The organism is Streptomyces xantholiticus (assembly GCF_014651015.1).
Taxonomy (GTDB): domain Bacteria; phylum Actinomycetota; class Actinomycetes; order Streptomycetales; family Streptomycetaceae; genus Streptomyces; species Streptomyces xantholiticus.
In genome coordinates this window covers 57,029-172,371 of the sequence record NZ_BMWB01000014.1, presented here as the reverse complement: position 1 = coordinate 172,371, position 115,343 = coordinate 57,029, and the positions used below count along the sequence as shown (strand labels likewise).

96 protein-coding genes and 5 pseudogenes (2 of these 101 running past the window's edge) are annotated in these 115,343 nt (G+C 70.9%); 54 read left to right on the top strand and 47 right to left on the bottom strand.

Annotated elements, in window-relative coordinates; translation table 11 throughout:
• On the top strand, nt 1-922 hold the 3' portion of the coding sequence (locus IE198_RS21125) for a S1 family peptidase (RefSeq protein ID WP_189888883.1). 221 nt of this gene lie to the left of the window's left edge; 922 of the gene's 1,143 nt are visible here — the last part of the coding sequence; its start codon lies off the left edge, out of view; the stop codon is at nt 920-922.
• Between the two features lie 324 nt (nt 923-1,246).
• Entirely contained in the window at nt 1,247-2,473 is a 1,227-nt protein-coding gene (locus IE198_RS21120) for a hypothetical protein (RefSeq protein ID WP_189888881.1), read from the top strand.
• A gap of 16 nt (nt 2,474-2,489) precedes the next feature.
• Here IE198_RS21120 and IE198_RS21115 read toward each other — a convergent pair whose 3' ends face one another.
• A complete protein-coding gene (locus tag IE198_RS21115) occupies nt 2,490-3,164 on the bottom strand; it encodes a PRC-barrel domain-containing protein (RefSeq protein WP_229834172.1) in 675 nt (224 codons plus the stop codon).
• Between the two features lie 151 nt (nt 3,165-3,315).
• Here IE198_RS21115 and IE198_RS21110 point away from each other — a divergent pair, with 151 nt between their 5' ends.
• Both IE198_RS21110 and IE198_RS21105 read left to right on the top strand, forming a co-directional pair.
• Nucleotides 3,316-3,702, top strand: coding sequence for a VOC family protein (locus IE198_RS21110; RefSeq protein ID WP_189888878.1), 387 nt, complete (start codon nt 3,316-3,318; stop codon nt 3,700-3,702).
• The gene (locus IE198_RS21105) at nt 3,699-4,334 is read left to right on the top strand and encodes a TetR/AcrR family transcriptional regulator (protein ID WP_189888876.1); all 636 of its coding nucleotides are present in this window, start codon (nt 3,699-3,701) and stop codon (nt 4,332-4,334) included. Before IE198_RS21110 ends, IE198_RS21105 begins: the two co-directional genes overlap by 4 nt.
• Nucleotides 4,335-4,340: 6 nt before the next feature.
• Here IE198_RS21105 and IE198_RS21100 read toward each other — a convergent pair whose 3' ends face one another.
• Entirely contained in the window at nt 4,341-5,231 is an 891-nt protein-coding gene (locus IE198_RS21100) for an LLM class flavin-dependent oxidoreductase (RefSeq protein ID WP_189888874.1), read from the bottom strand.
• Between the two features lie 116 nt (nt 5,232-5,347).
• On the opposite strand from IE198_RS21100, the gene IE198_RS21095 reads away from it, so the two are divergent.
• Entirely contained in the window at nt 5,348-6,814 is a 1,467-nt protein-coding gene (locus IE198_RS21095) for an aminotransferase class I/II-fold pyridoxal phosphate-dependent enzyme (RefSeq protein WP_189888872.1), read from the top strand.
• A gap of 293 nt (nt 6,815-7,107) precedes the next feature.
• Nucleotides 7,108-7,836, top strand: coding sequence for an SDR family NAD(P)-dependent oxidoreductase (locus tag IE198_RS21090; RefSeq protein WP_189888870.1), 729 nt, complete (start codon nt 7,108-7,110; stop codon nt 7,834-7,836).
• Between the two features lie 232 nt (nt 7,837-8,068).
• Here the strand turns inward: IE198_RS21090 and IE198_RS21085 are convergent, their stop codons facing one another.
• Nucleotides 8,069-8,806, bottom strand: a complete 738-nt coding sequence (locus IE198_RS21085) for a class E sortase (protein WP_189888868.1) — start codon at nt 8,804-8,806, stop codon at nt 8,069-8,071.
• Between the two features lie 211 nt (nt 8,807-9,017).
• Between IE198_RS21085 and IE198_RS21080 the strand changes: the two genes are divergently transcribed.
• Nucleotides 9,018-9,410, top strand: a complete 393-nt coding sequence (locus IE198_RS21080) for a helix-turn-helix transcriptional regulator (RefSeq protein ID WP_189888958.1) — start codon at nt 9,018-9,020, stop codon at nt 9,408-9,410.
• Nucleotides 9,411-9,466: 56 nt separating this feature from the next.
• Nucleotides 9,467-9,909, top strand: a pseudogene (locus IE198_RS21075) (VOC family protein).
• Nucleotides 9,910-9,924: 15 nt separating this feature from the next.
• Here IE198_RS21075 and IE198_RS21070 read toward each other — a convergent pair.
• The 3 genes from IE198_RS21070 to IE198_RS21060 form a co-directional block, all read right to left on the bottom strand.
• Nucleotides 9,925-11,094: an FUSC family protein gene (locus IE198_RS21070; protein ID WP_229834168.1), complete on the bottom strand. Its 1,170-nt coding sequence runs from the start codon at nt 11,092-11,094 to the stop codon at nt 9,925-9,927.
• 256 nt (nt 11,095-11,350) lie between these two features.
• Nucleotides 11,351-12,232 carry a diacylglycerol/lipid kinase family protein gene (locus IE198_RS21065; RefSeq protein ID WP_189888864.1) on the bottom strand — a complete coding sequence of 294 codons (882 nt, stop codon included), beginning with the start codon at nt 12,230-12,232 and terminating at the stop codon, nt 11,351-11,353.
• 29 nt (nt 12,233-12,261) lie between these two features.
• On the bottom strand, nt 12,262-13,857 hold the full coding sequence (locus IE198_RS21060; RefSeq protein WP_189888862.1) for an FAD-binding oxidoreductase: 1,596 nt from the start codon (nt 13,855-13,857) through the stop codon (nt 12,262-12,264).
• 85 nt (nt 13,858-13,942) lie between these two features.
• Here IE198_RS21060 and IE198_RS21055 point away from each other — a divergent pair, with 85 nt between their 5' ends.
• Nucleotides 13,943-14,542, top strand: coding sequence for a TetR/AcrR family transcriptional regulator (locus IE198_RS21055; protein ID WP_189888860.1), 600 nt, complete (start codon nt 13,943-13,945; stop codon nt 14,540-14,542).
• Nucleotides 14,539-16,119 carry a glycerol-3-phosphate dehydrogenase/oxidase gene (locus IE198_RS21050; RefSeq protein WP_189888858.1) on the top strand — a complete coding sequence of 527 codons (1,581 nt, stop codon included), beginning with the start codon at nt 14,539-14,541 and terminating at the stop codon, nt 16,117-16,119. Before IE198_RS21055 ends, IE198_RS21050 begins: the two co-directional genes overlap by 4 nt.
• 216 nt (nt 16,120-16,335) lie before the next feature.
• On the opposite strand, the gene IE198_RS21045 is transcribed toward IE198_RS21050, so the two are convergent.
• Nucleotides 16,336-16,749 (bottom strand): SRPBCC family protein, encoded by a 414-nt coding sequence (locus tag IE198_RS21045; protein WP_189888856.1) that lies wholly within the window; start codon nt 16,747-16,749, stop codon nt 16,336-16,338.
• Nucleotides 16,750-17,137: 388 nt separating this feature from the next.
• On the opposite strand from IE198_RS21045, the gene tgmA reads away from it, so the two are divergent.
• Both tgmA and tgmB read left to right on the top strand, forming a co-directional pair.
• A complete protein-coding gene (tgmA, locus tag IE198_RS21040) occupies nt 17,138-17,329 on the top strand; it encodes a putative ATP-grasp-modified RiPP (protein WP_100110533.1) in 192 nt (63 codons plus the stop codon).
• 12 nt (nt 17,330-17,341) lie between these two features.
• Complete coding sequence (tgmB, locus tag IE198_RS21035) at nt 17,342-18,271, top strand: ATP-grasp ribosomal peptide maturase (protein WP_189888853.1); 930 nt, start codon at nt 17,342-17,344, stop codon at nt 18,269-18,271.
• 139 nt (nt 18,272-18,410) lie between these two features.
• Here tgmB and IE198_RS21030 read toward each other — a convergent pair whose 3' ends face one another.
• Nucleotides 18,411-18,815: a DnaJ family domain-containing protein gene (locus IE198_RS21030; RefSeq protein WP_189888851.1), complete on the bottom strand. Its 405-nt coding sequence runs from the start codon at nt 18,813-18,815 to the stop codon at nt 18,411-18,413.
• Between the two features lie 10 nt (nt 18,816-18,825).
• Entirely contained in the window at nt 18,826-20,370 is a 1,545-nt protein-coding gene (locus IE198_RS21025; protein ID WP_373299914.1) for an MGH1-like glycoside hydrolase domain-containing protein, read from the bottom strand.
• 235 nt (nt 20,371-20,605) lie between these two features.
• Between IE198_RS21025 and IE198_RS21020 the strand changes: the two genes are divergently transcribed.
• Both IE198_RS21020 and IE198_RS35405 read left to right on the top strand, forming a co-directional pair.
• The gene (locus IE198_RS21020; protein ID WP_189888849.1) at nt 20,606-21,184 is read left to right on the top strand and encodes a TetR/AcrR family transcriptional regulator; all 579 of its coding nucleotides are present in this window, start codon (nt 20,606-20,608) and stop codon (nt 21,182-21,184) included.
• Between the two features lie 336 nt (nt 21,185-21,520).
• Nucleotides 21,521-21,856: a hypothetical protein gene (locus IE198_RS35405; protein ID WP_229834166.1), complete on the top strand. Its 336-nt coding sequence runs from the start codon at nt 21,521-21,523 to the stop codon at nt 21,854-21,856.
• A gap of 269 nt (nt 21,857-22,125) precedes the next feature.
• Here IE198_RS35405 and IE198_RS21010 read toward each other — a convergent pair whose 3' ends face one another.
• Nucleotides 22,126-22,974 (bottom strand): GNAT family N-acetyltransferase, encoded by an 849-nt coding sequence (locus IE198_RS21010; RefSeq protein ID WP_189888848.1) that lies wholly within the window; start codon nt 22,972-22,974, stop codon nt 22,126-22,128.
• Nucleotides 22,975-23,262: 288 nt separating this feature from the next.
• Here IE198_RS21010 and tap point away from each other — a divergent pair, with 288 nt between their 5' ends.
• The 3 genes from tap to rox all read left to right on the top strand — a co-directional run bounded on the left by tap (nt 23,263) and on the right by rox (nt 27,878).
• Nucleotides 23,263-25,431 carry a telomere-associated protein Tap gene (gene tap, locus IE198_RS21005; RefSeq protein WP_189888846.1) on the top strand — a complete coding sequence of 723 codons (2,169 nt, stop codon included), beginning with the start codon at nt 23,263-23,265 and terminating at the stop codon, nt 25,429-25,431.
• A 6-nt stretch (nt 25,432-25,437) separates the two neighbouring features.
• Nucleotides 25,438-25,992, top strand: a complete 555-nt coding sequence (tpg, locus tag IE198_RS21000) for a telomere-protecting terminal protein Tpg (RefSeq protein ID WP_189888844.1) — start codon at nt 25,438-25,440, stop codon at nt 25,990-25,992.
• 458 nt (nt 25,993-26,450) lie between these two features.
• The gene (gene rox, locus IE198_RS20995; protein ID WP_189888842.1) at nt 26,451-27,878 is read left to right on the top strand and encodes a rifampin monooxygenase; all 1,428 of its coding nucleotides are present in this window, start codon (nt 26,451-26,453) and stop codon (nt 27,876-27,878) included.
• Nucleotides 27,879-27,967: 89 nt separating this feature from the next.
• Here the strand turns inward: rox and IE198_RS20990 are convergent, their stop codons facing one another.
• Nucleotides 27,968-28,318: a DoxX family protein gene (locus IE198_RS20990; protein WP_189888840.1), complete on the bottom strand. Its 351-nt coding sequence runs from the start codon at nt 28,316-28,318 to the stop codon at nt 27,968-27,970.
• Nucleotides 28,319-28,791: 473 nt separating this feature from the next.
• On the opposite strand from IE198_RS20990, the gene IE198_RS20985 reads away from it, so the two are divergent.
• Nucleotides 28,792-29,715, top strand: a complete 924-nt coding sequence (locus IE198_RS20985) for an aminoglycoside phosphotransferase family protein (RefSeq protein ID WP_189888837.1) — start codon at nt 28,792-28,794, stop codon at nt 29,713-29,715.
• A gap of 151 nt (nt 29,716-29,866) precedes the next feature.
• Here IE198_RS20985 and IE198_RS20980 read toward each other — a convergent pair whose 3' ends face one another.
• A complete protein-coding gene (locus IE198_RS20980) occupies nt 29,867-33,247 on the bottom strand; it encodes a pyruvate carboxylase (RefSeq protein WP_189888835.1) in 3,381 nt (1,126 codons plus the stop codon).
• Between the two features lie 532 nt (nt 33,248-33,779).
• On the opposite strand from IE198_RS20980, the pseudogene IE198_RS36650 reads away from it, so the two are divergent.
• Nucleotides 33,780-33,884: pseudogene (locus tag IE198_RS36650) on the top strand (hypothetical protein); the annotation flags it as partial.
• Between the two features lie 75 nt (nt 33,885-33,959).
• Here IE198_RS36650 and IE198_RS35400 read toward each other — a convergent pair.
• On the bottom strand, nt 33,960-34,214 hold the full coding sequence (locus IE198_RS35400; protein ID WP_229834164.1) for a hypothetical protein: 255 nt from the start codon (nt 34,212-34,214) through the stop codon (nt 33,960-33,962).
• Here IE198_RS35400 and IE198_RS35395 point away from each other — a divergent pair.
• The gene (locus tag IE198_RS35395) at nt 34,101-34,409 is read left to right on the top strand and encodes a WD40 repeat domain-containing protein (RefSeq protein WP_373299916.1); all 309 of its coding nucleotides are present in this window, start codon (nt 34,101-34,103) and stop codon (nt 34,407-34,409) included. The two genes, IE198_RS35400 and IE198_RS35395, sit on opposite strands and share 114 nt — an antisense overlap.
• Before the next feature lie 97 nt (nt 34,410-34,506).
• On the opposite strand, the gene IE198_RS20970 is transcribed toward IE198_RS35395, so the two are convergent.
• The gene (locus IE198_RS20970) at nt 34,507-34,848 is read right to left on the bottom strand and encodes a DUF5713 family protein (protein WP_189888831.1); all 342 of its coding nucleotides are present in this window, start codon (nt 34,846-34,848) and stop codon (nt 34,507-34,509) included.
• Between the two features lie 108 nt (nt 34,849-34,956).
• Here IE198_RS20970 and IE198_RS20965 point away from each other — a divergent pair, with 108 nt between their 5' ends.
• Nucleotides 34,957-35,661, top strand: a complete 705-nt coding sequence (locus tag IE198_RS20965; protein ID WP_189888829.1) for a ribonuclease H family protein — start codon at nt 34,957-34,959, stop codon at nt 35,659-35,661.
• Between the two features lie 97 nt (nt 35,662-35,758).
• Here IE198_RS20965 and IE198_RS36155 read toward each other — a convergent pair whose 3' ends face one another.
• Nucleotides 35,759-36,043: a hypothetical protein gene (locus tag IE198_RS36155; RefSeq protein ID WP_189888969.1), complete on the bottom strand. Its 285-nt coding sequence runs from the start codon at nt 36,041-36,043 to the stop codon at nt 35,759-35,761.
• A 114-nt stretch (nt 36,044-36,157) separates the two neighbouring features.
• Complete coding sequence (locus IE198_RS20955) at nt 36,158-37,546, bottom strand: DUF5685 family protein (protein WP_189888827.1); 1,389 nt, start codon at nt 37,544-37,546, stop codon at nt 36,158-36,160.
• Between the two features lie 168 nt (nt 37,547-37,714).
• Here IE198_RS20955 and IE198_RS36930 point away from each other — a divergent pair.
• Nucleotides 37,715-37,804, top strand: a pseudogene (locus IE198_RS36930) (IS982 family transposase); the annotation flags it as partial.
• Between the two features lie 7 nt (nt 37,805-37,811).
• Here the strand turns inward: IE198_RS36930 and IE198_RS20950 are convergent.
• Nucleotides 37,812-38,096: pseudogene (locus tag IE198_RS20950) on the bottom strand (class I SAM-dependent methyltransferase); the annotation flags it as partial.
• A gap of 612 nt (nt 38,097-38,708) precedes the next feature.
• Here IE198_RS20950 and IE198_RS20945 point away from each other — a divergent pair.
• From IE198_RS20945 to IE198_RS20930, 4 genes are read left to right on the top strand one after another with little or no spacing between them, the layout of a single operon-like run.
• Nucleotides 38,709-39,047 carry an antibiotic biosynthesis monooxygenase family protein gene (locus tag IE198_RS20945; RefSeq protein ID WP_189888823.1) on the top strand — a complete coding sequence of 113 codons (339 nt, stop codon included), beginning with the start codon at nt 38,709-38,711 and terminating at the stop codon, nt 39,045-39,047.
• Complete coding sequence (locus IE198_RS20940) at nt 39,044-39,937, top strand: NAD(P)-dependent oxidoreductase (protein ID WP_189888821.1); 894 nt, start codon at nt 39,044-39,046, stop codon at nt 39,935-39,937. Before IE198_RS20945 ends, IE198_RS20940 begins: the two co-directional genes overlap by 4 nt.
• Nucleotides 39,934-40,938 carry an amidohydrolase family protein gene (locus tag IE198_RS20935; RefSeq protein WP_189888819.1) on the top strand — a complete coding sequence of 335 codons (1,005 nt, stop codon included), beginning with the start codon at nt 39,934-39,936 and terminating at the stop codon, nt 40,936-40,938. Before IE198_RS20940 ends, IE198_RS20935 begins: the two co-directional genes overlap by 4 nt.
• Nucleotides 40,935-42,176, top strand: a complete 1,242-nt coding sequence (locus IE198_RS20930) for a cytochrome P450 family protein (RefSeq protein WP_189888817.1) — start codon at nt 40,935-40,937, stop codon at nt 42,174-42,176. The genes IE198_RS20935 and IE198_RS20930 overlap by 4 nt, the downstream gene beginning before the upstream one ends.
• 122 nt (nt 42,177-42,298) lie before the next feature.
• Here IE198_RS20930 and IE198_RS20925 read toward each other — a convergent pair whose 3' ends face one another.
• From IE198_RS20925 to IE198_RS20905, 5 genes are all read right to left on the bottom strand, one after another.
• Nucleotides 42,299-43,510, bottom strand: coding sequence for a serine hydrolase domain-containing protein (locus IE198_RS20925; protein WP_189888950.1), 1,212 nt, complete (start codon nt 43,508-43,510; stop codon nt 42,299-42,301).
• A gap of 724 nt (nt 43,511-44,234) precedes the next feature.
• Complete coding sequence (locus IE198_RS20920) at nt 44,235-45,308, bottom strand: acyl-CoA dehydrogenase family protein (RefSeq protein WP_189888814.1); 1,074 nt, start codon at nt 45,306-45,308, stop codon at nt 44,235-44,237.
• A 36-nt stretch (nt 45,309-45,344) separates the two neighbouring features.
• Nucleotides 45,345-46,331, bottom strand: coding sequence for an acyl-CoA dehydrogenase family protein (locus IE198_RS20915; protein WP_189888948.1), 987 nt, complete (start codon nt 46,329-46,331; stop codon nt 45,345-45,347).
• The gene (locus IE198_RS20910) at nt 46,331-47,500 is read right to left on the bottom strand and encodes an acyl-CoA dehydrogenase family protein (RefSeq protein WP_189888812.1); all 1,170 of its coding nucleotides are present in this window, start codon (nt 47,498-47,500) and stop codon (nt 46,331-46,333) included. The genes IE198_RS20915 and IE198_RS20910 overlap by 1 nt, the downstream gene beginning before the upstream one ends.
• The gene (locus tag IE198_RS20905; protein WP_189888810.1) at nt 47,500-48,348 is read right to left on the bottom strand and encodes an enoyl-CoA hydratase; all 849 of its coding nucleotides are present in this window, start codon (nt 48,346-48,348) and stop codon (nt 47,500-47,502) included. The genes IE198_RS20910 and IE198_RS20905 overlap by 1 nt, the downstream gene beginning before the upstream one ends.
• A gap of 76 nt (nt 48,349-48,424) precedes the next feature.
• Between IE198_RS20905 and IE198_RS20900 the strand changes: the two genes are divergently transcribed.
• From IE198_RS20900 to IE198_RS20890, 3 genes are all read left to right on the top strand, one after another.
• Nucleotides 48,425-49,591 carry an acyl-CoA dehydrogenase family protein gene (locus IE198_RS20900; RefSeq protein WP_189888808.1) on the top strand — a complete coding sequence of 389 codons (1,167 nt, stop codon included), beginning with the start codon at nt 48,425-48,427 and terminating at the stop codon, nt 49,589-49,591.
• Entirely contained in the window at nt 49,588-50,376 is a 789-nt protein-coding gene (locus IE198_RS20895) for an SDR family oxidoreductase (protein ID WP_189888806.1), read from the top strand. Before IE198_RS20900 ends, IE198_RS20895 begins: the two co-directional genes overlap by 4 nt.
• A 128-nt stretch (nt 50,377-50,504) precedes the next feature.
• Nucleotides 50,505-51,662 (top strand): acetyl-CoA C-acetyltransferase, encoded by a 1,158-nt coding sequence (locus IE198_RS20890; RefSeq protein WP_189888804.1) that lies wholly within the window; start codon nt 50,505-50,507, stop codon nt 51,660-51,662.
• 176 nt (nt 51,663-51,838) lie between these two features.
• Here the strand turns inward: IE198_RS20890 and IE198_RS20885 are convergent, their stop codons facing one another.
• Genes IE198_RS20885 through IE198_RS20870 form a run of 4 tightly spaced genes read right to left on the bottom strand, consistent with a single transcriptional unit; the run spans nt 51,839 to nt 55,321 of the window.
• Nucleotides 51,839-52,903, bottom strand: a complete 1,065-nt coding sequence (locus tag IE198_RS20885; protein ID WP_189888802.1) for an NAD(P)H-dependent flavin oxidoreductase — start codon at nt 52,901-52,903, stop codon at nt 51,839-51,841.
• On the bottom strand, nt 52,900-53,670 hold the full coding sequence (locus tag IE198_RS20880) for a CoA-transferase subunit beta (RefSeq protein ID WP_189888800.1): 771 nt from the start codon (nt 53,668-53,670) through the stop codon (nt 52,900-52,902). The genes IE198_RS20885 and IE198_RS20880 overlap by 4 nt, the downstream gene beginning before the upstream one ends.
• Nucleotides 53,667-54,521, bottom strand: a complete 855-nt coding sequence (locus tag IE198_RS20875; protein ID WP_189888946.1) for a CoA transferase subunit A — start codon at nt 54,519-54,521, stop codon at nt 53,667-53,669. Before IE198_RS20875 ends, IE198_RS20880 begins: the two co-directional genes overlap by 4 nt.
• 14 nt (nt 54,522-54,535) lie before the next feature.
• Nucleotides 54,536-55,321: an enoyl-CoA hydratase family protein gene (locus IE198_RS20870; RefSeq protein WP_189888798.1), complete on the bottom strand. Its 786-nt coding sequence runs from the start codon at nt 55,319-55,321 to the stop codon at nt 54,536-54,538.
• A gap of 78 nt (nt 55,322-55,399) precedes the next feature.
• On the opposite strand from IE198_RS20870, the gene IE198_RS20865 reads away from it, so the two are divergent.
• Both IE198_RS20865 and IE198_RS20860 read left to right on the top strand, forming a co-directional pair.
• Nucleotides 55,400-56,176: an SDR family oxidoreductase gene (locus IE198_RS20865; protein WP_189888796.1), complete on the top strand. Its 777-nt coding sequence runs from the start codon at nt 55,400-55,402 to the stop codon at nt 56,174-56,176.
• A gap of 128 nt (nt 56,177-56,304) precedes the next feature.
• Nucleotides 56,305-57,216 (top strand): SDR family oxidoreductase, encoded by a 912-nt coding sequence (locus tag IE198_RS20860; protein WP_189888794.1) that lies wholly within the window; start codon nt 56,305-56,307, stop codon nt 57,214-57,216.
• Nucleotides 57,217-57,405: 189 nt separating this feature from the next.
• On the opposite strand, the gene IE198_RS20855 is transcribed toward IE198_RS20860, so the two are convergent.
• The 4 genes from IE198_RS20855 to IE198_RS20840 form a co-directional block, all read right to left on the bottom strand.
• A complete protein-coding gene (locus tag IE198_RS20855; RefSeq protein ID WP_373299912.1) occupies nt 57,406-58,146 on the bottom strand; it encodes a carbonic anhydrase in 741 nt (246 codons plus the stop codon).
• A gap of 253 nt (nt 58,147-58,399) precedes the next feature.
• Nucleotides 58,400-58,603 carry a hypothetical protein gene (locus IE198_RS20850; protein WP_373299911.1) on the bottom strand — a complete coding sequence of 68 codons (204 nt, stop codon included), beginning with the start codon at nt 58,601-58,603 and terminating at the stop codon, nt 58,400-58,402.
• Between the two features lie 213 nt (nt 58,604-58,816).
• On the bottom strand, nt 58,817-59,233 hold the full coding sequence (locus tag IE198_RS20845) for a VOC family protein (protein WP_189888792.1): 417 nt from the start codon (nt 59,231-59,233) through the stop codon (nt 58,817-58,819).
• Between the two features lie 10 nt (nt 59,234-59,243).
• A complete protein-coding gene (locus tag IE198_RS20840) occupies nt 59,244-59,672 on the bottom strand; it encodes a helix-turn-helix transcriptional regulator (RefSeq protein WP_189888790.1) in 429 nt (142 codons plus the stop codon).
• A 109-nt stretch (nt 59,673-59,781) separates the two neighbouring features.
• Between IE198_RS20840 and IE198_RS20835 the strand changes: the two are divergent.
• From IE198_RS20835 to IE198_RS20825, 3 genes and pseudogenes are all read left to right on the top strand, one after another.
• Nucleotides 59,782-60,191 (top strand): annotated as a pseudogene (locus tag IE198_RS20835) (VOC family protein).
• A gap of 419 nt (nt 60,192-60,610) precedes the next feature.
• Nucleotides 60,611-63,019, top strand: coding sequence for an ATP-binding cassette domain-containing protein (locus IE198_RS20830; protein WP_189888788.1), 2,409 nt, complete (start codon nt 60,611-60,613; stop codon nt 63,017-63,019).
• Nucleotides 63,020-63,336: 317 nt separating this feature from the next.
• A complete protein-coding gene (locus IE198_RS20825) occupies nt 63,337-63,513 on the top strand; it encodes a hypothetical protein (protein WP_189888786.1) in 177 nt (58 codons plus the stop codon).
• A gap of 206 nt (nt 63,514-63,719) precedes the next feature.
• Here the strand turns inward: IE198_RS20825 and IE198_RS20820 are convergent, their stop codons facing one another.
• The 7 genes from IE198_RS20820 to IE198_RS20790 form a co-directional block, all read right to left on the bottom strand.
• Nucleotides 63,720-65,474: a hypothetical protein gene (locus tag IE198_RS20820; protein ID WP_189888784.1), complete on the bottom strand. Its 1,755-nt coding sequence runs from the start codon at nt 65,472-65,474 to the stop codon at nt 63,720-63,722.
• Nucleotides 65,471-69,103, bottom strand: a complete 3,633-nt coding sequence (locus IE198_RS20815; RefSeq protein ID WP_229834161.1) for a vWA domain-containing protein — start codon at nt 69,101-69,103, stop codon at nt 65,471-65,473. Before IE198_RS20815 ends, IE198_RS20820 begins: the two co-directional genes overlap by 4 nt.
• Before the next feature lie 5 nt (nt 69,104-69,108).
• Nucleotides 69,109-70,278, bottom strand: coding sequence for an ATP-binding protein (locus IE198_RS20810; RefSeq protein ID WP_189888782.1), 1,170 nt, complete (start codon nt 70,276-70,278; stop codon nt 69,109-69,111).
• Between the two features lie 35 nt (nt 70,279-70,313).
• Entirely contained in the window at nt 70,314-75,365 is a 5,052-nt protein-coding gene (locus IE198_RS20805; RefSeq protein ID WP_189888780.1) for a hypothetical protein, read from the bottom strand.
• A complete protein-coding gene (locus IE198_RS20800) occupies nt 75,362-76,216 on the bottom strand; it encodes a DUF4132 domain-containing protein (RefSeq protein ID WP_189888778.1) in 855 nt (284 codons plus the stop codon). The genes IE198_RS20805 and IE198_RS20800 overlap by 4 nt, the downstream gene beginning before the upstream one ends.
• 549 nt (nt 76,217-76,765) lie before the next feature.
• The gene (locus tag IE198_RS20795) at nt 76,766-77,284 is read right to left on the bottom strand and encodes a hypothetical protein (protein WP_229834159.1); all 519 of its coding nucleotides are present in this window, start codon (nt 77,282-77,284) and stop codon (nt 76,766-76,768) included.
• Between the two features lie 139 nt (nt 77,285-77,423).
• Complete coding sequence (locus tag IE198_RS20790; protein ID WP_189888776.1) at nt 77,424-79,253, bottom strand: AMP-dependent synthetase/ligase; 1,830 nt, start codon at nt 79,251-79,253, stop codon at nt 77,424-77,426.
• A 485-nt stretch (nt 79,254-79,738) separates the two neighbouring features.
• Here IE198_RS20790 and IE198_RS36925 point away from each other — a divergent pair, with 485 nt between their 5' ends.
• The 3 genes from IE198_RS36925 to IE198_RS20780 all read left to right on the top strand — a co-directional run bounded on the left by IE198_RS36925 (nt 79,739) and on the right by IE198_RS20780 (nt 84,520).
• Complete coding sequence (locus IE198_RS36925; protein ID WP_444545426.1) at nt 79,739-80,518, top strand: SCO2400 family protein; 780 nt, start codon at nt 79,739-79,741, stop codon at nt 80,516-80,518.
• A gap of 44 nt (nt 80,519-80,562) precedes the next feature.
• Nucleotides 80,563-81,522: an alpha/beta fold hydrolase gene (locus IE198_RS20785; RefSeq protein WP_229834158.1), complete on the top strand. Its 960-nt coding sequence runs from the start codon at nt 80,563-80,565 to the stop codon at nt 81,520-81,522.
• 586 nt (nt 81,523-82,108) lie between these two features.
• Complete coding sequence (locus IE198_RS20780) at nt 82,109-84,520, top strand: SpoIIE family protein phosphatase (RefSeq protein WP_189888936.1); 2,412 nt, start codon at nt 82,109-82,111, stop codon at nt 84,518-84,520.
• A 149-nt stretch (nt 84,521-84,669) separates the two neighbouring features.
• Here IE198_RS20780 and IE198_RS20775 read toward each other — a convergent pair whose 3' ends face one another.
• The 6 genes from IE198_RS20775 to IE198_RS20750 all read right to left on the bottom strand — a co-directional run bounded on the left by IE198_RS20775 (nt 84,670) and on the right by IE198_RS20750 (nt 91,277).
• A complete protein-coding gene (locus IE198_RS20775) occupies nt 84,670-85,749 on the bottom strand; it encodes an ABC transporter ATP-binding protein (RefSeq protein WP_189888774.1) in 1,080 nt (359 codons plus the stop codon).
• A 1-nt stretch (nt 85,750) separates the two neighbouring features.
• Nucleotides 85,751-86,839 carry an ABC transporter ATP-binding protein gene (locus IE198_RS20770; RefSeq protein ID WP_189888772.1) on the bottom strand — a complete coding sequence of 363 codons (1,089 nt, stop codon included), beginning with the start codon at nt 86,837-86,839 and terminating at the stop codon, nt 85,751-85,753.
• Nucleotides 86,836-87,681, bottom strand: coding sequence for a carbohydrate ABC transporter permease (locus tag IE198_RS20765; RefSeq protein ID WP_189888770.1), 846 nt, complete (start codon nt 87,679-87,681; stop codon nt 86,836-86,838). The genes IE198_RS20770 and IE198_RS20765 overlap by 4 nt, the downstream gene beginning before the upstream one ends.
• Nucleotides 87,678-88,556, bottom strand: coding sequence for a carbohydrate ABC transporter permease (locus IE198_RS20760; protein WP_189888768.1), 879 nt, complete (start codon nt 88,554-88,556; stop codon nt 87,678-87,680). Before IE198_RS20760 ends, IE198_RS20765 begins: the two co-directional genes overlap by 4 nt.
• Before the next feature lie 80 nt (nt 88,557-88,636).
• Nucleotides 88,637-90,232 carry an extracellular solute-binding protein gene (locus IE198_RS20755; protein WP_189888766.1) on the bottom strand — a complete coding sequence of 532 codons (1,596 nt, stop codon included), beginning with the start codon at nt 90,230-90,232 and terminating at the stop codon, nt 88,637-88,639.
• A gap of 19 nt (nt 90,233-90,251) precedes the next feature.
• On the bottom strand, nt 90,252-91,277 hold the full coding sequence (locus IE198_RS20750) for an NAD(P)-dependent alcohol dehydrogenase (protein ID WP_189888764.1): 1,026 nt from the start codon (nt 91,275-91,277) through the stop codon (nt 90,252-90,254).
• 178 nt (nt 91,278-91,455) lie between these two features.
• Here IE198_RS20750 and IE198_RS20745 point away from each other — a divergent pair, with 178 nt between their 5' ends.
• Both IE198_RS20745 and IE198_RS20740 read left to right on the top strand, forming a co-directional pair.
• Nucleotides 91,456-93,240 carry a sigma-54-dependent Fis family transcriptional regulator gene (locus tag IE198_RS20745; protein WP_189888763.1) on the top strand — a complete coding sequence of 595 codons (1,785 nt, stop codon included), beginning with the start codon at nt 91,456-91,458 and terminating at the stop codon, nt 93,238-93,240.
• A 116-nt stretch (nt 93,241-93,356) separates the two neighbouring features.
• Entirely contained in the window at nt 93,357-93,980 is a 624-nt protein-coding gene (locus IE198_RS20740) for a choice-of-anchor C family protein (protein WP_189888761.1), read from the top strand.
• A gap of 367 nt (nt 93,981-94,347) precedes the next feature.
• Here the strand turns inward: IE198_RS20740 and IE198_RS20735 are convergent, their stop codons facing one another.
• Together IE198_RS20735 and IE198_RS20730 are read right to left on the bottom strand one after the other, a co-directional pair.
• Nucleotides 94,348-95,169: an SCO6745 family protein gene (locus IE198_RS20735; RefSeq protein WP_189888759.1), complete on the bottom strand. Its 822-nt coding sequence runs from the start codon at nt 95,167-95,169 to the stop codon at nt 94,348-94,350.
• Between the two features lie 5 nt (nt 95,170-95,174).
• On the bottom strand, nt 95,175-96,047 hold the full coding sequence (locus tag IE198_RS20730; protein ID WP_373299915.1) for an alpha/beta fold hydrolase: 873 nt from the start codon (nt 96,045-96,047) through the stop codon (nt 95,175-95,177).
• 366 nt (nt 96,048-96,413) lie between these two features.
• Between IE198_RS20730 and IE198_RS20725 the strand changes: the two genes are divergently transcribed.
• The 15 genes from IE198_RS20725 (at nt 96,414) to IE198_RS20650 (ending at nt 113,034) form a co-directional block, all read left to right on the top strand.
• Nucleotides 96,414-97,613 (top strand): acetyl-CoA C-acyltransferase, encoded by a 1,200-nt coding sequence (locus IE198_RS20725; protein ID WP_189888754.1) that lies wholly within the window; start codon nt 96,414-96,416, stop codon nt 97,611-97,613.
• 99 nt (nt 97,614-97,712) lie between these two features.
• Nucleotides 97,713-98,342, top strand: a complete 630-nt coding sequence (locus IE198_RS20720; protein ID WP_229834154.1) for an HAD family hydrolase — start codon at nt 97,713-97,715, stop codon at nt 98,340-98,342.
• Nucleotides 98,343-98,426: 84 nt separating this feature from the next.
• A complete protein-coding gene (locus tag IE198_RS20715) occupies nt 98,427-100,001 on the top strand; it encodes a class I adenylate-forming enzyme family protein (protein ID WP_189888749.1) in 1,575 nt (524 codons plus the stop codon).
• Nucleotides 100,002-100,018: 17 nt separating this feature from the next.
• Nucleotides 100,019-100,984, top strand: a complete 966-nt coding sequence (locus IE198_RS20710; protein ID WP_189888747.1) for an NAD(P)H-dependent flavin oxidoreductase — start codon at nt 100,019-100,021, stop codon at nt 100,982-100,984.
• A gap of 205 nt (nt 100,985-101,189) precedes the next feature.
• Nucleotides 101,190-101,882 carry a TetR/AcrR family transcriptional regulator gene (locus IE198_RS20705; RefSeq protein WP_189888745.1) on the top strand — a complete coding sequence of 231 codons (693 nt, stop codon included), beginning with the start codon at nt 101,190-101,192 and terminating at the stop codon, nt 101,880-101,882.
• A 515-nt stretch (nt 101,883-102,397) separates the two neighbouring features.
• The gene (locus tag IE198_RS20700; RefSeq protein ID WP_189888743.1) at nt 102,398-103,216 is read left to right on the top strand and encodes an SDR family oxidoreductase; all 819 of its coding nucleotides are present in this window, start codon (nt 102,398-102,400) and stop codon (nt 103,214-103,216) included.
• Nucleotides 103,213-104,025, top strand: coding sequence for an enoyl-CoA hydratase-related protein (locus IE198_RS20695; RefSeq protein WP_189888741.1), 813 nt, complete (start codon nt 103,213-103,215; stop codon nt 104,023-104,025). The genes IE198_RS20700 and IE198_RS20695 overlap by 4 nt, the downstream gene beginning before the upstream one ends.
• Nucleotides 104,012-105,241: an acyl-CoA dehydrogenase family protein gene (locus IE198_RS20690; protein ID WP_189888739.1), complete on the top strand. Its 1,230-nt coding sequence runs from the start codon at nt 104,012-104,014 to the stop codon at nt 105,239-105,241. Before IE198_RS20695 ends, IE198_RS20690 begins: the two co-directional genes overlap by 14 nt.
• 1 nt (nt 105,242) lies before the next feature.
• Entirely contained in the window at nt 105,243-106,025 is a 783-nt protein-coding gene (locus IE198_RS20685; protein WP_189888738.1) for an SDR family oxidoreductase, read from the top strand.
• On the top strand, nt 106,018-107,052 hold the full coding sequence (locus IE198_RS20680; RefSeq protein ID WP_189888735.1) for a phosphotransferase family protein: 1,035 nt from the start codon (nt 106,018-106,020) through the stop codon (nt 107,050-107,052). The genes IE198_RS20685 and IE198_RS20680 overlap by 8 nt, the downstream gene beginning before the upstream one ends.
• 55 nt (nt 107,053-107,107) lie before the next feature.
• A complete protein-coding gene (locus IE198_RS35385) occupies nt 107,108-107,461 on the top strand; it encodes a hypothetical protein (protein WP_229834150.1) in 354 nt (117 codons plus the stop codon).
• On the top strand, nt 107,458-108,255 hold the full coding sequence (locus IE198_RS20665) for an SDR family oxidoreductase (RefSeq protein ID WP_189888733.1): 798 nt from the start codon (nt 107,458-107,460) through the stop codon (nt 108,253-108,255). The genes IE198_RS35385 and IE198_RS20665 overlap by 4 nt, the downstream gene beginning before the upstream one ends.
• Nucleotides 108,256-108,335: 80 nt before the next feature.
• Nucleotides 108,336-109,994 carry an AMP-binding protein gene (locus IE198_RS20660; protein WP_189888731.1) on the top strand — a complete coding sequence of 553 codons (1,659 nt, stop codon included), beginning with the start codon at nt 108,336-108,338 and terminating at the stop codon, nt 109,992-109,994.
• Between the two features lie 20 nt (nt 109,995-110,014).
• A complete protein-coding gene (locus IE198_RS20655; RefSeq protein ID WP_189888729.1) occupies nt 110,015-110,896 on the top strand; it encodes an acyl-CoA thioesterase in 882 nt (293 codons plus the stop codon).
• Nucleotides 110,897-110,958: 62 nt separating this feature from the next.
• Nucleotides 110,959-113,034 carry a 3-hydroxyacyl-CoA dehydrogenase NAD-binding domain-containing protein gene (locus IE198_RS20650; protein WP_189888727.1) on the top strand — a complete coding sequence of 692 codons (2,076 nt, stop codon included), beginning with the start codon at nt 110,959-110,961 and terminating at the stop codon, nt 113,032-113,034.
• Nucleotides 113,035-113,241: 207 nt separating this feature from the next.
• On the opposite strand, the gene IE198_RS20645 is transcribed toward IE198_RS20650, so the two are convergent.
• Nucleotides 113,242-114,291 carry an NADP-dependent oxidoreductase gene (locus IE198_RS20645; protein WP_189888725.1) on the bottom strand — a complete coding sequence of 350 codons (1,050 nt, stop codon included), beginning with the start codon at nt 114,289-114,291 and terminating at the stop codon, nt 113,242-113,244.
• Nucleotides 114,292-114,339: 48 nt separating this feature from the next.
• Nucleotides 114,340-115,343: the 3' portion of an aldehyde dehydrogenase family protein gene (locus IE198_RS20640; RefSeq protein ID WP_189888723.1), read on the bottom strand. 316 nt of this gene lie beyond the right edge of the window; only the last 1,004 of its 1,320 coding nucleotides appear in the window; its start codon lies off the right edge, out of view; it ends in the stop codon at nt 114,340-114,342.

Below are 115,343 nucleotides of genomic sequence, written 5' to 3'. Positions count from 1 at the left end.
AGCGCAGCGCGCCGCCGGGGACGCCTACGGCGGCTCCTGGTTCGACGCCGGCACCGGCAGGCTGACCGTGGCCGTCACCGAGCCGGATCGGACGGCTGCCGTACGGGCGACGGGCGCCGATGTGCGACTGGTGTCCCGCACCGCGGAGCAGCTCGACTCGGTCAAGCGTGAGATCGACCGACTGAAGGCGCCCGCCGGCGTGGCCGGTTGGCACGTCGACCCCGAGGCGAACCGGGTCGTCGTGGACGTGGTCGCCTCCGAACGGGCTGACAACGATGTCCAGGTCTTTCTCGACCGGGCGAGGGACACCGGCCCGATCACGGTGAAGGAGACCGCGCAGGCACCGGAGCCGTTCGCTGCGGGAACCGTCGGCGGCGACCCGTACTACACCGGCAACGTCCGCTGCTCCATCGGGTTCTCCGTGCACGGGGGCTTCGTGACGGCCGGTCACTGCGGTCGGCCGGGAGCCGCTGTGCGCGGCTGGGACGGCTCGCACATCGGCACCTTCCAGGGGTCGTCGTTCCCCGGTGACGACTACGCCTGGGTCAGCGTCGGCAGCGGGTGGTGGACGGTGCCCGTGGTCCTCGGCTGGGGGACCGTCCCCGACCAGTTGGTCCGCGGCTCGGCCGAGGCTCCGGTCGGAGCCTCCGTCTGTCGCTCGGGTTCCACGACCCACTGGCACTGCGGCACCGTTCTCGCCAAGAACGAGACGGTCAACTACAGCCAGGGCGCCGTCCATCAGATGACGAAGACGAGCGTCTGCGCCGAACCGGGTGACTCGGGCGGCTCGTTCATCAGCGGCGACCAGGCGCAGGGCGTCACCTCCGGCGGCTGGGGCAACTGCGGCAGCGGCGGACAGACCTGGCACCAGCCGGTCAACGAGATCCTGGGCCGCTACGGGCTGCGTCTGCACACGGCCTGACGAAGCGCGACGCCACCAAGGCCCGACGGCCGGCACGGTCTCAGGGCCACCACGGCCCCACGGCACTCATGGCCGGGCCGGTCGCACCCGGTGCGACCGGCCGCCGCGGCGGCCGGGACCTGCTTCAACAGCCCGGGGTGGCCAGATCCGCAGGATCCCGCCGAGGTGCGCGGCGAGACACGGGGTCCCCGACCGGCCCGAAGCGCGCGCAAAGCCCCCCACCCTCAGGAGGGTTGCTCCCGCCGGACCACGCCGGGGCGCCTCGTACCTGCGGCCTCACGACGGCCGTCCGGCCCGGTTCGCCGGACCGGGTACGGTGCTGATGTGCTGATCACAGGGGAGAACCGGAACAATCCGGCACCGGGGACCGCGCTGCTCCTCGCGGCCGCCCCGGCCGGCAAGGGGCGTCTGATCGACGCGGCGTCGGTGCTGCCCGCGCTCGCGGCCGTGCCGGCGGACATCCTCGCCGGTACGTCAGGCGCCGCCGCGGCCACGGTGATCGAGCTCGCCGACCCGCTCGATCCACAGACGGTCCTCACCCGTATCCGTGCCGCGGCGGCCGCGCCGGGACCGCTGCACCTCTATCTCGCGGGGCAGTTGCACGTGGACCGCAAGCAACGCCTCCTGCACCTGGCCCTCGCCCGCACGGTCCCGTCGACGCTGCGCTATACGGGCCTGCCCTGGCACTGGCTGGCCGGGGAGATGAAGGCCCGGCGCCCGGGCACCACCACGGTGGTCCTCGACCTCGTCGCCGACGCGGAAGCCTGGCAGCAGGTCACCGGCGGTCATATAGGCCTCGGCGACGGCACCCGGATGTACGGGCGCATCGCCCCGGCACCAGGCGGGCGCCGGTGCGTCGCCGTTCCCGTCCATCTGAAGGCTGTCGCCGCCATCTGGCGCAGCGGGGCGCGTCCGCCGCTGCCTCAACTGCATGAACAGGCCGCTGCCCAGGCCGCCTCCGAGTACGGCCAGGACGGCGCACTGCTGTTCGGTGTCGACGCCGCCGCGGTCCGCACACCCGGACCGCTGCCCCTCCCCGTCCCTGTCCCCGCGGGCCCGGCCGCGCCGCCGCCGGCATCGGGGACCGAGCCGCCTCCGAGCGACCCGCACCCGGCGATCCTCGCGGCCGCACGGGCCGGACGCCATGCCGAGGCGGCCGCCGCCGCCTCGGCACAGGAGAACGAGGCGCTGCGCACCCATGGACCCGGCTCGGTCCAGGTCCTGCACTGGCTGGAGGTACGGGCGGATCTGGCGCGTCTCGCGCAGGACCCCGCCCGCAGCTGCGAGTTGTGGATGACCGCCGCAGAGGTGCGCCTGGGACGGCAGCAGACCGCGGACGATCCGGATGTCGAGGCGGCCGTGGACCGGGCCCACCACCAGTGGGAGCAGATCAGGGACACCGGCCGCGCCATGCAACTGGCCCCTGCTCTGGTCGTGTTGCGGCGCCGGGTGCCCGGCCGGCAGCGGGGCGCGCTCCAGTTGCTCCAGCGACGGCTGGAGCAGCTCCACGAGCGTCGGACCGGGACGCTGCCCGCCGCGCCGAACCCATGACGCGCGGCGGAACGGTCTACTGCTCCTCCTCCGGAGCCACGTACTTGCGCAGCCGTGCGCGGCCGACCCCGTTGCGTTCGGTGCCGACGTGCATGGTCTCCTCGGAGCCCGTCATCGCCACGTCGGTGTCGTCCCGGCGGTCCCTGCCCGCCATGTCCCGGCCGTCGCCCGCCAGATCGCGGCCGCGGGGCCCGGCCTCCGCCGCACGCCCGTGGGCGGGGGTCGCGCCGGCCATGCCCTGACCGGACCCGGCACGGCTCCGATCGGCCGTGCCCGCGGCAGCGCCACCGGCTCCGGCCGCACCTGCGCCGGCAGTCCCCGAGTCGTCCCGGCCGCCTTCGGAGGGCTGGTTGGCGCCCTTCCACGTGGCGTTCCAGTCGATGCTGTAGTGCCGGTACAGACGCTGCTCCTCCTCGGCCGAGAGATGACCACCGGCGTCCACGTCGACGTTCGGCGCGTCCTTGATCCTGTCCTTCGGGTAGGGCACCTCGAGGTGGCCCTCGACCATGTGGGCGTCGCGGATCGGCACGAACGACTCGCTGCTGCCGAACAGGCCCGTCCGTACGCTCACCCAGTCCGGTTCGCCGGTGGCGTCGTCGAGGAAGACATGGTTCGCGTTGCCGATCTTGTTGCCGTCGGCGTCGTAGACCGGGTGGTCGAGCACATCGCGGATCTGTGCTTTGGTGATCACTCTTCTTCCTCCTTCTGCGGCGTCCCCCGGTCCGTGTAACCACCGCAAAAGCGGCTAAACGAAGCTCGATCCCGCCACTCATCCCGCTTGTGCGAATAACTCTGCGTCAATTACGATTCGATCCGGATCGAATTCGAATGAGGGGGACATCATGCGAGTGAAGGACTTCGACCACCTGGTGCTCAATGTCCAGGACGTCGAGCGGGCACTGGAGTTCTACTGCGGACCGCTCGGTCTCGAGCCCGTCCGGGTGGAGGAGTGGAGGGCCGGGAAGGCCCCGTTCCCGTCGGTGCGTATCAACCCGACCACCATCATCGACTTCGTCAGCCGGCCCCGTGGCGAGTCCAACGTGGACCACATCTGCCTCGTCGTCGACCCGCTGGACTGGCAGGAGGTCGTCGACTCCGGCGTGTTCACCGTCCTCGAGGGTCCCGTCGGCCGCTACGGTGCCCGCGGCGACGCCCAGTCCGTCTATGTCCAGGACCCCGACGGCAACACGGTCGAACTGCGCTGGTACCCGCAGGACGCCGAACAGTGACCCCTGCCGCGGCCGGCCGCCCGCGCGACCCGGCGATCGACGCCGCGGTGGTGGCCGCGACCCTCGACGTGCTGCGCGCGCACGGGTACGCCGGGTTCGCCCTCGAGGCGGTCGCGGCCCGGGCCGGCACGACCAAGGCGTCCATCCGGCGCCGGTGGACCACCCGCCAGAGTCTGGTGATCGACGCCCTCGCCTCGGTCCTGGTCATGCCGCCCGTGCCGGATCACGGCTGCACCCGATGCGACCTGACCCAGAGCGTCGACCTGCTCGGGGAGGCCCTGCTCGACCGGCTTCCGGCGGGCGTCCTCGCCCCCCTGGTCGCGGCCTGCGCGCACGACACCGGGCTGCACCGGCGGCTGATCGACGCACTGGTGCGGCCCAGCAGAGACGCCGCCACGATCGCGGTGCGACGCGCCGTCGACCGTGGCGACCTTCGGGCCGGTGTCGATCCGGACCTGCTGGTCGACCTCCTGGCCTCGGTGGTCTACCAGCGGGCCCTCTTCGGCGGCGCACCGGCCGGCCGCGGCGCCGCACGCCCGCTGGTCGACCTGCTGTTGCAGGGCGCGGCCGTCGACTTCGACCGTCTGGTGCGGGTGAGCGAGCTGCCCGCCCATTCCGGACACCGCCACTGACCGGCCTCAGGTCCGGGCGGAGGCACGCGGGACGAGCGGACGGACCTCTTCGGCCACGAAGCGCACGAAGTCCTCCGGGGCGGGCTCGTCGGCCGTGGGCTGGAGCACCACGGTGTCCGCGCCCGTATCCACCAGGCGCTGCACGGCCTTCGCCACCGAGCCCGCGTCGCCCGCCACGCCGAGTTCGCCGCCGGGCGCCTTGCCGGAGCGCTCCAGTTCGCCCCTGAGCCGGTCCTCCGCGCCGGGGCCGGTCGCCGTGTGGAGATAGACGACGATCTCGTGGCGGCCCGTACGTCCGGCTGCCGCCCGCCCCTCGGCGACGAGCCGGCAGGCCTCCCGTACTCCGTCGGGCGCCACAGAGGCGTCCAGGATCGTTCCGTCCGCGGCCTCGCCCGTCAGCCGCAGCGAACGCGGCCCGGTGGCCCCCGCCAGCACGGGAGGCGCCGTCGTCGGCGGCCAGTCGAGGGCGACGTCCTCGAGCTTCACGTACCGGCCGTCCACCGTGACCCGCTCTCCGCCCAACAGGGCGCGCATCGCGGCAAGATGCTCGCGCAGCAGCGTCAGAGGCGACTCGACACGCGCACCGACCTGTCCCATCCAGTCCTGGACCCCGTGCCCCACGCCCAGAGCGACCCGCCCGGGGAACAGCCGGTGCAGCGTGGCGGCCTCCATCGACGTCAGCGCGACGTTCCGCAACGGCACCGGGAGCAGGCCCACGCCGACACGCAGCCGCTCCGACCAGGCCAGTGCGGCGGCCGCCGTCGCGATCCCGCTCTCCAGGAAGCAGTCCTCCCAGAGCCAGAGCTCCTCCAACCCCGCGGCGTCAGCCGCACGGACCACCTCCCGCAACCGCTCGGGAGGCAATTGAGGTCGAAACACAGCGCCGAGAACAGTCATGAGGCACAACTACCCGTCCTTCCGGGGCGCCGGCAACCCGGTATCGGAGAACGGCCGTTCCGCCGCCCCGGGCGCTCGTGCCGTTTTCGTCCCTGCGTACCGGGAAGCGGAAACCCATGGACCACTCACGGACGCCCGTACTGGAAGCGCTGGCCGCCTACCACGCGGAGAGCCAGACCCCCTTCACCCCGCCCGGACACAAGCAGCACCGCGGCGCGGACCCCCGGGTCCGCGCGGTGCTGGGCGACGAGGTCTTCCGGTCCGACGTCCTCGCTGTCAGCGGCCTCGACGACCGGACCTCCTCGCACGGGATCCTCGAGCAGGCCCAGGAACTGATGGCTGACGCCGTAGGGGCGGAGCACACCTTCTTCTCCACCTGCGGCAGCTCACTGTCCGTCAAGGCGGCCATGCTCGCCGTCGCCGGGCCGCACGAGAAACTGATCGTCGGCAGGGACGCGCACAAGTCCGTGGTGTCCGGGCTGGTGCTCGCGGGCATCCGGCCCGTCTGGGTCGACCCGCAGTGGGACCCCGACCGCCGCCTGGCGCACCCGCCCTCCGCCGACGCCTTCCGCGCCGCGCTGGCCCGGCACCCCGACGCGAGGGGGGCCCTCGTGACGACGCCCACCCCCTACGGGACGTGCTCGGATCTCTCCGGCATCGCGGCCACCTGCCACGAACACGGAGTGCCGCTCATCGTCGACGAGGCGTGGGGCGCCCATCTGCCCTTCCACCCGGACCTGCCGGCCTGGGCCATGGACGCCGGGGCGGACGTGTGCGTGACCTCGGTCCACAAGATGGGCTCCGGCCTGGAGCAGGGCTCCGTCTTCCATCTGCAGGGAGACCTGATCGACCCGACGGTCCTCAAGAGCAGAGAGGACCTGCTGGGCACGACGAGCCCGTCCACGCTGATCTATGCGGCGCTCGACGGCTGGCGCCGCCAGATGGTCGAGCACGGCCGGTCCCTGTACGACGAGGCGCTGGCACTGGCCCACGAGGTCCGCGCCCGCATCGCGGAGATCGAGGGCATGCACGTCCACGGGCGGGACGATTTCTGCGGTCCAGGGCGCGCCACGGACCTGGATCCCCTGCAGGTCATCATCGACATCACCGAGCTGGGGACGACCGGCTACCGGATCGCGGACTGGCTGCGTGAGAACCACCGGGTGAACCTCCACCTCTCCGACCACCGGCGCATCAGCGTCCAGCTGACCCATGCCGACGACAAGGCCTCCGCGGACCGCCTGCTCACCGCCCTGCGCGACGTGCCGGGCCACGCGCCGCAGCTCGCACCGGCGCCCACCGTGGAGGCGCCGGTCCCGGCGGACCTGCGCCTGGAGCAGGTCATGCTGCCCCGCGACGCATACTTCGGCAGGATCGAACAGGTCCCCTTGGAGGACGCGGTGGGCCGCGTCAGCGCCGAGATGCTCACCCCCTACCCGCCCGGCATCCCCGCGGCGCTGCCCGGTGAACGGCTGAACGAGGCGGCACTGCGGTACCTGCGCAGCGGCGTCGAGGCCGGCATGGTGATCCCCGACGGCGCGGACCCCGGGGTCAGGACCGTCCGCGTCACGGTCGAGGACTGACCCGGCCGGCAACCCGCCCGGCCGGTCCTCGCCCTGTTCACCGACGGACTGACCGACAGGCCGGTGGAACGCCCCGGGACTCACATCGAGGCCGCGATCGACGACCTCGCCCGCTGTCCGGCCGGACGACACCGCCCTGTTCCTGCTCCGCCCCACGCCGTGAATCCGGCTGCCGGCCCCCGGGTTCGGGAGGTGGTGCGGCCTTGCGGGCGCAGGCCGAAGGCAACGGTCTAGAGTTCGATCGCACCTTGGTGGATCAACCGCCCCTGCGCCTCGCCCGACCGGAGCCCGCCTTGCGCCAGCCACTCACCATCGTCACCGGCGGCAGTCGCGGCATCGGGGCCGCGGTCTGCGTCCGTCTCGCAACCGAGGGCCACCACATCGTGGTCGGCTACCGGTCCGAAGCCGGCGCCGCGCACGATGTCGCCAAGGCCGTGCGCGCGGCAGGCCGCCGGTCCCTGGCCGTCCAGGTCGACACCGCCGACGAGGCGTCGGTCGACCGCCTCTTCGACAGCGCGGCCGAACTCGGCACCGTCACCGGACTGGTGAACAACGCCGGCATCAGCGGACCCAACGGCCGGCTCGCCGACGCCGACGCGGACGGCATGCGCAGGGCCCTCGACGTCAACGTGTGGGGGTATCTGCTCTGCGCCCGCCGTGCGGTCCGTGACATGACACGCTCCGGCGGCGGCGCGATCGTCAACATCTCCTCCGCGGCCGCCACCCTCGGCAGCCCCGGCCAGTACGTCCACTACGCGGCGACCAAGGCCGCCGTCGATGCCATGACCACCGGGCTGTCCAAGGAGGTCGCCGCCGACGGCATCCGCGTCAACTGCGTGGCGCCCGGCACCGTATGGACCGACTTCCACGAGGACCCCGAGCGGCCCTCGAAGGTCGCGGCCGCCGTTCCCATGGGCCGGGCCGGACAGCCGCAGGAGATCGCCGGAGCGGTCGCCTGGCTGCTTTCCGCCGACGCGTCGTACACGACCGGGGCGGTCCTGCGCGTCGCGGGCGGGATGTAGGTCAACTCCCGCGGCAGTACACGCCGCGATCCGAGCCTGCTTGGTCCACCGGGACGGGAGTACTCGGGCTGTCCCCTGCCGTTCACGGCGGAAGGATCGGCGGGTGTGCCGGAGGCGGCGGTGAACTCCTGCGTCCGGCACCCCGAATCGTGGAGGACGCATGAGAGGTAAGGGCTTGGACCCGTAGGCGACCGGTGTTCTTGCGCGGCCGGTGGGCCGCCGGCTCCACGGCCTATCGGCGGGACACCTCGCGGAGCACACCGATCTTGTCTATGCGGTGCTCCGGATTGCCCTTGTCGTCGCGCCAGAAGTTGCCCGCCGCGTCGTCCTCGGGGGTCGCGCAGGTGGAGACGGTGATCATCGCCTTGGTGGGCCGCTCACCGGGATGGCCGGGCACTGCGGCGCGCTGCTCGGCGAGCGAGCGTTCCGAGCGGAACGACGTCTGCCGGGTCTCGGTGATCACGTACTCGTAGACCGAACCGCCCGCGGCGACGAACACCGACTCGCCCTTCTCCAGCGCCGGCAGATCGCGCAGCGGCCCGCCGGCGGACAGCCGGTGTGCGGTGACCAGGTAGTTGCCGACCTCGCCCGGTCCGACACCGCCGCGCTCGCCGTACGGGCTGGCGGCCACGCCGCGGTTCTGGATGCGGGTGCCCGGCCAGTCGTCGGTCGTGCCCTCGTACGGGACGACGCGCAGGTCCTCCAGCCCGATGGCCGGTATGGACAGGACGGCCGTCTCGGTCCGGGGGTCGGCCTTCGGAGTGGGGCTCGCCGGGGGAGGAGCCGCGGCGGGGCCCGCTTCGCCGGGGGCGTTCTGCGCCGACGGGGCCGCCGCCGTGGAGGCCGGCGCGGCGGCGGAGGACGCGGCGGACAGATCGGCGGTCCCGTCGGCACCCGGGCCGGCGCAGCCGGCGACGAACGCGGCGACCACGCCCGCGAGGGTGGCGGGGGCAAGACGGGAAAGGATCATGGGCAGCCGGAATCCGTAGGAGGGAGGGGGCAGAGCCGATGCACAACGGCCACGGCCCGGTGTGCTGGCGAAAACACCACAATCGGATCAGATGTTCCCCATTCGGTCAATGCCCTCCCGCGGCCCGCTCCCGCTGTCGGTGCCCCGTGCCGGCATGGCACCGTGACCGACGTGGCCCACCTCCGACAGCTTGCGGCTGGCCAAGGACGCGATGGACCGCGACTGGGCCGAGCCGCTGGACCTCGAGGCGATCGCCGCCCACGCCGGATACTCGCGTTGCCACTTCGTCCGGGCCTTCAAGGCCGTGTACGGGCAGACACCCGGGCAGTACCTGTCCCGACGCCGGGTCGAGCGCGCCCAGGAGATGCTGCGCACCGCGAATCTGTCCGTCACCGAGATCTGCACGCTCGTCGGCTTCAGCAGCCTCGGGACCTTCTCCGCCCGCTTCGAGAAGCAGACCGGGCTCTCCCCGAGCCAGTACCGCGCCGAGCACGTCGGACGTGGCGCCGCGCTCATCCCCGGCTGTTACGCGATGCTCCGGGCCGGCGGATTCCCTCCGCCGGCAGGCCGCTCGGAGCAGAGCAATTCTGAAGAAGCGCCTTGACGCTGCCGCTGCCTACCGTGGCAGCACCGGAGAAAACCCCGTCCGAGGAGCACGAAATGATCAAGTGCCTCGCCATTTCCACCGTCTGGGTACTGGACCAGGACCGGGCCAAGGAGTTCTACACCGACAAGCTCGGCCTCGAGGTGCGTACGGACATGGCGATGGGCGAGCAAGGCATGCGCTGGCTGACCGTCGGAGCCATGAACCAGCCCGAAGTGGAGCTGACCTTGATGGTGCCGGGCACCCCGCCATGGACCCCGAGTCCGCCGAGGCCATGCGGACCCTGGTCTCCAAGGGCGTCCTCGGCGCCGGCGTTCTGGCCACCGACGACATACACGGCGACTACGAGAAGCTCAAGGCACGTGGTGTGGAGTTCCTGCAGGAGCCGCAGGAGCGCCCGTACGGCACCGAGGCGATCTTCCGTGACGACTCCGGCAACTGGTTCTCCTTCACACAGCCGCGGGGGGACCTCGACCTCGACAAGGACTGGGCCTGCTGACGGGCCGAGCCGCGCTCAGGTGCGCCCGGCCCGATCCGGCCCGGCCTCCAGCGCGTACAGCAGTTGCTGGGTCTGCGCCGCGAGCCCGCCCACCGCGGTCGCCGTCTCGTGGTCCTGGTCCGGCAGCCGGCCCTTGAGACGCCCGTGCGCCGCCCAGGCCCGTTTCATCGCCTCACCCCGGGCCTCGCCGTCCGGCTGCGGGGCGCTGAGTGCGGCGCGGTCCGCCTCGCACACCTCGGCCGCGGCACCCAGCAGGTCCATGAGGAGGCCGAGAACCGCGTCCGGTGGTGCGGCCAGCCTGCGCCACTCCCCGGCCGTGTCGACCAGAGTGCCGGTGAGCGACTCCAGGCGGCCGGCGATCCCGCTCCAGTAGGAGTCCCGGTTGTCGGGTGGAGGGGACGCGTGACGCCGCAGGCGGTGCCCCGGATTGAAGCGGTAGCTCTCACGGGTCCAGCGGCGTGCGCTGCCCAGGCTCTGCACGGCACCGCCCAGTCGGCGGGCGCCCTCGTACCACTGTTCGGCGCTGGTGCGGTCGTACCCGCTCTCCACGTCGTCGGCCATGGTCCGCAGCAGGGCTGCGCTGTCGCGGGCGAGTCTGTCCAGGTTCTCCCGCACGTCGCGGAGGTGGACCGGAGGCAGTACCAGCGCGTTCACACCGATCCCGATCAGCGCGCCCACGAGTGCCTCGAAGAGGCGGTGCGCGATCGCGGTCGTCGAGAAAGAGCTGTAGGCCAGCACGAAGATCGCCGTCGTCGGCGCGTAAATGCCCTGGTCCCCGAAGCGCGAGTAGTTCCCCAGCAGTACGGCCGGCGGCAGAGCCAGCGCCATCGCCGCCATGGTGTTCCCCGTCAGCGAGGCGGCGCCGGCCGCGAGCAGGGTCCCGAGTCCGATGAGGATCAGCTGCTGCGCCCCGGCGCGCAGGGACCGGTAGACGGTGCTCTGCACCAGGACCACGGCCGTCCAAGGCGCCATCAGCGCCATCGGCGCCTTCCACCACCAGCCCACCAGCGCCCACGCGAGGACGGCGGCTCCGGCGGCCTTCAGGGACTGCACCGCCAGATCCCGCTCCGGCCCGGGCTCGGTGAGAGCCCGGCGCACAGAGGTCCGCATGCCGGACCATTCCCACGCCACCCACCGCTGCCACGCCACCCACCGCTGCCACGCCACCCACCGCTGCCACGCCACAGCCGGCTCCGCTCCTCCGCCGTCTCCCTCGGCCCGGTCCGGTCGGCGGGCCGGCCCGGCGTTCACCGGGCCATGGCACGTGTAACCGGCGGAGGTCCCGCGAATCCTGTTCGCCCTGGACCGGCCCGGGGCCGGGCAGGGCGGCGTCGCTCGGCGGTGCGCGGTCGTCACGAGTGTTCGCCGGTGGATACCGGTGGGGAAAGGGCGGAAGGGCGGTGCCGGCCTACGGACAGAACCCGAGGAACGGCGCGGACCGTCAGCGGATCACGTTCAGCGCACCCGGCTGGACGCGCACCGTCACCGGGAGCACGGCCTCGACCTCGCCGTCAGCGCCGTAAGGGACGGCCCTGTCCGCCTCGATGCGGACCTCCCTGCCCCGAAGGACCTCCACCTCCGGGCGCGCGAGGTGAGCGCCCGTCTTCAGCTCGTTCATCATCGTGAAGAACAGCCGCTTGGGCCCGTGCCGGATGACCACGACGTCCAGCAGGCCGTCGTCGACGCGCGCGTCCGGCGCGATGTTGCGACCGAAGCCGTAGAAGCCCGAGTTGGCCGCCACGACCGTGTACCCGAGCCGTTCGTGCACGATCCCGTCGACCGTGATGCGGTACGCGGCCGGCCGCCAGCCCAGGACGGCCCGCAGTCCGCCCGCGTAGTACGAGGCGGCCCCTCGCAGCAGCCGGGAGGTGTTGGCGTGCCGGTTGGCCACCGCGTCCACACCCGCGTACACGCTGCCCAGCACGGAGGTCCCGGCATGGACGGCCGAGGACACCCGGATGGTGTCCACCGGCCGCGGCGAGCCGTGCAGCAACAGCTCGGCCAGCGCCGCGGGCTGTGTCGGCAGGCCGAGCGCCCTGGCGAAGTCGTTGCCGCGCCCGGCGGGCACGATGCCGAGGACGGCGTCCGTGCCGCTGAGCGCGCCGCCGACGCACCCGGCGATGCCGTCGCCGCCGACGGCGAGCACGACATGCCCTTGTCCGCCCGCCTGACGGGCCACTTCCTGCGCGTGCTCCAGGCTGCGGCTGTACTGCGTGTCGAGCCGTGCCCCGGCCTCCCGGAGGAGACGGGCCAGCGGCAGCAGGGCCGCCGTACCGCTCGACCCGCCGGCGGCGGGATTGACGACGGCGGTGAACTGTCGCATGAATACGCCTTTCGGGAGGCAGTGGCCGGTCAGCGGACGGGGACGAGTACACCGGGGTTGAGCACCCCGGACGGGTCGAGTTCGGCTTTGAGAGCCTGCAGGATACGGACGCCGGCCGGGCCGATCTCCCGCGCGTACCAGTCGCGGTGGTCGGTGCCCACGCCGTGGTGGTGGCTGATGGTGCCGCCCGCCGCCAGGATCGCGTCGTTCGCGGCCCGTTTCGCCGGAAGCCAGTGGGCGACCGGGTCCTCGCCCTGTGCCGCGACCACGGTGAAGTACAGGGACGCGCCGTTCTCGTACACGTGCGAGATGTGGCACATCACCAGCGGAGGGGTGCCCGCCCCCGTGAGGGTGGTGGTGAGCGCCTGGCGTACCTGCTCGTAGAGCTCCGGCAGGGCTGACCAGAAGGCGGCCGTCTCCAGCGTCTCGGCGAAGGCGCCGGCATCGAGCAGGGCATCGCGCAGATAAGGGGCGTTGTAGCGCCCGTGCGTCCAGCGGTCGCCCGGCTCCTCGCCGACGTACTCACCGCCGCACGCCAGCAGTACCTCGCGGGCCCTCGCCCGCCGGTCGGCGGTGTCCTCCGCGGTGCCCTCGTAGCCGGCGATCGCCATGCAGCCGGCCGACTGCCGTGTCAGGTCGCTGCCGATCCGGTCCGGCTGCGCGAGGCCGACGAACGTCTCCGTCTCGTCCGACAGACGCAGCACGGTCGGCCGGGGGCCGTCCTGGGCGAGCCTGCGCAGAGCCGCCGCCCCCGCCTCGAACGACGCGAAGCGCCAGCCTTCGTAGACCCGGGTCGTGGGCAGCGGCCGTATCCGTACGGTCACCGAGGTGATCACGCCGAGCGCGCCCTCCGAGCCGAGGACGAGCTGCCGCAGGTCGGGACCGGCCGCCGAACGCGGCGCGCGCCCGAGCTCCAGGGTCCCCTCCGGGGTGGCGAGGGTGAGCCCGAGCACCATCTCGTCGAAGCGGCCATAACCGGCCGACGCCTGGCCGCTGGAGCGGGCCGCGGCGAAACCGCCGATCGAGGCCCACTCGAACGACTGCGGGAAGTGGCCCAGCGTCCAGCCCCGCTCGTTCAGCAGCCGCTCGCACTCGGGCGCCCGCAGCCCCGGCTGCAGGGTCGCCGTACGGGACACGTCGTCGAGGGCGAGCAGGGCGTCCAGTCGGCGCAGGTCCAGCGCGACGAAGGGGCGCTTGCCCTCGGGTGCCAGACCGCCGACGACGGAGGTGCCGCCACCGAACGGCACGACAGCCACCCCGTGCTCCGCACAGGTCCCGAGGACGGCTGCCACCTCGTCGTGGCCGGCCGGCAGCACGACGGCCGCCGGGACGTCGGCGACGTCACCGGTCCGGATGCGCAGCAGGTCGGGCGTGGACTTGCCGCGGGTGTGCCGGATGCGGCTCTCCGCGTCGGTACGCACATGGACCGCGTCGCCCACGCACCCGGTGATCGCCACGCGCGCGGCGTCGGTGAGGGGGCAGGGCGGTACGGCGATCTCCTCGAGCGAGGCTGATCCGCTCCCGCGCGGTGTCACGCCGAGCAGATCGCGCAGCAGACCGGTCACCGCATCCGGCAGCGGCGCTGCCTTGGCCGGGTCGCCCCAGCCGCTCCACAACATGTCCACTTGTGCTGTTTCCTCACCGTCGGTTGGTGCCGGGCTCCGGCGGGGCGCACTGCCGCGCCGCCTCCACTGCATTACACTGTGACAGATGACGCCCATTCGTCACAACCATTCGGACGCAGACGCCGTCCTCGACGCCGCCCGGGACTGCGTCCTGGCCGTCGGCGTACGCCGGACCACCCTCACCGACGTCGCCCGGCGCGCCGGGGTCTCGCGGATGACCCTCTACCGCCGCTGGCCCGACGTGCGCACCCTTGTCGGCGACCTGATGACGCGGGAGTGGATCGGTCTCGCCGTCGACGCCATGCCCGGCAAGGAACCGGGCACCCCCACGCGGCAGCGCATCGTCGACGGGCTCGTCGCAGGCGTCGCGGCCTTCCGCGCCCACCCCCTCTTCCACAAGATCATCGATGTGGACCCCGAACTCCTGCTGCCGTACATCCTCGACCGCAGGGGCGCCAGCCAGGAGGCTCTGCTGGAGCTCATCAAAGGCGGCCTCACCGAGGGCCACGCGGACGGATCCGTCCGCCGGTTCCACCCCGACCGCCAGGCCCGCTCCCTGCTGCTCGTCGTGCAGTCGTTCGCCCTTTCGCTGCGCACGATGACCGAAGAGGCCGACTCCGAACTCGCCGATGCAGCCTTCCTCGACGAATTGCGGACCATCCTGGAGAGGACCCTCGCCCCATGAGCCGCCCCCACCGCCCCGGCACCCCGGCCCCCGCCTCCTCGCTGAACGCGGCCCGTCGCAGCCGCGAACTCGCCGAACTCGCGCACGGCGCCCAGGTCGACGTCCTCGTCGTCGGGCTCGGCGCCACCGGCGCCGGTGCCGCCCTCGACGCCGCCTCCCGCGGACTGACCGTCGCCGCGATCGACGCACACGACCTCGCGTTCGGCACCTCCAGGTGGAGCTCCAAACTCATCCACGGCGGACTGCGCTACCTCGCCACCGGCCACCTCGACGTCGCCCACGAGAGCGCCGTCGAACGCGGCATCCTCATGGAACGCACCGCCCCCCACCTGGTGCGCGCCCAGCCCTTCGTCCTACCGCTGACCCCCCTCGTCTCGCGCGGCCAGGCCGCGCTCGCCCGGGCCGGCCTGCGCGCCGGGGATCTGCTGCGCGCCGGCGCCCGCACCTCACGCACCACGCTCCCGGCATCCCGCACGCTCTCCGCCGTGGAGACCCGGCACATGGCCCCCGTCCTGCGCCCGGCCGGGCTCCGCGGCGGACTGCTCTCCTGGGACGGTCAACTGACCGACGACGCCCGCCTGGTGACCGCCGTCGCACGGACCGCCGCCGCCCACGGCGCCCGCATACTCACCCGGACCCGCGCCCTCACCGTGACCGGCACCGGCGCCCGCGTCCGTGACGAACTCACCGGCGAGGAACTGCAGATACGGGCCCGCACCATCATCAACGCCGCCGGCGTATGGGCGGGCGACCTGGTCGACGACGTCCGCCTGCGCCCCTCCCGCGGCACCCATCTGGTACTGCGCTCCGACGACTTGGGCGGCCTGCGCGCCGGAATGCACATCCCGGTTCCGGGAGAGTCCAACCGTTTCGTCCTCGTCCTGCCGCAGGGCGACGGCCGGGTGTACGTGGGGCTCACAGACGAACCGGTCGAGGGGCCCGTCCCTGACGTGCCCGACGTGCCGGAGACGGACATCGGCTTCCTGCTGGACGTCCTGGGCTCCGCCCTCGACGTACCGCTGCGCCGCGACGACGTGGTCGGCGCCTTCGCGGGACTGCGGCCACTGCTGGACACGCACCCGGCGGGCGGGCCGGACCGCGGACGGACGGCCGACATCTCCCGCAGGCACGCGGTGCTCGCCTCGCCCGGCGGTGTCGTCACCGTCGTCGGCGGGAAGCTCACCACCTACCGGCGCATGGCCGAGGACGCCGTGGACGCCGCCCTCGCCACCGGCGGCCTGACCGCCGGCCCCAGCCGAACCGCCGTCACGCCCCTGGTGGGTGCGGCCCCGGCCGGCGCGCTCGCACGGCTCGGCGTACCCCGGCGTCTGGTCCGCCGCTACGGCGCGGAGGCCCCGGCCGTCCATGCGCTCGGCATCGCCGACCCGGCCCTCGCCCGGCCCGTGGTCCCCGGGCACCCCGTCACCGCCGCCGAACTCCTGTGGGCCGTACGGCACGAGGGCGCGCTCGACGAGTCCGACGTCCTCGACCGGCGCACCCGTATCGGCCTGGTCGACGCGGACCGCCGGGCCGCCGGCGAGGCGGCCCAGGACGCGCTGGCGCGCTGCTTCTCCTGACCGGGTCGCCTCCGGGGGCCTCCGCAAGGGCGGTTCCGCGGTGGCGAGGTCGTGCTCGCGGAAGAGGGGAGGGAGCGGGATGTTCCTTGTGATCCGGCCCGGGTGGGGCATCCTCGTTCTGCCGCCGGCCGGCTTCGGCATCACCGTCGGGACCGCACTCGGGGGCGCTCCTCGGGAACTCTGTGCCCGCCCAGGACATCGGCGAACACCGGTCGCTCAGCCCGCGGCGCCCTCGACCCCGAGCCGGACCTGCTCCTCCAGCCGGCGCAGGCTCCGGTCGAGGGCGTCGTTCACGGCCTGCTCCCCGGGGTCGTGCGTCTCGTCGAAGAACGACAGGTGGACCGTGACCTCGCTGGTGCCGGAGCCGATACCGGCCACCTGGAGCCATCCGGCGTAACTCCCTTTGTTCCGTGTGCCCCACTCGACCCGCATCTGGTCCTTCTCCGGGTTCAGCAGAGCCGGGGTGTCCTCGTCGGTACGGTCCTCGTGCACGGTCACCGCGGGCAGTACCTCCGCCCGGACGTGCAGGGCCTCCGGCAGCCAGCTGTCGAGCTGGTCGACCCGTGCCGCCTGGTCGTAGACATGCTCCGGGAGGGCGGGCATCGTTCGGGAACGTTCGTACTCGCTCATCTGCACCAATCCTTGCCGATCCGTGGGAAAGGGACCCTTCGACCAACGCTTGCCCCGGCGGTGCGGATCGAAGCGGCGACGCCCGGCTGCCACCCGTTCGCCGTGATGTCCTGAATCCACCGGTTCGGAGTGTCGCCTGGGTCACGTTGGGGGCATTGTGTGAAACCTGTGGGGCTGATGGTGCGTCTGTCTTGACGGCGCCGGAAGGCAGTGGAAGAGCCTCGAGGAAGGCAGCGTCAAAGCGCTGCCGACCAGGGATCTTGCTTGGGGGAGCCGTGGAAGAACAGCATGCACATGGTCACGGTACGTAATGAAACCATCACCTCGTAAACACGTACTGTCACAAGAGGAGCCCGGGCAGGCGCCCGCGGTCAGGGGAGGAAAAGAGATGAAGCCGTTCGCGTGGAACTATGCACGCCCAGCCGAGCCGGCCACCGGCATCGCTCCCTATTCGTACGACGCTGCCCTGCAGTTGAACGTCCTGGCCGACGGGCGGCCCGCGGTCATGGACCGCGGACTGCTCGCCGTGGCCGGCACGACGACGTCGAAGGCCGGCTCCGCGACCCACTTCGACGACTGACCGGCGTGCGACGTGACGGTTCTGGTGCTGACGTGCGAGGCGGACGTCACTGCCGACATGGTGGTGGCCGAGCTGCACGAACAGGGCGTTCCGCTGGTGCGGTTCGACCCGGGTGACCTTCCCGGCGGAGGGTCCCTCTCGGTCGAGTACGTACGGGGGGAGTTCCGCGGCTACCTGTCGAGCGGCGGCCGGGTGGCGAGCATGCAGGGCCTGCGGTCCGTCTGGATCCGCAGGCCCAGTACGCCTGCGGCGCACGCCCCGGAACCGTCCGACTGGCTGAGCGTCGAGAGCGCACACGCCCTGTACGGGATGCTCGACTGCACCGGGGCGCGATGGATGAACCACCCGAGCGCCGCCGCCAAGGCCAGACGCAAGCCGTGGCAGCTGCGCATCGCGTATCTCAGCGGCTTCCCGGTGCCGGCCACCCTCCTCACCACACATCCGACGATGGCCCGTCAGTTCGCCGAGCAGTATCGGCACGTGGTGGTGAAATCGGTGTCCGGGAAGTCGCCCGGCGATCCGCCGATGGCGCTGCCGACCACACTCGTACCGCCGGACGCCGACTTCTCCGGTGTGGCCGCGGCCCCCACGATGCTGCAGCGCTACATCGCCAAGCGCGCCGACATCAGGCTCACCAGCGTGGGCGACCGGCACTTCGCGGCACGCAAGGCGACCGAACCGGGACAGGTCGACGGGCGCTACGGCGACACCGGTCACGAGTGGCAGGCCGTCGAGGTTCCCACCCAGATCGCCCGGGCCGTCGAGACCTACAAGAAGCACGCCGAACTCGCCTACGGCGCCTTCGACTTCGCGGAGGACTCCACCGGCACCTGGTGGTTCCTCGAGTGCAACCAGGGCGGGCAGTTCGGTTTCGTGGAGCTGGAGACCGGGCTTCCCATCGCGCGGACGGTCGCGTCCTGGCTGGGCGCCGAACTGTCGTGACGCGTCGGCCGCCGGGTGGCCTCGGGCGCCGGCCACCGGGTGACGAGGGAGAGCTTCCCGGGGGTGTGGGCCGGCCGCGTCACGGTACAGGCCCCCGCGCCTCGGGCTCGGGCCGCGTCACGGTACAGGCCCCCGCGCCTCAGGCTCGGCCGCGCCGCCATTCCTCGACGACCGCCTCCGTGTCGTACGGCTTCAGGCCCAGCAGCGGCCCGGGCGGCGGGCGCCGGATCGCCACCACGATCTTCTCGTTGATCTCCCCGACGATGCGGCGCACGGCGGACTCCGACGGTGCTCGGCGGGCCTTCTCCAGCGCCTCCTCCGCCTCCTTGCGCAGCGCAAGCGTCGGAGGGAGGAAACCGAGGCCCTCGCGGTGCATCTTCCCCTTGATCCACCACATCTCGTCGTACGCGTCGCCGGACAACGACGACGGCAACGGCCGGCCGAGACCGGGCAGATCCTTGAAGTCGCCCCGTTCCGCGGCTTCGCGGATCTGCTTGTCGACCCAGGATTCGAAGCTGACGCCCGGCGGCTTGCGCTCGGTCACGCGTTCCAGCCTACGTCCCCGTTCCGGCGGCTCGGACGCCCGCGGCCACCCGTGCGCCGTCCGCCTCGCGGACCCGGGCGAGGAGATCGACGACGACCGCGGCGGTCCAGCTGAAGCCGGTGGCCCCGTGCGCCTCGCCGGTGCGCGGGTCGACGTACTCCGCGAAGCCGGACGTGCCGGCCGCCGTGAGGACGGCCTGCTCGAGCGCGTCGGCGCAGCCGGTCTCACCATGCTGCCGCAGCCCGCGCTCCAGCAACCAGTTCACGTTGAACCAGGCCGGGCCGCGCCAGTAGCGGCCGGCGTCGAACGCACGGCCGTGCAGGTCGTAGCTGGGCACCAGTCCCGTGTCCGTACCGAGTCCGAAGTGCGGTCCGGTCATGGTGCGCACCAGCGCCCCGGCGATGTCCCCGGGCAGGCCGGGAAGCACCAGCGGCAGCAGACCGGTGACACTCCGGTCCGGGACGGGACTGCCGGTGCGCACGTCCCGGCACAGGAACAGCCCGGCGTCCTCGTCCCACAGCAGCCGCACCAGTGCGGCGGTCAGCCGGCGCGCCCGTGAGCGGTGCGGCTCGGCGTCCTGCCCCAGTTCCGTGGCGATCTCCGCCAGGGCGTGCTCGGACAGGGCGAGCAGGGCGTTGAAGCCGGGGTCCTCGACGGCGAACGGGTGATCGCGGCCCACGTCGCGGTAGCCGCCGTCCCGGTACTGCGCGGCGAGGCGGACATAGCGGCCGTAGTCCATGTCGGTGGGCCGGTCCGCCCCGTCGCCGCACTCGAGGTCGGCCCGCTGGAACGAGCCGGCGGGAGCAGGCTCGACGCGGCCGAGAGGCTCGTCCCAGCAGGGGCTGTTGTCCATGCCGGACTCCCACGGATGGACCACGGCTGCCAGCCCTGCGCCGCCGACGTCGCGGCAGTCGGCCAGATACTCGTGCCACGCCGCGAGGCGCGGCCAGACGTGCTCGAGGAACCGCCTTCGGAGTGAGAGCTCCCGGTCGCTCTCGTGGACCAGCCAGGCGGCCAGCGCATGGACGGGCGGCTGGACGATGCCGGACGTCTCCACCCCTTCAGGAGCCCCCGCCGCCCGGCCGGCCGTGGAGGACCGCCAGAAGTCGGGACTCGGGAAGTACGCCCCGAGAGGCACGGCGGGGTTGAAGACGATGTGCGGGATGCGTCCGTCGGCCCACTGGGCGTCGAGCAGCGTCTCCAGCTCCTGCTGGGCGCGCCGCGGCGACAGATGGCGCAGCCCTATGGCGATGAACGCCGAGTCCCAGCTCCACTGGTGCGGATACAGGGCGGGGGAGGGGACCGTCGAGGCACCTTGCCAGTTGGCCTCGAGGATCTGCGCCGCCCGCCGCCCGAGCTCCTCCTGCCGGAGCTCCGCGCCCCGTCCGGTCCGCCGGCCGGCGACGGACGGTGCGGAAACGGGCGGGGGCCCGGCCTGCGCGGGAACCAGAGTCCGGCGCGGTCCGCGTGCCGGGCCGGACGGTTCGCCCGGCGGCCGGTGCCCCTCGGAGGAGGACTGCCCGGGGACGAGCGGGCCGCGGGCGACGCCTTCCACTTGAGGAGCTCCAGATGCTTGAGACCGCAACATATGCCGACGAAGCGCAAGGCTAGGCGCTTGTCCCGGGAGAAATCACCACCCCTGCGGAGTGACATTCCCGACATAAACGCCGGGTGTGGTCTCGGCGGACGCCTGCGGTCCGCTACGACTGCTGCCCGGCTGCGCTGTACTCTGCGAAACGCTCCATCCGCAGTACTGCATCTGACCTGATCCCGGGGTCCGGAGAAGGAACATGCGCCACAACCCCCAGCGCCGCACCGCACTGCTCGACGCGGCGATCGAGGTCCTCGCCCGCGAAGGCTCACGCGGGCTGACCCTGCGCGCCGTGGATGCCGAAGCCGGCGTCCCGACCGGTACCTGCTCCAACTACTTCACCCACCGGGCACAGATGCTGGGTCAGATCATGAAGCGCACCCATGAGCGCCTCACCCCCGATCCGGCCCGCCTCGCCGGGACCCTCTCCGCGCCGCCCACCCACGAGCTCGTCGCCACGCTGCTGCGCGAGGTCCACCGGCGCATGGAGGGCGACCGCAGCAGCTACCTCGCCATGCTCGAACTGCGGCTGGAAGGCACCCGCCGTCCCGAGCTCGGTGCGGAAATGGGGAGGATCCTGGCTGCCGAACTGGAGAACAACATCCGCTTCCACCTCGATGCGGGTCTGCCCGGCGACCGTACCGACGTCGTCCTGCTGTACGTCGCAGTCCACGGCATGATCGTCGACGATCTCACCGTTCCCGCCGTCCTCGGCGGACGGGCCCCCGCTCTCATCGACCAGCTGGCCGCCCGCCTCCTCGGCCCCGCCACGCGCTGAGGCGCCGGCTGCGTGTCCGGGAGCCGACGAATACGGCCACACCTGGTCCTGCGTGCCCGGAGCCGGCTGGATCCCGGAGCCGGCTGGATCAGGGACAAGCACCTGTCGGGAAACGGATCCCCGCACCGCTGCATCTTCTGACTCGAGACGCCTTGCCCCTGCACACCGCCCGCCCGGCCCTGGGGCGGGCGCCCCGACCCGCCCGGCCCCGTCGGTTCATCTCACTTGTGAAGAAATGCTATAGGGGGCATCCGGGTGGCAATCAACCCGAACTGCAACTGCCTCGGGACCGCCCGCACTCCTCGACATCACACGCACCCCATCGAGGAGGCACCCATGACCGGCTGGCAGCTCCCCACCATGACCCCGGACACCGCATCCGCGGTCGACCCGTACCGATTCCCGGGCGCCGCTGCCGTCGACGACGACCCCCGGCCGGCCGTCCCCTCCACCCCCGAGCCCGTCGACTACCTCCTGGCCGCCCCCGACCCCGACCTGCGAGTCCCCGTGCCGCTGGAGCCGGCCGACCGGCGCCGCCTGGACCTGCATGCCGCCCTCACCACCGCGGGCATCGCCCCCCTGCCCGGCGACCTCGCCGCCATCGAAGCCCTGTGCACTCTGGACGACACCACCCACGCCGCACTCCAGCGGTGGATCACCCACACCGCGTGACGGGGGCCGGCCCGGCCGCGGCCGACCCCCAGCAGGGCGGCCGGGCGGCGCCCGCCCGGCCACCTCGGGCCAACGTTCCCCCATGCCCCGACTCGAGCGCCTGACCGCGGACCACGCCCCCGCCCTGCTCGCCTTCGAGCTGGCGAACAGGGCCTGCTTCGCCGCCTCCGTACCCGACCCCGGCGACGACTGCTTCATACGGCCGCCCGGCCCTGCGGTACATCCGTGCCCTGCCCTGAACCGGCCCGAACAGCCAACTACGGGGCGGGTCAGCCGAGTTCGAGACTCGTCACCCCGAAAACACCCGCCCGCTCCGTATCCGGCACCGGTCCCACGTACATCCGGGCCGCCTCGAACGAGGGCGACAGGCCCAGCCGTTCCGCCATCTTCAGCGCCGGCCCGTTGTGATCGGGCACGTCGACGGCCACGGCGCCGCCGCCCGCGGCCGTCGCGAGCGCACCGAAGAGGGCCTCCGCCACCTCCGGGTCGGCCGCGTACAGCGGTCCGACACGCGAGGCGCCGCTGCACGGTCGGACGACACCGAACCCGCACAGCTCGCCGTCACGCACCGCCGCGAGCGAGGCCCGGCCCGGCAGTCCCACCCAGGCCGCAAGGAACGCGTCGCGGGCCTCGGGGAAGAACCGCCGGTCGTAGGCCGCCAGTTGCCCCAGCGGCAGCGAACGCCCGTCGACGAGCACCACTCCCTGCGGCTCGCGTGCACCGTGCGTCGGCGGCCCCTCGAAACGGACGTTGTTCCACGCCCGTACGAAGCCCGACCTGCGGTAGTTCTCCTGCTGCCCGACCACACCGTCGAGCCCGACCACCCGGCCGGCGAGCCGCTCCATGCCGGCCCGCCACAACCGGATCCCGTATCCCTGCCCGCGCACCTCGGGTCGCGTGATGTAGAAACCGATGAACCCTGAACCGGTCCCGTAACGCACCGCGGAGATGCAGCCCACCGGCTCACCGTCCAGCCGTCCGATCAAGAACCCCTGCGGGTCGGCGGCCGTGAAGGCGAGGCGGTCCGTGTCACCCGGGTTCCACCCCTCCTCCTCGGCCCAGTCCCGCATCAGGTCGATCTCTCGCACGCTCGCACCGCGGACCTCGAAATACCCCATGCCCCGATCCTCCCAGCAGCCCCCGCACCACAAACGTCGCGAACAGGCCTGGGGCGGGATGCGACCGAGGGCGAGGGAAGCCCCCGGTGCAGCGTTCGACCGGAATGCGGGACACTGCTCCGGGTGAGCGCCGCGGACGCCGCCCGGAGGCGTCGACGACCGGCCCCCGGGCCACTGCGCCGGCATCCTCCCCAGCCGGAGACCCCGCGGAACTCGAGCGATCGAAGTGCGATTCGCCGAGCGATATGACATGCGATCGATGTAGGCTGCCGGCCGGAGGTGAGCTGGTTGCCCACTGAGAACGAGCTGTTCAGTGCAGTGGACGCGCTGCTGGAACGGGTCGCCCAGGACGACCTGCCGGAACCGGCCGAGCGCAGGAGACTGCGCGAGGCGGCAGGGCTGAGCCAGGCGCAGATCGCCAAGGCGCTGGACGCGCGGCGGGAGGCGGTGGGGAACTGGGAGGCCGGCAGGACCGAGCCCCGGCCGCCGAAGCGCGCCGCGTACGCCCGGTTGCTGGAGGGCCTTGCCGCGCGCTTCCCCGCCCCGGCCGACGAGACGGCCCCGTCGGCGACCGCGGCCCCGGAAACCGTCGCCGTCCCCGAGCCCGTCACCTCCGGGCCCGACGCCGCCCCCGAGCCTGCCGGCTCGCCGTCGAGCAGCACCGGCGTGCCGACGACGCGCCGCCCGATCGCGAAGTACGCCGCCGAGAAGAAGACCGCAGACAGGAGGACGGCCGTCCCGGACGGCGCCGCCGTCCCGGACTGCGCCGCCGACCCGCGGTTCGCCAACGGTCCGCTCGCGGTCGTCGACTGCGAGGACGGCGACGTCTTCGCGTACTGCCTCGGCGGGCTCGTCCTGGACGTCCCCGCCAAGTCCCTCGCCGCCCTAGTGGAGTGGACCCTCGCAGAAGCCCAGCTCGGCGCGCCCCGGCTCAACCGCCACGGAAAGGACGCCGATCCACTCCTCGTCCTCACCGACGCCGCCGCCGAACGATACGGCCTCCCCGCCCGTCTGACGGACGAGGAGCGCCGCGCGGGCCGACTGCCCGAGGGCCATAGGATCCTCGCACAGCTGGCGCGGGCCGACTGGCAGCTCACCCGTCGCGGATTCGGCCCCTGGGCCCGCATCTACCGTCCGGCGAAGGGCTCGCGGCGGGCGTGCGTGCAACTGTGCATCCTCGGCTGGGAGGCACTCGACTCCCGTTCCTGGGGCGAGGCGGCGCAGCTGCCGCCGGGCGACCTGGCGAACCTGCTCGGCACGTACGCCGCCCGGGTCTTGACCCCGCGCGGCTCCACGGCCGTAACCGGACTGGAACTGATGACCGCCCTGCATCCCCCCACGAGGGCGAGCGAGCCGGACGCCGACGGCCGCCGGCACAGCGAACACAACCCCGGCTCGCTGGGCATCGAATCGGTGGACTGCGCACCCTGCGAGGCACCGGACGGACACCCGCTGCTCGCCGATCTGCCCCGCTTCCACCAGCGCACACCCGACGAGGTGCTGGTGGAAGAGGCGTACGACTGGGCCCGCCCGCTCGACGACGGCGAATGCGCCAAGCGGTTCGTGGTCGGGATCGACGTCAACATGGCCTTCGCCGCGGCCGCCAACGGCACCGTCGTCGGCCTCGGCGCGCCGGTCCACGTCGACCACCCGGCCTTCGATGCGAAGCTGCCCGGCAGCTGGCTGGTCGACCTCTCGCACATCGAGCTGGATCCGCGCCTGCCCTCCCCGTTCACCCCGACCGGCGCCCGTCCGGCCGGCCCGGCGTGGTACGCCACCCCCACCGTCGCCTACGCGGTGGAGCTCGGCCACGTGGTGGCCCCGATCGAGGCCTACGTCCGTCCCGAGAACGGCCGCTACCTGGACGCCTGGTACAACCGGCTGCGCGACGCGTACCTCGCGACGATGGCCGACCTGGGTGTCACCGCCGACCTGGAGCCGCAGGCCTTCCTCGAGGCGATGGACGGCCACAAGCAGACCGACCCCCGGACCGCCGTCGTGCTGGCCGCGATCAAGGCGACGGTGAAGGGCGGCATCGGCAAGCTCCGCGAACGCCCGAGGGGCGGCGGCTGGCGCCCCGGCCGGCCGTGGCCGGCCCTCGCCCGGCCGACCTGGCGGCCCGACATCCGGGCGGCCGTCATCTCCAAGGCACGGATCAACATGCACCGAAAGATGCTCAAAACGGCCCAGGTGACGGGACAGTTCCCCGTCGCGGTCCTCTCGGACTGCGCCGTGTACGCCTCCGACGGTCCATCGCCGCTCGACTTCCTTCCGTACCGGGACGGCAAGCCGCTGCCGGGCGGCTTCCGCCTCGGCGTCTCGCCCGGCATGGTCAAGCACGAGGGAACCCAGAGCGTGCTGTGGGCAGAAGGCGTTCGCGAACAGCACGGCCAGTGCCTGAACATCGCCCGGTACATCAAGGACGGCAGCGTCACCGCCGCGGACGCGGGGGAGTAGCAGCCGATGGGCAAGCTCGCGGACAGCCTCGACAAGGCGGTGCAGGGCGCGTTCACGCGCCCCGTTCCCAAGTCGGCCGGGGCGCAAATGCGTTACCTGGTCAGACGGCTCAAGGGGACCAGGGCGGTGGCCGACGTGCTGGGAGTCTCCCAGCGAACCGTGGAGCGCTACGTCAAAGGGCAGTTGAAACGGCCCCGCAAGGACCTCGCCGCCCGCATGGAACGCGAGGTGAGGCAGCGGTGGCAGCCCCAGATCCGCGCCCAGGCCAAGAAACAGGCGGCCACCACCGGCGGCATCGTCCTGGACACCCGTGCCCGCTTCGGCTACACCGCCGCCCCCGGCAGCACCGACGACGCCCGCCTCCGCCACCTCACCCAGGCACTGCCCCCGCACTACGCCGCCCGCCTCTTCGATGCCCAGGAACAGGGCGCCACCGAGCAGCAACTCCTCGACATCGCGGCCGAGGGCCTCCAGGAGATCTACTTCAAGGACGGCGGCCGCCGCGCCCAGGGCCTGCTGGTGGAGTTCACCGACATCGACTACATCGACCTCGAGCTCTGACGCGGGGGAAGCGCGGCGAGGTGCGGCCGCCGGTGTGACCGAGGAACCTCTCGTTCAGCGGCTGCATCCGCAGGCCCATGGGTCCACCTGGATCGCCGGCACCGCCGTACGCGGCGCGTCAGCGCTTCGGAGGGGCTTGTCCGTCCACGGCGGATGACAAAAAAGCAAAGGCAAGGAGGTCACCCACTCCTTGCCACTCTCAACATATAGCGCACCGGGGGCCTTGCGGCAAGACCCGGGCCGTGGCGCAGAATCGACAGCCGAGGCCAGAACCTTGGGGAAATCAGGGATTCGCGGAGTACATGCGCCTTTGCCGGTGCCCGGGTCTCGCGGGACGTCGAACCGCCGGTGGGACCCAGGGTGCGGTTGCGGCACTGGCGCGAAGGTGCAGGCGTGCGCGCCGCCGGACCACGCGGAGCAGTCGGCCGAAATGCAACCGTGTCGAGTGGGAGATTTTCGTGATTGACGTGATCGTGGTCGGCAGCGGACCGACCGGCTTGATGCTGGCCTGCGAGTTGCGGCTGCACGGCGTGCACGCGCTCGTGCTGGAGAAAGAGGCGGAGCCGACCAGCCATTCCCGCGCGCAGGGCCTGCACGCACGCAGCGTCGAGATGATGGACCAGCGCGGTCTGCTGGAGCGGTTCCTCCCGCTCGGGCAGCAGTTCGCGGTCGGCGGCTTCTTCGCCGGCATCGACAAGCCGTGGCCTGACCGGCTGGACACCGCACATTCGTACGTCCTCGCCGTCCCCCAGGTGGTCACCGAGCGTCTGCTGACCGAGCACGCCACCGAGCTCGGCGCCGAGATCCGGCGCGGCTGCGAGCTGGTCGGGCTGAGCCAGGACGAACAGGGTGTGACCGCTGGGCTGGCCGACGGCACGCAGCTGCGCTCACGCTACCTCGTCGGCTGCGACGGCGGCCGCAGCACTGTGCGCAGGCTGCTCGGCGTCGGCTTCCCCGGCGAGCCCTCCAGGGTCGAGACGCTGCTGGGCGAGATGGAGGTGGCAGTGCCGCAGGAGGTGCTGGCCGCCGTGGTGGCCGAAGTCCGCAAGACACAGCTGCGGTTCGGGGCCATGCCCCTCGGGGACGGCGTGTACCGCCTCATCGTGCCCGCCGAGGGGGTGGCCGAGGACCGCACTGTCCCGCCGACCCTCGAGGAGTTCAAGCAGCGGCTGCGGGTGTTCGCCGGCACCGACTTCGGTGCCCACTCACCGCGCTGGCTCTCCCGCTTCGGCGACGCAACCCGGCTGGCCGAGCGCTACCGGACCGGCCGGGTGCTGCTCGCCGGCGACGCGGCGCACATCCACCCGCCGACCGGCGGGCAGGGCCTCAACCTCGGCATCCAGGACGCGTTCAACCTCGGCTGGAAACTGGCGGCAGAGGTGGGCGGCTGGGCACCGGAGGGGCTGCTGGACAGCTACCACACCGAACGGCACCCGGTGGCCGCCGACGTGTTGGACAACACCCGCGCACAGATGCTGCTGCTTTCCCCCGAACCGGGTCCCCGGTCGGTGCGCCGGCTGGTGTCGGAACTGATGGACTTCGAGGAAGTGAACCGGTACCTGATAGAGAAGATCACTGCGATCGGAGTCCGCTACGACTTCGGCGAGGGGCATGCACTGCTCGGCCGGCGGATGCGGGACGTGGGGCTTAAGCGGGGGCGCCTCTACGAGCTGATGCACGGCGGCCGTGGGCTGCTGCTCGACCAGACCGGCCGGCTCTCGGTGGCGGGCTGGGCAGACCGGGTCGACCACGTCGTCGACGTCAGCGAGGAACTGGACGTGCCCGCGGTGCTGCTGCGGCCGGACGGCCACGTGGCGTGGGTCGGCGAAGATCAACAGGATCTGCTGGGCCGGCTGCCCAAGTGGTTCGGCACTGCCGTCGGCTGAGCGGGCAGCTGCGACGGCGTCCCCGGCCGGCGCGAGTGCCCGAGAATGCCCGCACCCGGCCCGGGGACAATGCTGACCGCACAACCGGTTCACCAAGGGCGGGCCAGGTTCAGGGCGAGGGCCGCCACGGGCAGGCAGAAGAAGAGGGACCAGGGGCCCAGTTGGTAGTCGTGCACCCGCAGGTGGGCCCAGAGCGCCCCGAGGAAGTACAGCACCAGCCCGGCAGCGGCGAGCGTGCCAACGGCCGGCACGACCAGCCCGGCCGTCAGCCCCAGCGCACCCGCGGCCAAAAGCGCCCCCAACGGCCGCATCCAGGACCGGGGCACCCCCAACTTGTCGGCCTGGCTCCTGGGGTACTCATGGCCGATGAAGTTGGCGACGGCGGCCGACCCGTTGAGGGCCGAGGTGAGGAGGACGACCACGAGGTAGGTGGCGAACACGAGGGGCTCCTTCTTCGCGAGCACGCGGTTTGGGGGTCCGCCTCTTCGACGGAGCGGAGCCGAAGAACGTGACACGCCCGCGAAGGAGAGCGTCAGCCGAAGGTGCACGGGTAGGTCCGGGGAAGCCGAAGCCGACCCGGGTGCCGATGCGTTCGACAAAATGGTGGTGGCGGTTCAGCCCCCGCCGCACGGTCCTTCACCTGTCCGAAGCGGGCACAGGATGTCGGGTCCGGCAGGGCGGGCCCTCCCTGATCCTGCGCGCCCCGGGTGTCCGAGGACGGGACGCAGGCGGATGCAGAACTGTGGATCCCGGTGGAGCGGACCACCGGGGCCGCGGCCGGTGCCGGCAACGCCGGAGATCACACCACCTGAGCACAGTCGGACGGCCACGCCCCCGGGCCGAGCAGCACCGGGCGCGTGGCCGGACGAAACTCCGTTGCACGGGGGCAAGTCGGCTGCCTACGGTCCTGCCCATGCTGCCTGCGGTGGACACGGATGAAGAGTGGGACGCGATCGTCCCGGACGAAACGGTCATGCGGCCGGGAGCCGAGGAGCTGTGTGCCCGCCTTGGCCTGGCCGGCGCACCCCTCACCCGTTTCCCGGACGGATCCCAGCCGGTCTACGCAGTGGGCGACGCACACGTCCTCAAGCTGTTTCCCGGAGCCGCAGCCGAGGACGGGATCGCCGAAGGCCGCGTCCTGTCCCACATCCAGGGACGACTGCCGGTGCCGACGCCGCGGGTGCACGAGTTCGGCCCGTACGAGAACGGCTGGCAGTTCGTGCTGATGTCCCGGCTCCACGGCGAGAACCTGGCCGAGGCATGGGACCGCATCCCGCAGGCCGAGCGCGAGCGGCTCGTGACCGAGACCGGTGAGGCCCTGTCCGTACTCCACTCACTCGATCCCGGGCCCCTCGAGGACGTCCTCGGTCCCGGCAACTGGGGAGCCTTCCTGGACCGTCAGCGTGACGGTGCCGTGGAGCAGCAGCGTGCACACGGGCTGCCACCCCACTGGCTGGAGCAGATCCCGGAGTTCCTCGCCTCGGTCCCTCTGCCCCGTACCCCACGCCGCTCCCTGCTGCACACGGAGGTCATGCAGCAGCACTTCCTCGTCGATCCCGACGGGTGGCGCCTGACCGGGCTCTTCGACTTCGAACCGGCCATGATCGGTGACCGCGCATACGACTTCGTCGGTGTCGGCCTGTTCGTCACCCGTGGCGATCCCGAGTTGCTGGCCCGCCTCGCCGAGTCCTACGGCCACACCTTCGAGCCCGCCGTGCTGCTCGCGTACACGCTGCTGCACGTGTACAGCAACCTCCCCTGGTACCTGCGGGAACTGGACGGCCCCGGCGAACGCACCCTGCCGGCGCTTGCCGAGGCGTGGTTCGGCGCCGCCTGACGACCTCGCTGAAGGGTCTGCAGGGGGCCTGGACGGGTGTCGCCGCTCAACGCGTAGATCGCACAGTGACACCGCCGCGGTGGGGAAGGCGCGCAGCGCTTGATGTGCACTGCGCGCCGTGCCCCTCGTCAGCGAGGTCCGCCCCGCTCTGTCACGGTGCGATCTCGATCAGCAGGTCACCCGCCTCCACCTGCTGGATCTCGCCGATGGCGACCCGCCGCACCGTGCCGGAGCTCTGCGCGGTGATCGACGCCTCCATCTTCATCGCCTCGATGGTGGCCACGGTCTGACCCGCGTTCACCGAGGTGCCTTCCGCGACCTGGAGGGTGACCACGCCCGCGAACGGGGCCGCGACGTGCCGGTCGTTGCCACGCTCCGCCTTCTCCGCAGCCTTCACCGTCGTGGCGACGGAGTTGTCGCGCACCGAGACCGGGCGCATCTGCCCGTTCATCCGGGTCAGCACCGTGCGGAACCCGCGCTCGTCCGCCTCCGAGATGGCCTCCAGCTCGATCAGCAGCGTGACGCCCGGCTCCAGGGTGACGTTGTGTTCGGTGTCGGGCTCGAGCCCGTAGAAGAAGTCCTTCGTCGAGAGCACCGAGGTGTCGCCGTAGTGCTCCCGATGGGTCTCGAACGACTTCGCCGGGCCGGGGAACAGCAGCCGGTTGAGCGTGGAGCGGCGCTCGTCGCGCAGACCCCGCCGATCGTCCTCGGACAGCCGCGGCGGCTCTGCCTGCGGCGGCCGGGCCGCCAGCGCCCTGCTGCGGAACGGCTCCGGCCAGCCACCGGGCGGGTCACCCAGTTCGCCGCGCAGGAAGCCGATCACCGAGTCCGGGACGTCGAACTTCTCCGGTGACGACTCGAAGGCGTCCGCCGAAACCCCGGCGCCCACCAGGTGCAGCGCCAGGTCGCCCACGACCTTCGAGGACGGTGTGACCTTGACCAGGCGGCCCAGCATGCGGTCGGCCGCCGCGTAGTAGTCCTCGACCAGCTCGAACCGGTCGCCCAGGCCGAGCGCGATGGCCTGCTGCCGCAGGTTCGACAGCTGCCCGCCGGGGATCTCGTGGTGGTAGACACGGCCGGTGGGCGACGCGAGGCCCGACTCGAAGGGCCGGTACACCTTCCGTACCGCCTCCCAGTAGGGTTCCAGGTCACCTACGGCCTGCAGCGACAGGCCGGTCGCCCGCTCGGTGTGGTCCGTCGCCGCGACCAGCGCGGACAGCGAGGGCTGACTGGTCGTTCCGGCCATCGACGCGACGGCCGCGTCCACGGCGTCGACCCCGGCGTCGATCGCCGCGACCAGGGTGGCGAGCTGACCTCCCGCCGTGTCGTGCGTGTGCAGGTGCACGGGCAGGTCGAAACGCTTCCGGAGCGCCGTCACCAGGGTGCGTGCGGCGTGCGGACGCAGCAGGCCCGCCATGTCCTTGATGGCCAGGACGTGCGCCCCGGCCTCCACGATCTCCTCGGCCAGACGCAGGTAGTAGTCCAGCGTGTAGAGCTTCTCCGCCGGGTTCGACAGGTCGGCCGTGTAGCAGAGTGCGACCTCGGCCAGCGACGTTCCCGTCGCCCGTACGGCGTCGATCGCGGGGCGCATCTGCGAAACGTCGTTGAGCGCGTCGAAGATCCTGAAGACGTCCATGCCGGTGGCGGCGGCCTCGGCCACGAACGCGTCGGTCACCTCCGTCGGGTAAGGCGTGTATCCCACCGTGTTGCGGCCGCGCAGCAGCATCTGGGTGCAGATGTTCGGCACGGCCTCCCGCAGTGCGGCGAGCCGCTCCCACGGGTCCTCCGCGAGGAACCGCAGCGCCACGTCGAAGGTCGCGCCGCCCCAGCACTCGAGGCTCAGCAACTCAGGAGCGGTACGGGCGACGTGGGGCGCCACCGCGAGCAGGTCCCGGGTGCGCACCCGGGTCGCCAGCAGCGACTGGTGGGCGTCGCGGAAGGTGGTGTCCGTGACGGCCACGGCGGACTGCTTGCGCAGCTCCTCGGCGAACCGCTCGGGCCCGAGCGCCGCCAGCCGCTGCCGTGAGCCGTCGGCGGGGGCAGCCGCGAGGTCCGTGGCGGGCAGCTTGTCCACCGGCTCCACGACCGAAGGACGCGGACCGTGCGGACGGTTGACGGTCGTCTCCGCGAGATGGCCCAGGATGCGGCTGCCCCGGTCGGCCGGCGGCCGAGTACGCAGCAGGTGCGGGCGCTCGTCGATGAAGGACGTGGTCACCCGCCCCGCCTGGAAGTCCGGGTCGTCCAGCACGGCGCCCAGGAACGGCAGGTTGGTCGCCACACCCCGGATGCGGAACTCGGCGATGGCCCGCCGGGCCCGCCGTACCGCGTTCGCGTGGTCGTGTCCCTCGCAGGTCAGCTTGACCAGCAGGGAGTCGAAGTGGGCCGAGACCGACGCGCCGGTGTGCACGGTGCCGCCGTCGAGCCGCACGCCGGGGCCGCCGGGGGAACGGTAGGCCGAGATGGTCCCGGTGTCGGGCCGGAAACCGTTGGCCGGGTCCTCGGTCGTGATCCGGCACTGCAGGGCTGCGCCGGACAGCGTGATGCTCTCCTGCGTCAGATTCAGCTCGGGAAGCGTCATGCCCGAGGCGATGCGCAGCTGTGCGATCACCAGGTCCCGGCCGGTGACCTGCTCGGTGACCGTGTGCTCGACCTGGATGCGCGGGTTCATCTCGATGAAGACATGGTTGCCGCGCGCGTCGACGAGGAACTCCACCGTGCCGGCGTTCACATAGCCGATGTGCCGGGCGAACGCGACGGCATCGGCGCAGATACGGTCCCGCAGCCCGGGATCGAGACTGGGCGCCGGTGCGATCTCGACGACCTTCTGGTGACGCCGCTGCACCGAGCAGTCCCGCTCGTAGAGATGCACCACATTGCCGTCGGCGTCGGCGAGGATCTGCACCTCGATGTGACGGGCGTCGATCACGGCCTGCTCCAGGAACACGGTCGCGTCACCGAAGGCGGAGCGCGCCTCGCGCATGGCTGCCTCGGCCGCCTCCCGCAGGTCGGCGGGCCGCTCGACCCGTCGCATACCGCGTCCGCCGCCGCCGGCGACGGCCTTGACGAACACGGGGAAACCGATGTCCTCGGCCGAGCGGATCAGCTCGTCCACGTCGGACGTGGGCGCCGACGACTTCAGAACCGGCACGCCGGCCTCGCGCGCCGCCGCGACAGCCCGGGCCTTGTTGCCGGTCAGGTTCAGCACCGATGCCGGCGGGCCCACGAAGGTGATGCCGGCCTCGGCGCACGCCGCGGCCAGCTCCGGGTTCTCCGACAGGAACCCGTAGCCGGGGTAGACCGCGTCGGCGCCCGCCTGGCGGGCGGCCTTCACGATCTCGTCGACGGAGAGGTACGCCCGCACGGGGTGGCCGGGCTCGCCGATCCGGTACGCCTCGTCCGCCTTCGCCCTGTGCAGCGAGTTGCGGTCCTCGTGGGGGAAGACGGCCACGGTCGAGACACCGAGCTCGAATGCCGCCCTGAAGGCCCGGATCGCGATCTCACCGCGGTTGGCGACCAGTAGTTTGCCGAACATCTCGCTCCGTCTCGTGTGGTGGCCGCTCACGGGTGTCCCCGGCGACCGCTGTGATCTTGGAACGCTCCGTAGCGCTCAGCGTAGGGCCCTGGCTACCAGGAACGATGCCCAGGCAGCCAGGACGTGCGTCACTTTTCCGAGGCCGGTCACCTGCGGCTCCCCGACACCTTGCACGGTTTCGCACCGTTCTCCCTGTGAAAGTGGTGACTTGGAGGATGCGTCTGCTCGCCCACCAGTGGCGGCGGTCAGGTTGTCGGACCATGGATCGACGGTTGCTGGGGCTCGTGCTCGATGTCCTGCTCGTCCTCGTCGGGGCCTCCGCGCTGGCCGGCGGCGGACGGCGACGACACCGAACCCGTCGTCGTCGGACGGCACCCGCGTCGCCGGGGCCTCGCAGGACGGCACCATACGGATCCGGGACGCCGGCACCGGGCGCCGCACTGTCGTGCTGCGCAGCGGCGGAGAAATCTCCGGCGTGGCCTGGTCGCCCGACGAAGCGCGGCTGGTGGCAGCCCTCTAGGACGGGACCGCCGTGAGCCGGCGCGCCGACGGCACCGGCGCAGGCACGCCGCTGCTCGGTCACACCGACGAGCTGTCCACCGTCTCGTGGTCACCCGACGGGCGTCGCATCGCCACCGCGTCGCGCGAGGATCTGGGACGCCGCCACCGGTGGGATCGTGCACGTACTGGCGCGCGGAACGGCTGTACGCGGTCACGACGACTGGATCAGCGGAGCGGCCTGGTCGTCGGACAGCCGCCGTCTCGCGACCTCGGCCACCGACCGGAGGGTCGTCGTCTGGAACGCGGACGACGGCACGCCCGTCATCACGCTCCACGGCCAGCAGGACCACGCCTGGAAGATCGACTGGTCCCCGACGGCCGCCGCCTCGCATCCGTCTCCCGCGACCGCACGGTCCGGCTGTGGGACCCGGAAACCGCGACCCAGGTCGCCGTGCTCGGCGTCCACGCCGATTGGGCGAACGGCCTGGCCTGGCACTCGGACGGCTCGCGCCCGGCGACTGCGTCCCGCGACCGGATCGTACGCATCTGGGTCCCGCAAGACCCCGACCTCGACGCCCTGCTGCACCAGGCCCGCACCCGCGTCTTCCGCGCGCCCACCGCCGAGGAGCGGCGCGCCTACCTCCTGCCGGCACCCGAGTGAGACATCACTCCGCGCGTGGCCCCTGCCGGCGCACCCGTGCGAATCCCGGGCGGCGGCGGTCGTCGCGTCGGCCCGGACCCCTGCTGGTCAGCCGGCTTCACCACTCCCTGGCAGCGATCAGCTCCTCCGCATCCGCGTCTCCGAACCCGTACGCCGACGCCACGAACCAGAAGTCCTCGGCGATCTCCTCGCGGGCGACGGTCTCGATCCCGCTCCCGGCGGCCTCGAACTCGGCCTCCAGCGCGTTGAACTCCTTCGTCGCCGCTTCTGTGAGTACGTACAGCGCCGCCAGGCCCGACGGACGCTCCGCCTCGATCCGCTCACACAGGCCCAGCAGTATCCCTCGTCCTTTGTCGAGGACGTGATCCGGGAAGTAGGCGTCCGCGTACAGCTCTTGCAGGAATACATGCTCTTTCACCTGCTGGTTCGTGATCGACACGGTGGGTGCCCCATCTCCTGCGCAGAATCGGTGTACTGATCCTGCACCGTGCCACGGACAACACCGCCGACGCCGAACATGGTCGCGGCGCCGTGGCAGCATGGGCGAATGGTGGAACGGAACATCGCCGCGTGTGACGGGGCGTCGAAGGGGAATCCCGGGCCGGCGGCCTGGGCGTGGGTCATCGCCGGTGCGGACGGCGAGGTGGCGTCCTGGGCGGCCGGCCCGCTCGGCCGGGCGACCAACAACGTCGCCGAGCTGACCGCGCTGCGGCAACTGCTCGAGGCGACAGACCCGGCGCTGCCGCTGCAGGTGCGGATGGACTCGCAGTACGCGATGAAGGCGGTCACCACCTGGCTCGCGGGCTGGCGCCGCAGGGGATGGAAGACGGCCGCCGGAACCCCGGTGGCCAACCAGGACCTCGTCGTCGCGATCGACACCCTGCTGACGGGCCGGGACGTGGAGTTCGTCCACACTCCCGCGCACCAGGTCGACGGGGACCGGTTGAACGCGGCCGCGGACGCCGCCGCCAGTCACACCGCCCGCACTCAGCAGCCGGCCGGTTCCGCGGTGGGCTCCGTGCTGCCGCCGCCCGAGACCGCGTCGGACTCCGCGACCGGCGGCGCACCCTCCCGCCGTCCCGGCCGGCCCCGGCGCTCGTCTTCCCCGGGATCGTCGCGCGGTTCGGTCACGGCGAAGTTTCCGGGCCGGTGCCGCTGCGGCCGGCCCTATGCCAAGGGCGACACGATCGCCAAGAACCCCGAAGGCTGGGGACACCCCTCCTGCGCCCCGGCTGCCGCTTCCGCCCCGTAGACCGCGCCGAGGACGGGCACGTGTCCGCTCCCGGTCCCATGCCGACCGGGACCGGCGCCGTTCCGGCGGATGAGGAGGATTCAGCCGAAGGAGACCGTCAGGCGGAGCGCGCCCCGTGCGGGATGCGCAGCGCATGGGCCCGGCGGGCACCGTCGCGCAGAAATGTGGTGGGCGTCGCGGTGAGGCTCGCGGGGCGCGGGACCTCCCAACGGATCAGGACCGTGGTGCGTCCACAGCGCAGCGTGAGACCGTCAGCGGTGGCCGTGGCGGCCGAGCCGTAGGGCGCCTTGGTGCCGTCGGTGAAGGTGACCCGGTCGGTCGGGTGCACCACGAGCGGGATCAGGTCACTCCCTTCCCGCAGCGCCCTGTAGCTCGCGGTCACACCGCACTGCTCCACCCAGCTGTTCTCGTCCGGGGGGCGGCCTGGCTCGTGAGCCGGCCGCCCAGCCAGGCGAATTCCTCCGGGGGCGGGAGCCCGCCCGGGCTCATCCGTCGTTCAGTCGCAGCAGTCGCAGCAGCACTTGCACGGATTGCAGCAGCCACCGCCACCGCCGCAGCCGTCACCCGAGCCACCGCCGGAACCACCCGAGCCACCGGATCCACGACCGCCGCCGCCCGAACCGCCGGAGGAACCGCCCGAGTTGCCGCTGCCCGGGCCGCCGAACCAGCCGTCGCCCCCGGAACCGTCCCGGCCGGAACCATCCTGGCCCGAACCGCCGTTGCGGTTGCCGTCGCCGAACTGCAGGGGCTCTCCGTCATCCTGGCCGGGGTCCTCGTTGCAGGTGCAGCAGTTGAAGCACAGCCCGCAATCGCCGCACAACCGGCGCCACTGACCGCACCGCCGGCACTGCCCCTCGAGCGGCCGGCCCGATGCCATCGAGGCGCCCTCCGGGGCCGCGCCCGCAAGCGCCCCGACGCCGCAGGCCGTGCCCGTGCCGGTCTCCGAGGGCCTCTCCGTCGCCGTACGGCGTCCCAGCCAAGGCAACATGCGCGGGCCCCGCGCCTGGGGGCGGTGCTGGTGGTGACGATGCCGGAGGTCGAAGACGCGGTCGACGGCACGCTCCAACTCGCCGTCCAGAAGCGCACGTACCAGCCGCCCGTCGACGAACTCGATGTCGGACAGGGCGAGTCGGATCCCATGGACGGCGTCGTCGCAGAGCCGACGCACCTCGGCGCGGTCCGCGCCGGTCACGGCGATCGGGTTCCATGCGCCGGACGCCTCGTCCGCGTCCAGGTCCTCCACCGCGTCCAGCAGATGCGCCAGCCGACCGAACAGACGGCCGGCCTCCGCCAGCGGTTCGACGTTGTCCGGGCGCTCCGCGAGTACCGCGGTGTGCGCGAAGGCGGCGGCGGTTGCCGTCTCCGTGGGCTCCGTGACCGTCAGCAGCGAGCCGCCGGGGCCGGTCAACCGCTCGATCTCCGCCTGGCGTTCGACCGCGCCGAGCAGCACCGCGGTGTCGAATCCGAGCCGTTCGCCGCCCGCGGCGCCCGCACGGTCCCAGCCCTGGGCGATCCGGCGTGCCGCCAGCGTCACCGGGCGTCGCCCCAACAGGCCGTCGCCGTCGGCCACATGGTCCCGTATCTTCGCCGCGGCCAGCACCAGCGACACCGTCGCTGCCAGCCGCGCGCCCTCGCCCTGCGCCACGTCCGCCGACCGCATCCCGCGCAGCGGGCACGGACCGGCACCTCGCCGCCAGTCGCCGGTACGCTCCGACTGCGCCTCGGTCAGCACCGAGACGATCAGGCCGTCGTAGTTGGTGGCCACCCGCGCGAACTGCCCGTACTCGCCGCGCAGCGCCAGGCACAGCCCACACAGATGCGCCATCCACTCGGTACGCATGCCCTCGCCCAGGCGATGACGGCATGGCCTGATGATTCCGAACACCGAAGTTCTCCCCCGTAGATACAGCTGGATACAGCCACCCGGACAAAGCCGGATGGACGGCTCGCGGACGCACGACCGCACATGGGACTCGACCGCGCGTGACGCAGGACCGCGCGTGGACGTCAACCTCATGTGACGTCTACGCGCGGCCGACATCCTAGATGGTCAGAATGCGGCCGCTCGCGGGAGACCATGAAGCGCTCAGACCTGGCCGGACGGGCGCAGTACGGCTACCGCGCCGGCCACAGCCGTTTCTTCCGGAGGTGAGCCGCGGATTGAGCTGCCGCGCCACCTCGATCATCTTCGGCGACAGGTCGACCCCGAACGCGGGCACCCCCAGCCCGGCCAGGTGTGCCGTCACCAGTCCGGGGCCGCATCCCAGGTCTGCGACCGGTCCACGATCAGCCTCCTGCACGAGATCGGCGAACGCGCCCGGCTTCGCACGTGACAACGGATCCAACTCCGCCGGCCTCTTGACCTGTTGGGCGTGATCGACGGCGACGGTGTCGTAGGACTCCCGGACCGCGGCCGGGTAGGAAGGCTCATTCATCCGGCGACTCCGGAGGAGGGCGCCGACACAGTTCCCACGAACGGAGACCGCTGCGCCGGAACGGCTGCGCATCGTGGGTCGTCCCCGCGAGGGCGCGGCGAAGGGGCCACTCCCCGCTGCCGCGGCCGCGGTGGGCGACGGTCCGCCGGTCGACGTCAGGGGTGATGGGCGCCTTTGCCGGTTCATCGGCGGGAGCGGAGACGGGTCCGCGGCGGACGTCGGCCCGGTGTCCCCGAGAGATCCGCCCGGCAACGTCCTGCTCGCACGCCGCACGCCGCACGCCGCACGTGCGGCGTGCGAACGTACGGCCCGGTCGGCGAGGACGTCGAGGCCCCGCGCCGCGCCGCGGCCCAGGCGGCGGCGCCACGAGTGCCACGGGAAACCACTCGGGAGGAGTCCGCCGTCCCGGTGTCGGCAGATGCCCCGCGGCGCTCCACGCGGCCCTGGGAACCGCCCCCGCAGAGGCCTCTTCCGAACTCACCCGGACGGCCCAAGTGGCGGACGAAAAGCCCTGCTCCCGACCGGGTCGTGCACCCATCGGAGTTGCACCGCCACGGGGGGTGTGAGTCCTTGGGAAGCGTGTCCTGCCGGATCTCACCATTAGGAGGAGACATGGGCACTGTGCAGAACGGCCAGACGGCCGAAAGGCTTTCCGTGGTTTTCGCGGTCCGTGTGATCGAGGGCGGCGAACAGGGATTTCTGGAGATGTACGAGCAGATGCGGAAGTCCGTTGCTCGTACCCCAGGGCACATTGTCGAACGACTGGGCGCCCCGGTCGACGACTCCCGGCAGTGGGTGATCACCAGCGAATGGGAGACACCCGAACACTTCTTCGCCTGGCAGCAGAGCGAGGACCATCGCGCACTGGTGGCCCCGCTTCGTGCCTGGGTCGACTCGACGCAGTCTCTTCGGTTCCGGGTCGTCAAGGAGACCGTGGAGGCCAAGTCATGACACGCACCCACAACGGCCCCGGTCCCGTCGCCGTGCTCGGTCTCGGCACGATGGGCACCGGCGTGGCCTCACGCCTGCTCGCGCAAGGCATGCAGGTGCGGGTCTGGAACCGCACCCCGGAGCGGACCGAGCCGCTCGCCCGGGCCGGCGCCGTCGCCGCCGGCCGTCCCAGCGAAGCCGCCGAGGGAACCAGCGCCGTGATCTGCACGGTCGCCGACGGCGACGCTCTCGGCACCGTGCTGCGCGGCCCGGACGGTGTCCTGGCCAGGGGCACCTACCGCGGCGCCCTGATCTGCGCCAGCACCGTGGCCCCCGAGGAGATCGTCCGCCTCGCCGGGGACGTGCCCTCCGTCATGGACGTCGGCATGCTGGGCAATCGCGACCACGCCCGCGACGGCGAACTGCGGCTGTTCGTCGGCGGCGAGGAGCGGGTCTTCACCGCAGGCAGGCCGCTGCTGGAACTGCTGGGCAAGGAGGTCGTCCATCTGGGCGCACTCGGCTCCGGCATGCGGATGAAACTGCTGCTCAATCTCCTCATGGGGATAGAGGTGCAGGCCATGGCCGAGGCCGCCGAACTGGCGGCCGCCACCGGCCTGGACAAACAGCTCGTCCTCAGGACGATCGCGGGCAGCGGCTTCGCCTCCCCGGTCATGTCGTTCAAGTCGCGGCGCCTGGCCACCGGGCGTTTCGACGAGCCGGACTTCCGGCTGCGCCTGATGGCGAAGGACCTCATGCTCGCTACGGAGCAGGCGGCCGCCGCAGGGCTGCGCCTCCCGCTCACGGCCGCGGCCGCGCAGACACACACCCGCGCCGCCGAGCAGGGGTTCGGCGACGAGGACTGTGCCGCGGTCACCCGCGCAGTCGCACCAGAACCGGGAACCCACACATGATCATCGACATCCACGGACATCTGTCCCCGCCGGAGGCGGCCAGACGCTTCCCCATGCCCCCGAGCCTGACCGACGTCGACGGAATGCTCGCGGCACGGGCCCAGGCCGGGATCGACCTCACCATCATCGGCAGCCCGGTGGGCGCCGGCGCGATGGCGCGGGTCCCGGGCGTGGACAACTACAAGCAGCCGCGCGACAGGCTGCGTGGTTTCCACGACTGGATGTCGGGGCTGATCTCCTCGTTCCCGGACCAGTTGCGGGGTTACGTCTACGCCAACCCGTTCGGCGACGACGATCATCTGGAAGGGGTGCGGGAGACCTTGGCGGACCCCGCCTTCGTCGGCCTGATCACCACTTCCAGCGTCCACGGCGAGCTTCTCGGCTCGCCGCGGGCGGACTCCTTCTTCGCCCTGGCGGCAGAGGCGGGAGTCCCGGTCCTGGTGCACGCACCGGCCGAACCGATCGGGACGGAGCGCGTGGACACCATCGGCTTCGTCGAGCAGATCGGCCGGTTCGGCGATGTCACCCTGGGCATGGCCATGATCGCGTTCGCGGGATGGCTGGACAAGTACCCGGGTCTGCGGCTGATCGGCGCGACCGGCGGCGGCGCGATGGCGCTGCTGCCGGAGCGCCTGCAGACGGCGGCGAGTCCGCGGCACTGGGGCGGGGGAGCGCCGCCCTCCGCCGCGGCCTCCGCCCCGCAGGCCGCGGCCCCGCAGCCCCCCGCCGCGCAGCCCTCGGTCCCGCCGTCGGCCGACCCCGCCGCGGCCCTGCGTCGCATGTACGTCGACACCAGCCCGTTCAGCCCGGCCCACCTGAGCCTCAACGCGGAGGTCCTCGGGCCAGAGCGGATGCTGTTCGGCAGCGACTCGCCGCCGTTGTCCGCGCCGCTGGAGGACCTCATCCGCATGATCGAGAAGCTGCCTGTGGACAAAGCGTCCCAGCAGCTCATCCTCGGCGGCAACGCCGAGGCACTCTTCGACCTCAGGAGCCGTCCGTGACCACCACACAGGACCCCGTCACCGCAGCCGAGCAATGCACCGCCGACTTCCGGCGGAACCCGTACCCGGTCTACGCCTCCCTCCGGGACACGGCGCCCGTCTGCCCGATGAAGCCGCCGCACGGCGTAGAAACGTACCTGATCACACGGTACGAGGACGCCCGGGCCGCTCTGTCCGACCCCCGGCTGAGCAAGGACATGTACGGGGCCATGGACGCGTACCGGAGGATCTTCGGCGACTCGTCGGTCTCGCTCGACGACAACATGCTCAACGCCGACGCGCCCAAGCACACCCGGCTGCGCAGACTCGTCAACTCCGAGTTCACCCCGCGCCGCGTGGAGGCGCTGCGGCCGAAGATCCAGGACATCGTCGACCAGCTGCTCGACGCATGCCCCACCCGGGAACCGGTGGATCTGCTGCCCGCGTTCGCGTTCCCCCTGCCGATCACCGTCATCTGCGAACTGCTCGGCGTGCCGACCGAGGAACAGCCCCACATGCAGCGGCTGTCCACCACGGTGGCGCAGACGGGCTTCAGCAAGGAGTCCAAGCAGGCCCAGCAGAAGGCGGAGGAGGACCTGCACGCCTACTTCACACAGCTCATCGCGCGAAAGCGCGAGTGCCCCGGCGAGGACCTGCTGAGCGCGCTGACCGAGGCCCGGGACAAGGACGGCGGCCTCTCGGAGAACGAGCTGGTCTCGACGGCGTTCCTGCTGATGTTCGCGGGCCACAAGACGACCGCGTACCTCATCGGCAATGCCGTGCACCACCTCATGGCCAACCCCGCACAGCTGCGCGCCGTGCGGGAGTACCCGGAGCTTGTCGGCCCCGCGGTCGAAGAACTGGTGCGCTACGACGGCTCGGTGGAAAGCGCTACGTTCCGGTTCGCGACCGAGGACGTGGAGATCGGCGGTACACGGATCCCGAAGGGCGCCCTGGTGCAGATCTCGCTCCTGTCCGCGAATCGCGACCCGCGGAAGTTCGAGTCCCCGGACGAGTTCGACGTGAGACGGCCGGGAAACGCGCAGAGCGGCCATCTGGGGTTCGGCCACGGCAGCCACTACTGCCTGGGCGCACCGCTGGCGCGGCTGGAGATGCAGTTGGCCCTGACCACTCTCTTCAGCCGGTTCCCGCGAATCGCTCCGGCCGACCCCTCGGCCGAGGCGAAGTGGATGGAGGTCCCCTTCCCCGCCTTCCGCGGCCTTGCGGAACTGCCGGTCGTGCTCTGCCCCGAGGCGTGATCGGCGACCCGGTCGACGGGCCCGGCTCCCTCACACGCCTCACAGGGGAGCCGGGCCCGGACCGTTCGATCATTCGGTGACAAGCTGTTGCACCGTCAGGTCGAACGGGCGGTCTGCCGTCACTACGAGGACGGCCGCGGTGTCACGACCGGGATGTTGAACACGTGCTCGGGGGTCACGATGCGTGTGATCGCTTGGCCGAAGAGGGTGCTGGGCTCCGTGTTGTCGTGGAGGATGTCCGTGTTGAGCAGCACGACCAGCGTGGCCTTGGACTCGGGCAGGTACAAGGTGAGGGACTCGTAGCCCGGCAGCGAGCCGTTGTGGCCGATCCACCCCTGGATGTCGAAGATGCCCAGTCCATAGCCGGCGCCCGGAATGCCCGTCGACTCCGTCTTGAGACGCTGGGCCTGCGTCTCGGGGGACAGCAGGGTGCCGGTGGCGAGAGTACGGGCCCAGCTGCGCAGGTCCCGGAGGTCGGAGATCATCGCCCCGGCCGCCCAGCCCCAGGAGGGATCCCAGCTCGTGGAGTCCTCGACCTTTCCGGAGGCGGTCTGATTGGTGTAGCCGTGCGCGTGCGGGCTCGGGAACTCTGCGCCGGTCGGGAAGACGGTGTGGCGCAGCCCGGCCGGTTTCACGACCCTCTGGTCGATGAATTCGTTCAGCGGCATACCGCCGGCCTTCTCCACGACCAGCCCGAGCAGGATCAGGTTGGTGTTGGAGTACTCGAACTCCTCACCGGGCTGGAACTGCACGGGGTGTTTGAAGGCATAGTCCAGCAACTGCTGGGGTGTGAAGGGTTTTCTCGGATCGGACTCGAGCGCTTTGACGAAGCCCTCGTCCATGGAGTAGTTGAACAATCCGCTGCGCATGCCCGCCAGGTTCCGCAGCGTGATCCTGTCCCCGTTGGGGACTCCGCTGATGTACTTCGCGATCGGATCGTCCAGCGCCACCTTGCCCTGATCGACCAGTTCGAGCAGGGCGGTCACGGTGAAGGTCTTGGTCTCACTGCCGATCCGCATGTACAGATCCGGGTCCATGGGGGTGCCGGTGGCCTTGTCGGCGACACCGAAGGCCCGCACGTAGCTCCCCTTGCCGGGCGCCGACAGACTGACCATGACGCCGGGCACGTCCGCCTCGCGCATGACCTGCCGAACGGCGGTGTCCAGACGGGCAGCGACGTCCGGGCTGAGCTCGGGGAAGTCGTTGTTGCTGGAGGGCGACGCGGAAAGGGAGGGCCCCAGGGCCGGCGTGACACCGTACGCGCTTCCTGTGGACGCCGGTACGGCCAGCATCGAGGCCGCCGCCACGCCCACGCACGCCCGGCGCCAGTGCATCTGCGAGTACCTCACGGGCAGGCCTCCTGCCAGACGAGGACGTCCGGACGAGGACGTCCGAATGAGGACACCACTCCTCCTCCACGCTAGGCCCGCCGGGTCGCTCCTGCACGGCGGCGGCGATCAGGCCCTGATGCCACACCAGCCGGGCGTCCCGGCAGGTGCCTCGGCCCGACGACGGACGCCCGGTGGCCCGTCCACGATGAGCGGCGAACTGCGGCCGCTCCCGAGCGCATTGACGGCTGCCGCGGCGTACTGTCGCACCACACCGCAATGCCCGTGCCGCTCGCCCTGCGGCGCAAGGCCGAGGAGACACGCCGCCAGGCTGACATCATGTGCGCACCGTCAGCTCACCGACCCCTCGCCGGGTTCGTGTTCCTCCGTCAGACGCCCGTGGAGCGTGTTCGGCTGGCGGTCGGGACCCATGTCCTGCCCGTATGCGGGCCGTTGCCGCTGAAGCCCGCACGGCGTGAACGGGACCGGATCGGCGACCGGCTCGCCGGCAGCCGCTGCAGGCCCTGGCGAAACGGCGGGTGCCCGGGCGGAGGTTCGCATCAGCGGGTCTGCCGGTCATTGCCTACCTGCGGCCCCCGCCGACGACGCCGACGGCGGGGCGCACGTCGACACGGTGAATACCGACTCAGCCGCAGGATGCCCGGCGGCGCCGGTGGAGCCATGGGGCTCGCGGACGGCGTCAGGCTGCTGCTCCAGGGCCGGTGAACGCTCACGTCGGCGTCAGCCCCAGGCAGGCGGAGAGCCGTGCCCGGTGCCATGCCGGTGGCCCGAAGAGCCGACTCGATCCATGTGCGCGCTTGAAGTAGCGGTGGGCATCGTGCTCCCAGGTGATGCCGATCCCGCCGTGCAGTTGGATCATCTCGCCCGCCACCGCGGAGAACGCCTCCGAGCACGCCGACTTGGCCACCGCGGCGTAGCGGGTCAGCTCCGGCGATTCGTCCGCCGCCGCGAAGGCCGCGCCCAGCGCGGTCGAGCGCGCCGACTCCACCAGCACGTACGCGTCTGCCAGCCGGTGCTTCACCGCCTGGAAGGAGCCGATGGGCCGCCCGAACTGCCTACGGTCCCGGGCATGGGCGACCGTGAGTTCGAGGCAGCGTTCGGCCGCCCCGACCTGCTCGGCGGCGAGCGCCGTGCACGCCAGGTCCAGTACGCGCCGCAGCACCCCCTCACCCGTGCCGTCCTCGCCGACCAGCCGGCCCACCGCGTGCCGGAGGACCACACGCGACTGCGTGCGTGACCGGTCCATGGTGACCGCGGCTTCGCGGTTCACTCCCGGGCCGTTGACGTCGACCTCGAGTAGTGAGACTCCCGCGTCCGTACGGGCGGCCACGAGCAGTACATCGGCCTGGGAGCCGTCCAGTACGTGTTCCTTGGCCCCGTCCAGTCGCCACGTCCCGCTCGGCCCGGCGGTTGCCGCGGTGCGGACCGCCGCCGGATCCCACGAGCCTTGCTCGGCCCACGCCAGTGTCCCGATGGCGCGGCCGGCGGTGAGCCGCGGCAGAAGCCGCGCGCACGCCGTCCCGTCACCCGAGGCGAGCAGCGCCTGCACCGTGAGGACCGCTGAGCCGAGAAGAGGGACGGGACTGAGCTGTCTGCCCAACTCCTCCATCACGACGTGGACCTCCACGGCTCCGCAGCCCGCCCCGCCGTACTGCTCCGGTACGGCGAGGCCCGCGACGCCGATCTGCTCGGACAACGGACGCCAGGCCGCCGCGCCCTGGTGTCGGGCGAGCACCGACCGTACGGCAGCCCGTAGTTCTTCCTGTTCCACCGTCGGTCTCACTCGCGTGCTCCCGTCCGTGTCGCGTTTCGTGCGGCGTCACGTGAGGACACGCGCGCGGCAGGTGGTGGGGCTGCCCCACGCGGACCGAAGTGCGCGCGCCTTGCGGATCCACAGGGAGAGGTCCAGCTCCTCGGTGTAGCCGAGAGCGCCGTGGATCTGCAGGCCGGTGCGTGCGGCGTTCCACGCCGCCTCGCATGCCGCCAATTTTGCTGCCGCGACATCCCGCCCGGACGCCGGATCATCCTGCGCCAGGGCCAGGGCTGCGGCGTGGACCAAGGGCTCGGCGAACTCGAGGCCGATGAGTGCGTCGGCCAGCCGGTGCTTCAATGCCTGGAACGAGCCGATGGCCACCCCGAACTGGCTGCGCTGCTTCGCGTACGTGACGGTGTGGGCCAAAAGGGTGCGGCCCAGGCCGAGCGACTGGGCGGCCGTGGCGAGTGCGGCGACATCGGCGGCGTGCGCGGCAGCGGTGGTCACTGCCGGGCCGCGGGCCAGCACCTGTCCGCCCGAGGGGCGGGACATGCGGCGGGCCGGATCCATGGAACTCTGGACGGGCCCGGCCCGCACCGCCAGCCGAACGGTGTCACCGTCGACGACGAGGACCGCGTCGGCGGCGTCGGCGTCCAGGGCGTAGGGGCTGTCGGCCGAGAGCAGACAGAGTGAGGCGATGGTTCTGCCCTCGGCGATGCCGGGCAGCCACGTGGCTGCGGCCGCCCCGTCTCCGAGCCGGTCGAGGAGAGCCGCGGCGGCCACGGTCTCCACCACGGGGCCGGGGACGGCGTGCCGGCCCAATTCGGTGAAAGCGACGGTCAGTTCCACGGGCAGCGGGCCGAGACCGCCGTGCTCCTGCGGCACGGCGAGGGCGAAGACCCCGGCGTCGGCGAGCCTCGCCCACAGCGTGCGTCCGGTGGCGTGGTCGCCGGATGCCCACGCGCGGATCACGCCTGGTGGTCCGGAGGCGGCGAGCAGGCTGTTCAGGGAGCGGGCGAACTCCCGCTGCTGGTCGTCGAGGAAGAACATCATCACCTGCGCCCCTTCGGCAGGCCGAGCAGCCGCTCGGCGATGATGTCGCGCTGGATCTCGTTCGTACCGGCGTAGATCGGCCCGGCCAGAGAGAACGTGTAGCCCTCGGCCCAACTGCCGTACTCCGGTGCTTCCACGGCCTCGTGCGCAAGTTCTCCGTAGGGGCCGAGGATGTCCAGCGCGGTCTCGTGCAGTGCGATGTCGAGTTCCGACCAGAAGATCTTGTTCATGCTGGACTCCGGGCCGAGCGTGCCGCCGGCGGCGATGCGCGATGCTGCCGCGTACGTGAACAGCCGGTAGGCGCGGGCGCCGATCATCGCGTCGGCGACCCGATCACGCACTGCTGTGTCGGCCGGATCGGCCTGCTCGCGCCACAGCGCCGTGAGACGGTCGGCCGCAGCGCTGAAGCGGCCGGGGCTGCGCAGCGTGAGTCCGCGCTCGTTGCCGGCGGTGCTCATGGCGATGCGCCAGCCCTGGCCCGGTTCGCCCAGGACGTCCTCGTCGGGCACGAACACGCTGTCCAGGAAGAGTTCGGCGAATGCGGGCTTGCCGTCGATCCGGCGGATGGGCCGTACGCTCACGCCCGGCGCGCGCAGGGAGAACATCAGATACGTCAGCCCGTGGTGCGGCCTGTCGGCACCGGGGTGGCTGCGGAAGAGCCCGAAGGCGCGGTCGGCGAAGGCTGCCCGGGAGGCCCAGGTCTTCTGGCCGCTGAGCAGCCAGCCGCCGTCGGTCCGGGTGGCGGTCGAGCGCAGAGAGGCGAGGTCCGAGCCGGATTCCGGTTCGGACCAGGCCTGGGCCCAGATGACATCGCCCCTCGCCGTCGGCGGCAGGATGCGCGCCCGCTGTTCATCGGTGCCGTGCTCGAACAGGGAGGGGGCGAGCAGGCTGATGCCGTTCTGACCGACCCGGCCCGGTGCGTTTGCCGAGTAGTACTCCTCCTCGAAGATCAGCCACTCGAGGAGCGAGGCGCCGCGGCCGCCGTACTCCTCGGGCCAGGAGACCACCGACCAGCGGTCGGCGGACAGCATCCGCTCCCACTCCCGGTGAGCGGCGAATCCCTCGGCGGTCTCCAGCGAGGGCAGCGGGATGCGGGGCACATGGGCCGTGAGCCAGGCGCGGGCCTCGGCCCGGAAGGCTTCCTCGGCGGCCGTGAAGTGGAGGTCCATCAGGAGCTGGCCTTCTTCATGGCTCGCACGTCCACCCCGGCCAGCGGGTCGGAGGCCGTTTCGGCGTTGTGCGCGTGCGCGAGGTGGTGCAGACCGAAGACCGAGTCCATGCCGGTGTGCATGCCCTGCAGGTCCTCGGCCTGGTTGACCGCACGCTTCGTCAGCGCCAGTCCCATGCGCGGCATGTCGGCGATCCGGTCAGCCAACTCGGCTGTGCATTCCTCGAGTTCGGCACGGGCGACGACACGGTTGACCATGCCGACCTCGTACGCGCGCCGGGCGCTCATTCGCTCGCCGGTGTAGAGGAACTCCTTGGCGATCCGAGGAGGCATGACCCAGGGATGGGCGAAGTACTCCACTCCGGGGATGCCCATCCGGACGACCGGGTCGGCGAAGAAGGCGTCGTCGGAGGCGACGATCAGGTCGCACACCCAGGCGAGCATCAACCCGCCCGCGATGCAGGCGCCCTGGACAGAGGCGACGACCGGCTTGGGCAGCTCACGCCATCGGCGGCACATGCCCAGGTAGACCTCGGACTCCCGGGCGAAGCGGCTCTCCGCGCCGTGCTTGTCCGAGTGGTCCCACCACAGTCCGGCCCTGCGGTCGAACGGCAGGTGGGCGTCCCGTTCAGGGGTGCCGATGTCGTGACCGGCGCAGAAGTGTTCGCCCGCTCCGGCGAGGACCACGACCCTGACCCTGTCGTCGGCTCCCGCGCGGTAGAAGGCCCGGTCCAGGGCGTATGTCATCGCGGAGTTCTGGGCGTTCCGGTACTCGGGCCGGTTCAGGGTCACCACGGCGACGGAGCCCCGGAGTTCATAGCGGACGGGCTCTGCGGGGGCAGTGGACATCCAGCCCTCCTTCCCTAACAAGTGTTTGGTAGATTAACGTACGGGCTGTTGGGCGTCGAGATCCACAGGGAGCCGCATGAGCGGGGTGGAGGAGTTCAGAGCCGAGCTGAGGGACTGGCTGTCCGCCAACCTGACCGGGGAGTTCGCCGGCCTGCGCGGACGCGGCGGACCCGGCCGCGAGCACGAGGCGTTCGCCGGGCGCCGCGACTGGGAACGGCACATGGCCGCCGCGGGATGGGCCTGCATAGGCTGGCCCAAGGAGCACGGAGGGCGGGGCGCGACGCTCGAGGAACAGGTCGTCTTCCACGAGGAGTACGCCCTCGCCAACGCGCCCGCCAGGGTCGGCCACATCGGGGAGCAGTTACTCGGCCCGACCCTCATCGCCTTCGGCACGCCCGAGCTGCGGCAGCGCTTCCTTCCACCGATCGTCACGGCCCGGGAGCTGTGGTGCCAGGGGTACAGCGAGCCGGACGCCGGCTCGGACCTGGGAGCGGTACGGACGCGGGCGGAGCGCCACGGCGACGAGTGGGTGGTCACGGGCCAGAAGATCTGGACCTCCCTCGCCCATGAGTCGGACTGGTGCTTCGTCGTCGCCCGGACCGAGCCCGGCAGCACTCGTCACCAGGGGCTGTCCTACCTCCTGGTCCCCATGGACCAGCCCGGGGTCGAGGTCCGGCCGATCACCCAGCTGACCGGCACCTCGGAGTTCAACGAGGTGTTCTTCGACGCCGCCCGCACCCACGCCTCCCACATCGTCGGCGCGCCCGGAGAGGGATGGAAGGTGGCCATGGCCACCCTCGGCTTCGAACGCGGTGTCTCCACCCTCGGTCTGCAGGTCGGCTTCCGCCGCGAGCTGGAAACCCTCATCGGCCTGGCCAAGCGCAACGGCGCGGCCGACGACCCGCTGATCCGCGACCGCCTCGCCCGGGCCTGGACCGGTCTGGAGACCATCCGGTTCAACGCCCTGCGGATGCTCGACGCGGTCGCGGCCGGGGTGCCGGGCCCGGAGGCGTCCATCGGCAAGATCTTCTGGGCCACCTGGCACCGCGAGCTCGGCGAGCTCGCCATGGATGTCTGCGGCGCCGGCGGGATGCTGGCCGCGGGGGAGCCGTACGACCTCGACGACTGGCAGCGGCTCTACCTCTTCTCCCGCGCCGACACCATTTACGCGGGCTCCAACGAGATCCAGCGCAACATCATCGCCGAGCGCGTGCTCGGCCTCCCGAAGGAGCCTCGCCCATGAGCCAGGTGCCGCCGTCCTACGTATCCGGTCACCGGCTGCTCGCCGGCCGCACCGCCGTCGTCACCGCCGCCGCGGGCGCGGGCATCGGCGGCGCGGCCGCCAGACGCCTTCTGGAGGAGGGCGCGGACATCGTTCTCTCCGACGCCCATGCCCGCAGGCTCAAGGAGTCCGAGCATGAACTCGCCGCCGAGTTCGGCGCCGGACGTGTCGCCGCCCTGCCGTGCGACGTCACCGACGAGGCCCAGGTCGCAGCGCTGTTCGACCTCGCGTTGCAGCGCCACGGGCGCCTGGACATCGTGGTCAACAACGCCGGCCTCGGCGGCACCGCCGACCTCGTCGAGATGACCGACGCGCAGTGGGACACCGTTCTCGACGTCACACTGAACGGCACCTTCCGCTGCACCCGCGCCGCGCTCCGCCGGATGAGAACCGCCGGCAGCGGAGGCGTCATAGTGAACAACGCCTCCGTGATCGGCTGGCGGGCCCAGCGGGGGCAGGCGCATTACGCCGCAGCCAAGGCCGGGGTCATGGCTCTCACCCGGTGCGCCGCCCTGGAAGCCGCCGCCTTCGGCGTACGCGTCAACGCCGTCTCCCCGAGCCTGGCGATGCATCCGCACCTGGCGAAGGTCACCACCCCAGAACTGCTGGCCGAGCTGACCTCACGCGAGGCGTTCGGCCGCCATGCCGAACCGTGGGAGGTCGCCAATGTGATCGTCTTCCTGGCCAGCGGCTACTCGTCGTACATGACGGGAGAGGTCCTGTCCGTCAGCAGCCAGCGCGCCTGAGGCCGGCGTGAGCCGGTGTCGCCGGCTCCGGCCCCGAAGGGATCGCCCGCCGGTGTCCGCCCCATGGTCCTGGACGGCATCGCCCCGCGGAGCCGACACGAATACCCTGACATCAAGGAGCAGCAGTCATGCCCGAGGCCTACATAGTCGAAGCCGTACGCACCCCGGTCGGGAAGAGGGGCGGTGGGCTGTCCGACGTCCACCCGGCCGATCTCGGCGCGCGCGTACTGAGGGAACTCGTGGAGCGCGCGGGCATCGACCCGGCAGCCGTCGAGGACGTGGTCTTCGGCTGCCTGGACACCGTCGGGCCGCAGGCCGGCGACATCGCCCGCACCTGCTGGCTCGCCGCGGGTCTGCCCGAAGAGGTGCCCGGCGTCACGGTGGACCGGCAGTGCGGATCCTCCCAGCAGGCCGTCCACTTCGGCGCCCAGGCCGTCATGTCCGGCACCTGCGACGTCGTCGTCGCCGGCGGCGTGCAGAACATGTCCCAGGTGCCCATCGCCTTCGCCGGCCGCGGGGCCGCCGAACCGCTCGGGCTGACCCAGGGCCCGTACGCCGGCTCGCAGGGGTGGCGCGCCCGCTACGGCGATCAGCCCGTCGACCAGTTCCACGGCGCCGAACTGATCGCCGAGAAGTGGGGCATCACCCGCGAGGCGATGGAGGAGTTCGCCCTGCGCTCGCACCAGCGTGCGCTTCGCGCCATCGACGAAGGCCGTTTCGCCCGTGAACTGATCGCCTACGGAGAGGTGACGGCCGACGAGGGGCCGCGCCGGGACACGTCGTTGGAGAAGATGGCCAGCCTCCGGCCGCTCGTCGAAGGCGGCCGCCTGACCGCCGCGGTCTCCTCGCAGGTCTCCGACGGGGCCTCCGCCGTGCTCCTGGCGAGCGAGCGGGCCGTACGGGAGCACGGCCTGACCCCACGGGCCCGTATCCACCACCTCTCCGTGCGCGGCGAGGACCCGATCCGGATGCTGTCCGCCCCGATTCCGGCAACCGCGTACGCACTGAAGAAGACCGGGATGTCCATCGGCGACATCGACCTGGTCGAGATCAACGAGGCCTTCGCGTCCGTGGTGCTGGCATGGCTCAAGGAGACCGGCGCCGACCCTTCGAGAGTCAACGTCAACGGTGGCGCCATCGCGCTGGGCCACCCGCTGGGCGCCACCGGCACCAAGCTGATGACGACACTTCTCCATGAACTCGAGCGCACCGGCGGGCGTTACGGCCTGCAGACGATGTGCGAGGGCGGCGGCCAGGCCAACGTCACCGTCATCGAGCGCCTGTGAAGCGCCTGTGAAGCGCCTGCGAGGTGATCAAGGGGGATGGTCGTCATGGCGGCCGCCCCCGCAGGCGTGCTTGCCGGCCACCGCGCCATCCGCACGCGCGTCCGGCCTCCAGGTGGCCCCGCGGACCTCCTGGAGCGGAATCGGCACTCCGGGTTCTCCGTCGGACCGGACCGGTGTCACTGGAAGGGAGGCAGCCCGCTCAGCACGGCGAGCGCTTCCGCCATGACACGGTCGACCAGCTCGGCGCAGGACGGCAGGTCGTCGATGAGACCCACGACCTGGCCTGCTGCCATCACGCCGAGATCGGTGCGTCCCTCGACCATCGAGGCCTTGAGCAGCATCGGGGTGTTGGCCGCCAGCAGGATCTGGCCCCAGGTCAGCTCCTTGCCGTGTCGCATCGCCAGACCGTCGCGGACCATGTCCGCCCAGCTCGTGCCGGCCTCGCGGCGGAAGGCCGCAGCATGGCGGACCGCGCGCAGCAGGGAGGCGACCCGGCCCGAGCGCTCCAGCTCGCTGACCAGCTCGGTGCGCAGCATCCGGTGCGGCAGCCCGTCCATCTTGGTGGTGACGGTGACGTCGTTGACGGTCGCCGCCAGATAGCGTGCCTTCACGGCGTCGGGGACCGTGCTGTCGGAGGTGAGCAGGAAGCGGGTCCCCATCGCTGTCCCCGCGGCGCCGTAGGCCAGTGCCGCGACCAGACCGCGTCCGTCCCGGAAGCCGCCCGCCGCGATCACGGGGATGTCGACGGCGTCCACGACCTGCGGGAGCAGGACGCTGGTGGCGACCTCACCGGTGTGGCCGCCGCCCTCACCGCCCTGGACCACGACGGCGTCGGCCCCCCACGAGGCGACCTTCTCGGCGTGCCGCCTGGCGCCGATGGACGGAATGACGACCACCCCGGCGTCCTTGAGGTGTGCGATCAGGTCCCGGGAGGGCGCGAGTGCGAACGAGGCGACCTTCACACCCTCGTCGACGATGATCCGCACGCGTTCGGCCGCGTCAGCGGCGTCCGCCCGCAGATTGACTCCGAACGGCGCGTCCGTACGGGACTTCACCTCGCGCACGGAGGCACGCAGTTGTTCGACGGACATGGTGGCCGAGGCGAGGATGCCGAGGGCGCCCGCCTCGGCGGTGGCCGACACGAGACGCGGTCCGGCCACCCACCCCATACCGGTCTGCACAAGGGGATGCCGCACTCCGACGAGCCGGGTGAGCGATGTGGTGATCGTGACGTCGCTCATGCGGGGACCTCGCGGATGCGCAGCCCCTCGGGGTCGATCACCTCGCGGAGGAGCCGCAGTTCCTCGGCCGTGGGACGGCGCGTGTACGGGAGGTCCGTGGGGATCGTGAGGGTGAAGCCGGTGGCATCGACCACCTGCTCGACCGTGACACCGGGGTGCAGCGAGCGAAGCCGCATCGTCCGGCCGGGTGTCTCGAAGTCGAACACTCCCAGATCGGTGACGACGTCCACGAGCCGGTGGTGGCGGGATGCGGAGGGCCCTGCCGCGGCCGCCCGGTCGTGGCCGACTCCGCAGACCATGTCGACGCGTTCGACGAACACCCGGGCCGAGTGCCGGGGGACCCAGTAACTCGTCGGATTGTTGAGGGTGTTGACCGGAGCACCACGTACACCCAGCAACTGCCGCCTGGGCCGGGACCAGTCGCCGATGCAGGAGATGTTCTGGTTTCCGTACCGGTCGATCTGGCTCGCTCCCATCATCACATGCCGTCGTCCGGTCGCCACCAGGGCCAGGTGCTGCCGGTACGGCAGCCAGCCCTCCACCACCTTGGCTGCGGCGCCGACCGCCGGGACGTCGCCGGTGAGCAGGGCCCCGCCGTCGGTGAGCAGCAGGTCGGGGGAGAAGGTGAGCTTCGCCAGCCGGGAGGCGATCGTGGGGATGGTGCCCATCGGACTGGCCAGAACCTCGCCCGCGTTGCGCCACGATTCGGCGCAGGCCACCACGCAGTGATCGGCCCGGGTGGCTGTCGTGGTGCCCGTACCGCTCATGCTGACGCCTCCTCGTCGTGGAAGGCCGCCACCGCGGCCCGATAGGCGTCTTCGTCCCCGGACAGGAACCTGTCGGTGAACGCCCGCCAGGAGGCCGGGTCGCGGGCGGCCAGGGCGTACGCCCGTTGGAACGGCTCGTCGCGCTCGTGGTCCGGGGCGCAGGAGGTGAAGTGGGCGCCGTTCGGGCTCTCGACGACGCCGTTCACGAACGCGCGCTTGACGAGCAGGGACTGCGGCCCGTGGTCCTCGAGGAGGTCCGCGGTGTCCACGATCCGCTCGCAGGACAGGTACGCCTCGTCGGCGGCTTCGCAGAACAGGTCGTCGAAGTACGGGTCGGGGCCGAGGTACTGACCGTTTCCGTGCGGGTCGGCGCGGTTGAGGTGGACGAGCGCGGCGTCCAGTCGGAGCGCGGGCACGGCGACGAGCTCCTCGGCGTCCTCGTACGGGGAAGTGACGGTACGCAGCGACGGGTTGACGGTCATCACGTCCGACGCGAGGCCGGCCCGCACCGGCATGAACGGCAGCCGCTGGCCGGCGGCGGTCAGCCCCCACATGACCATGGCCTCGTCGAGCTCCACGAGTTCGAAGGCCGCGCGCTGCCGGGCAGCGCCGAAGTGTGGCTCCAGGGGGATGGAGTCGAGGGTGGCGAACGCCGCGACCAGCTTGCGGATCTTCCCCGCAGCGGCGAGCAGCCCGACGTCAGGCCCCCCGTACGAGACGACGGTCAGGTCGGTGACGTCCGAGCGCAGCAGGGCGCGCACGAGTGCCATCGGCTTGCGGCGCGAGCCCCAGCCGCCGATGCCGACGGTCATGCCGCTGTCGAGCCTGGCGACCACCTCCTCGGCGGTCATCGTCTTGTTCCTGCTCACGCCTGCTGCTCCTTGTCGGTGGTGACGGCATCGGCGGAGTCGGTGCCGGGGACGAAGGTGCCGCGTACGCGGTCGGCGACGCCGCTGAGGTTGGCCTCGAAGGTGAATCCCTGCTCGAAGCGGTAGCTCCGGCGGACGTCGACCGGGTCGATGCCGTTGATCGCCGCCTTGGCGAGGCGGATCAGAGTCCCGTCCTTGGCGGCGATCTCGCGCGCCAGCTCCAGGGCCGCGCCCTGGAGTTCCGCGCGGGGAACCACGCGCCACACCGACCCGTGGGCGTGCAGTTCGGCGGCGGTCGTGGTACGCGAGGTGTAGTACAGGGCACGCATCAGATGCTGGGGAACGAGCCGGGCGAGATGTGTGGCGGCGCCCAGCGCGCCGCGGTCCAGTTCCGGCAGCCCGAAGGTGGCGTCGTCGGAGGCGACGACGGCGTCCGCGTTGCCGACGAGCCCGATGCCACCGCCCAGGCAGAAGCCGTGTACGGCCGCGACGACCGGCACCTCGCACTCGTAGACCGCGGCGAACGCCTCGTAGCAGCCGCGGTTGGCGCCGACGAGTGCCTCGTGTCCCGCGGTGCGCCGGATCTCCTTGATGTCGACGCCCGCGTTGAAGCCCCGGCCTGCGGCGGTGAGGACCACGCAGCGCACCGCCGGGTCGGCTCCCGCACCGCGTACGGCTCCGGCCACGTCGTACCAGCCCCGCACGGGGAGGGCGTTGACGGGTGGGAAGTCCACGGTGACGACGGCGACGCCCGCTTCCGGGACGGAGGTGGAGACACCCATGAGCGGATCAGCTACCTTTCCACCAAACGTTTGTTAGGGGAAAGGTAGCAGCGGTCCGCACCCTACGGGAGGTGTCCATTGCCGACGATCACCGATCTGTCCGGCTCCGTCGCCGTGGTGACGGGCGGGACCCGGGGCGTGGGCGCGGGAATCGCCCGTGCCCTGCTCGAAGCCGGCGCCCAGGTCGTGACCTGCGCGCGAAGGGCGCCGGACGCGAGCATCGAGGCGGGAGGACGCACTGCCCGGTTCGTCCCCGTCGATCTGCGGGAACCGGAGGCCGTCGGCATGTGCTTCCAGCGGCTGCACAGCGACTACGGCCGGCTCGACACCCTGGTCAACAATGCCGGAGGAACCCCGTTCCGCCTGCTCGGTGAAGGCGGCGCCGAACGGCACGCCCGCGTCGTCGAGCTCAATCTCACCGCGCCGCTGACGGCCACACTCGCCGCGTACGAGATCATGCGCGGCCAGTCGACGGGCGGATCCGTCATCATGATCGGCAGTGTGAGCGGCACCCGTCCCTCACCCGGCACCGCGGCGTACGGCGCGGCAAAGGCGGGCCTGGACAACCTCGCCAGGTCCATGGCCGTGGAATGGGCGCCGACGGTACGGGTCAACTCCCTCATCCTCGGCATGGTGCGCACCGAACTCTCCCATCTGCACTACGGGGACGAGGCGGGCATCGCCGCCGTCGGCCGTACGGTGCCGCTCGGCCGGCTCGCCGAACCCTCCGAGATCGGTGATGCCTGCGTCTTTCTCGCCTCGGACCGCGCCGCGTACGTGACCGGAGCGAGCCTGCTCGTCCACGGCGGAGGGGAGCGCCCGGCCTTCCTCGACGCCGCCACCGTCAACAACTGACCACCGCCGCACGGGAGGCACGCGCCCGCCGGACGGGAACGCCCGCCCGCCACCCGGGAATACAGCCCGCCGGACGGCGACGAGCCGGACCGGCGGCCGACCCGCATCACAAGGACAGGACACACATCATGACCGGAATGTGCACAGGACGCGTCGCCGTCGTCACGGGCGCGGGCCGCGGCCTCGGCCGCGCGCACGCCCTGGCCCTGGCCGTCGAAGGCGCCAGGGTCGTCGTCAACGACCTCGGCACCGGGATCGACGGCACCGGAGGAGCCACCGAGCCCGCAGAGCGGGTCGTCGACGAGATCCGGGCCCTCGGGGGCGAAGCCGTCGCCCACGGCAGTGACATCGCCACGACCGATGGCGCCGCCTCACTCGTGGCCACCGCGCTCGACGCCTTCGGCCGCCTCGACGTCGTGGTCAACAACGCCGGATTCCTTCGCGACCGCATGCTCGTCAATCTGGACGAGGACGACTGGGACGCCGTCATGCGCGTCCACCTCAAGGGCCACTTCCTGCCGTTGAAGCACGCCGCCGAGCACTGGCGGGCCGAGACGAAGGCCGGCCGCACGCCGCAGGCCCGTGTGGTCAACACCGGTTCCGGAGCCGGGCTGCTGGGAAGCGTGGGCCAGGGGAACTACTCGGCGGCCAAAGCCGGCATCGTGGGTCTGACACTGGTGGCCGCTGCCGAACTGGGCCGCTACGGGGTGCAGGTCAACGCCGTCGCCCCGGCGGCCCGCACCCGGATGACCGAGCAGAGCTTCGCGGAGACGATGGCCGCGCCCGGAGAGGGACAGTTCGACGCCATGGCCCCCGAGAACGTCTCCCCGCTCGTCGTCTGGCTCTCCTCCGCGTCGTGCGCGGGAGTGACCGGCCGGGTCTTCGAGGCGGAAGGCGGACGGATCACCGTCATGGAGGGCTGGCGGCCAGGACCGGCCGCGGACAAGGGCGCCCGCTGGACCCCGGCGGAAGCAGGCGAGGCGGCGCTGAAACTGCTGGCCGCAGCCAAGACGCCGCAACCGGTGTACGGGGCGCGGTAGGAACGCGCCGCGGACCGGCCCCACGGGCCGGCCCCCGGTCATCCGTGTTTCGTGTGATGTCCTCCAGGCGCCTGACGGAGACCTTGACTCTCCGTCAAGGACGTCGCGGCGGGGTCGCCTCGACCGCCTCCGACCACTACGAGCGGCTGCTCTCCGCGCGCGCAGTCCGGCCTTTCGTCCGCAGAGCCGTCAGGCGACGGTATGCACGAACTGCGAGGTCAGTTCATACCGTGCACCCACGACAGCGAGCTTCCCCGTGGCGATCCTGCCGGTGAAGTCCGCTTCCCGTGCGAGCCGACGGGTGATCATGGCGACATTGCGGTCGATGGTGGCGTCCACCCGGGCCGCGCCCTCCTGAGTGTGGTCGATCGCAGGGCGTATCCGATCGGCTATGTACTGGATGTGGGCGGGGAGTTCCTCACCCGTCTCCTCGGCGTGCACGGCCGCCGTCACGGCTCCGCAGGACTGGTGCCCGAGCACCATGACCAGGGGGATGTTCAGCTCCAGGACACCGTACGCGACACTGCCGAGCACGGCCTCGTCCAGTACCTCGCCCGCGGACCGGACCGTCATCAGGTCGCCCAGGCCCTGGTCGAAGACCAGTTCCGGTGGCACCCGCGAGTCGATGCATCCGAGGACGAGTGCAAACGGGCGCTGTCCGCTGGTCAGTGCCGCGCGGACGGCAGCCGTCTCATGCGGATGCGTCTGGCGGTTGTTGCGCCAGCGGCGGTTGCCGGCCGCCAGCTCGCGCAGTGCCGCGGAGGGCGTTGCGGGACTCACGCGGGCCCGCTCGGTGCGGGGGGAAGCGGCGGCGGGGGCCGCGCCGAGGCCGAGAGCGCCGGTCGCCGTCGCGCCGCCGGCGACAACCGCGCGCAGGAGGGTTCGGCGGCTCTCGCCGACCTGTGTGTTCTTGTCGGATGTCAGTATCACGGGTCGAACATAGAGCGCTCTCACGTCACTCTGTTCGTACCGATGCGATCTTTGCGCTTGCTTGAACCGGCCTTGGCCAAAGAGCCGTTGGGGGCGGTCGGCATCCCGTGGACCGGCCTCGGCACGGGGGAGTACGGATGAACTGTGCTCAACGCTCCGGACGGGGCCGCTCTTTGCCACACGGGCCGGCGCAGGCCCGCACGCAGCGGAGTGCACCGGCTCGGAGCCCGTCAACCACCGTGTGTCCGCCGGCTCACTGCGCGGGGCTCACGAGGACGAGACGGATCTCCGTCACCTCGTAGCCCGCGCGGTCGAAGGCAGCGGCCGTCGGGACGTTGACGGTGTCCGTCGTGGCGGGATCCGGCCGGCGCCCTCGCCCGCCGGGAAACGCGTGATCTCGGCGAGGGTCGGCACGGTCGAGGTCGGCGCGGTCTGCGGTGGCAGCGCGGAAGAGCATCCGGTAATGATCACAGCGACCCGACCAGGGTTTTCCGCCTGCCGGCGCCACTGTGGAGCTCGCAGGCCGCGCCGGGCCGGAGCAGCCGCAGCCCGTCGGGTGCAGTCCCGCGGCAACGGCCGTTGCCGCGGGCGTGGGAGCTGCCCTGACCGCGACCGAAGACCCCGGCTCCTCCTCGTTCGCACGAGGGCCAAGGTCAGGTACGGCGAAGGCTCAGTTCGCGCGGGGCTGGTTGAAGCGCAACAGGTTGCCGGCGGGGTCGCGGAACGCGCAGTCGCGGACACCGTAGGGCTGGTCCATCGGCTCCTGCAGCACCTCGCCGCCCGCGGCGCTGATGCGCTCGAAGGTGGCGTCGCAGTCGTCCGTCGCGAAGATGACGCCGCGCAACATGCCCTTGGCCATCAGCTCCGCCATGGCCTGTTTGTCTGCCGGTGAGGCGTTCGGGTCGGCGGCGGGCGGTTCGAGGACGATGTTCACGTCCGGCTGCGAGGGCGACCCGACGGTCACCCAGCGCATGCCCTCGAAGCCGACGTCATTGCGCACCTCGAGGCCGAGCACATCGCGGTAGAAGGCGATCGCCTTGTCGTGGTCGTCGACGGCGATGAAGCATTGGGAAAGCCTGATGTCCATGCCGTTCAGGCTACGGCCGGGCGCCCGGGCCTGCTTCTCCGTTCCTGACCGGACGGGTGTGGATCTTGGCCATGCATGCCGGGATGGCGGCCCCGTCGTCATGGCGCCGGGCCCGGTAGGTGCTCGGGCTCTCACCGACCAGCTGCGTGAAGCGCGAGCTGAACGACCCCAACGACGTACAGCCGACCGAGAAGCAGACCTCGGTCACCGTGAGGTCGCCTCGCCGCAGCAGCGCTTTGGCCCGCTCGATGCGGCGGGTCATCAGGTAGCTGTACGGCGTCTCGCCGAAAGCGGCGCGGAAACTGCGGGAGAAATGGCCCGGCGACATCAGGGCCTCACGCGCCAGCGCCGGGACGTCGAGCGGTTCGGCGTAGTCGCGGTCCATCCGATCCCGGGCGCGCCGCAGGCGCACGAGGTCGTCGAGGTCCTGCCGTTTCACCCGATCAGTTTCCCACAGCACCCCAGCCGTCGTGCCGCGCGGAACCGGTGACCGGACCGATCAGGAATGGAGAAGCGCGGGCCACGGCGCCGCAACTAGCGTGAGGGCCATGGACATCAGCATTCACTGGACCTTCCTCCCGCACGACGACCCGACGCCTCCCTGGCCTTCTACCGAGACACCCTCGGCTTCGAGGTCCGCAACGACGTCGGATACGGGGGCATGCGCTGGATCACCGTGGGCCCCGCCGACCAGCCCGGCACGTCCATCGTCCTGGAGCCGCCGGCCGCGGAACCCGGCGTCACCGAAGAGGAGCGCCGCACCATCGTCGCGATGATGGCCAAGGGCACCTACGCCCGCCTCACCCTGGCCACCTCCGACCTCGACGGCACCTTCGCGCGGCTGAAGGCCGGCGGCGCCGATCTCGTCCAGGAGCCGGCCGAGCAGCCGTACGGCATTCGCGACTGCGCCTTCCGTGATCCCGCGGGCAACCTGATCCGCATCAACGAGCTGCGCTGAGTCCCCGGCGGAGCGGGGACCCGTCCCCGGGCCGGCCCCCGGCGATCGCAGCCATTGCCCGCCGCAGACGGCACCGCGAAGGAGTCCGCGCACGATGCCGGTGTCGGCCGCCCGGTTGCTCTCGCCGGCGGAGGCACGACCGGCAGGAACCCGGCCGCCGGCCCAGCCGTTCGGCCGTGGCTGCGCCCACCCGCGACATGTCCGTGATCGAGGGCGGATGCGCGGCGGCCGCCGGTCGGTCCGCCGCCTCGGCCGGACGCGCCACCCGGGCTGCACCGCAAATCAGGTGGTCAGCCGGCCGTTGCCGCGACTGCGCCGACGAAGGACCACCAGACGTTTACGCTCGATGCTGGTCAGACCGAGCCAGGCGACGCCGACGGAGACCGCCAAGGCGGCTCCGCCCGACAGATGGAGACACGATGAGCATGGCCACGAGGACGGACACGCAGTCGCCTGCGCCGCACGTTGCCGACAGTCACGATCTGATCCGCGTGCACGGTGCGCGCGAGAACAACCTCAAGGACGTCAGCATCGAGATTCCGAAGCGCCGGCTGACGGTGTTCACCGGCGTCTCCGGATCCGGCAAGAGCTCGCTGGTGTTCAGCACGATCGCGGCGGAGTCGCAGCGGCTGATCAACGAGACGTACAGCGCCTTCGTGCAGGGCTTCATGCCGACGCTGGCGCGGCCCGAGGTCGACGTCCTCGACGGGCTGACGACCGTGATCACCGTCGACCAGCAGCGGATGGGCGCCGATCCCCGCTCCACGGTCGGCACCGTCACGGACGCCAATGCGATGCTGCGCATCCTCTTCAGCAGACTGGGCACGCCGCACATCGGATCGCCCAGCGCATACTCCTTCAACGTCGCTTCCGTCCGGGCGAGCGGTGGGATCACCGTCGAACGCGGTGCCGCCAAGACCAAGACCGTGAAGGCGACCTACTCCCGCACAGGCGGCATGTGCACGCGCTGCGAAGGCCGGGGCGCGGTCTCCGACATCGACCTCACCCAGCTCTACGACGACAGCAAGTCGATCGCCGAGGGCGCGTTCACCATCCCCGGCTGGAAGTCGGACAGCTTCTGGACCGTGCGGCTCTACGCCGAGTCGGGTTTCCTCGATCCGGACAAGCCGATCCGCAGGTACACCAAGAAGGAGATGCAGGACTTCCTCTACCGGGAGCCGACCAAGGTGAAGGTCGAGGGCGTCAACCTCACCTATGAGGGGCTGATCCCCAAGATCCAGAAGTCGTTCCTGTCCAAGGACAAGGAGGCGATGCAGCCGCACATCCGGGCGTTCGTGGAGCGGGCCGTCACCTTCACCACCTGCCCCGAGTGCGAGGGCACCCGGCTCAGCGAGGCGGCCAGGTCGTCGAAGATCAGGGGGATCAGCATCGCCGACGCCTGCGCGATGCAGATCAGCGACCTGGCCGAGTGGGTCCGCGCCCTCGACGAGCCGTCGGTGGCGCCGCTGCTCACCGCGCTGCAGCAGACCCTCGACTCGTTCGTGGAGATCGGCCTCGGCTACCTCTCGCTCGAGAGGCCCTCGGGCACGCTGTCGGGTGGCGAGGCGCAGCGCGTCAAGATGATCCGACACCTCGGCTCCTCGCTCACCGACGTCACCTACGTCTTCGACGAGCCCACCATCGGCCTGCACCCCCATGACATCCAGCGGATGAACGGTCTGCTGCTGCGGCTGCGGGACAAGGGCAACACGGTGCTCGTCGTGGAGCACAAGCCGGAGACGATCGCGATCGCCGATCATGTCGTCGACCTCGGCCCTGGCGCAGGTCAAGCGGGCGGCACCGTCTGCTTCGAGGGCACGGTCGAGGGTCTGCGGGCCGGCGGCACCGTGACCGGCCGCCATTTCGACGACCGGGCCGCCCTCAAGGAGACGGTGCGCAAACCCACCGGCACGCTGGAGATCCGCGGCGCGACGGCGAACAACCTGCGCAACGTCGATGTCGACATCCCGCTCGGGGTGCTTGCCGTCGTCACCGGCGTCGCCGGCTCCGGCAAGAGCTCGCTCGTGCACGGGTCGCTGTGTCAGCAGCCGGGGGCCGACGAGGGTGTGGTGTCCATCGACCAGAGCCCGATCCGCGGCTCGCGGCGCAGCAACCCGGCGACGTACACCGGACTGCTCGACCCGATCCGCAAGGCGTTCGCGAAGGTCAACGGTGTGAAGCCGGCGCTGTTCAGCGCCAACTCCGCGGGCGCCTGCCCCACCTGCAACGGCGCGGGCGTCATCTACACCGACCTGGCGATGATGGCAGGCGTCGCCACCACCTGTGAGGAGTGCGAGGGGAAGCGCTTCGAGGCGTCGGTGCTGGAGTATCAGCTCGGTGGCCGCGACATCAGCGAGGTGCTCGCGATGTCGGTGACCGAGGCCGAGGAGTTCTTCGGCGCCGGAGAGGCGCACACACCGGCCGCGCACAAGATCCTCGAGCGGCTCGTCGACGTCGGGCTCGGCTACCTCACCATCGGCCAGCCGCTCACCACGCTGTCCGGCGGCGAGCGGCAGCGCCTCAAGCTGGCCACCCACATGGCCGAGAAGGGCGGCGTCTACGTCCTCGACGAGCCGACCACCGGCCTCCACCTCGCCGACGTCGAGCAGTTGCTCGGCCTGCTCGACCGGCTCGTCGACTCGGGCAAGTCGGTCATCGTCATCGAGCACCACCAGGCGGTCATGGCGCACGCCGACTGGATCATCGACCTCGGCCCGGGCGCCGGCCACGACGGCGGCGAGATCGTCTTCGAGGGCACACCCGCCGACCTCGTCGACGCCCGATCCACCCTCACCGGCGAGCACCTCGCGGCCTACGTCGGCAGCTGACCGAGGCTTCACGCACACTGTGGGACGAGTCGCTCTTCTGTTGCGACTCGTCCCACTCGATCCGGCTCACTCACCGGACGAGGCAGCCCCGAAGATCCGTGGCATGGGGAACGAAGCCGGTCGCGAAGACCGCCTGCGACCGCGGGCCGATGCGTCGGCACCAGGGTCCAGGGGACGGACCGGCTCCCTCCCGGGCCGCGGGCTGCCCGGACGTCTCGGACCTGCCCGCCCGTCGGCCGACGGTCGGCGTGGGGTCTGGCGGCGGAATACGGGGGCAGACGAGCCGTGAGCGACCACGAGCGAGAAGGAGCTGTCCGATGCTGGGTATGGCTGCCGCGGTGTTGTTCCTCATCGCGTTCCTCATCAATGCCGCGGAGATCGACACGAACGACATCTTCTCCGCCACGAATGTGATGCTCCTCGGCCTGACGCTCCTGGCGCTCCACGTCGCCGGGGTCGGCGCGTCCTGGAGGGCGGGCCGGCGCCGCCGTTGAGATCGACTGACTGGAGGACATGATGGTCCTGATGACGACGGCGGCCGCGGATGCCGCGGCCGCTCCCGGATGGCTGCACGTGACGGTGATGGTGGTGGCGTTGTCCGTCCTCGTCCACAGCCTGTCCCGGCACAACCGCTGATGCCCGCACGGGATGCCGGGCCGAACCTCCGACGCCGGCCGCCCCTTGGGCTCCGTACCGCGACCTACCGGAGCGCCGGTGCCGGCTGTCCGCTCGCTGTCCACGCGGCGGCGCAGAGCGACCGTTCCACCTCGTCGGTGTAGACGGCGGCGGCCAGCCATGTGCGTGCGAAGCGGTCCGTGTCTGCCGGGAGCAGGCGGCCGAAGGCGTCGCGGCAGCGGTCCGCAGCCGCGCCATGAAGGTCGTCGAGGAGGTCACCCGCAGTGGTGAGGCCGAGCCGGCGCAGGCGGGCGCTGTCGCCCGATCCGCTCCCGGGGAAGGCCAGAACGCGGCGGCCTCCGGAGACGGCCTGGTGCACGCGGCGGCGCAGCAGATACAGCGGGGCTTCGTCCACGGTGGGCGTGACGGCGGGCAGGGGTGGTGTCGTCCGTGCGGGCAGGTCCGCGTGCTGGAGGCGGTCCAGACCGAGGTCTGTCCGGGAGGTTGGATCGCAGGGGTGCTGGGTGGCGAGCAGCAGGGCGCGGGGGAGCGGCCCCGGCGCCAGGCGGGCGATGATCCGCAGCCGGCTGCCACGGGCTGCCGCGAGGAGTCGGAGGTTGTCGCGGTAGGGGAGAGCGGGGCTGTCGTGGGCCGTCGTGAGCCGGAGGGTCAGGCCGTCGCAGTCGGCCAGGAGACAGTCGCCTGTCGTCCCGCGTGCCGTGCCCGTGAGTGTCACGTCGAGGAACAGCAGGTCGTGGCCTCCGTCGAGGGCCCGGGCGATCTGCTGGGCGACCGGCACGGCCCACAGCCGGGCCAGCGGCTCGTCGTGCCACGTGACCCCGGATGCGCGCACCGCCCGTACTCCGGCCCCCGCGCCGAGTCGGCCCGTCGGGGAGATGGTGGCGCCGGAGACGGCGAGGCCCGCGCGGGACAGTTCACGGTGTGTCAGGGCGGTGTCGCCGATCCTGACGGCCCGGTCGGCGGCCCCCGTCGCCCGTCCGGGGCCGCCCGGTGCCACGTCGGAGACCGTTTGGAGGCGGCCCTCGCTGTCCGCGGTCCAGGTGACCGCACCGGCGTATCCGGTCGCTGTGAGGACGGGTTCGGAGAAGAGCCCGTACAGGCGCAGCGAGCCGTCCGGGCGGTACGGCTGCCGTGCAGTGCCGCGCAGTCGGGCAAGGTCCGCTCCCGTGGCGTGCGGCAGGCGGTGGGCGATGCCCAGGACGTCACGGTGGGCGCCGACGAGGTCGGCGAGACGGTACGCGGGGTCGGCGGAGCGGGCCGCGCGCACTGCGGTGACCACGGAGACCGCCGCGGCACAGGCCCGGGGGAGGCCCGCCAGCCGCGCGGTGTGTGCGGCTCGCAGCATCTCCGCCTGGAGCAGGGCGCCGGCACCGTCCGTGCCCGCATCCAGCACGATGGCTGCGGCGGCGTACAACGCCCGTGCGGCGGTGCGCTGTTCGGTGGTCGCGGTGTCGGCGGCCGCTTCCGCTTGGCCCGGGGCGTCCTTGTCGTTCGGGACGGATTCCGTCACGGCGTCTGCGGCCGGAGCCCGGTCGGCGATTGGTGCCGCGCAGGCCGCGGCGGCGCGGTGCAGGCAGTCGGGTGCCAGCAGGCATCCGCAGCGGATCGCGTCCGTGCTCGTCACCACCCCGCCGGGGGCGTGCATTTCGAGGTCGGTGTCGTCGTCGACGGCGATGCGTACGATGTCGCCGTCCTGGACGGCCGGGCGTGCAGCGAGCTTGGCCACGCCCGCGTCGAGCCGTTTGCGAAGTCGGGGTGACAGGGCCTCGACCAGTTCGGCGGTGACGGACGGGGTGACCGGAGGCAGGTCCGGGCTCATGCGATCTTCTCCCCTACCCAGCGGGCGAGTTCGAGCGGACTGAGGGCGGCGACGGGCATACCGGCAGCGACAAGCTGCCCCGCGACGCCCGTGGAGTAGCGAGGTCGGCCGGTGTCGTCGAGGCTCGCGCAGCCCAGAACATGACAGCCGGCCCCGACCAGTGCGCGGACCTCGGCGAGGAGCCCGCCCAGCGGGTAGCCCTCTTCGAAGTCGCTCACGACCACGACGAGGGTGCGTGCGGGCACGGTGACCAGTTCGCGCGCGTGCCGCAGTGCGGCCGCGATGTGGGTGCCGCCGCCGACACTGACTTCCAGCAGCAGGGACAGCGGGTCGTCGACGTGCCCGGTCAGGTCGATGACGTCGGTGGAGAAGGCGAGGAAGTGCGTGGACAGGGTCGGTACCCCGGCCAGCACCGAGGCGGTCAGCGCGGCCCAGACGGTGGATGCCTCCATGGATCCCGACACGTCGGTGACCAGGATCAGCCGCCAGTCGGCGGCCCGTCGTGCGCGCGTACGGAAGACCGGCCGTTCCGGGACGACCTGGACGGTGCCGTCGGGGCCGCGCAGTGCGGTCGCCAGGTTCGCGCGCAGGGTGCGGGCCAGGTCCAGGCCGCCCCCGGGTCGCCGGCCGGGGCGCGGCAGGGCTGTGCCGTGCAGGGCGGGGCGCAGACGGGTGGAGAGTCGGCGGGTCAGTGCGTCGACCAGTCGCCGCACGAGCGGGCGCAGTGCGGCGAGCCGGGCCTCGGGCAGCCCGCCCGCGTGCCGCAGTACGGTGCGCAGCAGGTCGACCGAGGGCCGCACGCTGTCCGGGTCCAGCTCGCCGAGGACGTCCTTGCGCCCCGATGCGGCGGCGGCCGCCAGGACTTCTTCGCGGATGCCCGGTCCGAACAGTGCCGCCAGTTCCTGCGACCACTCTCGCACGCCGGGATAGGGCACCTCCCGGCCGCCGCCTGCCCCACCGAGGTCTCCCCGGCTGCCCTCTCCCTGTCCGGAGCCGTACAGCTCGTCGAGCGCGGTCGCCAAGGGGGCCGCGGACGGTGGAAGCCGGTCCGTGCGACGGCCCAGGATCAGGCGCCAGCGGTCGGCGGGGGCCAGGAAGTGGTCCCCGATGTCGGGGGAGACACCGGACGTCGGGGATGAGGCGGGGGTCGACGAGGCGCCCGACGTCGCGGACGAACCGGTGGTGGGGGAGGCGTCGGACGTCAGGGAGGTGCTGGTGGTGGGCGCTTCGGGGGCGCCGCCTCCCGGCGCGGGCAGCAGACCGAGTGACCGCAGGCTTTCGCGGGCCGTGAGGTCCGCCCGGGTCCAGGCGGCGAGCGCGGCCGGGTCGACACCGTGGGTGTCGGCGAGGCGCGGGGCGTCGAGGCGTTCCTCGACGGCCGCGAGGAGGCGGTCGCGGGCTGCGGGGCTCAGCGTGTCGAATCCGCCGCGCAGCGCGGGAAGCCGCTCGAGGAACTCCCGGTCCGGCAGTTCCGAGACGCGGGTGAGCAGGGGCTCCAGGGCGGGCGCGGCCGCCTCCAGCAGCGGCGCGGCGGCAGCCAGCAGCCCGCTGAGCCGGGCGGTGAGCGCCGAGCGGGAGTCAGGGTCGGTGGCCGCGTCGATCCAGGAGGCCACCCGGTCGCCGAAGACTCGCGCGTCCTCCTGCCCGAGCAGGACGCGCACGGCTCCGGCGGCGCCACGCATCAGAGGGGAGCCGTCGGCGGCCAGGCGGGTGAGGGCGTCGGTCAGCCGGATCCCGCCCAGCTGATCGGCGCGGTGGGCGAGTTCGAGCAGGGCGTGGGCGTCCATGGGGTCTTCGGACCCGGTGAGGCCGTCCACCTGGCGCACTGCCGCCGAGGTGAGCTGCTCCGCCACGGCGGCGACCCGGGAGGTGCGGTCCGCGTCGGCGTCGAGCCCTGGGACGTGACCGCTCCGCAGCCGGTCCAACAGTGTCAGTCCTGCCAGCAGTTCGGGCAGGGTGCCTGCCACGGGCAGCACCTGGGCCGCGTCCTCGATGCGCTCGTCCGTGAGAGCGGGCAGACCACACTCCGCCGCCTGCGCGAGCTCGTCCAGGACCTGCGCCGACGTCGGTCCGCCCGCGTCGAGTTCCGCACGCCGCCGCTCCCGCAGCAGCCCCTCCGCCGCCTGCGCGGGCGTGACCCCGCGTACGCCGGCCGCCGTCAGCATGGCCGCCGTCGCGGGCGTCCAGCGCACCTCCCACCGCGAGGTGAGTGCCTCGCCGCCGCCCGCGCCGACGACTTCCTTGGCCTCCCCGTAGGGCACGCCGCACACCGTCAGCCGGCACAGCAGCAGTTGACGGCGCCGGTCGAGGTCCGACCGCAGCGGGTCCAGGCGCAGGTCGCGGGCCGTACCGGGACCGGTCGCCTCGGGTCCGGGCAGGCCCAGCGCCGACACCTCGGCCTCGACCGCGGGGGCGAGACCGCTGCGCGGCGCGTTTGGGGCGGGGCGTCCGCTGCGGGTGCCGACGAGGACCCGCTCCATGGCCCGTGCCACCGCCCGCCCACGGCCGTACGGTTCGCCCTGCGTGAGCACCGTCTGCACGGCTTCGACCAGCTCACCGCGGCCTGCCGCGGGCAACCCGCGCAGGCGGGCGAGGTCGGAGGCGAGGCGGGTGATCTCCCGTGCCTCGGCGGGCCCGGACGGATGGCCGAAGTCACGCAGCTGCGCGCACACCCGCACGGCCGCCCGCGTCAACGCCTCCTCCAGCGCGGCCGGATCCCCCGCCGCCCGGAGCACCATGTCCTGCCACTCGGGGTCCCGGATGCCCGCCGGATAGCCGGACCGCTCGTCCAGGAGTGCATAGGTGTAGGGGATGAGGGACGTCGTCCACAGGGGGCGGCGTGTGTCGGTCCCGCAAGGCCCGGTGAGCGTCTTTGACGCGGCCTGCTCGGCCGCTGCCGCAGGGTCGACGGTGTCCGGGCACAGCAGTGCCGGGGCGTGGAACGCCCCGACCACCGCGGCGGCCCGCTGCCCTCGCGCGGTGGTCCTGGCCAGGTGGGCCCGCATCCACTGCTCGCGCCGCAGATCCAGCTCCGGCACCCCGTCCGAAGCGGCCGCGTCCCTGCGCAGAACCCACCCGGTGAGCAGGGCAGCCCGGCGCAGGGCCTCCGGTGGGGAGCCCGGGGCGGTGGCTTCGACGAGCCGATCCCAGAGGTCGTCCCCGGGACGGCCCGAAAGCCGGGCCCGCAATGCGGTGGTGGGCCCGTGGCCGCCGCCGGGCACCGTGCCAGGCCGCCCCTCGTCCCAGGCCCGTTCGGAGAGCGGCAGGTCGCAGGCGATCACCGGGACGTCGTGCCGGGCGGCCCAGCGCACAGCGGCCAGTTCGGGCGAGAAGTCGGCGAACGGATAGAAGGCCGGGCCCGGGCCACCACCCCCGTGATCGGGGGCGGCGGCGAGCGCGATCGGGGCCCTGGTCTGTTCGTGGCCGAGCCACGGCAGCCACTGCTGCATCTCGGCCGGCAGCTCGACCAGCAGTACGTCCGGTTTCGCCTCGTCCAGCAGCACGGGCACGGCGGCGGCCAGGGAGGGCGCATGGTGCCGTATGCCGATGAGGTAGGGCGCCGCCGGGTCGGTGAGGGCGGCGAGCGCCTCGTCGGGGGCGCCGGGCAGGACGCCTGGGGAGGGGGACACGGCTGTCAGCCCTCCAGGACCGTGCGCAGGTCCCACAGGGTGCGCCAGGTAGCGGCGCCCTGTTCGGCGCGGCGCCGGACGGGGCCGTCCCAATAGCCGCGCAGCCGGGCCGCGTCGGCGGGGTCGTCCTTGCGCACGACACCCAGCAGATGCCCCGGCAGGAGGCCCAGCACGTCACGGTCCCCGGGGAAGTACGCCGCCGCGAGAGCCAGCGCCCCCGCGACCGAAACGGCCTCCGCGGTGCTCATCACCGTTGAGGGCCGCTCCACCTCCCAGCCTTCCGCCGACCGGCCCTCACGCAGGTCACGGAAAGCGGTGACGAGGGCCTCCAGGACGGCGTCGTCGACCTGGAAGGGTGCCCCGGCCCGCTCGACGGACGCCCGTGCCTGACTGCGCACCAGAGCGGTCTCGGCGTCGAGGTCCGCGATGGGACCGACCGTCTCGAAGTTGAAGCGGCGTTTGAGAGCCGCTGACATTTCCGAGACGCCCTTGTCACGGAGGTTGGCGGTGGCGATGAGGCTGAAGCCCGGCGCCGCGTGCGCCAGGGCGTCTTCGGTGCCCGCCAGCTCGGGTACCGCGACGCGCCGCTCGGAGAGCAACGACACCAGGGCGTCCTGCACTTCGGGCAGACAGCGGGTGACCTCCTCGATGCGGGCGATGGCGCCCCGGCGCATGGCGGTCAGCACCGGCGAGGGCACCAGCGCCTGCCGGCTGGGTCCCTGGGCCAGCAACAGGGCGTAGTTCCAGCCGTACTTGAGCTGATCCTCCGTCGTGCCCGCCGTGCCCTGCACGACCAGGCCGCTGGTGCCGCACACGGCGGCGGACAGCAGCTCGGACAGCATGGACTTGGCGGTGCCGGGCTCGCCGACGAGGAGCAGACCGCGCTCACCGGCGAGGGTCACCACGCACCGTTCGACCAGGGCCCGGTCGCCGACGAACTTGCCTTCGACCGAGAGGCGGCGCGGCACCCCGTCCGGTACTGCGGCATCGTCGGGCAGTTTCAGGGTCCGGCCGTCGCTGCCCATGACGAACGTGACGACCGAGCGCGGGGTGAGCTGCCAGGCGGGCGGACGCGGCCCGTCGTCGTAGGCGGCGAGAAAGGCCAGTTCGACGGCGTGCCGGTCCTCTGGCGGGACGATCTGGCGGGTGAGGTCGGGGGACAGGGTGGTGGTCATCGGCGCGTGGTCTTCCCGTTGCGGAGGGACGGTTGTCATCGGCGGCGGCCCTTGCGGGTCGCGCGGGTGGTGAGTTCCTCGTAGGCCGGGGTGTCACCGGCGCGGAGGCGGGCCGCCGCACGGGCGAACAGCTCCGGCACCGGGACCAGCGGCACCGCACGGGAGCGGGTCCGCACGGGGTAGAGGCCCTCCTTCCAGATCTCCACCGGCAGGGCGGGGGCCTTGAGGTCGAGCCAGCCGCAGGGCAGGAAGAGGGAGCGCCCGGCGCGCGGCCGCTTGGCCTCGACGACCAGGCCGGTGGCCGCAAGCTCGGCACGGGCCTTCTTCATCCGGGCGGGCTTCCAGCCGGTCCAGCGGCCGCAGTTGCGGTCCGTGGGATCGGGCAGGGCCAGCAGCTGGAGGTAGAGCGCCGCCGCGTCCTCCCCCAGGCCGTGGGCGTCGGCGACCTCACGAACCAGCTCGGGCACGCTGACGGTGGGGTCCTGGGCGTGCGCGGCGGGTGTCTCTTCGGGACCGGTTCCGGCCGTGAGCGCGCGGACGAGTTCCTCGTCGAGGATCGTTCGCAGAGCCCTCAGACCGTCGCCGCCTCCTGCTCCGACGAGCCCTTCGACGAGACCGAACACGGAGTCATCAGGGCCGGTGAGTCCCGCGGGACGGACCAGGACGGCTTCTGCGCCGCCGTACCAGGGGCGCAGGACCAGCGCCTCGCCCAGACGGGTCAGGCCGTCCGCGTCGGCGCCCCCGGCCGCGGGCAACCCGAACGCCGTACGGAGCAGGGGTGCGGTGTGCCCACCCTTGTCCGTCCAGCTGACGTCGAGGTCGAGCAGCAGCCCCGGGTCGGCGACGCGGCGGCGCAGCGCTGCAAGGCCCTCGGGCAGGGCGGCGCGCAGGGGGTGCCCATGGGGCAGACGGTAGGCGAGTGAGGCCAGCGTGTTCACGGCACGCGTCAGCTCGTACCGTCCCGGCAGGGCTTCGGCGTCGTCGGGGACGAGATTGCCGTCCTTGTCGGGGCGTAGGACCGTGGTGCGGCTGATCCACGGCGTGCGCTGCGGGTTGAGCACGTCCTCGGCCGAGCCGGCGGGCACGCCTGCGAGGTCCAGGTCGGCCACGATGTCCTCGGGCAGCCGGACGAGCCCGCCGAGCCGCTCTGCCCACACCCGGCCGGCGGCCGCCGTGTCCGGACCCGACGTCCACAGGTCGCCGGGGTTGTCCGGCAGCAGGGCGCCGACGAGCGCCGTCCTGTCGTCGAACCGCAGGGAGCCCAGCAGACCGTTCCCCAAGTCCCTCTGACGCGGTTTCAGGCCGATCGTGGCAAGGACCTCGGTGGAGATCTCCGAGGGTGTGCCCGCGAGCAGCAGGGTGGCCTGGAGAGGACCCAGCCCCCCGCCCGTGGCGTTCGCGAGGGCGTCGGGCGCCTCGGCCGGCCAGGGCGCGGCTCCCTTGTCCCTGATCAGCCGGGTGACGGCGGTGAGCGCGTCTGCGGGGAACACCGACGGGTGCGCGGTCTCCTTCTCCAGCGTGAAGTGCCCGACCGCGCCGAACAGGGCGGCCGGATCGTGGTCCAGTGCCAGCCAGTGCACGCGCCCGCTCTGCCGGTCGACGTTCTGGCAGCCGAGGACGACGACGGTACGGCCGTCGCGCCGCAGCACCTGACCGACGCGCTCCTGCTTGTCGTGGGGCTCGCTCAGTACCACCTCGCGCAGCGCGCCGTCCGGCGCGGCCAGCGGCCCGGCCGTGATCGCCTCGAACAGCAGGAGCAACGCCTCACGGTGCGCCGCGGACACCACCGGGGAGGCCGCGCGGTAGGCGAGCGGCCGCAGTACGTCCAGCACGGAGGGCCACACCGCACCGATGCCCGGGATGGTGAAGTCGTCGCTCTGCCAACCGTCGGCGATGAGGCGGGAACGTTCGGGCAACGGCCTGCCGTCGGCCGGTTTCCCGGACAGTACGTGGTTCACGGACAGGATCTGTCGCAGCGTGGTCCAGCGCTGCCCTCCACCCCACCAGCCCTGCTGGTGCGCGAGGCCGGCGGTCGCCTCGCGCAGCGTCTGGTCGTCGCCGTGCTCGGGACTGCGGTCGGCGAACATGCCCTCGATGCGTCTCCGGTCCGCCTGCGGCCGTTCCACCGGAGGTGCCACGAAGGCGGCGGCCGACTCGGCGAGCCGCAGCACCGCCCGCACGAGGGTGGCGATGCCGGTGAGCAGGTGCGGCTCGGTGAGGGCGGGCAGGCAGCGGGAGACGGCCTTGCGGAGGTACTCGTCAGCGGACGCAACGACGGGCTTGTCGGTGGCGGTGGCCGCGGTGGCGCTGCTCCCGGTCGTCGCCGGGGCGGAACGCACGGCCGACGGCCCTCCGGCAGCCGCCACCGTCGCCGTGCGCTCCGCCAGCGCCTCGGCCCCGGCGCGCAGCAGCTCACCCGCCTGCTCGTCACTCAGCGCGCGCAGGAGCACCGACGCCTCCTCGTCACGCGGACGCAGCGCGTGCCAGAAGTCGACCGGCGGGACGAGCCGCGTGCCGGCGGCGAACTCGCCGCCTTGCCCGAGCGGCGTCACCCGGCCCGTCTCGACCGCGCCCGAGGTGTCGTCGTCCACGTACAGGGCGACCTGCCTGTGCAGGGCGACGACGACGGGCTCGGCGCCTCCGGGCAGCCGCAGCGCGCCGAGCGGAACGCCCGGTACCCGGCCCTGTGCGGTCGGGAGGCAGACGGTCCGTCCGTCCGGTGTGCCGGCGCTCGTGCGGGCATCGGCGCCCTCGCCCTCGGTGCGGACCCAGTGGCCGAGGACCGTACCGTCCGTGCCCAACGGGCTGTCCTCGAGACCGGGCTGCAGTGGCAGCACCGTGCAGTGCCGTTGCAGCAGGGTCGCGCCCTCGCGGATGCCGGTTCGCAGGAACGCGGGAAGCGAGGCCCGCCCGTGTGTGCCGGTGGCCGGGTCGTACTCGAGCCACACCTGCTGCCGGCCCTGCCTGCCCTCGCGCCAGTACGAGGTGCCGTCGCCCAGGACGCGTCGGCCGGGCGGCACGACGGTGTCGCCGGCGTGCAGCGCGCGCCCACCCGTGGCGCGGCCGCCGCCGGGCATCGGGATCGAGGGTTCACCGGCGTCGCCGGCGCCGTACCAGCGGGGAAGCTGCTCGCCGGTCAGCGGGAACACCTCGGTGGGCCGGGCCGACCAGTAGCCGAACTGCTTGGTGTCCTGGCGCCACATCACCAGCAACTCGCCGTCGGCGTACCGGAACGACGGACGCTGCCACTGGTCCGGCTCCACGGGCAGGCGCAGGTCGTGCTCCAGCAGGATCTCCTGCGGGCCGACGACGATCGCCTTGTGCCTGCGGGAGAGGATCAGCGCCGGCCAGGCCTCCTGGACGGCAAGAGTGTCGTCGCGGTCGCGTCGGGTCTCGGCGTCGAGCCGCCGCAGCGCCTCGTCGAGGGCGGGCCAGCCCAGTTCGTCGAGGAGGCCGGCCCGCAGGGTGCGGCCGAGGAGCGGCGCGACCTCGTGGGCGGCGACCTGCGCGACGGCGGCCGGGCTGACTTCTGCGGCGATCGGACGGAACGGGCGTATCCGCTCCAGCGCGGTGCGCGCGCCGGGCAGGCCGGCCGCGGAGGTCAGCTCGCCCGCGGCGTCCTCCAGCCACTCGCGCAACACGTCGGCGAGCACGGGGTGACCGGCCACGCTCTTCAGCAGCTCGTCGCCGGGACGGTGGCCGCCCAGGGTGCTCAGGGCGCCGTACAACAGGCGCCGGTAGCGCGGATCCGCGGCGGTGGCGGTCAGATCCCGCCGGCCGGGCGGCGCCTGCTGAAGCCACTGGTTCAAGGGGAGGAAGACGTCCTGGTCCGAGCCGGGCAGCGTCAGCGGCACGCCCTGCGCGACACACAGGTCCAGCAGATCAACGTCGGCGCCGGCGTGCCAGCGCCCCGTGAAGAGGTCCACGGGGCGGCCCTGGGCACGCAGACGCGGTGCCATCCGTTCGACGAGCGCGAGCGTGGCCGGCGAACGGCCGCTCACCGCGCTGCCGTGCTTGCGGTGCACGGCCCAGCGGCTGAGCCAGTCCGCCGCGTCGACATCCTCCGCCACCGCCCCGGCCTCGCCGGTCAGCAGTTGGTCGGCGCCGGTCTCCGCGAGCAGCGCCAGCCAGAACTCGTCGTCCTCGGTGGAGCGGCCAAGGCCCGCTGGCATGATCTCCAGCAGCCGGAGCCGTACGGCGGGTTGCTCCTCGGCCAGGACGGACAGGGTCGCCCGGTAGGTGTTCCAGAACGACGCGGGGGCGCGGACCGCCGCGGGCGAGGCGAGGAGGTCGGCGACCAGGGCGCACTCCTCGGTGACGCGGTCCAGCCCCGCGGCCTTGATCAATCCGCGGGCGTCCTGCGGCAGCGAGGCGTACGGCGGCATGCCGGCCGCGCAGCGTTCCACGGTGAGCTGCCGGAACTGGGCCCAGGCCGCGGCGGGGCTCAGCCGTGTCCCCAGGGCCTTCACATACTCCTTGAGCGCTTTGACCGTCAGCGCTCCGGCGAAGGCGAACTCCAGGAACACCGCTCGCTGCCGCTCCTCGTCCACGGCCAGCGCGTGCACCCGCTCGGCCTCGCGTGCCTTGCCGAAGAAGGCAGCCGCGTAGGTGGTGTTCTCGTGCTGCAGGAAGATGCGGGCGGCCTGCTCGTAGAAGGTGGGCAGAAAGTGCGGAACGGCCCGGCCCAGCCGGTCGCCGAGCTCCTCGAAGCCCTCCTTGGCCGTGCCGGGGCGCGACTTGGCCTGCCGCGCGAGCCGTTCGACGTCCTTGACCAGCGCCAGCGCGTGGTGCCCGTTCGCCGGGTCGTTGACCAGCGCCCAGGCGGGAAAGCCGAGCGTCTCCCGGCGCACCTGTCCGACCTCGGGGGTCTGCGGCTGCCGGACAAGTCCCAGGAAGTCCAGGGCAAGGTCCTCGGCCTCACCCAGCATCCCCGGTACGAGACGGACGACCTTCCGCTCGTCCAGCGCGGGGTGGGTGTAGGTGCGGACGGTCAGTACGTCGGCGTCCTCGCGGTCCGTGGTGGCCGGGGGCAGGACGGCACCCGCGTCGAGCAGGGCCGCGGCAAGGGTCTCGTCGTACATCGTCATGCCGCCTGCTCCTCGTCCTCGATGTCGCGCCCTGCGTACAGCGCGGCTGCCATGCGCATGCCCTCCGACCAGGCCACCGGCCCGACCTGACCGAGCTTCAGCACCCGTCCGGCGGGGTCGGTGAACACCAGCGGACCGGTTTCCGTCTCCTCGTAACCGTCGTAGTCGCCGATCCACACCCGGGCCTCGACACCGCGGCCCTCCTCCACCACGGAGCAGACGGCATGGCCGCCGCGCACGCGGTAGCCGAGCTGGGCCGCCCTGCCGTGCAGGAACCGCAGTTCCTTATAGGCGCCCCCTGCGTACTCCTCGACGGCTGTGGCCTCGGCGTCGCCCGCGACGGGCCGGTGCCACACCTCGCGGAACAGTTGCTGAGCGCGCTGTTCGACGCCGAGCTCGACGGCGAACTCCCGCAACTCCTCCAGGTCCTCGAGGAGTACCGGGTGCGGCAGGCGTACGAGGTCGGGGGCGATGCGTACCGAGTCGCCGTCGAGGTCGACGAGACCGAGACCGCGCTCGGGGTCGGCGTCGCGAAGGAACCCGGCGACCTCGCCGTCGGCCCCGGTGACGACCAGGTCGCGCAGGGCGGCCTGCCAGGCCGGGTCGGGCCAGGCGCCCACGAGCACGGCGAACGGCACCGGCAGCGAACGCACCATCCACCGCTCCACGTCGGCCAGGCACTGACGTTCGTGCCGCTCCAGCCACTCGACGAGCTGACGCAGGCCCACCACGGCCGGATCGTCGGCGATCTTGGGCGGCACGGACTTCAACCGCCGCCCGGCAGCGTTACGGCACACCACCTTGCCGTCATCGAGGGCTACTTCGTAGCCGCCAGCCGACACCCACCCCATGTGTGCCTCCCGCACCCGCAGTGATCAAGTGACGGGAACTCTAGGACAGGGCTCGGACAACGCGGCCGGGGCGGCGGACGTGGATCTTGCGACAAGGGGGACCGGAGTCCGTCGTGTTCCGGCCTGCGGCAGGAGCAGACCCCCTTGCGGGGCCCCCGGTGGCTGCCGCAGTGCACAACGTGCGACGCGACGCACCGGGACGTCAGCCGCGGTCGGGGAGGCCCGCGGCTCCCCGAGCCCTGCCCCGTGGCCGACCTGCCCATCGACTCCCCGAGCACGCGCGTGCGCACCCGTGACGGCGACTGCCTCGCGCACGTCGGCCGCGTCGTGTTCCAGCACGCCGACGGTCTCGCCGTCCATCAGGACGTGCGCGTGGTCGACCGGCCGCTGCACGGACAGCTGATGGAGCCGCGCGGGCCGGGGATCCGGGACGCGCAGAGCACCGGCCCGCGCGCCCGGCGGCGCGTCCCGCACGTGGTTCTGGCGCCCGGCAGGTGGCCCGTCTGGCCTCGCGGCGCGGTTCCCTGCCGCACCCGGGCCTCCGGGCCGTCATGCCCGGACGTCGGTGAGCCGCCGGGGGAGTTGAGCGAGCACCAGTCGAGCGTCAGCTCGCACGTTGCACTCGCTTATGGTGCGCACGACCTGCAACGTGACACCGTCCCTGGACCGCAGGCGCAGTGTCACCGTCACTTCCCCGAGCCCTCGCCGCGGGCCGTCCTGTTGCTCGAAGCGCCGGTAGAGCGTGTTCGGCCAGCGGTCGGGATCGCTGTCCTGCCACAGCCGCAGGCCGGTGGTAGTGCTGAAGCGGCAGTGTTGGCCGCCGTGCGGTTCCTGGAGCAACGAGTGGCTGACCGGCACGGTGCTGAAGAGGGGCCCGAGCCTGACCGGCAGGTCGACGTTCTCGACCAGGCGGTGCTGCTGCCAGTGCCGGTTGGCGGGGACCGTCATCCGCACGGCGGCCAGCACGTACGGGTGCCCGTCGGGCGCCGTGAGGGGGTACTCGTGCCGCCACTCCGGCCAGGGGTCCTGCGTGCCGCCCGTCAGGGGCACCACTCGGTCGTCGTCCACGGGCGGGATTATTCCAGGGCCCGGCACGTGCGGTGTCGCGTCCGTCCACCTCCAAGTGGCAGGACCCGGCTGCGTGTTGACAAACCGGTGGAGACGGCAGGGCACCGGATCACGCACGGTGCTCGGGGCGGCTTCCGGCTCAGGACGAATACAGCTCCTCGATGTCCGCCGCGTACGCCGTCACGATCGCGCCCCGCCGCAGCTTGAGTGACGGCGTCATCAGGCCGTCGTCCATGCTGAACTCGTTCGGGAGTATCCGGAACGCCCGGATCGACTCGGCCCGTGACACCGCGCTGTTCGCCATGGTCACGGCCCGCTGGATCTCCGCATGGATTTCCTTGTCGATCGTTGCCTCCTGGGGGTACGCCAGCTGTTTCCCCCGCAGTTGGTACCAGTGCTTCGACGCCTCGAGGTCCAGGGTGATCAGGGCCGCGATGAAAGGCCGGTTGTCGCCGACCACGAGGCACTGGGAGATCAAAGGATGTCTGCGCAGGCGATCCTCCAGGATTTGGGGGCTGACGCTTTTGCCGCCGCTGGTGATGATGATGTCCTTCTTGCGCCCGGTGATCACGAGATAGCCGTCGTCGAGCCGGCCCACGTCACCCGTCGCCAGCCAGCCGTCGCGCAGTACCGACTCGGTGGCCACAGGGTCGTCGTGGTAACCGGCGAAGACGACACCACCGCGGACCCAGATCTCCCCGTCCTGTGCGATGTGTACGGCGCAGCCCGGCAACGGCCTGCCCACAGTGCCGAACCGGGGGTGACCCGGCGGCTGGCTGGTCACGGCGGCCGTGGTCTCCGTGAGGCCGTATCCGTCATGGATGGTGATACCGGCACCGGCGAAGAACAGGCCGAGCTCCCGGTCGAGGGTCGACCCGCCGGATGTGGCGTGCCGGACGCGGCCGCCCAGCACGGTCCGCAGTCGCCGGTACACCAGCCGGTCGAAGAGGGCGTGCGCGACCCGGAGCTTCAGCCCCGGGCCGGGTCCCTCTCCCCTGTCCCGCCGCTCGACCTCCTCGGCATGGCGCACCGCGGTGGCCACGGCCTTGTCGAACAGTTCCCCCCGCCCTGCCTCCGCGGCTGCACGGCGCGCCTTGTGGAAGATCTTCTCGAAGATGTACGGCACGGCGAAGACGTAGGTCGGCCGGAAGGACGCGAGGGCCGGCAGCAGCGCCTCGGGCGAGAGATCGGGCTGGTGCCCCAGCCGGACGCCACCGCGCAAGCAGGCCACCTGCACCATCAGGCCGTAGATGTGGGAGAGCGGCAGAAAGGCGAGAATGCACGGCTGTTCGCCCGGCTCGGCGAGGATGCCTTTCCAGCCGGCGTACAGGGTGTCGCACTCGACCACGAGATTCGCATGGGTGATCACACAACCCCTGGGCCGCCCGGTGGTGCCCGAGGTGTAGGTGATGGCGGCGACCGACTGCGGCCCGACCGCCCGGCGGTGACCATGCACCACGGCGTCGGGCACGTGCCGCCCCCGATCCGTCAGCCGCTGGACGCAGCCCGAGTCCAACTGCCACATCGAGCGGAGCAGCGTCAGCCCGCCGCAGGCCGCTCCTACCGTCATTGCATGGTCCTCATGCTCGACCACGATGGCGACCACCTGCGCGTTCGACAGGATCCAACGGACCTGGTCCGCCGAGGAGGTGGGATAGACGGGTACGAGCTGGGCGCCTATCGACCAAAGCGCATAGCTGAACAGCGTCCACTCGTAGCGCGTCCGGGACATCACGGCGACCCGCTCACCGAGCCGTATGCCCTCGGCCAACAGCCCTTTCGCCAGGCCCATGACCTCGTCACGGAATTCGGAGGCGGTCACCGGAACCCACTCGTCGCTGCCCGGATCGCTGCTGCGCCGGGACAGCTGTAACAGCTTCGGGTCACGCTCGGCCACGTCATGGACCGAGTCAGCAAGGCTTCCCGTCGCCGGGGTCTCCACCAGCGGCGGAAGGCTGAAGTCGCGCAAGGTACCCCCCTCGATGTGCTGTCGCCCTGCCGCATGTCGCGGCGGGCAGGGGCGCAAGGTACCGGCCAACTGCGTGGCTGCCTAGGGTTTGACGGCGCTCGCTCGCATGCGCGATTCGGACCGGGCCGGGGATCGTCGCGCCGCAGAGGGGCTTCAGCGTCAGGAAATGACGTAGTCGGCTCGGACGGACGCGGGGCCGGCGGCTCGGACACCGAAGCGGGGCGGCGACGTGACCAGCCACAACCTCAAGGGAGTTGCGTATCCCACGTTTCGGTCGATGCTTGAACGGCGACTCACCCGGTCCCGTTTTCCTCGGTAACCGGTGACCCACCTGCAGACCGGTGAGTGAGTGAGGTTCGCACATGCCAAGGATTCCTTCTTCCGAAGACACCCGGCATCGCCTTCCGGCCGCCGGTGGCTGCTGCCCAGCCGGGTCGGCGGCGCATGGCTCCTTCCAGCGACCCACTCACTGATCGGTCGAGCGCATGGACTACTGCTCTCCCTGCCGCCGTCCCCTCAACGGCACCGTGACGTGCCCGGAGTGCGGGGCGTACGAATCCGACACGGCACCGCCGAGCGATCGGAGCGTCGCTGCTCCGGAAGCCGACCCGGCGGTGTGGGACGTCCTCTTCAGCGAGGAACCGCACTCCTTCGAGTCCCCCGACGCTTCCTGGTCCCCCACTTCTCCAGCCGATGTGCCCGAAGCCCGGCGCCGCTGCCCGTCGCGACTGAAGAAGTACGGTGGACGCACCCTTGCCGCGGCCACCTTCGCCGTGCTCGGCGGCCTGGCCGCTGCATCGCTGCTTCCCCAGCACTCCGCCGGCACTCCACAAGCACTGCCGAGCCCGGAACGGGTATCTCCCGACGAGCCCGATGTCGAGGTCACCGAATCACCGACAAACTCACGTTCAGCGGAACGTCCGGCAACGCGCCCCGCCAGAGGAGGAGGCGTCAGGGACCGGAGCAGTGCCGGAACTCGGATTCCTCGCGCGACGGAAACGCCCCGGGAATCACCGGCTCCCCGAGCTCCCGCTGCCACCAGCCCGCCGCCACCCGTGAAGGCCAGGCCGACCCCCCGCCCCTCCAACAGCCGCCCCAGCCAGTCGGCCTCCTCCCCCACGGCGACCCCTCCCGCGAGTCCGCCCGCCAGTCCTTCCGCCAGTCCTTCCGCCAGTGTCAGTGCCTCGCCGCCGAGCGGTCCCACGCCGAGCACCACGGGTGTGCAAGTGCCCGATCGGCAGTACGAAATCGGCCGGCGGGGCTGACCCGAAGATAGGATCCAGCAGTCACCGACGTCGGGGAGGCAGAAGTGAAACGCCGAACAGCGGGGTGCGCCGCCATCGCAGCTCTGGGGGCCGCGGGCGCGGCGGCGGCGCGGGCCGTGGCCATCGGAATCGAACGCAACCCCGACCCCGTGCCCCGAGATCGCCTCGTGCGGGAACCCGAGGGTGACGAGGCGCTCATACACCGCCCGGACGGGACAGTGCTGCGAGGGGTCGCCGCGGGGGCCGGGCCGCCGGTCGTCCTCGCGCACGGATACGGTGTCTCGTTGCTGGAGTGGAACCTTCTGTGGCAGGACCTGCTCGCAGCGGGCCGCCGCGTCATCGCCTTCGACCAGCGCGGCCACGAGCGTTCCACACTCGGTGGCGAGGGGGCCGGTTCCGGGCCCATGGCCGCGGACTACGCCGCGGTCCTGGAACACTTCGACGTGCGCGACGGGGTATTGGTGGGTCATTCGATGGGTGGCTTCGTCGCGATTCGCGCGATGCTGGACCACCCCGGCCTCGTACGGCGCCTGCGCGGTCTCGTACTGGCCGCGACCTGGGCGGGCCGGATCTACCGGGGAGCGCCGCAGAACCGGTTGCAGATTCCACTGCTGAGGACGGGCGTTCTGCAGCGGTGGGTGCGCACTCCGACCGGTGGCGTCCTGTTCGGAGCCGCCCAGTGCGGCAGCCGCCCGTCCCCGGCAATGATCTCGGTGTTCCGCGACCTCTTCCTGCGGCAGAACCACGCACCGCTCCTGCCCATCGTCCGGGCCTTCTCCCAGGAGGACCGCTACCCACGCCTGGCCGAGATCACAGTGCCGACCGTTGTCGTCGTGGGCGCGGCCGACCGCACCACCCCGCCCGGTCACGCCCGGCGGCTCGCCGAGGGGATCCCGGGCGCGCGGATGGTCACCGTGCCGGGCGCGGGACATGCACTCAACTGGGAAGGCACCGGAGCCCTGAGCGAGGCCGTCCTGTCGTTCCCCGCCCGCGCCGCGGGCTGATTCCCGGTAACCCGTGCCGGTCACCCGGCCGGCGCACCTCGTGCCCGGGCGATCAAAGAACCACCACCTGAGCGATCCTTGAGGACGGATCCTGGACGGTGCCGCCGTCGGCGCGGTCGTCCTGAGGGCAGGCAGGCAGGCAGGCCCGGGCAGGGCCGGGCGTGCGCGGGGCGCGGGGGGACCCTTCTGCGGTCCAGCTGCCGGGGGCGGACAATGCCCCGCGGCCAGGCGGCCGAAGAACTCGGCAGGCAAGACCTCGGCAGGTCCAGCAGCCACCCGGTGTACCGAAGGGCCCGATCGCGCGCCGACTCCGGCCCCGGCCGTCCTTGAGGAAAGAACGTGTCCGCAGGCAGCGCGGCACCCTGGTGCGACCGTGCAGGTGATGGCCGCCACGCCGTGACACAGTGCCCGGAAGTCTGCCGGGCTCGACCGGGTTCAATAGGCTCGCATGGCATCCCTGGGCTTTTGCCTCGGACATCTTGTGCCGCGGCGAGGCGAACGGTCAGGGCTGAGCCACGCCGTCCCGGGCACACCAGCGGGAGAACATCGGTAGCGAGAGAGGTGGTGTCCAGCTGTGGACCAGCGGATGACGGTGCTCAGCGAGAGCCGGGACGATCCATTCGCTCTGCACCTGGCCGCCTCGGCGGTGCTCGACGACCGGGGAATCGTGGTCGGATGGAGCCGGCGGGCCGAGGAACTGCTTGGCCACCCCGAGACAGGGGTGATCGGCCGTCGGGCGCGCGAAGTCCTGATCGACCCCCGCGACCGGCCGGCCGCCCGGGAGGCCGCGGCGATGTGCGGGAGAGCCGGAGGCTGGTTCGGCGTACTGGCGGTGCGGCATCGCAGCGGGCGGCTCGTGCAGATGGGGTTGAGGGTACGTGCGCTCCTGCGCGCCGGTGGCGTCCGTGAGTGGTTCCTCGTCGGGGCGCCGGCGGAGGCGATCCTCGAGTGGCAAAGGGACCGCGCGGTTCTCGACGGACTGTTCCGCCGGTGCCCGATCGGGCTCGTCGTCCACAGTCCTGAGATGACGATTCTCCGGGTCAACCGCTCGGTCGAACGGTTCACCGGCGTTCCGGCCGCCTCATTCCGGGGAATGCCCACGGGTGCGTTACTGGTTGCGGAGGACGCGCGGAATTCCGTGGACCGGGTGCGCCGGGTGTTGGAGACCGGAAGATCACTGGTCGCCACCGAGCAGTACACCCGCCTGGAGCGGTATCCGACACGAGAGCGGGCCGCGTCCGTATCGGCCTTCCGGCTGGAGGATCCGTCCGGCCGGGTCCTGGGAGTGGCCGAGACCATCGAGGACATCACCGAACGCCATCGGGCTCGACTTCGGCTGGCGCTCCTCGCCCAGGCCGGCACCCGCATCGGAACCACGCTCGATGTGGGAGAGACGGCCTGGGAACTCGCTGACGTGATGGTCCCTCAGCTGGCCGACCATGTATCAGTGGACCTGTCGCAACAGGTGACGCGTGGTGAGGAGCCGGCCCAGGGCACGGAGTCCGTCGTACGGGTGGCGGTTCGTAGCGACCTGACCGGGCAGCCCGAAACACTGCAGCCCGGAGGGGAACCCGTCGAGTTCGCACCGGACACCCCACAAGCCAGGTGCCTGGCCGACGGACAGGCGGTTCTGGAGTCCGTTCTTCAGCCCGACCGATTCGCCGTGGAACCGCGCCGGGGTGAGCTCGTTCCCGACCCCGGTGTCCATTCCCTGATCGTTGTTCCCCTGATCGCACGTGGCCTGGTGCTGGGAGCGATGAGCCTGTGGCGCTCGCGGCGCCCCGACCCGTTCGAAGCCGACGACTTCACGCTTGCCCAGGAACTCGCCTCGCGCGCCGCCGTCTGCATCGACAATGCCCAGCGCTACACCCAGCAGCAACAGACCGCGCTCACCCTGCAACGCAGCCTGCTGCCGAGGGCGGTTCCGCCCCAATCGGCCGTCGAGGTGGCCCCTCGCTACGTCCCCGCCGGCGCGGCCTCCGGGCTGGGCGGCGACTGGTTCGATGTCATTCCCCTGTCGGGGGCGAGGGTCGCGCTCGTTGTCGGCGACGTGGTCGGTCACGGCCTCCACGCCGCAGCCACCATGGGCCGGCTGCGTACTGCCGTACACACCCTCGCGAGCCTGGACCTGGAACCGGACGAGGTTCTCTCCCGCCTGGACGACCTGGTCAACCTGTTGGCGGCCGAACAGGAAGCAGTCGGTGAACAGCCCGTGGGCGAGCAGGTCATCGGAGCCACCTGCCTCTATGCCCTCTACGACCCGGTCTCCCGGCTGTGCTCCGTCGCGCGCGCCGGCCACCCACCACCGGCGGTCACCACCCCGGACGGACAGGTGAGCCTGCTCGAGCTGCCCGCAGGCCCACCCCTCGGCCTGGGCGGCCTGCCGTTCGAGGCCCGGGACGTCGAACTGGCCGAGGGAAGCCTGCTGACCCTCTACACCAACGGACTCATCGGTGAACGCCACATCGACCTCGACACAGGCCTGGCACGACTGTGCGAGGCGCTCACCCGCCCCGCAGACCCCCTGGAACGGACCTGCCAGGCGGTGATCGACTCCCTGGTACCCGCTCGCCCCGCCGACGACATCGCCCTGCTCATCGCCCGTACCCGTGTGCTCCCCCCGCAGAACGTCGCCTCGTGGCGGCTTCCGCTGGATCCGAGCTCCGCCGCTCAGGCCAGAACCCTGACGACAGCCCAGCTGACCGAATGGGGCCTGGAGCACCTTGCCTTCACCACAGAGCTGGTCGCCAGCGAGTTGGTCACCAACGCCTACCGGTACGCCACCGGCCCCGTGATCCTGCGACTCATCCGTGAACGATCTCTGATCTGCGAGGTCACCGACACCAGTCACACCTCACCCCATCTGCGTCGGGCACGCACCACTGACGAGGGGGGGCGTGGCCTGTTCCTGGTGGCCCAGCTGACCGAGCGCTGGGGTACGCGCTACACCCGCGAGGGGAAGACCGTCTGGACCGAGCAGCCACTGCTGGAGCCGTAGACCGACAGTCCGCGAGCAGCTGCCACCGCCATGCCGGAGCAGGCCCCGAGCAGGGGACCTGTCCAGCCGCACACGGCGCAGCGCCACCGAGGAGGAGCACGAAGCGTTCCGGGCCCGGGCAGGGCCCGGAGCCACCTGTCCAATGATTTCTACGAGTGGAGTACGAGGCGACCGTCCGCATAGGGGAGGGCCTTGGCGCGCGGAAGATGCACCAGGAACTCTTCGAGCGCCGGAATTCCGTTCTCCCGCGGCACCTTCGCCCGGATGAGCTGGCCGGCCACCTCCATCTCGAAGACCCGCTGCGGCCCGTGGTCCCGGACGTCCCGAAGCCTGGCGGGAAACGTATTGGGCCCGGGTTCCGTGACGACTTCGACGTACTCGGGCCGGATTCCCACCTGGCTCTCGGAGGTGCTCTGCGGAATGTCCCACGCCATGGCCAGGGCCCGGCCCCCAAGAGTGACGTTCCCGTGGGTCCGGTCCACGGTCAGGAAGTTCATTGCCGGCGATCCGATGAAGTAGCCGACGTACGTTGACGAGGGGGCCTCGAAGAGCTGCTCCGGGGTGCCCTGCTGCATGGCTCGGCCGTCCTTCATGACCAGCACTTCCTGCGCAATGCTCATTGCTTCGTACTGGTCGTGGGTAACGTAGATCACTGTGGGCCGGAACTGCTCGGTGATCTCACGGATCTTGCGCCGCAGCGAGTGCTTCAGCTGTGGATCGATGACCGTCAGTGGCTCGTCCATCAGCACGGCCGCCACGTCGTCGCGGACAAGACCACGGCCGAGCGAGATGAGCTGTTTGTCGTCGGCGGTGAGCCGCCGGGCGGGCTGTCTGAGCCGGTCGTCCAGGTCCAGTGCCTCGGCGACCTGATGGACCTTGGCATCGATCCTTGCCTTGTCCCACCGGCGGCACTGCAGGGGGAAGGCGAGGTTCTCGTACACCGTCATCGACTGGTAGATGACGGGAAACTGGAACACCTGGGCGATGTTGCGCGCCTTCGTGGGCAGAGCCGTGACGTCGGCGCCGTCGAAGAGGACCTGGCCCTGTGACGGCCTGACCAGCCCGGACAGGATGTTCAGAAGCGTGGTCTTGCCGCAGCCCGACGGTCCGACCAATGCGTAGGTCTTGCCGGCCTCGAAGGTCAGCCCGAGTGGCTTGAGAGCCCACCGCTCCTCCTCGGACCCAGGCGTGTAGCTGTGCCCGACGTCGACGATGTCCAACTGCGTCATATCAACGTCCTTCCACTGGAGCGAGATCGTAGGAAGGCGTCCGCACGAGCGACCCTTCCTCGTCGAAGGCGAACAGGCGCTCAGGACGCAGTCGCAGTTTCACCAGGTCGCCGAGAGCGACGTCATGGATGCCCTCGATCTGTATGACGAACGGGGTCTCGCCCACGGCCGCGTGGACGAACGTCTCCGAGCCGGAGATCTCGACGAAGGTGACCTCGCCCTCGACGCCGGCGGAGGCCAGGCTGACGTCCGTCGCGCGCAGGCCGAACTGGTAGACCCCGTCGGGCAGGTCGGCGAGATGCGCGGACACGTGCGTCGCCTGGAAGCCTGCCACCGTGACCTGCCCGCTCTCGATGCGTCCCGTGAAGATGTTCATGGGCGGGTCGTTGATGATGGAAGCCACCGTGGTCGTCGCCGGGCGCTCGAAGACCTCCTGCGGAGAACCGATCTGGAGGATCTGTCCTTCGTGCATGACCAGCACCACGTCACCGAGCATCATCGCCTCGGCGGGTTCCGTGGTGGTGTAGATCACCACCGTGTCGCCCTGGTCCGAGAAGAGGGTTCTGAACTCGTCGCGCAACTGTTCGCGCAACTTGTAGTCCAGATTTGCCAGCGGCTCGTCGAGCAGGAGGATGCCCGTGCCGCGGGCAAGGGCGCGAGCCAGCGCAACCCGCTGCTGCTGGCCACCGGAGAGCTGAGACGGCTTGCGCCGCTCGAAGTCGGCCAGCCCGACGCGTGCCAGGCTGCTGATCACACGTCGCCGAATCTCGTTTCGCGACAGTCCCGCCCGCCTGAGCGGGAAAGCGACGTTGTCGAACACGTTGAGATGCGGGTAGTTGATGAACTGCTGGTAGACCATGGCGGTGTCGCGTCGCCACACCGGCGTTTTGAGGAAGTCGGCTCCCTCCCTCGTCAGTGCGCCGGAATCCACTGCCTGCAGACCTGCCAGGACCCGCAGCAGGGTCGTCTTCCCCGCCATCGTCCGGCCGATCACAGTGTGGAGCCGTCCCGGCACAAAGGTCGCGGTCACCTGCTTGAGATGGTCGACGCCGTCGACGGTCAGGCACAGATCAGTAGCACTCAGGTTCATCGGACCGCTCCCGAGAGGTTTCCCTTGGACAGATAGCGCTCGACCCAGAGCGCGAGAAGGATCAGCGGCGCCACGCCGAAGAGGGCAGCGGCGGACAGGGTCCACCAGGGCGGGATGGACGAGTTGAGGGCGACGACAGCCTGCGGCAGGGTCTGCACCTCGGTGAAGGTCAGCCGGAAGGCGAAGAAGAAGTCGTTCCAGCCGAACACCGCACAGAACATCGCGGCCACGGTCAGCCCGGGCAGGGAGTTCGGCAGGATCGCACGCACGAAGGTCTGGAACGGGCCGCAGCCGTCGAGCATGGCCATTTCGTCGATCTCACGCGGAATGCCGTTGAAGAAGTCGACCATCACCCAGACCGCGATCGGCAGCAGCAGGGCAACCGTCACGATCACCAGGCCCAGGATCGTGTCCAGCAGGCCCGTCCACTGCAACAGGTAGAAGAACGGGATCACCAGGACGACGGGCGGCATGATCCGCTGTGACACGAAGAAGAAGACGATGTCGCTGTTCTTGATGAAGCCGAACTTGAAGCGGTATCGGGACAACGCGTAGGCGGCCAGGGACCCGAGGACGAGGCTGATGGCCGAGGCGGCGAGGGTGACGACGGCGCTGTTGAAGAAGGGCTGCATCACATCGACACCCCCGGCTCCGCCGAAGATGTTGCGCCACCCGATGACGGTGGGTTCGTACTGCAGCCATGGTAGGTAAGTGGCGCCACCCTGGACGCCGTTGACGTCCTTGAAACTGGTCGTCATGGCCCAGAAGAACGGTCCTGCGACGAAGCAGGCCCAGAGTGCGATCACGGTGTACTTGAACACGGGATAAAGGCGCGACCTCATGAGTCCCCCTTCAGCTTGAAGGCCCTGGCGAGCAAGGCGGCGACGACCGTGAGCGTGACGATCATCAGGACCAGATAGGTCAGGGACATCGCCCCGCTGTACCCGGTCTGCTGATCCCTGAGCCCCTGGATGTAGAGGTAGTAGCCCGGCGTCTCCGTGGAGGAGCCCGGCCCCCCGGAGGTCAGCACGTAGACGCTGTCGGAGAGCTTGGACGCCTCGATCAGCCGGATGATGATTGCCGCGACGGACACCGGCGCCATGAGCGGGAACGTCACCTTCCGGAAGGTGCGCCAAGCGTCCGCCCCGTCGATGGCTGCGGCCATGAACGGTTCCTTGGGGAGGCTCAACAGGCCGGCCAGCAGCAACAGGAACATGAACGGGGTCCACTGCCAGACCTCGACGGTCATCAGCGCGACCAGCGCCGGACCGGACTCGGTGAGCCAGGGCACCTCGGCGAGGCCGAGCATCCCGAGCAGATCGTTCACCGGCCCCAGCGACTCGTGGAAGATCATCTGCCAGATGGCGGCCATCACCACGGGAGTGGTCATCATGGGGACGAGGAACAGCACCCGCCACAGACGACGGCCGCGTGCCTCACGCCAGACGAGCAGGGCCATCCCGAATCCGATCACGTACTGGATCAGGACCGTGCCGCCGGCCAGCAGGACCAGGCGCATGATCGAGGCCCAGAATCGGCTGTCGTGCAGCATCGTCGCGTAGTTGGCCCCGCCTATGAAGTCCAACTGCGGGTTGCTGACGTTCCAGCCGGAGAAGCTGACACGAATGGTGAACAGAAGCGGAAAGATGATGATGAGTGCGAGCGTGAGCAGTCCTGGGAGGAGGAACATGCTCTTGTGCCGACGCAGAGCTTCCATGGTTGTCCTTGCGGAAGTGGGCGGGCGCCCCCGGGTGGCCGACGGGCTCGGCCGGCCACCCGGGGCGCCCTGCGATCAGGTCAGTTGTCCTCGAGTGCGACCACATGTCGATAGGCGCTCCGGACCTTGTCCTTGCCGATCTGGTCGGTGATCCTCTCCCACTCCGCGGCCACGTCGTCCAGCGCGCGCTGCGGAGCCTTCTGCCCGGCGAGCGCCGCGGCGACGCCGTTGGCCAGTGCCGACATGTACCCGTTGACACCCGGTACGCGCAGGTCGAAGACGCGGTTGGTACTCGACTCCATGCCGGAGAGCGTGCGGACGTACGACTCGGCGACGTCCTTGTCCCAGCCCTGCTGCTCCCAGAAGTCCGCGTCGAAGTGCGCCTTGCGGTAGGGGTTGACACCGAAACGACCGATGGTCAGGTCCAGAGCCGTGTTGGCCTCGTTGCTGAAGAAGCACAGATAGTCGAAGGCCATGTTCTGGTTGCGCGCGGCCTTGGCCACCGCCGACGTCCAGCCCCAGGTGAAGTAGGGCGCCTGGTTGGGCTTCTTGTCCCACGCCTTCGTGGTGCGGTTGTAGACCTCGTCGGATCCCGGCAACTCCGCCGCCCCGATCTTGTTGCGGATCGTCCCGTCCGGCTGCTGGGCCTGGATGAAGGCGTCGTCCCATGAATAGGACATCACGCTCTGGCCACCGCCGAACGAGAGGATCTCGTCTCCCAGACCGAAGTTCGCGCCGCCGGGTGCCCAGGTCGACTTGGCCTTCACCATGTCCTCGAGGGCGCGTACGAAACCGGGCGTGTTGATCAGCGGCTTCATGCTCTCGAGGTCGAAGAAGAGGCCGCCCTCGACGTCCGGGTGCTTGACGTACGGTGCCGCCCGGCTGATGAACGCCGAGAACGTCAGGTCGTCACGCTTCGTCACCTCGGCACTGCCGAAGTTCGGCTTGCCGTCGCCGTCGACATCCTTGCCGCTGAAGTACGCGGCGATCTCCTGGTATTCGGTCCACGTCCTCGGAGTCCGGAGGTCCTTGCCCGTGGCCGCCTTGTACGCCGCCTGCCGCTTCGGGTCCTCAAGGACATCCGTCCGGACCTTGAGGTAGTGCCTGTCCCCGTCCACGGGGTACTGCACGACCTTCCCGTCCCAGGTCGCCACGTCCATGTAGGCCTTGGTGACGTCCTTCATGCCGGGAGTGTCCAGATACTTCTTCGGTACCGGGGCCAGATGAGGGGCCATGTCGCCGATCCACAAGGAGGGGTAGAACATGACGTCGTACGCCGGCTGGCCTGCTTGCAGAGGCGTGAGGATCTTCTGGTGCAACTCCCCGAAGGGGACGTTGATCACCTCCACATTCGCCCCGGTGATCTCCTCGAACTGCTCGGCATGCAGCTGGGTCGGCTCGCCGATGACGGGGATGGCATGGCTGATGATCTTCAGCGTCTGACCGGAGTAGTCCTTGCGGCTGATCGACTCGTAGCTGCAGGGGCCCGGGACGTCCTTGACCTTCGTCTTGGGGTAGTTCTTGCTGTACTTGCTGTAGCTGATCTCCGAACCCGGCTTGAACAGCGCGGGCTTGTCCGGCTTGTTCTCGACAGGGTCCTGACCGGTGCAGGCAGTGGCGGTGAGGGCCACGACGATCGCGGCGGCGACCAGGCCCTTGTACGAACCGTTGCGCATGGGAGTACTCCTTCGACCGTCAGGGAATCAAGATCGCTCTGCCGCGTACGGCACCGGCGGACAAGTCGTCGAGGGCGTCCTTGAAGGACGCGAGGGGGTATCGCTGGGTGTGCAGGCCGACTTTGCCCTGGGCCGCCAGCACCATCAGCTCGGACAGGTCGTTGTAGGACCCCACGAGGTTGCCGATGAAGTTGATCTCGGTGGAGATGACGTCGATCGTCGGAACGTCGAGTCGGCCTCCGTAACCGATCACGTAGTAGTTGCCGTGACGGCGCAGGCAGGCCACGCCCGTCTCGACGGCACCCCCCTCGCCGACGAAGTCCAGAACCGCCTCCGCCCCGTGTCCTCCGGTGAGTTCCAGTACGCGCTCGGTCTCACTGCCGTCGGCGACCAGCGTGTGCTCGGCCCCGAGTTCCTTGGCGAGGGCGAGGGCATCCGCGCTCCGGTCGATCACGATGATCTCGACCGGAGAGAGAGCCCGGAGCACTTGAATGCCGATGTGCCCGAGGCCCCCGGCGCCGATCACCACGGCCCGGTCACCCGGTCGCAGGATCCGGGCCGCCTTGGCGACAGCGTGGTACGCCGTGAGCCCGGCATCGGCCAGAGCCGCCACCGAGGCCGGCTCGAGGGACGGGTCGAGCGCCACGACCGAGCGGGCGGTGGTCTTCAGGTACTCGGCGTAGCCCCCGTCGGCGTCGATCCCCGGGAAGGCCGAGCTCATACAGTGCACGTCGTCGCCGTCCCGGCAGGCCCGGCACAGACCGCAGGTCACGAGCGGGTGCAGGATCACCGGGTCGCCGACCTTGACGTTGGTGACGGCCTGACCCACCTCCTGCACCCAGCCGGCGTTCTCATGGCCGATGGTGTACGGCAGGGCGACCCCGCTCTTGGTGGCCCACTGTCCTTCGAGAATATGGAGATCGGTGCGGCAGACTCCCGCACCTCCCACCTTCACGATCACATCCAGCGGACCGGTGATCTGCGGGTCCGGCACATCCACGAGCACTGGCGGCTCGTCGTACTCGATGACCTGCACGGCTTTCATGGCGCTCCCTGCGAATCGGCGGTGGATGGTGCGCCGATTACACAGGCCGCCGCCCGCAGGCCGATGTCTCAGAAACGGTCCGCGGATGTCTCAATGTGATACACGCCATAGGCGCGGGCGCATCGAGCTGTTCCAATCGGTCCATCGAGGGATTACCCGCGCGATACGGAAGTGTTAAATGCCCCGACGCCGGCCTGGCAGCTCACTGACAGCGGCCAGAGAGCTGTACCTGGAAGTGACCAAGGACCCGAGCGCCCGACCGCTCGTGGTCGCTTCGTGGCAGCGCTCGATCGAGTACGAGGTGAAGTCGAGCTGCATCAACGCTCCGTACCTCGAGAATCCCAATCTGGACAGTCCGCTCGCCAGGGCGGCGCTGCCCATCGTGAACAGGCTCCACGAGCAGCTGGCCGACGACCCGGTGTCCACCATGATCACGGACCGTGACGGCGTGGTGCTGTCCCGCAAGCTCTCCCACGAGGGTCTGACGACGCGGCTCAACCGAGTGCAACTGGCCCCGGGCCACGTGTTCGCCGAGCGCTATGTGGGCACCAACGGCATCGGGACCGCGCTTGCCAGCGGCCGCCCGGTCATGATCGCCGGAAGCCAGCACTACGTCGAGGAGCTGCGGGACTTCCACTGCGCGGCCGTGCCGATCCTGCACCCTGTCCGGCGCACGCTCCTGGGAGCCTTCAATCTGACCACGGTCCGCCAGGGCTCCGCCGGGATGCTCATGGCCCTGGCCCGCTCCGTCGCGGGCCAGATCGAGGGTGAGATTGCCGCAATCAGTTCGCGACGGGAGCGGGCCCTGTTCCAGGACTACATGGATGCGTGCTCCTCGGTGCGCCCGGGACCTGTCCTGGCCCTCAACCGTGAAGTCGTCATGATGAACGAGCAGTTGAGATCAGCCGTGACAGGGCCGGATCACTACGCGCTGCTCGACCACGCACGGGAGATCGCCGCCGATGCCCGGTTCGAAGGGACACGGAGCATCGCCCTCCCCTCCGGACGAGTCGCCGAACTCCGGGTCAGCCGAAGTCGGCGCGAGGACAGCGACGCGGGCGCCGTCTTCCGGGTCCGGGTCATCGGACGTCCCCAGCCCGGACCCGTTCCTTCCGCCGTCCCCGGACGATCGGGACTGGGGCTGGTGGGCTCCTCCCCGCAATGGCTGCGCGCGGTCGCCGAGACCGAGGCGGCGTTCGCCGCCGGATCCTGGCTTCATCTCGTGGGCGAAGCCGGTGCCGGCAAGCGGACGCTGGTCCATGCCGTCCACCGAGCCCACAATGCCGGGCGCCGGCTCCAGGTGGTGGAAGCGCCGCTGTCGGAGGCACCGCACGCCACCGAGCACTGGCTGCGCGATGTCCGCGAGCTGCGGGCCAGGCCGTCGACCGTGGTCGTACTGCGCGATGTCCATCTGCTGGGAGATCAGCTGCGCCGGCAGCTGACAAGCCTCCTGGCGCATCCCGACCAAATGGCCACCGGGCAACTGATCATGACCAGCCAACCGTCCATGGTCACGACCGACGACGAGCTCGACCGTCTGTGTGGCGCCTCGGTGGAGGTGCCGCCCCTCCGTCATCGCTATGGCGACATCGAGCACCTGGTTCGGTTCTTCCTGCTCAAATATCGGCCGAGCGGAGAGAGCAGCTGCTCCCCGGATGCGCTGGCGATGCTGGAACGCTGCCCCTGGCCGGAAAACGTCCGGCAGCTGGAGTCGGTGATCCGCGGCCTGGCACGGCGCCCGATCGGTGGGATCATCCAGGCGGACGATCTCCCTCCGGAATGCCGGGTCTCGTCCCACAAGGTCCTGACCGCGATCGAAGCGCTGGAACGGGATGCCATTCTGCGTGGGCTGATGGACCGCGGCTCCAACGTCCAGCGCACCGCACAGGACCTCGGCATCTCCCGCGCCACCATGTACCGCAAGATGCGCCGTTACGGGATCGTCCCGTCGAGCCTCACCTAGCCTCGATCGCCGGTCAGCACTCACCCGGATGCCTCTGTGTCTGCCCACCCCATTCGTGAAGGTTTGTGGGAGTTTCTGCACATCCGGTTGTTTCGCCCTCTTATCGGAAGGCTCCCATGCTGTCCAAGCGTCTCTACGCCGCGCTCGCCGCGGCCGGTCTGCTTGCGGGTGTCGGTACCGCTGCGGCATCCCCTGCGCACAGCGCCCACTCCGTCGGTACCGCGGCAGTCCAGGCCGCCACCACCGCTTTCACCAACGGCAGCTTCGAAACCCCCACCGCCCCACCGAACTACTGGACGACCTTCTACGCGGGGCAGACCATGGGCCTGTGGCAGGTCGACAGCGGAGATGTGGATCTGAAGGACGACGGCGTCTGGCAGGCTGCGGAGGGCAACCAGTCCCTGGACCTCAACGGCGGCACCGCGGGCACAGTGTCCCAGACCTTCACCACGGAGCCCGGGACGAAGTACACCGTGACGTACTCTCTCGCCGGCAACCCCGGTGGTGCGCCGACGGTGAAGAGAGGCGAAGTTCGCATCGACGGGCAGAACTTCCAGGACTTCACCTTCAACACCGTCGGCAAGACCTTCGCGAACATGGGTTACGTGACACGGCAGTTCACGTTCGTGGCCAACAACCCTTCCACGAAGCTGACGTTCGCCAGCACTTCCGGGCCCACTGCCTACGGCCCTGTCATCGACGACGTCAAGGTCAGGAGCTGCTCCAGTTGCGGGAACTGATCCGGCAGTTCATGCGGCTGGAGCCGTGACCGCGTAGGTTCGCCGGTTGGTCGGGCTGCCGTTCCGAGAAGGGCGTCCGCCCCGGCGGACGCCCTTCTCGCTTCTTGTGCGGGCGCGTTCGCGTCGTTCGGCGGCCAGGACGTCTGAACGGACCTGCGGAGAGGGGCCCTTGGACCTCTGTGCCCGTCTCGGCGCTACCGTGCAGTCATGCCTGGGGAGACCGAGGTGTCGCCCTTGGAGAGCAACGGCCGCGGTTTCCTGCACCACAGCGACTTCAGGTGTGGTCCGACCGCTGTGGGTGGCCAGGGCCCGTTCGTCGGCCACATACGAGCCGATCACCCCCGAGCGGAGGGGGTGAAGGGCTCGATCAGCCGATCTTGAGAAGGCCGGCGTCGACGACCGCGCGGCCGAAGGGGCTCGCGAGTTCGGCGAGGCGATCGCAGTCGGCGTCACCCAGGGCGGCGTAGGCGGGAAGGGCCAGGTGGTCGGTACGGTCCTCGATGTGCCGGCGCAGGCGTACGCCTTCCGGGCTGAGGGAGTCGCCCTCGAGAAGACCTCGTGTGCGCAACTGCTCCTCGGTGGCGGCCCACTCCTCCTCGGGCCAGGCGCGGCTTGCCTTGAGGAAGTCGACGGGGACGTCCCCGGTGGCAGCGTGCAGAATCAGGGACTCCAGGCCCCCGAGGCCCTCGCTCAGCAGGCACGCGACATGGCCGTCGCCACGGAACTCCCGGAGCAGGGTCTGGGCATGCCACAGTTGCAGTACCGGTTCGTCCGGCCAGGGCAGCGCCGCATGGGCGGCGAACAGCGGGCGGCCCTGCGGGTGTCCGCAGGCCGCCTCGGCGGCCCGGCGGGTCAGTGCCAGGACCTCGTCCAGAGCGGGGAGTTCGTGGATCCCGGCCCGTCGCAGGGCCTCGCTCGCGGCTGCGTGCCGCGCGTCCAGCACCTGCTGCGGCGTCGCCGCGTCCCAGGCCCCGTCGATCGCCTTGCGGACGAAATCGGGGTTGAAGTTGTAGAAGGTCGAGATGACCAGCTCGGCGGATGCTCGGCCGAAGGCGGCGCTCCGGGAGGCGAAGTACCCGGCGCGTCCGCTCAGTCCGAGGTCCGCGTACCGTCGCCTTCCCTCCGGGGCGAAGTAGATCATGGCGTGTACGGGCTCGAGTCGGCGCCAGGCTGCTCGCGCTGTCTTCATGGGGGTCACCTGTTCTGAGAGTCGGCAGTCGGGGACTTCGCTGTGGTTCCGTGATCGCCGTGTGTTCGCAGATGTTCGAGCAGTACGAGGTTCAGCGTCTCGGGCGCCTCCTCCGGGATCCAGTGGCTGACGCCCTGGAGGGTCTCGAACCGGTACGGCCCGTTGACCCACTGCCCGGTTTCCTGCGCGGCCGCCGGGCCGAAAGCGCTGTCCTGCGTGCTCCAGACGTACAGCGTGGGCACGTCGATGACGCCGATCGCGCCGTCGGGGCGGCCGGCGCGGTACCAGTTCAGCGCCGCGGTGAGGGCGCCCGGTTGGGACAGGTGCCGCACGTAGGCCTCGACACTGTCCTGCGGGACCTTTCCGGCGTACGAGGCGCGAAGCGCCTCGGCATCGTCTGCGAGCATGTGTTCTTCGGTCGCGGGCGCCTCGCGCCAGTCGATCATGTAGCGCGATCGTTCTCGCTGGTCCTGGTCGGTACGCAGGGTGGTGGCCAGAGCGCCGGGGTGCGGCGTCGAGACAACCGTCAGGGTGCGCACCCGGCCGGGGTGGGCATCGGCGGTCCACCACGCCACTGCGCCTCCCCAGTCATGGCCCACCAGGTCGAAGGACGCCCAGCCCAGTTCCTCCGTGATCGCGAGCACATCGTCGACCAGGGCGCCGATGCGGTAGTCCTCGGGCCGTTCGGGGCGGGCCCCGGGGGAGTACCCACGCTGGTCGGGTGCCACCACCCGGTAGCCGTGCGTGGCCAACGCCGCGATCTGCCGTTGCCACGCCAGCCCCGTCTGGGGGAAGCCGTGCAGCAACAGCACGGGGCGGCCCTCGGGTGGGCCCGCCACGATCGCGTCGAATACGCCCGCAGCAGTGGAGATGCTCAGCTCGGTCACTGTCCGCCCCTTCATACCGACTGGTCGGTCAGCCTCCAGTCGTGGAAATGGATTGTCAAGGTCGAGGGCGCACGCTTCCCGCAAGGGGGACCGTGGGTGGCGCCTTCTGGGCGGGCGTTGCGTCAGGAGTCAGGTTGAACCTGACGCCGGATTCAACTATAACCAACAGGAGGCCGGCTCCCGTCACCCTGAGGGCATGGCGCACGCCCCCGGAAGAGGGGAGGCGGTCGCTGACTGCTTGCAGCGCCCCAGGTGGCATTCGGAGAGGCCGACCGGCATCGAGTCCGGCTCACGGAACTCGGGACTCCGGCCCTGAACCCCCGGACGAACCGGACCGACAGGAAGCAGTGAGGCGACATGAGGGAAGCAGTCATCGTTTCGACGGCACGGACGCCGATCGGTAGGGCGTACCGCGGTGCGTTCAACGACACCCAGGCGCAGGAACTTGCCGCCCATGCCCTCTCGCACGCGGTGCAGCGTGCCGGGCTCGAGGGAGGTGAGGTCGAGGATGTGATCTTCGGCTGCGCCGTGCAGCAGGGATCCTCCGGTTTCAATGTCGCGCGTCAGGCCGTTCTTCGTGCCGGACTTCCGGACACCGTGTCGGGGATGACGGTCGACCGGCAGTGCTCGTCGGGTCTGATGGCGATCGCGACGGCCGCCAAGCAGATAGTCACCGACGGCATGCAGGTCGCCGTCGGCGGCGGTGTCGAGTCGATCTCCTTGGTGCAGAACGACCACATGAACAACCACCGCGCGGCGGATCCCTGGCTGGTCGAGAACAAGCCGAGCATCTACATGCCGATGCTGCAGACGGCGGAGATCGTCGCCGAACGTTACGGCGTGAGCCGGGAACGCCAGGACGAGTTCGCGCTGGTGTCACAGCAGCGCACCGCGGCGGCGCAGGAGGCCGGACGGTTCGATCAGGAGATCGTCGCGCTCGCCAGTGTCAAGAAGGTCCTGGACAAGCAGTCCGGGGAGGCGCGGGACGAGGCTGTGACCCTGACCCGGGACGAGGGCAACCGCGCTTCGACCACACTCGAGGGTCTGGCCGGACTGGCGCCGGTGCTGCCGGACGGTCAGGTGACCGTGCGTTCCAGCGTGACGGCGGGTAACTCCTCGCAGCTGTCGGACGGGGCTTCGGCGTCGGTGTTGATGGAGGCCCAGGAGGCCGAGCGCCGCGGACTGGAGCCGCTGGGCGTCTACCGGGGTATGGCCGTTGCCGGTTGCGGTCCGGACGAGATGGGCATCGGCCCCGTGTTCGCCATTCCGAAGCTGCTGAAGCAGCACGACCTCACCGTCGACGACATCGGCCTGTGGGAACTCAACGAGGCGTTCGCTTCCCAGGCGCTGTACTGCCGGGACGAACTGCACATCGACCCGGAGCGGTTCAACGTCAATGGCGGTGCCATCTCGGTCGGCCATCCGTACGGAATGACCGGCGCCCGGCTGGTGGGGCACGCCCTGATCGAGGGCAGGCGCCGGGGTGTCCGGTATGTGGTGATCTCGATGTGTATCGGCGGCGGAATGGGCGCGGCCGGGCTGTTCGAGGTTGCCTGAGGTTCTGCTCCCGCCCGGGGCGCCGGTCGGAGATGGCTGCGGTCGCATGAGGCCGGTGGAGTGCCGGCCGCAAGAGAGAGAGTGGGTACTGTGTCGAAAGTGGTGGAAAAGGCCCGAACCGCGGTGCTCGTGGACTTCGGCGGGGTCATCACCTCCAGTGTGTTGCGGGCTTTCACCGACTTCGGCGCCTCGCTCGGCGGCGACCCCCGCCTGCCGCTCGACCTTCTGAGCCGGGACCAGCCGTCACGCACCCTCCTGGCCGATCACGAGTCGGGCCGTATCGACGCGGAAGCCTTCGAGCGAGGGTTCGCCGAGCGTCTTCGCGTCCACGGCGCCGACGTACAGGCGGAGGGGCTCACGGCCCGGATGCAAGCAGGAATGTCGATCGATCAGGACGTGCTCGCCCTGCTGAACGATCTCCGCGACGCCGGGTACCCCGTGGCGCTGGTATCCAATTCGTTCGGTACCGGAACCTACGACGGCGTCGACCTCGCCGCCGTGGCCGACACCGTCGTCATCTCCGCCGAGGTCGGGATCCGCAAGCCCTCCCGGCGGATTTACGCGATCGCATGTGAACGCCTCGGCGTCGCCGCCGAGGAAGCAGTCATGATCGACGATCTGCAGCAGAACCTCGACGGAGCGGCGCGGATCGGAATCGAGGGCGTGCTGCACACCAGTGCCGCCGACACCCGCCGCCAACTCGCCGAACGCTTCAGGATCATCGCCTGACCGATCGGTCGACCGGTCGGGGGAGATCGGTCATGCCTGGACCCGCACCGCATCACCTGCTCACATCCCCGGAAGGCACCGCCCATGGCCAGTGTTCTCGACCCGGTCTGCCGTCACGCGGCCGCAACTCCCGACAACATCGCGCTGCGCGGCGGCGCGGATCAATGGACCTATCGGCAACTGCACGACGCGAGCGCACAGTACGCGGGCGCCTTGGCGGCCGCGGGCCTTTCTCCCGGGGACCGGGTGCTGCTGGCAGCGCCGTCGGTGCCCGAGTTCGTGGTGGCCTATCTCGGGATCCAGGCCGCGGGCTGTGTCGTGGTGCCGGTCAACACGATGTCCACCCGGGCCGAAGCCGAGTACGTCCTCGGCGACGCAGGGTGCTCGTTGGCGATCGCATGGCACGCCCTCGGCCCCGCCGTGGCGGAGGCGGCCGCGACGCTCAAGGTGCCCTCCTGGACGCTGTCCCCCGGCGCGACGGTCACCGATGCCGCCCCCGCCCCCGTCGTCGACCGGGACCGCGACGAGACCGCGGCCATCCTGTACACCTCGGGTACGACAGGGCGGCCGAAGGGCGCCCAACTCACAGTGGGGAACCTGTTGTCCGCGGGGGAGATCGGCGCCGAGTGCAGCCGCGGAACGAGTGCCGACCGAACCGGCACGGGGCTCCCACTGTTCCACGTGTTCGGACAGGCGTCCGTCATGATGGCGACATTGACCGTGGGCGGCTCGATGTCGTTGCTGGCCCGATTCGACCCGACGTCGATGCTGGAGATGCTGCGTCGCGACCGGCTCACCATCATGGCCGGCGTACCGACCATGTGGAACGCGATGCTGTACTCGGCGGGTGATGCGAATCCGGCGGACTTCGCCGCGCTACGCGTCGCCGTCTCCGGCGGTGCGTCCCTTCCCGGGGAGATCGCCCGGGCCTTCGAGGCCCGGTTCGACTGCACCATCCTCGAAGGCTATGGGCTCACAGAGACCACCGCGTTCGGCACTTTCAACGACATCGACTCCGGCGGCAAAACCGGGTACACCGGGCGGGCGGTCCCGCAGCTGCAGGTGCAGGTGCGTGACATCGACGGGAACGAGTGCCCGCCGGGTACCGTCGGCGAGGTCCACATCAAGGGGCCCACGGTGATGCGCGGCTACTGGAACCGCCCCGCGGACACCGCCGCGGCAATCTCGCCCGACGGCTGGTTCCGGACCGGCGACCTTGGCGAAACCGACACGGACGGCGACCTGCGCATCGTCGACCGGATCAAGGACCTGATCATTCGTGGCGGCTACAACGTCTACCCCGGTGAGGTCGAGGAAGTGCTCTACGAGCACCCCGACATCATCGAGGCGGCCGTGATCGGCGTTCCCGACGACCACTACGGTGAGGAGGTCGCCGCGCTCGTCGCCGCCCGGCCCGGTTCGGAACTCGGTGCCGCTGAGGTGTCGAGCTGGACACGAGAGCGATTGTCCGCCTACAAGGTCCCGCGCATCATCCGGTTCGTCGATGCCCTGCCCAAGGGCCCGAGCGGGAAGATCCTCAAGCGTTCCATCGACCGTACGGAGTTGACCCGCGAGCCGGGCCCGGCGACACAGCCGCCCGCCGCCACTGAACATCCGTCGACGGACGAGACGTGTCCACCGCAGAAGAAAGACGCATGACACATGGTGAGTCGCTCATGAGCCTGCCTCCCGTCCTGCGGGACCGGCTTCGCCTGCCCGTGGTCGCGTCGCCGATGTTCATCGTCTCCAATCCGGAGCTGGTCATCGCCCAGTCGACCTCCGGGATCGTGGGTTCCTTCCCCACGCTGAACGCGCGTCCCCAGTCGGCACTGCGCGAATGGCTGCAGCGCATAACGCGGGAGCTGGCCAAGCACGACGCCGACCATCCCGAGGCACCGTCCGCGCCGTTCGCGGTCAATCTCATCGTGCACAGGACCAACTCACGCCTGGAGGAGGACCTCGCGACCGTCGTGGAGTTCAAGGTGCCGATCATCATCACCTCTCTCGGCGCCCGGGCCGATGTGAGCGATGCGGTCCACTCCTACGGCGGCATCGTGCTGCACGATGTCATCAGCAACCGGTTCGCGCGCAAGGCGGTGGCAAAGGGCGCGGACGGCCTGATCGCCGTCGCCGCGGGCGCGGGCGGTCACGCCGGCACGCAGTCACCCTTCGCGCTCGTACAGGAGATTCGCGACTGGTTCGACGGCCCCCTTCTGCTGTCGGGCTCCATCGCCCACGGCCGCTCGATCCTCGCCGCGCAGGCCGCCGGCGCGGACCTCGCCTACGTGGGTTCGGCGTTCATCGCCACCGACGAGGCGAACTCGGAGGACCGGTACAAGCAGATGATCGTGGACTCCACCGCTGCGGACATCGTGTACTCCAACCTGTTCACCGGCGTGCACGGCAACTACCTCCGTGGCAGCATCGAGGCCGCGGGGCTCGATCCAGCCGCACTACCCGGCTCCGATCCGTCCGCCATGGACTTCGGAAACCGGGACATCAAAGGGGCGAAGGCGTGGCGGGACATCTGGGGCGCCGGTCAGGGCGTCGGTGCGGTCGGGGCAGTACTTCCTGCGGCAGCGGTCGTCGAGCGCTTCGCCCGTGAGTACGCCGAGGCGAAGCGTCGGCTTCGGCGCATGTGACGGTGTACGTGCAGCCGCACCGCACAACTGAGTGCCGTTGTCGGCGGGTACCGGCGACTTGGCCCCGGCGGGGCCGCCTCGCTCGCGCACCCCGGCCGCTTCGGCTTCTTTGCGAACGGTCGGCACCGGCTCCGGAGGTTCCGCGGGCCTCGCGCACACTTTGCGTTTATGACTCCGACGTCGGTTTCAAGTAGGGTTTCTGGTGATGGATACCACTGCGTCCGAGCAGAGTGACAGCGAGAAGGCCCCGCCGATGGCGCCTCTCTCGCCGCTTCGCGAGCCGCCGACGACGAAGCGCGGAGCGCGGACACGCGCCGCTTTGGTGCAGGCCGCGCGGAAGGTGTTCGAGCGGGACGGCTACCTCGACACCCGTCTGGTGGACATCGCCAAGGAGGCCCGATGTGCGACGGGGTCCTTCTACACCTACTTCGCCAACAAGGAAGAGGTGCTTGCCGCCGTCCTCCTGGAGGCGCAGGAGGACATGTTGCACCCCGGCGTGGGCCGGGTGCAGAGTACCGACGATCCGTATGCGGTACTCGAGGCGAGCAATCGCGCGTATCTCGAGGCGTACAAACGGAACGCGAAGCTGATGGGACTGCTTGAGCAGGTCGCACAAGTGGAGCCCGCCTTTCGTGAGTTCCGAAACCGGCGCTCGGATGCGTTCGTTCGCCGCAACGCCCGGGGCATCGCCGACCTGCAGGCGCGGGGTGTCGCAGACCGTGAGGTTGATCCGATGATGGCCTCCCATGCGCTCTCGGGCATGGTCAGCCTCATGGCCTACAAGGCGTTCGTGCTCGGCGAAGGGCGAGAAGAAGATACGCCGGTGGACTTCGAGGAGCTCGTGTCCACGGTCACACGGCTCTGGGCGAACGCCCTGCGGTTCCCCGGCCACAGCTGATCCGGCAGTAGCGCCGGCCGGGGCGGAGCCCGCCCCTTCGACCGTTCGACCGTCCTGGTGCCCCGCATCGGCGACGAGCACCGGCTTGCGCGAGCCTTCACGCACGACCACGTGACTCATCCACCCTCGAACCGCCGGGCACCTTCCTCCTTATCCCCTCCGCGGAGGTGACGGGCGCAGGCGGTCACGGCCGTCGTCGCGGCTCAGGGCGAAGCCGTCGAGCTTCAGCGGCGACGGGACGGCCACCGAGCCGGGCCGGGCCAGAGGCGCGCAGCCGATGCGCGATGGGCCCGTCGGTCCTCGTGCCCTCGGGAGAAGGAACCAATGGGCGCCGATGCCAACCGTGCATCCTCCGGGCGCAATTCAGTGGGGCAGGCTGCCCTTCTCCACGAGGTTGACATGCCCCTCGGTTGAACTTGACGTCGGATTCAATTATACAGGTGGTGCAGAGACCGCGGTCACCTCGTTTCGGGGGTGCCCCGCCACCGCACGCCCCGCCACGGAGAGGGTTCGCTGTGAACGTTGCACAAAGAGTCGCCGTCGTCACCGGTGGCGGTGGAGGTATCGGCGGCGCGCTGGTCGCCCGGCTCGCTCGCGACGGTGCACGGGTCGTCGTCGCAGACCTCGACGCGGACACCGCGCGGGCGGTATCGGAGAGAGTCAACGCCGACCACCCCGAAAGCACCGTCAGCGCCGGCGTAGACGCGTCGGACACTGCCCAGATCCAGCAGTTGATCGCCCTCGCGGAGAGCGCGTTCGGACCGGTCGACCTCTACTTCGCGAACGCGGGCATCGCCGGGGCACCGGGCCTCGACGTGAGCGAGCAGGACTGGGACGTCTCGATCGACGTGAACCTTCGAGCCCACATCCGTGCGGCGAAGCTGCTGGTGCCGGGGTGGCTCGAGCGCGGCGAGGGCTACTTCGTCAGCACCGCCTCGGCGGCCGGGCTGCTCACCCAGATCGGCTCCGCCACGTACTCCGTCACCAAGCACGCGGCCGTCGGCTTCGCCGAATGGCTGAACGTCACCTATGGCGATCGCGGGGTCCGTGTCAGCTGCCTGTGCCCGATGGGGGTGAACACCAGGATGCTGTCCTTGGGGGAGGACTCCGGGGACGCGCTGGGAAGAGCGGCCACGCAGGCCGTCACCTCCGCGGGTGACGTCCTCGAGCCGGCCGAGGTCGCCGACGCCGTCCTCGCCGCGATCGAGGAGGAACGCTTCCTGATCCTGCCGCACGAAGACGTTCTGGACATGTACCGGCAGAAGGGCTCGGACTACGACCGGTGGCTGCGCGGCATGCGCCGCTACCAGAACTCCCTGCTGGCGCAGGCATGACCGGCGAACCCGACGAGCTCGTCCTCGCCGAACACCGCGGGCCGGTGCTGGTGCTCACGTTCAACCGGCCGGCCAAGCTGAACGCCTGGACCGACGAACTCGAAGATCGCTACTTCACGCTGCTCGACGCCGCCGAAGACGACCCGGACGTACGCGCCGTCGTGGTCACCGGCGCGGGACGCGGATTCTGCGCCGGCGCCGACCTCCAGCGGCTGCAGTCGGTCGGCGAGGTCTCCGAGGCGGACAGGGCGCGGCGCCGACCGCGCGACGTGCCGCTGACCCTGCGCAAACCGCTGATCGGTGCGGTGGGTGGGGTTGCCGCGGGCCTGGGCATGGTGGAGGCGCTCTACTGCGACATTCGTTTCGGCTCGCCCGCGGCCCGGTTCACCACGGCATTCGCGCAGCGCGGTCTGATTGCCGAGTACGGGATCTCCTGGCTGTTGCCGCGGCTCGTGGGGCACAGCCGGGCCATGGACCTGTTGCTGTCGAGTCGCATGGTCGACGCCGAGGAGGCACTGCGTATCGGACTCCTCGACCACCTGGTCCCCACCGGCAGTGTGGTCGATGCCGCTGTCGCGTACGCCGCCGGTCTCGCGGCGCGCTGCTCCCCGGCATCCATGGCCACCATCAAGAGCCAACTGCAGGGCGACGCGGACGGCACCTACGCCGATTCCCTGGCCCGGGCGGAAGGCGCCATGCTCCAGGCCTTCCGCGGGGCCGATTTCGTCGAAGGCGTTGCCAGTCACCTCGACAAGCGCCCACCGAGTTTTCCCTCCCTACCCGTCAGGAGTTCCAATGTCCCTGTTTGAGACGTCGGATCGCGCCAAGAAGTACCAGGCGGATCTGCTCGAGTTCATGGATTCGCACATCTACCCCGCCGAGGAGGTGTACGACGAGCAGATGCGCGCGTCGGGTGACCCGCACTTCCAACCGCCGATCATCGAGGAACTCAAGGCGGAGGCGCGAAAGCGCGGACTGTGGAACCTCTTCCACCCGCACCCCGAGTGGGGCCCTGGGCTGACGAATCTCGAGTACGCGCCACTGGCGGAGATCATGGGGCGCAGCCACATCGCTTCGGAGGCGTGCAACTGCAATGCCCCGGACACCGGGAACATGGAGGTGCTCACCCTCTTCGGCACCGACGAGCACAAGGAGAAGTACCTCAAGCCGTTGCTCGAAGGCACCATGGCCTCGGCGTTCGCGATGACCGAGCCGGCAGTGGCCAGTTCCGACGCCACCAACATCGAGCTGCGCATGGAGCGCGACGGCGACGAGTACCTCCTCAACGGCCGCAAGTGGTTCGCCTCGAACGCGATGCACAAGAACTGCAAGGTGCTCATCGTGATGGGCAAGACCGACCCCACGGCGGCCCCACATCGCCAGCAGTCGATGATGGTCGTCCCGATCGACGCCCCCGGAGTCACCGTCGTCCGGAACCTCCCGGTGTTCGGGTACGCGGATCGCGAGGGCCACGCGGAGATCACCTTCGAGAATGTGCGGGTGCCGGCCAAGGACGTCCTCAAGGGCGAGGGCGAGGGCTTCGCGATCAGTCAGGCCCGGCTCGGGCCCGGTCGTATCCACCACTGCATGCGGGCGATCGGCGCGGCCGAGCGGGCGCTGGAGCTGATGTGCCGGCGTGCGCAGTCACGGGTGACGTTCGGTCGTCCCGTTGCCGACCGTTCCAATGTCCAGGACTGGATCGCGGAAGCGCGTATCGATATCGAGATGATCCGTCTGCTCACGCTCAAGGCCGCGCATCTGATGGACACGGTCGGGAACAAGGAAGCGCGCACCGAGATCGCGGCCATCAAGGTCGCTGCCCCGAACATCGCGTTGAAGATCATCGACCGCGCCATACAGGTGCACGGGGGAGCAGGTGTGACCGAGGACTTCCCGTTGGCGATGATGTACGCGCATCTGCGGACCTTGCGGCTGGCGGACGGTCCCGACGAGGTCCACAAGCGGGCCATCGCCAGGCAGGAACTGCGGCAGTACCGCGACGCCGCCACGGCAGTGGTGGGTTGAGATGGCAGGACTGGATCTCACCGGGCGCACCGCCGTCGTCACCGGCGCCTCGCGGGGTATCGGGCTGGCGATCGCCCAGGCCATCGCCGCGGCCGGCGGAAACGTCGTCCTCACCTCCCGGTCCCAGGAATCGGCTGACGCCGCCGCGGCCCAGGTGGGCGGTTCGGCGCTGGGAGTCGGTGCGCACGCGGTCGACGAAGAGGCGGCCCAGCGCTGTGTGGACCTGACGCTCGAGCGCTTCGGAAGCCTGGACATCCTCGTCAACAACGCGGGGACCAACCCGGCCTTCGGGCCGGTCATCGACCAGGACCACGGTCGGTTCGCCAAGACCTTCGACGTGAACCTGTGGGCTCCCGTCCTGTGGACGGGTCTGGCCACGCGGGCCTGGATGGGCGAGCACGGCGGGGCGGTCGTCAACACCGCGTCCGTCGGCGGTATGGCCTTCGAGGCGAACATCGGGTTGTACAACGCGTCGAAGGCCGCGCTCATCCATCTCACGAAGCAATTGGCCCTGGAACTCTCGCCGAAGGTTCGCGTCAACGCGGTGGCACCGGGTGTGGTGCGCACGAAGCTGGCCGAGGCCCTGTGGAAGGAGCACGAGCAGGCCGTGTCGGCGTCGACGGCGCTCGGACGCATAGGGGAGCCTGCCGACGTCGCCTCGGCGGTCGCCTTCCTCGTGTCGGACGCCGCGAGCTGGATCACCGGCGAGACCATGGTGATCGACGGCGGACAGTTGCTCGGTGACGCGCTCCCGTTCAGGCAGGGAGTCGGCATCGGTGTCTAGCACGGGCATCGTGGGAGTCGACGCCGGGGCGGTGAGCCGCTGGTTGGGGACCCTCGGCGTCGACTTCGCGGGGCCGCCCGTCTTCGACCGGATCGGGCTCGGCCAGTCGAATCTGACCTACCTGGTACGGGATCAGGACGGCCGCAGGTGGGTGCTGCGGCGCCCACCACTGGGTCGCCTGCTGGCATCGGCGCACGACGTGGCCCGCGAGGCACGGATTCTGACCGCGCTGGAGGGCACCGCCGTCCCGACCCCGCGGGTGCTCGGGCTGATCGATGATCCTGCCGTGACCGATGCCCCACTGCTGCTCATGGAGTTCGTGGACGGCCAGGTCGTCGACACTACGTCGATCGCACGGTCGTTGACGCCCGAGCGCCGCCGGGCGATCGGGATGTCGTTGCCGCGGACGCTGGCGAAGATCCACGCGGTCGATCTCGAGGCGACGGGGCTGACCGGTCTGGCCGGCCACAAGCCGTATGCGCAGCGTCAGCTCAAGCGGTGGTCGGGCCAGTGGGAGAGGTCCAGGACCCGCGAGCTGCCCGCCCTCGAGGACCTCACCCGGCGCCTCGTCGCGGCCGTCCCGGAGCAGCGCGAACTGACGCTCGTACACGGCGACTTCCACCTGCGCAACGTCATCACCTCCTACGACAGCGGGGAGGTGACCGCGGTGCTCGACTGGGAGTTGTCGACACTGGGGGATCCGTTGGCGGACATGGGCAGCCTGCTGGCCTACTGGCCGGCCAAGGGTGAGAACACCTCGGGCGACTTCGGCGCGACCGCTCTCGACGGCTTCCCGACCCGCGAGGAACTCGTGGCGGCCTACTCGGCGGCGTCGGGACGCGACCTGGCGGCGCTGGGCTACTGGCACGCGATGGGACTGTGGAAGGTCGCGATCATCGCGGAGGGCGTCATGCGCCGCGCGATGGACGAACCGCGGAACAAGGCCGCGTCAGGGACCCCGACCGCTGAGCGCATCGACGCGCTGGTGGCGAAGGCCCACGAAGTCGCGGACACGGCAGGCATCTGACCCGATCGCATGCCCACGGGAATTTGACACTCACGCATACAGGAGAGGAGTGGTGATGAGGCAAGCAGTCCTCGCATCGGCGGCGCGTACGCCGATCGGGAAGGCCCATCGCGGCGCGAACAACAACACCGAAGCACAGCAGCCGGCGGCGCACGCGATCACTCATGCCGTGCCGGGCGCGGGGCTCGACGGCGGCGAGGTCGAGGACGTCATTCCCGGGTGCGCTTCGCGGCAGGGATCCTGCGGCACCACGGACATCCCGGTCGGCCGACCGTATGGCATGAAGGCGGCGCGGCTGGTCGGGCACGCGGTGCCGGCAGGCAGGCGCCGGGGCGTGCGCCACGCCGTGATCACCATGTGCGTCGGCGGCGGCATCGGCGCGGCGGGGCCGATCGAGGTGGTGTCGTGAACCCCGCCGCGCTGTTCGACGTCAGCGGAAAGACCGTGGTGGTGACCGGCGGCTCACGCGGAATCGGGCTGATGATCGCGCACGGTTTTGTGGCGGCCGGAGCCACGGTGATCATCTCTTCCCGCAAGGCCGAGGCGTGCGAGAAGGCGGCAGCGGAGTTGTCCGCCCTGACGTCCGCCGGCGCCGGAACCTGTCTGGCGCACCCGGCCGACCTGTCCACCGACGAGGGCCTCGAGAGCCTGGCCGAGCGGGTCGCGGCGGTCGCGCCGCGGCTGAACGTCCTTATCAACAATGCGGGAGCCGCCTGGGGTGCGCCCATCGACGAGTTCCCCGACGCGGGCTTCGACAAGGTGCTGAACGTCAACGTCAAGGCCGTCTTCTCGCTGACGCAACGGCTGCTGCCGCAGTTGCGGGCGGCCGCCACCGCGGAGGACCCCGCGCGAGTGATCAACATCGGGTCGATCGACGGGCTCGTCGTCTCCGCCTCCGACAACTTCTCCTACGTCGCGAGCAAGGCGGCGGTGCACATGCTGACCCGCAAGATGGCCGCCACGCTCGCGAGTGATCACATCACCGTCAACGCCCTTGCTCCTGGCCCTTTCCCGACCAGGATGATGGCGCACGTCCTGGACGACCCCGCGCTGCGCGACGACGTGGTCGAACGGGTGCCCCTCGGCCGCGTCGGCACCCCCGAGGACATCGCGAGTCCGGCGATCTTCCTCGCCTCCCGCGCGGGCGCATACCTGACCGGCACGGTGATCCCCGTGGACGGAGGGATCTCCGGGACGCGCTGACCGGTCACGTGTGAAGGTCACCGCGCGCAGACGGGAAACACCCCACGAACTCTCACCCCCGAAAGGCGGCTTTGGCAGCGATGAGCTGGTTCGACGACAGGCCGTGGACGGCGCAGTACCCCGAACGGATGGCGGAGGTGGAACCGGTCCGCCACCGCACCACGCTGGAACTGCTGGCCGACGCGGTGGCCGCCGCCCCCGACAGCCCTGCCACCACCTACCTCGGTGGAACCCTGACCTACCGGGAAGTGGACGAGCTCTCCGACGGGGTGGCGCACTACCTGCTCGAGCGCGGCTTCCGTCCCGGCGACCGGCTGGCGCTGTACCTGCAGAACATCCCGCAGTTCGTGCTGGCGCTGTTCGGTGCCTGGAAGGCGGGCGGCACAGTCGTACCGCTCAACCCGATGTACCGGGACGAACTCGCGCACATCCTCACCGACGCGGGGGTGTCGGCGATCGTGTGCGACGAGCAGGCCTGGTCGGAGCACGTCCGTGAGCGGGCCACCGCCGCGGGGGTGACGACAGCGCTCACCGCCTGCCCGCTGGACCTGCAAACCCTGGACGACCCACGCGTCTTCGCCGGCCTGACCCGGCAGCGCAGCGAGGGCGCGGACGATGTCCTCGACGTGGCGAAGGCACGGGTGGGGCGGCGACCCGCCCATCCCGGGCTGACACCCGACGACATCGCGTTGATCTCCTACACCTCCGGCACCAGCGGACTGCCGAAGGGGGCGACCAACACCCATCGCAACCTGACCGTCAACGCGGTCCTGTTGAGGCTGTACGACGAGATCCCCCCGGGTTCGCCGATCTTCGCGCTGGCCCCGCTGTTCCACATCACCGGCATGGTCGTCCAACTGCTCAACGCGGTCGACCTGGCGAGCCCTCTGGTACTCGCCCACCGCTTCGAGCCGGGGGTGGTGATCGACGCGCTGAAGCGGGAACGGCCCGCGTACATGGTCGGGCCGTCCACCGCGTACATGGCGCTGATGGCACATCCCGACTACTCCGCCGAGGCGTTCGCCTCGCTCAGGACTCTCAACTCCGGCGGCGCCCCGCTGCCGCCCGCGGTCGTCGAGCGGTTCCACGAGCAGACGGGACTGTACATCCGCAACGGCTACGGGCTCACAGAGACCAGCGCCCCTTGCGTGGTGGTGCCCGCGGGCAGCGAGGCACCCGTGGATCCCGACTCGGGCACCTTGTCGATCGGCCTGCCCCTTCCCACCGCGATCGTCCGTATCGTCGGCGAGGACGGCAGGGACCTGGGACCGCACGAGGTCGGCGAGATCGCGGTCGAAGGCCCCATGGTGGTGCCCGCGTACTGGAACAGGCCCGAGGCCACCGCGGAGTCGATCCCGAACGGGCGGCTGCTCACCGGCGATGTCGGCTTCATGGACCGGCAGGGCTGGGTGTACGTGGTCGACCGCAAGAAGGACATGATCAATGCCTCCGGGTTCAAGGTGTGGCCTCGCGAGGTCGAGGACGTTCTCTACCGGCACCCGGCGGTGCGCGAGGCCGCCGTGGTCGGTGTGCCCGACCCCTACCGCGGTGAGACCGTGGCGGCCTTCGTCAGCCTGAGGCCCGGCGGATCTGCCGAGCCCGACGAGCTGGTCGCCTACTGCCGCGAGCACCTGGCCGCCTACAAGGCCCCTCGGACCGTCAGCATCCAAGACGAGCTGCCCAAGACCACCAGCGGCAAGATCCTGCGCCGCGAACTGCGCGGGGCGACGTCCGCGTGACGAGCAAGAGGAGCTGAAGGATGGCCGGCCTGCCAGAGATCCTGGCCCTCGACGAGATGGGGCCGGACCGGTTCCGGTCCGGCCCCATCCCCAGCGAGTGGGCGCGGACGTTCGGTGGCCAGATCGCCGCCCAGTCGCTGATGGCCACGGCGCGCACCCTCGACCGGTCGTACTCGGCTCACTCGCTGCACGGCTACTTTCTGCTGCCCGGCCGTCCGCACGAGCCGACGGACTTTTCGGTCGAGCGGCTCCGCGACGGTGGCAGCTTCTGCACCCGCCGCGTGACCGCAGTCCAGGCGGGGGAGGCGATCTTCACGATGACGGCCTCGTTCCATCGCGGGGACGAAGGGTTCTCCCACCAGGTGGACATGCCGGCGGTGCCGGCACCTGACGACATCCCGGAGTCCGACCGCATCAGCGGCTGGAGCATGCCGCGGCCCGCGGAGTGGCGCCACTGGGAGATGCGATGGGTGCCCAGGGGGGAGATCGGCCACGTTCCGGAGGCGCCGGCCTGCCAGCGGGTGTGGATCCGGTACGGACGTCCGCTGCCGGATGACGGTGCCGTCCACGCCTGCGCACTGACCTATCTCAGCGACATGGCGCTGCTGGGATCCGCGCGGCTGCCACATCCCCGAACCGCCGTACAGGGTGCGTCGTTGGACCACTCGCTGTGGTTCCTGCGTCCCTTCCGCGCGGACGAGTGGCTGCTGTACGACCAGGTCTCCCCTTCGGCCGAGCAGGGCCGGGCGCTCACCCGCGGAAGGCTGTTCGACACTGGCGGGCGTCTGGTCGCTGCCGTCGCGCAGGAGGGACTCATGCGCTTCGACCGGCCCCGGTCGATGGCGGGCCGCGAAGCAGAAGAAGGGGCGCGTGGTGCGCACGCCTCAGCGCGCGTTCCGTAATCCCCCGGGCCCGACCGTCGCCGACATCCGTTGATCAACTAATCCAGGAAGTGGTGCCAGGCATGTCGACCCACTACAGCGTCACCGGACGCACAGCGATCCTCCGCATCGACAACCCTCCGGTCAACGGGCTCGGGCACGCAACGCGGAAGGGCATCGTGCAGGGTCTGCAGCGTGCCCTGGACTCCGCCGATGTCGATGCCGTCGTGCTCACCGGCCGCGAGGGATCCTTCTCGGCCGGGGCCGACATCTCGGAGTTCGGGACCGCCAGGACCACCGCCGCACCGAGCCTCGGCGACGTCATCGCGGCCCTGGAGAACGCCGGCAAGCCGGTCGTGGCGGCGATCGACGGCACCTGTTTGGGCGGCGGTCTGGAACTTGCGCTGGGCGCCCACTATCGGGTCGCGACATCGAGCAGCAGGATCGGCCTCCCCGAGGTGCATCTCGGTCTGGTCCCCGGCGCCGGCGGCACGCAGCGGCTGCCCCGTGTCGTGGGAGCCGACGTCGCGGCGGACATGATCAGTGGCGGGGCACCTCGTAGGGCCCGGGAGCTCTCCGAGCTCCCGGGCCAACGGCTGTTCGATCGGATCGTGGACGGTGACGTGATTGCGGCGGCGACGGAACTCGCGGTCGAGGTCGCCGCGGTACGGCCGCTCCCTCGGGTCCGGGACCTGAGCGTCGGACGCGACGACGCGGCCGCGGCAGGTGCGACACGCGAGCGCCTGCGCCGGCGCAGCCGCGGATTCGTGGCACCCGCGGAGGCTCTGGCACTCGTCGAGAAGGCGGGAACCACACCGTTCGAGGAAGGCCTGGCCGAGGAGGGCAGTACATTCCTGGAGCTGATGAACGGCGAGCAGTCGGCCGCGTTGCGCCATGCCTTCTTCGCCGAGCGGGCCGCCCGCAAGGTCCCCGACGTCCGGCCCGGGACGCCGGCACGGACGGTGGACAAGGTGGCAGTCATCGGTGCCGGAACGATGGGTGGCGGCATCGCGATGACCTTTCTGGGCGCGGGGATTCCGGTCACCGTCGTGGAGAGCAGTCAGGAGGCGCTCGACCGCGGCTTGGACGGCATGCGCCGCAATTACCAACATCAGGTGGACAGGGGCAAGTTGACGGCCGACGGGCTGGAGCAGCGCATGGCGCTCCTGACGCCGACGCTGGACTATGCGGACGTGTCGGACAGCGACCTGGTCATCGAGGCGGCCTTCGAGGACATGGACGTCAAGCGTTCGGTGTTCACCAGGCTCGATGAGGTGGCGAAACCCGGCGCGATTCTGGCGTCGAACACCTCGACCCTCGACATCGATGCGATCGCCGCGGTGACCGGGCGCCCCGGGGATGTCCTCGGCATGCACTTCTTCAGTCCGGCGAATGTCATGAAACTGCTGGAGATCGTGCGCGGGGCCAAGACCTCGGACGAGGTGCTGGTCACTGCCATGGCGGTGGGACAGCGGATCGGCAAGACCGGCGTGGTGGCCGGGGTGTGCGACGGCTTCATCGGCAACCGGATGATCGCCAAGTACGGGGATGCGGCGACGGCACTCCTCCGCGCGGGCGCGACACCGGCCGAGATCGATTCCGCCGCAGAGCACTTCGGCTTCGCCATGGGCCCGTTCCGGACGGCCGACCTGGCGGGCAACGACATCGGATGGGCGATCCGCAAGAGGTGCTACGCGGAGGACCCCGGCATGCCCCGGGAGGAGATCTCCGATGCCCTGTGTGAAATGGGCCGGTTCGGGCAGAAGGCCGGCGCCGGGTGGTACGACTACGCGCCCGGCAGCCGAGAGGCGAGCCCGAGCCCTGTCGTTGAAGAGCTGCTGGCCTCATTCCACGCCAAGCATGGCACCGAGCTCCGCCCCTTCGAGGCGGATGAGATCGTGCAGCGCCTCGTCTTCGCACTCATCGACGAGGGCGCGCGCATCCTCGACGAAGGCATAGCCCTACGTGCCTCGGACATCGACGTCGTCTACATCGCGGGGTACGGCTTCCCGAGGTACCGCGGCGGACCGATGTTCTACGCCGACACGGTGGGTGCCGCACATGTCCTCTCCGGGCTCAGGCGATTCCACGCAGATGACGGTTGGGAGCCCTCGCCGTTGCTGATGCGGCTGGCAGGGGAGGGTGGAACATTCAACTGACGCCCCCACCACAGACGCGGACCCGGCGATGAGGCGGCGGCCCGGCTGCGACCCCTCCAGGAGGAGTCGCAGCCGGGCCGCCGCGCTGCGCGGGGGCCGGCCCGCTGCGCGGGGGCCGGCCCGCACAGCCCAGAGCCCGGTCCCAGGAGCCCGGGGCCCGCGCGCTGAGGAGAGTGCTGACTCTGCCGTGCAGTCCGCCCGCGACGGTCAGTTGTCGACTGCGGCCCGTGTCGGCAGGGTGACGAGCATCTTGCCGGTGTTGTCGCCGCGGAGCATGCCGAGGAATGCCTCGACGTTTTTCTCGATGCCTTCCACGACGGTCTCCTCGTAGTGGAGCTTCCCGTCGCGGATCCAGCCGCCGACCTCCTCCACGAACTGCTGCTGCAGGTCGTTGTGGTCCGAGACCAGCAGACCGCGCAAGGTCAGGCGCTTGCCGATGGCGACCACGAGGTTGCGCGGGCCGGTGGGCGGCTCGGTGGCGTTGTACTGGGCGATGGCCCCGCACAGCGCCGCGCGGCCGTGCACGTTGAGGGCGCCGATCGCGGCCTCGAGGTGGTCGCCGCCGACGTTGTCGAAGTAGACGTCGATGCCGTCCGGGGCCGCGGCCTTGAGCTGCTCGGCCACCGGCGCCTTCTTGTAGTTGAAGGCGGCGTCGAAGCCGTACTTGGTGAGGAGTAGTTCGACCTTCTCGTCCGAGCCGGCGCTGCCGATGACCCGCTTGGCGCCCTTGAGCCGGGCGATCTGCCCGACCTTGCTGCCGACCGCACCGGCCGCGCCGGAGACGAAGACGGTGTCGCCCTCGTGGAACTCCGCCACGCGCAGCAGGCCCGCGTAGGCAGTCAGTCCGGGCATGCCGAGGACACCGAGGTACGTGCTCAGCGGAGCGTTCCCGGCGTCGACCTTCACAGCGTTCGCCGCGTCGAGGAGCGCGTACTCCCGCCAGCCGAGCCCATGCAGGACGTGATCACCCACTGCGATGGGGCCTGCGGCGGAGTCGTCGCCCACGGCGACGACGACGCCGACCGCACCCCCGTCCATCGGCTGGTTCAGCTGGAAGGGAGGGACGTAGGACTTCACGTCGTTCATCCGTCCGCGCATGTACGGGTCGACCGACAAGTGCAGGTTGCGTACCAGGATCTGACCGGAGCCGGGCTCGGCGACGGGAACCTCGCGCAGGGCGAAGTCCTGCGGCCGGGGCACGCCGTTGGGGCGGGCGACCAGGTGCCATTCACGGCTGGTGGTGGGTAGGGCGCTCATGGTGGGGACGTCTCTTTCTGTCGTGTTCACTGCGTGGCTGGAGGGGGATCAGCTGAGCGGCTTGGCGAGGACGGCTTTGCGGTGGCTGAAGGTCTCGATGGAGTAGCGGCCGTGGTAGCTGCCCGTGCCGCTTTCGCCGACGCCGCCGAACGGCAGGTCGGAGATGGTGAGATGGGCCAGCGGCAGGCCGAATCCGAGGCCGCCCGAGGAGGTTTCGGCGGCGAGCCGCTCCCGGGTGGTGTCCGATTCGGTGAACGCGTAGAGGGCCAGCGGCTTGTCGCGGTCGTTGATGAAGTCGATGGCCTCGTCGAGTCCGGCCACCTCGACGATCGGGAGGATCGGGCCGAAGATCTCCTCCTGCATGACGGGTGCGTCCGGTGACACCTCGGCCAGGACGGTCGGCGCGATGTACTTGGAGTCCCGGTCGTACGGCCCGCCGGTGACGCGGCGGCCGGAATCGAGGAGGGCGGTCAGCCGGTCGAAGTGGCGTTCGTTGACGATACGGCCGTACTCCGGGGAGGCGGACGCGTCCGGTCCGTACAGGCCCTCCACCGCCTTGGCCAGGGCTCCCTCCAGAGCGCGTGCGGTCTCGGGGTCGGTGAGGACGTAGTCGGGCGCGACACAGGTCTGTCCGGCGTTGAGGAACTTCCCGGCCGCGAGGCGGGCGGCGACGGTGTCCAGATCGGTGCCCCGGTCCACGAACGCCGGGGACTTCCCGCCGAGTTCGAGGGTGACGGGGGTGAGGTGCCGGGCTGCCGCGGCCATCACGATGCGGCCGACCGTGCCGTTGCCGGTGTAGAGGATGTGGTCGAAGCGCTGCTCGAGCAGGGCGGTGGTCTCCGGGACTCCGCCTTCGACGACGGCGACCGCGTCGGTGTCGAGGTACTGCGGCAGGAGGCGGGCCAGGGCGGCGGACGTGGCCGGGGCCAGTTCGCTGGGCTTGGCGACCACCGCGTTGCCCGCGGCCAGGGCCCCGGCCATCGGGGCCAGCAGGAGCTGCGCCGGGTAGTTCCAGGGGGCGATGACCAGCACGACGCCCAGGGGGTCGTACT

Excerpts from the sequence above, each read along its gene's own strand:
- IE198_RS21110 (WP_189888878.1), top strand. The coding sequence starts at position 3,316 with ATGCGAGTGAAGGACTTCGACCACCTGGTGCTCAATGTCCAGGACGTC.
- IE198_RS21100 (WP_189888874.1), bottom strand. The coding sequence starts at position 5,231 with ATGACTGTTCTCGGCGCTGTGTTTCGACCTCAATTGCCTCCCGAGCGG.
- IE198_RS21095 (WP_189888872.1), top strand. The coding sequence starts at position 5,348 with ATGGACCACTCACGGACGCCCGTACTGGAAGCGCTGGCCGCCTACCAC.
- IE198_RS21085 (WP_189888868.1), bottom strand. The coding sequence starts at position 8,806 with ATGATCCTTTCCCGTCTTGCCCCCGCCACCCTCGCGGGCGTGGTCGCC.
- IE198_RS21080 (WP_189888958.1), top strand. The coding sequence starts at position 9,018 with ATGGACCGCGACTGGGCCGAGCCGCTGGACCTCGAGGCGATCGCCGCC.
- IE198_RS21065 (WP_189888864.1), bottom strand. The coding sequence starts at position 12,232 with ATGCGACAGTTCACCGCCGTCGTCAATCCCGCCGCCGGCGGGTCGAGC.
- IE198_RS21055 (WP_189888860.1), top strand. The coding sequence starts at position 13,943 with ATGACGCCCATTCGTCACAACCATTCGGACGCAGACGCCGTCCTCGAC.
- IE198_RS21050 (WP_189888858.1), top strand. The coding sequence starts at position 14,539 with ATGAGCCGCCCCCACCGCCCCGGCACCCCGGCCCCCGCCTCCTCGCTG.
- IE198_RS21045 (WP_189888856.1), bottom strand. The coding sequence starts at position 16,749 with ATGAGCGAGTACGAACGTTCCCGAACGATGCCCGCCCTCCCGGAGCAT.
- tgmA (WP_100110533.1), top strand. The coding sequence starts at position 17,138 with ATGAAGCCGTTCGCGTGGAACTATGCACGCCCAGCCGAGCCGGCCACC.
- IE198_RS21020 (WP_189888849.1), top strand. The coding sequence starts at position 20,606 with ATGCGCCACAACCCCCAGCGCCGCACCGCACTGCTCGACGCGGCGATC.
- IE198_RS35405 (WP_229834166.1), top strand. The coding sequence starts at position 21,521 with ATGACCGGCTGGCAGCTCCCCACCATGACCCCGGACACCGCATCCGCG.
- IE198_RS21010 (WP_189888848.1), bottom strand. The coding sequence starts at position 22,974 with ATGGGGTATTTCGAGGTCCGCGGTGCGAGCGTGCGAGAGATCGACCTG.
- tpg (WP_189888844.1), top strand. The coding sequence starts at position 25,438 with ATGGGCAAGCTCGCGGACAGCCTCGACAAGGCGGTGCAGGGCGCGTTC.
- IE198_RS20985 (WP_189888837.1), top strand. The coding sequence starts at position 28,792 with ATGCTGCCTGCGGTGGACACGGATGAAGAGTGGGACGCGATCGTCCCG.
- IE198_RS20980 (WP_189888835.1), bottom strand. The coding sequence starts at position 33,247 with ATGTTCGGCAAACTACTGGTCGCCAACCGCGGTGAGATCGCGATCCGG.
- IE198_RS20965 (WP_189888829.1), top strand. The coding sequence starts at position 34,957 with ATGGTGGAACGGAACATCGCCGCGTGTGACGGGGCGTCGAAGGGGAAT.
- IE198_RS20945 (WP_189888823.1), top strand. The coding sequence starts at position 38,709 with ATGGGCACTGTGCAGAACGGCCAGACGGCCGAAAGGCTTTCCGTGGTT.
- IE198_RS20940 (WP_189888821.1), top strand. The coding sequence starts at position 39,044 with ATGACACGCACCCACAACGGCCCCGGTCCCGTCGCCGTGCTCGGTCTC.
- IE198_RS20935 (WP_189888819.1), top strand. The coding sequence starts at position 39,934 with ATGATCATCGACATCCACGGACATCTGTCCCCGCCGGAGGCGGCCAGA.
- IE198_RS20925 (WP_189888950.1), bottom strand. The coding sequence starts at position 43,510 with ATGCACTGGCGCCGGGCGTGCGTGGGCGTGGCGGCGGCCTCGATGCTG.
- IE198_RS20915 (WP_189888948.1), bottom strand. The coding sequence starts at position 46,331 with ATGATGTTCTTCCTCGACGACCAGCAGCGGGAGTTCGCCCGCTCCCTG.
- IE198_RS20910 (WP_189888812.1), bottom strand. The coding sequence starts at position 47,500 with ATGGACCTCCACTTCACGGCCGCCGAGGAAGCCTTCCGGGCCGAGGCC.
- IE198_RS20905 (WP_189888810.1), bottom strand. The coding sequence starts at position 48,348 with ATGTCCACTGCCCCCGCAGAGCCCGTCCGCTATGAACTCCGGGGCTCC.
- IE198_RS20900 (WP_189888808.1), top strand. The coding sequence starts at position 48,425 with ATGAGCGGGGTGGAGGAGTTCAGAGCCGAGCTGAGGGACTGGCTGTCC.
- IE198_RS20895 (WP_189888806.1), top strand. The coding sequence starts at position 49,588 with ATGAGCCAGGTGCCGCCGTCCTACGTATCCGGTCACCGGCTGCTCGCC.
- IE198_RS20890 (WP_189888804.1), top strand. The coding sequence starts at position 50,505 with ATGCCCGAGGCCTACATAGTCGAAGCCGTACGCACCCCGGTCGGGAAG.
- IE198_RS20885 (WP_189888802.1), bottom strand. The coding sequence starts at position 52,903 with ATGAGCGACGTCACGATCACCACATCGCTCACCCGGCTCGTCGGAGTG.
- IE198_RS20880 (WP_189888800.1), bottom strand. The coding sequence starts at position 53,670 with ATGAGCGGTACGGGCACCACGACAGCCACCCGGGCCGATCACTGCGTG.
- IE198_RS20875 (WP_189888946.1), bottom strand. The coding sequence starts at position 54,521 with ATGACCGCCGAGGAGGTGGTCGCCAGGCTCGACAGCGGCATGACCGTC.
- IE198_RS20870 (WP_189888798.1), bottom strand. The coding sequence starts at position 55,321 with ATGGGTGTCTCCACCTCCGTCCCGGAAGCGGGCGTCGCCGTCGTCACC.
- IE198_RS20860 (WP_189888794.1), top strand. The coding sequence starts at position 56,305 with ATGACCGGAATGTGCACAGGACGCGTCGCCGTCGTCACGGGCGCGGGC.
- IE198_RS20850 (WP_373299911.1), bottom strand. The coding sequence starts at position 58,603 with ATGCTCTTCCGCGCTGCCACCGCAGACCGCGCCGACCTCGACCGTGCC.
- IE198_RS20845 (WP_189888792.1), bottom strand. The coding sequence starts at position 59,233 with ATGGACATCAGGCTTTCCCAATGCTTCATCGCCGTCGACGACCACGAC.
- IE198_RS20830 (WP_189888788.1), top strand. The coding sequence starts at position 60,611 with ATGAGCATGGCCACGAGGACGGACACGCAGTCGCCTGCGCCGCACGTT.
- IE198_RS20825 (WP_189888786.1), top strand. The coding sequence starts at position 63,337 with ATGCTGGGTATGGCTGCCGCGGTGTTGTTCCTCATCGCGTTCCTCATC.
- IE198_RS20820 (WP_189888784.1), bottom strand. The coding sequence starts at position 65,474 with ATGAGCCCGGACCTGCCTCCGGTCACCCCGTCCGTCACCGCCGAACTG.
- IE198_RS20810 (WP_189888782.1), bottom strand. The coding sequence starts at position 70,278 with ATGACCACCACCCTGTCCCCCGACCTCACCCGCCAGATCGTCCCGCCA.
- IE198_RS20805 (WP_189888780.1), bottom strand. The coding sequence starts at position 75,365 with ATGACGATGTACGACGAGACCCTTGCCGCGGCCCTGCTCGACGCGGGT.
- IE198_RS20800 (WP_189888778.1), bottom strand. The coding sequence starts at position 76,216 with ATGGGGTGGGTGTCGGCTGGCGGCTACGAAGTAGCCCTCGATGACGGC.
- IE198_RS36925 (WP_444545426.1), top strand. The coding sequence starts at position 79,739 with ATGGACTACTGCTCTCCCTGCCGCCGTCCCCTCAACGGCACCGTGACG.
- IE198_RS20780 (WP_189888936.1), top strand. The coding sequence starts at position 82,109 with ATGACGGTGCTCAGCGAGAGCCGGGACGATCCATTCGCTCTGCACCTG.
- IE198_RS20775 (WP_189888774.1), bottom strand. The coding sequence starts at position 85,749 with ATGACGCAGTTGGACATCGTCGACGTCGGGCACAGCTACACGCCTGGG.
- IE198_RS20770 (WP_189888772.1), bottom strand. The coding sequence starts at position 86,839 with ATGAACCTGAGTGCTACTGATCTGTGCCTGACCGTCGACGGCGTCGAC.
- IE198_RS20765 (WP_189888770.1), bottom strand. The coding sequence starts at position 87,681 with ATGAGGTCGCGCCTTTATCCCGTGTTCAAGTACACCGTGATCGCACTC.
- IE198_RS20760 (WP_189888768.1), bottom strand. The coding sequence starts at position 88,556 with ATGGAAGCTCTGCGTCGGCACAAGAGCATGTTCCTCCTCCCAGGACTG.
- IE198_RS20755 (WP_189888766.1), bottom strand. The coding sequence starts at position 90,232 with ATGCGCAACGGTTCGTACAAGGGCCTGGTCGCCGCCGCGATCGTCGTG.
- IE198_RS20750 (WP_189888764.1), bottom strand. The coding sequence starts at position 91,277 with ATGAAAGCCGTGCAGGTCATCGAGTACGACGAGCCGCCAGTGCTCGTG.
- IE198_RS20745 (WP_189888763.1), top strand. The coding sequence starts at position 91,456 with ATGCCCCGACGCCGGCCTGGCAGCTCACTGACAGCGGCCAGAGAGCTG.
- IE198_RS20740 (WP_189888761.1), top strand. The coding sequence starts at position 93,357 with ATGCTGTCCAAGCGTCTCTACGCCGCGCTCGCCGCGGCCGGTCTGCTT.
- IE198_RS20735 (WP_189888759.1), bottom strand. The coding sequence starts at position 95,169 with ATGAAGACAGCGCGAGCAGCCTGGCGCCGACTCGAGCCCGTACACGCC.
- IE198_RS20725 (WP_189888754.1), top strand. The coding sequence starts at position 96,414 with ATGAGGGAAGCAGTCATCGTTTCGACGGCACGGACGCCGATCGGTAGG.
- IE198_RS20715 (WP_189888749.1), top strand. The coding sequence starts at position 98,427 with ATGGCCAGTGTTCTCGACCCGGTCTGCCGTCACGCGGCCGCAACTCCC.
- IE198_RS20710 (WP_189888747.1), top strand. The coding sequence starts at position 100,019 with ATGAGCCTGCCTCCCGTCCTGCGGGACCGGCTTCGCCTGCCCGTGGTC.
- IE198_RS20705 (WP_189888745.1), top strand. The coding sequence starts at position 101,190 with ATGGATACCACTGCGTCCGAGCAGAGTGACAGCGAGAAGGCCCCGCCG.
- IE198_RS20695 (WP_189888741.1), top strand. The coding sequence starts at position 103,213 with ATGACCGGCGAACCCGACGAGCTCGTCCTCGCCGAACACCGCGGGCCG.
- IE198_RS20690 (WP_189888739.1), top strand. The coding sequence starts at position 104,012 with ATGTCCCTGTTTGAGACGTCGGATCGCGCCAAGAAGTACCAGGCGGAT.
- IE198_RS20685 (WP_189888738.1), top strand. The coding sequence starts at position 105,243 with ATGGCAGGACTGGATCTCACCGGGCGCACCGCCGTCGTCACCGGCGCC.
- IE198_RS35385 (WP_229834150.1), top strand. The coding sequence starts at position 107,108 with ATGAGGCAAGCAGTCCTCGCATCGGCGGCGCGTACGCCGATCGGGAAG.
- IE198_RS20660 (WP_189888731.1), top strand. The coding sequence starts at position 108,336 with ATGAGCTGGTTCGACGACAGGCCGTGGACGGCGCAGTACCCCGAACGG.
- IE198_RS20655 (WP_189888729.1), top strand. The coding sequence starts at position 110,015 with ATGGCCGGCCTGCCAGAGATCCTGGCCCTCGACGAGATGGGGCCGGAC.
- IE198_RS20650 (WP_189888727.1), top strand. The coding sequence starts at position 110,959 with ATGTCGACCCACTACAGCGTCACCGGACGCACAGCGATCCTCCGCATC.
- IE198_RS20645 (WP_189888725.1), bottom strand. The coding sequence starts at position 114,291 with ATGAGCGCCCTACCCACCACCAGCCGTGAATGGCACCTGGTCGCCCGC.